109 protein-coding genes, 2 tRNA genes and 1 pseudogene (1 of these 112 only partly in view) are annotated in these 109,579 nt (G+C 69.2%); 56 read left to right on the top strand and 56 right to left on the bottom strand.

Annotated elements, in window-relative coordinates; translation table 11 throughout:
- Positions 1 to 101 precede the first annotated feature (101 nt).
- From AVJ23_RS13385 to AVJ23_RS13370, 5 genes are all read left to right on the top strand, one after another.
- Positions 102 to 2,540, top strand: a complete 2,439-nt coding sequence (locus AVJ23_RS13385; RefSeq protein ID WP_058862702.1) for an ATP-binding protein — start codon at positions 102 to 104, stop codon at positions 2,538 to 2,540.
- Between the two features lie 127 nt (positions 2,541 to 2,667).
- Positions 2,668 to 4,320 carry a PAS domain-containing sensor histidine kinase gene (locus AVJ23_RS13380; RefSeq protein WP_058862701.1) on the top strand — a complete coding sequence of 551 codons (1,653 nt, stop codon included), beginning with the start codon at positions 2,668 to 2,670 and terminating at the stop codon, positions 4,318 to 4,320.
- On the top strand, positions 4,317 to 4,709 hold the full coding sequence (locus tag AVJ23_RS13375) for a response regulator (protein ID WP_205626858.1): 393 nt from the start codon (positions 4,317 to 4,319) through the stop codon (positions 4,707 to 4,709). The genes AVJ23_RS13380 and AVJ23_RS13375 overlap by 4 nt, the downstream gene beginning before the upstream one ends.
- A gap of 136 nt (positions 4,710 to 4,845) precedes the next feature.
- Positions 4,846 to 5,043, top strand: a complete 198-nt coding sequence (locus AVJ23_RS22850) for a hypothetical protein (protein WP_157772675.1) — start codon at positions 4,846 to 4,848, stop codon at positions 5,041 to 5,043.
- The gene (locus AVJ23_RS13370) at positions 5,036 to 6,337 is read left to right on the top strand and encodes a flagellin N-terminal helical domain-containing protein (protein WP_058862699.1); all 1,302 of its coding nucleotides are present in this window, start codon (positions 5,036 to 5,038) and stop codon (positions 6,335 to 6,337) included. The genes AVJ23_RS22850 and AVJ23_RS13370 overlap by 8 nt, the downstream gene beginning before the upstream one ends.
- A 91-nt stretch (positions 6,338 to 6,428) precedes the next feature.
- Here the strand turns inward: AVJ23_RS13370 and AVJ23_RS13365 are convergent, their stop codons facing one another.
- The 14 genes from AVJ23_RS13365 to hmgA all read right to left on the bottom strand — a co-directional run bounded on the left by AVJ23_RS13365 (position 6,429) and on the right by hmgA (position 19,377).
- Positions 6,429 to 7,085 carry a nucleoside triphosphate hydrolase gene (locus AVJ23_RS13365; RefSeq protein WP_084794569.1) on the bottom strand — a complete coding sequence of 219 codons (657 nt, stop codon included), beginning with the start codon at positions 7,083 to 7,085 and terminating at the stop codon, positions 6,429 to 6,431.
- Positions 7,086 to 7,185: 100 nt separating this feature from the next.
- Positions 7,186 to 7,950, bottom strand: coding sequence for a Phenylacetic acid catabolic protein (locus AVJ23_RS13360; RefSeq protein WP_058862698.1), 765 nt, complete (start codon positions 7,948 to 7,950; stop codon positions 7,186 to 7,188).
- 9 nt (positions 7,951 to 7,959) lie between these two features.
- Positions 7,960 to 9,030 carry a 1,2-phenylacetyl-CoA epoxidase subunit PaaE gene (gene paaE, locus AVJ23_RS13355; RefSeq protein WP_058862697.1) on the bottom strand — a complete coding sequence of 357 codons (1,071 nt, stop codon included), beginning with the start codon at positions 9,028 to 9,030 and terminating at the stop codon, positions 7,960 to 7,962.
- Between the two features lie 13 nt (positions 9,031 to 9,043).
- Positions 9,044 to 9,502, bottom strand: a complete 459-nt coding sequence (gene paaD, locus AVJ23_RS13350) for a 1,2-phenylacetyl-CoA epoxidase subunit PaaD (protein ID WP_058862696.1) — start codon at positions 9,500 to 9,502, stop codon at positions 9,044 to 9,046.
- 1 nt (position 9,503) lies between these two features.
- Entirely contained in the window at positions 9,504 to 10,265 is a 762-nt protein-coding gene (gene paaC, locus AVJ23_RS13345) for a 1,2-phenylacetyl-CoA epoxidase subunit PaaC (RefSeq protein ID WP_058862695.1), read from the bottom strand.
- On the bottom strand, positions 10,265 to 10,603 hold the full coding sequence (paaB, locus tag AVJ23_RS13340; protein ID WP_084794567.1) for a 1,2-phenylacetyl-CoA epoxidase subunit PaaB: 339 nt from the start codon (positions 10,601 to 10,603) through the stop codon (positions 10,265 to 10,267). The genes paaC and paaB overlap by 1 nt, the downstream gene beginning before the upstream one ends.
- A gap of 20 nt (positions 10,604 to 10,623) precedes the next feature.
- A complete protein-coding gene (locus tag AVJ23_RS13335; protein ID WP_058862694.1) occupies positions 10,624 to 11,022 on the bottom strand; it encodes a hypothetical protein in 399 nt (132 codons plus the stop codon).
- Positions 11,023 to 11,032: 10 nt separating this feature from the next.
- Complete coding sequence (gene paaA / locus AVJ23_RS13330; protein WP_058862693.1) at positions 11,033 to 12,010, bottom strand: 1,2-phenylacetyl-CoA epoxidase subunit PaaA; 978 nt, start codon at positions 12,008 to 12,010, stop codon at positions 11,033 to 11,035.
- A 12-nt stretch (positions 12,011 to 12,022) separates the two neighbouring features.
- Positions 12,023 to 13,225, bottom strand: a complete 1,203-nt coding sequence (gene pcaF / locus AVJ23_RS13325; protein ID WP_058862692.1) for a 3-oxoadipyl-CoA thiolase — start codon at positions 13,223 to 13,225, stop codon at positions 12,023 to 12,025.
- A 303-nt stretch (positions 13,226 to 13,528) separates the two neighbouring features.
- Positions 13,529 to 13,717 (bottom strand): DUF2783 domain-containing protein, encoded by a 189-nt coding sequence (locus AVJ23_RS13320; protein ID WP_058862691.1) that lies wholly within the window; start codon positions 13,715 to 13,717, stop codon positions 13,529 to 13,531.
- Between the two features lie 5 nt (positions 13,718 to 13,722).
- The gene (locus AVJ23_RS13315) at positions 13,723 to 15,351 is read right to left on the bottom strand and encodes an FAD-dependent oxidoreductase (RefSeq protein ID WP_084794565.1); all 1,629 of its coding nucleotides are present in this window, start codon (positions 15,349 to 15,351) and stop codon (positions 13,723 to 13,725) included.
- A 241-nt stretch (positions 15,352 to 15,592) separates the two neighbouring features.
- Positions 15,593 to 16,543 (bottom strand): MBL fold metallo-hydrolase, encoded by a 951-nt coding sequence (locus AVJ23_RS13310; RefSeq protein ID WP_058862689.1) that lies wholly within the window; start codon positions 16,541 to 16,543, stop codon positions 15,593 to 15,595.
- A gap of 76 nt (positions 16,544 to 16,619) precedes the next feature.
- Positions 16,620 to 17,879, bottom strand: coding sequence for a fumarylacetoacetase (gene fahA / locus AVJ23_RS13305; protein WP_058862688.1), 1,260 nt, complete (start codon positions 17,877 to 17,879; stop codon positions 16,620 to 16,622).
- Positions 17,880 to 18,021: 142 nt separating this feature from the next.
- A complete protein-coding gene (gene hmgA / locus AVJ23_RS13300) occupies positions 18,022 to 19,377 on the bottom strand; it encodes a homogentisate 1,2-dioxygenase (protein WP_058862687.1) in 1,356 nt (451 codons plus the stop codon).
- A 102-nt stretch (positions 19,378 to 19,479) separates the two neighbouring features.
- Here hmgA and AVJ23_RS13295 point away from each other — a divergent pair, with 102 nt between their 5' ends.
- On the top strand, positions 19,480 to 19,974 hold the full coding sequence (locus AVJ23_RS13295; protein ID WP_240484645.1) for a MarR family winged helix-turn-helix transcriptional regulator: 495 nt from the start codon (positions 19,480 to 19,482) through the stop codon (positions 19,972 to 19,974).
- Between the two features lie 268 nt (positions 19,975 to 20,242).
- Positions 20,243 to 21,442, top strand: a complete 1,200-nt coding sequence (locus AVJ23_RS13290) for a hypothetical protein (RefSeq protein WP_157772674.1) — start codon at positions 20,243 to 20,245, stop codon at positions 21,440 to 21,442.
- A 66-nt stretch (positions 21,443 to 21,508) separates the two neighbouring features.
- On the opposite strand, the gene cbiB is transcribed toward AVJ23_RS13290, so the two are convergent.
- The 3 genes from cbiB to AVJ23_RS13275 are packed head-to-tail and all read right to left on the bottom strand — an operon-like array spanning position 21,509 to position 23,846.
- Positions 21,509 to 22,453, bottom strand: a complete 945-nt coding sequence (gene cbiB / locus AVJ23_RS13285; RefSeq protein WP_058862684.1) for an adenosylcobinamide-phosphate synthase CbiB — start codon at positions 22,451 to 22,453, stop codon at positions 21,509 to 21,511.
- Positions 22,450 to 23,265, bottom strand: a complete 816-nt coding sequence (locus AVJ23_RS22620; RefSeq protein ID WP_058862683.1) for a hypothetical protein — start codon at positions 23,263 to 23,265, stop codon at positions 22,450 to 22,452. The genes cbiB and AVJ23_RS22620 overlap by 4 nt, the downstream gene beginning before the upstream one ends.
- Positions 23,256 to 23,846, bottom strand: coding sequence for a histidine phosphatase family protein (locus tag AVJ23_RS13275; RefSeq protein ID WP_058862682.1), 591 nt, complete (start codon positions 23,844 to 23,846; stop codon positions 23,256 to 23,258). The genes AVJ23_RS22620 and AVJ23_RS13275 overlap by 10 nt, the downstream gene beginning before the upstream one ends.
- A 55-nt stretch (positions 23,847 to 23,901) precedes the next feature.
- Here AVJ23_RS13275 and cobU point away from each other — a divergent pair, with 55 nt between their 5' ends.
- The 6 genes from cobU (at position 23,902) to AVJ23_RS13245 (ending at position 29,785) form a co-directional block, all read left to right on the top strand.
- Positions 23,902 to 24,426, top strand: a complete 525-nt coding sequence (cobU, locus tag AVJ23_RS13270) for a bifunctional adenosylcobinamide kinase/adenosylcobinamide-phosphate guanylyltransferase (protein WP_058862681.1) — start codon at positions 23,902 to 23,904, stop codon at positions 24,424 to 24,426.
- Positions 24,410 to 25,426 (top strand): nicotinate-nucleotide--dimethylbenzimidazole phosphoribosyltransferase, encoded by a 1,017-nt coding sequence (gene cobT, locus AVJ23_RS13265; protein ID WP_058862680.1) that lies wholly within the window; start codon positions 24,410 to 24,412, stop codon positions 25,424 to 25,426. The genes cobU and cobT overlap by 17 nt, the downstream gene beginning before the upstream one ends.
- Entirely contained in the window at positions 25,423 to 26,166 is a 744-nt protein-coding gene (locus AVJ23_RS13260) for an adenosylcobinamide-GDP ribazoletransferase (protein WP_058862679.1), read from the top strand. The genes cobT and AVJ23_RS13260 overlap by 4 nt, the downstream gene beginning before the upstream one ends.
- 296 nt (positions 26,167 to 26,462) lie before the next feature.
- Positions 26,463 to 27,116 carry a protein-L-isoaspartate O-methyltransferase family protein gene (locus tag AVJ23_RS13255; protein WP_058862678.1) on the top strand — a complete coding sequence of 218 codons (654 nt, stop codon included), beginning with the start codon at positions 26,463 to 26,465 and terminating at the stop codon, positions 27,114 to 27,116.
- A gap of 31 nt (positions 27,117 to 27,147) precedes the next feature.
- Positions 27,148 to 28,575: a TolC family outer membrane protein gene (locus AVJ23_RS13250; RefSeq protein WP_367576930.1), complete on the top strand. Its 1,428-nt coding sequence runs from the start codon at positions 27,148 to 27,150 to the stop codon at positions 28,573 to 28,575.
- 73 nt (positions 28,576 to 28,648) lie between these two features.
- Positions 28,649 to 29,785 carry a hypothetical protein gene (locus AVJ23_RS13245; protein ID WP_058862677.1) on the top strand — a complete coding sequence of 379 codons (1,137 nt, stop codon included), beginning with the start codon at positions 28,649 to 28,651 and terminating at the stop codon, positions 29,783 to 29,785.
- A gap of 116 nt (positions 29,786 to 29,901) precedes the next feature.
- On the opposite strand, the gene AVJ23_RS13240 is transcribed toward AVJ23_RS13245, so the two are convergent.
- On the bottom strand, positions 29,902 to 30,222 hold the full coding sequence (locus AVJ23_RS13240; RefSeq protein WP_058862676.1) for a DUF6280 family protein: 321 nt from the start codon (positions 30,220 to 30,222) through the stop codon (positions 29,902 to 29,904).
- Positions 30,223 to 30,439: 217 nt separating this feature from the next.
- Here AVJ23_RS13240 and efp point away from each other — a divergent pair, with 217 nt between their 5' ends.
- Both efp and AVJ23_RS13230 read left to right on the top strand, forming a co-directional pair.
- A complete protein-coding gene (gene efp, locus AVJ23_RS13235; RefSeq protein ID WP_058862675.1) occupies positions 30,440 to 31,003 on the top strand; it encodes an elongation factor P in 564 nt (187 codons plus the stop codon).
- Between the two features lie 92 nt (positions 31,004 to 31,095).
- Positions 31,096 to 31,599: a GNAT family N-acetyltransferase gene (locus AVJ23_RS13230; RefSeq protein ID WP_058862674.1), complete on the top strand. Its 504-nt coding sequence runs from the start codon at positions 31,096 to 31,098 to the stop codon at positions 31,597 to 31,599.
- Here AVJ23_RS13230 and AVJ23_RS13225 read toward each other — a convergent pair.
- Both AVJ23_RS13225 and ygfZ read right to left on the bottom strand, forming a co-directional pair.
- Positions 31,557 to 32,360 carry a fructosamine kinase family protein gene (locus tag AVJ23_RS13225; RefSeq protein WP_058862673.1) on the bottom strand — a complete coding sequence of 268 codons (804 nt, stop codon included), beginning with the start codon at positions 32,358 to 32,360 and terminating at the stop codon, positions 31,557 to 31,559. The two genes, AVJ23_RS13230 and AVJ23_RS13225, sit on opposite strands and share 43 nt — an antisense overlap.
- On the bottom strand, positions 32,357 to 33,091 hold the full coding sequence (gene ygfZ, locus AVJ23_RS13220) for a CAF17-like 4Fe-4S cluster assembly/insertion protein YgfZ (RefSeq protein WP_058862741.1): 735 nt from the start codon (positions 33,089 to 33,091) through the stop codon (positions 32,357 to 32,359). Before ygfZ ends, AVJ23_RS13225 begins: the two co-directional genes overlap by 4 nt.
- Before the next feature lie 67 nt (positions 33,092 to 33,158).
- Between ygfZ and AVJ23_RS13215 the strand changes: the two genes are divergently transcribed.
- The 3 genes from AVJ23_RS13215 (at position 33,159) to AVJ23_RS13205 (ending at position 35,287) form a co-directional block, all read left to right on the top strand.
- Positions 33,159 to 33,836: a TIGR04283 family arsenosugar biosynthesis glycosyltransferase gene (locus tag AVJ23_RS13215; RefSeq protein WP_058862672.1), complete on the top strand. Its 678-nt coding sequence runs from the start codon at positions 33,159 to 33,161 to the stop codon at positions 33,834 to 33,836.
- Between the two features lie 39 nt (positions 33,837 to 33,875).
- Positions 33,876 to 35,000: a pyridoxal phosphate-dependent aminotransferase gene (locus AVJ23_RS13210; protein WP_058862740.1), complete on the top strand. Its 1,125-nt coding sequence runs from the start codon at positions 33,876 to 33,878 to the stop codon at positions 34,998 to 35,000.
- 95 nt (positions 35,001 to 35,095) lie between these two features.
- Complete coding sequence (locus tag AVJ23_RS13205; RefSeq protein WP_058862671.1) at positions 35,096 to 35,287, top strand: hypothetical protein; 192 nt, start codon at positions 35,096 to 35,098, stop codon at positions 35,285 to 35,287.
- A gap of 259 nt (positions 35,288 to 35,546) precedes the next feature.
- Here AVJ23_RS13205 and AVJ23_RS13200 read toward each other — a convergent pair whose 3' ends face one another.
- Positions 35,547 to 36,788 (bottom strand): pyridoxal-phosphate-dependent aminotransferase family protein, encoded by a 1,242-nt coding sequence (locus AVJ23_RS13200; RefSeq protein WP_058862670.1) that lies wholly within the window; start codon positions 36,786 to 36,788, stop codon positions 35,547 to 35,549.
- A gap of 144 nt (positions 36,789 to 36,932) precedes the next feature.
- Here AVJ23_RS13200 and AVJ23_RS13195 point away from each other — a divergent pair, with 144 nt between their 5' ends.
- The 4 genes from AVJ23_RS13195 (at position 36,933) to AVJ23_RS13180 (ending at position 41,553) form a co-directional block, all read left to right on the top strand.
- Positions 36,933 to 37,655: a phosphatase domain-containing protein gene (locus AVJ23_RS13195; protein WP_058862669.1), complete on the top strand. Its 723-nt coding sequence runs from the start codon at positions 36,933 to 36,935 to the stop codon at positions 37,653 to 37,655.
- The gene (locus tag AVJ23_RS13190) at positions 37,652 to 39,412 is read left to right on the top strand and encodes an ABC transporter ATP-binding protein (RefSeq protein WP_058862668.1); all 1,761 of its coding nucleotides are present in this window, start codon (positions 37,652 to 37,654) and stop codon (positions 39,410 to 39,412) included. Before AVJ23_RS13195 ends, AVJ23_RS13190 begins: the two co-directional genes overlap by 4 nt.
- A 53-nt stretch (positions 39,413 to 39,465) precedes the next feature.
- Entirely contained in the window at positions 39,466 to 40,752 is a 1,287-nt protein-coding gene (locus AVJ23_RS13185) for a lipoprotein-releasing ABC transporter permease subunit (RefSeq protein ID WP_058862667.1), read from the top strand.
- 102 nt (positions 40,753 to 40,854) lie between these two features.
- Complete coding sequence (locus tag AVJ23_RS13180) at positions 40,855 to 41,553, top strand: ABC transporter ATP-binding protein (RefSeq protein ID WP_058862666.1); 699 nt, start codon at positions 40,855 to 40,857, stop codon at positions 41,551 to 41,553.
- A gap of 360 nt (positions 41,554 to 41,913) precedes the next feature.
- Here the strand turns inward: AVJ23_RS13180 and AVJ23_RS13175 are convergent, their stop codons facing one another.
- Positions 41,914 to 42,348 (bottom strand): DMT family transporter, encoded by a 435-nt coding sequence (locus AVJ23_RS13175; RefSeq protein ID WP_058862665.1) that lies wholly within the window; start codon positions 42,346 to 42,348, stop codon positions 41,914 to 41,916.
- A gap of 8 nt (positions 42,349 to 42,356) precedes the next feature.
- Positions 42,357 to 42,764, bottom strand: coding sequence for a PaaI family thioesterase (locus AVJ23_RS13170; RefSeq protein WP_084794564.1), 408 nt, complete (start codon positions 42,762 to 42,764; stop codon positions 42,357 to 42,359).
- A gap of 154 nt (positions 42,765 to 42,918) precedes the next feature.
- On the opposite strand from AVJ23_RS13170, the gene AVJ23_RS13165 reads away from it, so the two are divergent.
- On the top strand, positions 42,919 to 43,350 hold the full coding sequence (locus tag AVJ23_RS13165; RefSeq protein ID WP_058862664.1) for a c-type cytochrome: 432 nt from the start codon (positions 42,919 to 42,921) through the stop codon (positions 43,348 to 43,350).
- 58 nt (positions 43,351 to 43,408) lie between these two features.
- Complete coding sequence (locus AVJ23_RS13160; RefSeq protein ID WP_058862663.1) at positions 43,409 to 43,819, top strand: c-type cytochrome; 411 nt, start codon at positions 43,409 to 43,411, stop codon at positions 43,817 to 43,819.
- A 132-nt stretch (positions 43,820 to 43,951) separates the two neighbouring features.
- Here the strand turns inward: AVJ23_RS13160 and AVJ23_RS13155 are convergent, their stop codons facing one another.
- Positions 43,952 to 44,539, bottom strand: coding sequence for a TetR/AcrR family transcriptional regulator (locus tag AVJ23_RS13155; RefSeq protein WP_058862662.1), 588 nt, complete (start codon positions 44,537 to 44,539; stop codon positions 43,952 to 43,954).
- Positions 44,540 to 44,617: 78 nt separating this feature from the next.
- Between AVJ23_RS13155 and AVJ23_RS13150 the strand changes: the two genes are divergently transcribed.
- The 5 genes from AVJ23_RS13150 (at position 44,618) to AVJ23_RS13130 (ending at position 49,423) form a co-directional block, all read left to right on the top strand.
- Complete coding sequence (locus AVJ23_RS13150) at positions 44,618 to 44,932, top strand: hypothetical protein (RefSeq protein WP_240484644.1); 315 nt, start codon at positions 44,618 to 44,620, stop codon at positions 44,930 to 44,932.
- Positions 44,933 to 45,029: 97 nt separating this feature from the next.
- On the top strand, positions 45,030 to 46,316 hold the full coding sequence (locus AVJ23_RS13145) for a homoserine dehydrogenase (RefSeq protein ID WP_058862661.1): 1,287 nt from the start codon (positions 45,030 to 45,032) through the stop codon (positions 46,314 to 46,316).
- A gap of 103 nt (positions 46,317 to 46,419) precedes the next feature.
- Positions 46,420 to 47,391 (top strand): class II fructose-bisphosphatase, encoded by a 972-nt coding sequence (gene glpX / locus AVJ23_RS13140; RefSeq protein WP_058862660.1) that lies wholly within the window; start codon positions 46,420 to 46,422, stop codon positions 47,389 to 47,391.
- 57 nt (positions 47,392 to 47,448) lie between these two features.
- Positions 47,449 to 49,191 carry a single-stranded-DNA-specific exonuclease RecJ gene (recJ, locus tag AVJ23_RS13135; RefSeq protein WP_058862659.1) on the top strand — a complete coding sequence of 581 codons (1,743 nt, stop codon included), beginning with the start codon at positions 47,449 to 47,451 and terminating at the stop codon, positions 49,189 to 49,191.
- A 157-nt stretch (positions 49,192 to 49,348) separates the two neighbouring features.
- Positions 49,349 to 49,423, top strand: a tRNA-Glu gene (locus AVJ23_RS13130).
- Between the two features lie 358 nt (positions 49,424 to 49,781).
- Here the strand turns inward: AVJ23_RS13130 and AVJ23_RS13125 are convergent.
- On the bottom strand, positions 49,782 to 50,210 hold the full coding sequence (locus AVJ23_RS13125; RefSeq protein ID WP_058862658.1) for a MerR family transcriptional regulator: 429 nt from the start codon (positions 50,208 to 50,210) through the stop codon (positions 49,782 to 49,784).
- Between the two features lie 122 nt (positions 50,211 to 50,332).
- Here AVJ23_RS13125 and AVJ23_RS13120 point away from each other — a divergent pair, with 122 nt between their 5' ends.
- Both AVJ23_RS13120 and AVJ23_RS13115 read left to right on the top strand, forming a co-directional pair.
- Entirely contained in the window at positions 50,333 to 52,579 is a 2,247-nt protein-coding gene (locus AVJ23_RS13120; protein ID WP_058862657.1) for a heavy metal translocating P-type ATPase, read from the top strand.
- Positions 52,580 to 52,590: 11 nt separating this feature from the next.
- Complete coding sequence (locus AVJ23_RS13115; RefSeq protein WP_058862656.1) at positions 52,591 to 53,070, top strand: DUF411 domain-containing protein; 480 nt, start codon at positions 52,591 to 52,593, stop codon at positions 53,068 to 53,070.
- A 12-nt stretch (positions 53,071 to 53,082) separates the two neighbouring features.
- Here the strand turns inward: AVJ23_RS13115 and AVJ23_RS13110 are convergent, their stop codons facing one another.
- Both AVJ23_RS13110 and AVJ23_RS13105 read right to left on the bottom strand, forming a co-directional pair.
- Entirely contained in the window at positions 53,083 to 55,614 is a 2,532-nt protein-coding gene (locus AVJ23_RS13110; RefSeq protein WP_058862655.1) for a cation:proton antiporter, read from the bottom strand.
- A 118-nt stretch (positions 55,615 to 55,732) separates the two neighbouring features.
- A complete protein-coding gene (locus AVJ23_RS13105) occupies positions 55,733 to 57,205 on the bottom strand; it encodes an L-lactate permease (RefSeq protein ID WP_058862654.1) in 1,473 nt (490 codons plus the stop codon).
- Between the two features lie 262 nt (positions 57,206 to 57,467).
- On the opposite strand from AVJ23_RS13105, the gene AVJ23_RS13100 reads away from it, so the two are divergent.
- Together AVJ23_RS13100 and AVJ23_RS13095 are read left to right on the top strand one after the other, a co-directional pair.
- On the top strand, positions 57,468 to 57,740 hold the full coding sequence (locus AVJ23_RS13100) for a hypothetical protein (RefSeq protein WP_058862653.1): 273 nt from the start codon (positions 57,468 to 57,470) through the stop codon (positions 57,738 to 57,740).
- A complete protein-coding gene (locus AVJ23_RS13095; RefSeq protein ID WP_058862652.1) occupies positions 57,737 to 58,702 on the top strand; it encodes a universal stress protein in 966 nt (321 codons plus the stop codon). Before AVJ23_RS13100 ends, AVJ23_RS13095 begins: the two co-directional genes overlap by 4 nt.
- Positions 58,703 to 58,956: 254 nt before the next feature.
- On the opposite strand, the gene hemN is transcribed toward AVJ23_RS13095, so the two are convergent.
- From hemN to AVJ23_RS13060, 8 genes and pseudogenes are all read right to left on the bottom strand, one after another.
- Complete coding sequence (gene hemN / locus AVJ23_RS13090) at positions 58,957 to 60,312, bottom strand: oxygen-independent coproporphyrinogen III oxidase (protein WP_058862651.1); 1,356 nt, start codon at positions 60,310 to 60,312, stop codon at positions 58,957 to 58,959.
- Positions 60,313 to 60,397: 85 nt separating this feature from the next.
- The gene (locus AVJ23_RS13085) at positions 60,398 to 60,616 is read right to left on the bottom strand and encodes a hypothetical protein (protein WP_058862650.1); all 219 of its coding nucleotides are present in this window, start codon (positions 60,614 to 60,616) and stop codon (positions 60,398 to 60,400) included.
- Positions 60,613 to 60,795, bottom strand: coding sequence for a hypothetical protein (locus tag AVJ23_RS13080; RefSeq protein WP_058862649.1), 183 nt, complete (start codon positions 60,793 to 60,795; stop codon positions 60,613 to 60,615). The genes AVJ23_RS13085 and AVJ23_RS13080 overlap by 4 nt, the downstream gene beginning before the upstream one ends.
- Position 60,796: 1 nt before the next feature.
- Entirely contained in the window at positions 60,797 to 62,674 is a 1,878-nt protein-coding gene (locus tag AVJ23_RS13075) for a nitric oxide reductase activation protein NorD (protein ID WP_058862648.1), read from the bottom strand.
- A 5-nt stretch (positions 62,675 to 62,679) separates the two neighbouring features.
- Complete coding sequence (locus tag AVJ23_RS23350; RefSeq protein ID WP_240484647.1) at positions 62,680 to 62,928, bottom strand: CbbQ/NirQ/NorQ domain-containing protein; 249 nt, start codon at positions 62,926 to 62,928, stop codon at positions 62,680 to 62,682.
- Between the two features lie 111 nt (positions 62,929 to 63,039).
- Positions 63,040 to 63,329 (bottom strand): annotated as a pseudogene (locus tag AVJ23_RS23345) (AAA family ATPase); the annotation flags it as partial.
- A gap of 147 nt (positions 63,330 to 63,476) precedes the next feature.
- Entirely contained in the window at positions 63,477 to 64,820 is a 1,344-nt protein-coding gene (locus AVJ23_RS13065; protein ID WP_058862647.1) for a cbb3-type cytochrome c oxidase subunit I, read from the bottom strand.
- Positions 64,821 to 64,893: 73 nt separating this feature from the next.
- Positions 64,894 to 65,346 carry a c-type cytochrome gene (locus tag AVJ23_RS13060; RefSeq protein WP_058862646.1) on the bottom strand — a complete coding sequence of 151 codons (453 nt, stop codon included), beginning with the start codon at positions 65,344 to 65,346 and terminating at the stop codon, positions 64,894 to 64,896.
- A gap of 125 nt (positions 65,347 to 65,471) precedes the next feature.
- Here AVJ23_RS13060 and AVJ23_RS13055 point away from each other — a divergent pair, with 125 nt between their 5' ends.
- Positions 65,472 to 65,717, top strand: coding sequence for a hypothetical protein (locus AVJ23_RS13055; RefSeq protein WP_058862645.1), 246 nt, complete (start codon positions 65,472 to 65,474; stop codon positions 65,715 to 65,717).
- Here AVJ23_RS13055 and AVJ23_RS13050 read toward each other — a convergent pair.
- A complete protein-coding gene (locus tag AVJ23_RS13050) occupies positions 65,689 to 66,393 on the bottom strand; it encodes a Crp/Fnr family transcriptional regulator (protein WP_058862644.1) in 705 nt (234 codons plus the stop codon). The two genes, AVJ23_RS13055 and AVJ23_RS13050, sit on opposite strands and share 29 nt — an antisense overlap.
- A 102-nt stretch (positions 66,394 to 66,495) precedes the next feature.
- Between AVJ23_RS13050 and AVJ23_RS13045 the strand changes: the two genes are divergently transcribed.
- Entirely contained in the window at positions 66,496 to 66,924 is a 429-nt protein-coding gene (locus AVJ23_RS13045) for a pseudoazurin (protein ID WP_058862643.1), read from the top strand.
- Positions 66,925 to 67,257: 333 nt separating this feature from the next.
- On the opposite strand, the gene AVJ23_RS13040 is transcribed toward AVJ23_RS13045, so the two are convergent.
- A tRNA-Arg gene (locus AVJ23_RS13040) sits at positions 67,258 to 67,334 on the bottom strand.
- Positions 67,335 to 67,413: 79 nt separating this feature from the next.
- Positions 67,414 to 68,295, bottom strand: coding sequence for a hypothetical protein (locus AVJ23_RS13035; protein WP_058862642.1), 882 nt, complete (start codon positions 68,293 to 68,295; stop codon positions 67,414 to 67,416).
- Between the two features lie 85 nt (positions 68,296 to 68,380).
- Between AVJ23_RS13035 and AVJ23_RS13030 the strand changes: the two genes are divergently transcribed.
- On the top strand, positions 68,381 to 70,027 hold the full coding sequence (locus AVJ23_RS13030; protein WP_058862641.1) for an ABC transporter permease: 1,647 nt from the start codon (positions 68,381 to 68,383) through the stop codon (positions 70,025 to 70,027).
- A 14-nt stretch (positions 70,028 to 70,041) separates the two neighbouring features.
- Here AVJ23_RS13030 and AVJ23_RS13025 read toward each other — a convergent pair whose 3' ends face one another.
- Positions 70,042 to 70,557: a P-loop nucleotide/nucleoside kinase family protein gene (locus AVJ23_RS13025; RefSeq protein WP_058862640.1), complete on the bottom strand. Its 516-nt coding sequence runs from the start codon at positions 70,555 to 70,557 to the stop codon at positions 70,042 to 70,044.
- Between the two features lie 79 nt (positions 70,558 to 70,636).
- Between AVJ23_RS13025 and AVJ23_RS13020 the strand changes: the two genes are divergently transcribed.
- The 12 genes from AVJ23_RS13020 (at position 70,637) to AVJ23_RS12965 (ending at position 84,317) form a co-directional block, all read left to right on the top strand.
- The gene (locus tag AVJ23_RS13020; protein WP_240484642.1) at positions 70,637 to 71,677 is read left to right on the top strand and encodes an AraC family transcriptional regulator; all 1,041 of its coding nucleotides are present in this window, start codon (positions 70,637 to 70,639) and stop codon (positions 71,675 to 71,677) included.
- Between the two features lie 105 nt (positions 71,678 to 71,782).
- Positions 71,783 to 72,610, top strand: coding sequence for a Rossmann-fold NAD(P)-binding domain-containing protein (locus tag AVJ23_RS13015; RefSeq protein ID WP_058862638.1), 828 nt, complete (start codon positions 71,783 to 71,785; stop codon positions 72,608 to 72,610).
- Positions 72,611 to 72,686: 76 nt separating this feature from the next.
- Positions 72,687 to 73,178, top strand: coding sequence for an anthrone oxygenase family protein (locus AVJ23_RS13010; RefSeq protein WP_058862637.1), 492 nt, complete (start codon positions 72,687 to 72,689; stop codon positions 73,176 to 73,178).
- Positions 73,179 to 73,532: 354 nt separating this feature from the next.
- Positions 73,533 to 75,263 carry an L-arabinonate dehydratase gene (gene araD, locus AVJ23_RS13005; protein ID WP_058862636.1) on the top strand — a complete coding sequence of 577 codons (1,731 nt, stop codon included), beginning with the start codon at positions 73,533 to 73,535 and terminating at the stop codon, positions 75,261 to 75,263.
- Positions 75,264 to 75,302: 39 nt separating this feature from the next.
- Positions 75,303 to 76,190 carry a phytanoyl-CoA dioxygenase family protein gene (locus tag AVJ23_RS13000; protein WP_058862635.1) on the top strand — a complete coding sequence of 296 codons (888 nt, stop codon included), beginning with the start codon at positions 75,303 to 75,305 and terminating at the stop codon, positions 76,188 to 76,190.
- Entirely contained in the window at positions 76,187 to 77,086 is a 900-nt protein-coding gene (locus AVJ23_RS12995; protein WP_058862634.1) for a dihydrodipicolinate synthase family protein, read from the top strand. The genes AVJ23_RS13000 and AVJ23_RS12995 overlap by 4 nt, the downstream gene beginning before the upstream one ends.
- 82 nt (positions 77,087 to 77,168) lie before the next feature.
- A complete protein-coding gene (locus AVJ23_RS12990) occupies positions 77,169 to 77,894 on the top strand; it encodes a ribonuclease activity regulator RraA (RefSeq protein ID WP_058862633.1) in 726 nt (241 codons plus the stop codon).
- A 453-nt stretch (positions 77,895 to 78,347) separates the two neighbouring features.
- A complete protein-coding gene (locus AVJ23_RS12985) occupies positions 78,348 to 79,403 on the top strand; it encodes a TRAP transporter substrate-binding protein (RefSeq protein WP_058862632.1) in 1,056 nt (351 codons plus the stop codon).
- Positions 79,404 to 79,463: 60 nt separating this feature from the next.
- Positions 79,464 to 80,069 (top strand): TRAP transporter small permease, encoded by a 606-nt coding sequence (locus AVJ23_RS12980; RefSeq protein WP_367576929.1) that lies wholly within the window; start codon positions 79,464 to 79,466, stop codon positions 80,067 to 80,069.
- A complete protein-coding gene (locus AVJ23_RS12975; RefSeq protein ID WP_058862631.1) occupies positions 80,066 to 81,382 on the top strand; it encodes a TRAP transporter large permease in 1,317 nt (438 codons plus the stop codon). Before AVJ23_RS12980 ends, AVJ23_RS12975 begins: the two co-directional genes overlap by 4 nt.
- Positions 81,383 to 81,454: 72 nt before the next feature.
- Complete coding sequence (locus AVJ23_RS12970; protein ID WP_058862630.1) at positions 81,455 to 82,216, top strand: SDR family NAD(P)-dependent oxidoreductase; 762 nt, start codon at positions 81,455 to 81,457, stop codon at positions 82,214 to 82,216.
- Between the two features lie 34 nt (positions 82,217 to 82,250).
- Positions 82,251 to 84,317, top strand: a complete 2,067-nt coding sequence (locus tag AVJ23_RS12965) for an FAD-dependent oxidoreductase (protein WP_058862629.1) — start codon at positions 82,251 to 82,253, stop codon at positions 84,315 to 84,317.
- Positions 84,318 to 84,514: 197 nt separating this feature from the next.
- On the opposite strand, the gene AVJ23_RS12960 is transcribed toward AVJ23_RS12965, so the two are convergent.
- The 13 genes from AVJ23_RS12960 to AVJ23_RS12900 form a co-directional block, all read right to left on the bottom strand.
- Positions 84,515 to 85,921, bottom strand: a complete 1,407-nt coding sequence (locus AVJ23_RS12960) for a 3'-5' exonuclease (protein ID WP_058862628.1) — start codon at positions 85,919 to 85,921, stop codon at positions 84,515 to 84,517.
- 3 nt (positions 85,922 to 85,924) lie between these two features.
- Complete coding sequence (locus AVJ23_RS12955; protein ID WP_058862627.1) at positions 85,925 to 86,425, bottom strand: hypothetical protein; 501 nt, start codon at positions 86,423 to 86,425, stop codon at positions 85,925 to 85,927.
- Positions 86,426 to 86,507: 82 nt separating this feature from the next.
- Entirely contained in the window at positions 86,508 to 88,331 is a 1,824-nt protein-coding gene (locus tag AVJ23_RS12950) for a DUF294 nucleotidyltransferase-like domain-containing protein (RefSeq protein WP_058862626.1), read from the bottom strand.
- Positions 88,332 to 88,334: 3 nt separating this feature from the next.
- Positions 88,335 to 88,886: a dihydrofolate reductase family protein gene (locus AVJ23_RS12945; protein ID WP_058862625.1), complete on the bottom strand. Its 552-nt coding sequence runs from the start codon at positions 88,884 to 88,886 to the stop codon at positions 88,335 to 88,337.
- A 109-nt stretch (positions 88,887 to 88,995) separates the two neighbouring features.
- Positions 88,996 to 90,780 carry a sodium:solute symporter family protein gene (locus AVJ23_RS12940; protein WP_058862624.1) on the bottom strand — a complete coding sequence of 595 codons (1,785 nt, stop codon included), beginning with the start codon at positions 90,778 to 90,780 and terminating at the stop codon, positions 88,996 to 88,998.
- Positions 90,781 to 90,782: 2 nt separating this feature from the next.
- Positions 90,783 to 91,067 carry a DUF4212 domain-containing protein gene (locus AVJ23_RS12935; RefSeq protein ID WP_058862623.1) on the bottom strand — a complete coding sequence of 95 codons (285 nt, stop codon included), beginning with the start codon at positions 91,065 to 91,067 and terminating at the stop codon, positions 90,783 to 90,785.
- Between the two features lie 115 nt (positions 91,068 to 91,182).
- The gene (locus AVJ23_RS12930; RefSeq protein ID WP_058862622.1) at positions 91,183 to 91,869 is read right to left on the bottom strand and encodes an adenylate kinase; all 687 of its coding nucleotides are present in this window, start codon (positions 91,867 to 91,869) and stop codon (positions 91,183 to 91,185) included.
- 5 nt (positions 91,870 to 91,874) lie between these two features.
- Complete coding sequence (gene acs, locus AVJ23_RS12925) at positions 91,875 to 93,821, bottom strand: acetate--CoA ligase (RefSeq protein WP_058862621.1); 1,947 nt, start codon at positions 93,819 to 93,821, stop codon at positions 91,875 to 91,877.
- 119 nt (positions 93,822 to 93,940) lie between these two features.
- A complete protein-coding gene (locus tag AVJ23_RS12920) occupies positions 93,941 to 94,696 on the bottom strand; it encodes an ABC transporter ATP-binding protein (RefSeq protein WP_058862620.1) in 756 nt (251 codons plus the stop codon).
- Positions 94,697 to 94,793: 97 nt separating this feature from the next.
- On the bottom strand, positions 94,794 to 95,549 hold the full coding sequence (locus AVJ23_RS12915) for an ABC transporter ATP-binding protein (protein WP_058862619.1): 756 nt from the start codon (positions 95,547 to 95,549) through the stop codon (positions 94,794 to 94,796).
- 12 nt (positions 95,550 to 95,561) lie between these two features.
- On the bottom strand, positions 95,562 to 96,758 hold the full coding sequence (locus AVJ23_RS12910) for a branched-chain amino acid ABC transporter permease (RefSeq protein ID WP_058862618.1): 1,197 nt from the start codon (positions 96,756 to 96,758) through the stop codon (positions 95,562 to 95,564).
- A 3-nt stretch (positions 96,759 to 96,761) separates the two neighbouring features.
- Entirely contained in the window at positions 96,762 to 97,793 is a 1,032-nt protein-coding gene (locus tag AVJ23_RS12905) for a branched-chain amino acid ABC transporter permease (protein WP_058862617.1), read from the bottom strand.
- 108 nt (positions 97,794 to 97,901) lie between these two features.
- On the bottom strand, positions 97,902 to 99,239 hold the full coding sequence (locus AVJ23_RS12900) for a substrate-binding protein (protein WP_058862616.1): 1,338 nt from the start codon (positions 99,237 to 99,239) through the stop codon (positions 97,902 to 97,904).
- Positions 99,240 to 99,457: 218 nt separating this feature from the next.
- Between AVJ23_RS12900 and AVJ23_RS12895 the strand changes: the two genes are divergently transcribed.
- The 5 genes from AVJ23_RS12895 to AVJ23_RS12875 all read left to right on the top strand — a co-directional run bounded on the left by AVJ23_RS12895 (position 99,458) and on the right by AVJ23_RS12875 (position 105,463).
- Positions 99,458 to 100,777, top strand: coding sequence for a helix-turn-helix transcriptional regulator (locus AVJ23_RS12895; protein ID WP_058862615.1), 1,320 nt, complete (start codon positions 99,458 to 99,460; stop codon positions 100,775 to 100,777).
- Between the two features lie 123 nt (positions 100,778 to 100,900).
- A complete protein-coding gene (locus tag AVJ23_RS12890; RefSeq protein WP_058862614.1) occupies positions 100,901 to 101,269 on the top strand; it encodes a response regulator transcription factor in 369 nt (122 codons plus the stop codon).
- Positions 101,266 to 101,553, top strand: a complete 288-nt coding sequence (locus AVJ23_RS12885; RefSeq protein ID WP_058862613.1) for a hypothetical protein — start codon at positions 101,266 to 101,268, stop codon at positions 101,551 to 101,553. The genes AVJ23_RS12890 and AVJ23_RS12885 overlap by 4 nt, the downstream gene beginning before the upstream one ends.
- Positions 101,550 to 104,231 (top strand): sensor histidine kinase, encoded by a 2,682-nt coding sequence (locus tag AVJ23_RS12880; protein WP_058862612.1) that lies wholly within the window; start codon positions 101,550 to 101,552, stop codon positions 104,229 to 104,231. The genes AVJ23_RS12885 and AVJ23_RS12880 overlap by 4 nt, the downstream gene beginning before the upstream one ends.
- Positions 104,232 to 104,398: 167 nt before the next feature.
- Complete coding sequence (locus AVJ23_RS12875; protein ID WP_058862736.1) at positions 104,399 to 105,463, top strand: flagellar motor switch protein FliM; 1,065 nt, start codon at positions 104,399 to 104,401, stop codon at positions 105,461 to 105,463.
- Between the two features lie 5 nt (positions 105,464 to 105,468).
- Here AVJ23_RS12875 and AVJ23_RS12870 read toward each other — a convergent pair whose 3' ends face one another.
- From AVJ23_RS12870 to AVJ23_RS12855, 4 genes are all read right to left on the bottom strand, one after another.
- Positions 105,469 to 105,894, bottom strand: a complete 426-nt coding sequence (locus AVJ23_RS12870; RefSeq protein WP_058862611.1) for a protein tyrosine phosphatase family protein — start codon at positions 105,892 to 105,894, stop codon at positions 105,469 to 105,471.
- Between the two features lie 9 nt (positions 105,895 to 105,903).
- Positions 105,904 to 106,341, bottom strand: a complete 438-nt coding sequence (locus AVJ23_RS12865) for a DUF6691 family protein (RefSeq protein WP_058862610.1) — start codon at positions 106,339 to 106,341, stop codon at positions 105,904 to 105,906.
- On the bottom strand, positions 106,341 to 106,766 hold the full coding sequence (locus AVJ23_RS12860; protein ID WP_058862609.1) for a YeeE/YedE family protein: 426 nt from the start codon (positions 106,764 to 106,766) through the stop codon (positions 106,341 to 106,343). Before AVJ23_RS12860 ends, AVJ23_RS12865 begins: the two co-directional genes overlap by 1 nt.
- Before the next feature lie 101 nt (positions 106,767 to 106,867).
- Positions 106,868 to 107,731 carry an MBL fold metallo-hydrolase gene (locus AVJ23_RS12855; protein WP_058862608.1) on the bottom strand — a complete coding sequence of 288 codons (864 nt, stop codon included), beginning with the start codon at positions 107,729 to 107,731 and terminating at the stop codon, positions 106,868 to 106,870.
- Between the two features lie 139 nt (positions 107,732 to 107,870).
- Between AVJ23_RS12855 and AVJ23_RS12850 the strand changes: the two genes are divergently transcribed.
- The 3 genes from AVJ23_RS12850 to AVJ23_RS12840 all read left to right on the top strand — a co-directional run.
- Positions 107,871 to 108,191: a TraR/DksA family transcriptional regulator gene (locus AVJ23_RS12850; RefSeq protein WP_058862607.1), complete on the top strand. Its 321-nt coding sequence runs from the start codon at positions 107,871 to 107,873 to the stop codon at positions 108,189 to 108,191.
- Positions 108,192 to 108,217: 26 nt separating this feature from the next.
- Complete coding sequence (locus AVJ23_RS12845) at positions 108,218 to 108,430, top strand: hypothetical protein (RefSeq protein WP_058862606.1); 213 nt, start codon at positions 108,218 to 108,220, stop codon at positions 108,428 to 108,430.
- A 261-nt stretch (positions 108,431 to 108,691) separates the two neighbouring features.
- A protein-coding gene (locus AVJ23_RS12840; protein WP_058862605.1) for an enoyl-CoA hydratase/isomerase family protein crosses the window boundary here: on the top strand, positions 108,692 to 109,579 show its beginning. The gene runs 1,110 nt beyond the window's last position; 888 of the gene's 1,998 nt are visible here — the first part of the coding sequence; the start codon lies at positions 108,692 to 108,694; its stop codon lies off the right edge, out of view.

Raw genomic sequence — 109,579 nt, 5'->3', positions numbered from 1 at the left:
CGACATGTCCCGATGATTGTGCAGTCTACAAGTCTGTATCGCGTAGGGCGGATTGGGCCATGAAGGGTTTCTTAGCGAGGGTGACGGGTCAGCGTCTTTGCGTGGCATCCCTGGTCGTGTCCCTCGTCGTGACGGGCGCTGCCGCCTGGCACACCTACAAGGACGGCTACGAGGACGCGGCGGCCGAGTTCGAGCTGGTCACGGCCGAGGCCGCCGACGTTCTGGTGGCCCGGTTCCGCAAGTTCCAGGTGGCGCTGGACGGGGTCGCGGGGCTGGTGCGCGTGGTGCCGGATCTGACCGCCCCGGTCTTTACCGAATACGTGTCGGCCATGCGTCTCGATGCCGGCTTGCCGGACGGCACACGGCTGGCGCTGATCGAGCCGTTGGGGCAGGGCGATCCCGCCGATTTCGCGGCCCGGATGGCGGCGCGCGGCCTGCACGGAACGGTGGTCTATCCCGAGACGCCCGGCGAGGACGCGCTGGTCGTCACCTTCATCGCGCCGCGAGATCCGCAGGCCGACGAGATAGGCTTGAACATCGGCGCCGACCCCGCCCGCCGCGCCGTGGCGCTGGCGGCCCGCGACAGTGCCGAGATACGCTTGGCGCCCTATGGCACGGGTGGCGCGGGGCAAGAGGACCTGCCAGGCCTGATGTTGCTGCGCCCGATCTACGCCCCCGGCACAGACCGGGCCAACACGGAGGGGCTGCGCGAAGGGTTCGTCGGCTGGGCGGCCTTCCCGCTGGTCGGGACTCAGGTGCTGGCCGACCTGACTCCGCTACAGCCCGAGACCTATGACTACGCGATCCATCTTGGCCCCGAGGCGACGCCCGAGACGCTGGTCTATGACAGCGCGACGGACGCGTCGGGCGCGGCGGACAGCCCGCGCTTCCAGCGGACCGCGCAGCTCGATCTTTTCGGGCAGGTCGTGACCATCAGCTGGTCCAGCCGTCCCGGCTTCGAGGCCGCGCATGTGGACCGCAACCACCTGCTGTTGATGGCCTTCGGCTCCATCCTCGCGGTCATGCTGGCGGCGCTGCTGCGGGCGCAGGCGCAGCGCGAACGCTCGGTCACGGAACTGGTGCGTGTCCGGACCGCGGATCTCGAGGCGCAGCGCAGCCAGAACGATTCGATCATCAACAACCCGCATCTCGGCATCGTCATCACCGATGGCTCCGGGGTGGTTCTGCGCTCGAACCCTGCCGCCCACACGATGCTTTCGGCTGCCGACTGCGTGGGCCACAGCCTTGACGCGGTGCTGCCTGGCGCGACGGCGCTGGGCGAGGACCGGCAGGCGCGGATGGCCCTGCGCGTCGATGGCGAAGGGCGCGCGCTGTCGGTCAAGCGCGACACATGGCAGACCCCCGAGGGCGCGACGCGGTCGACCTTCTTCCTGCGCGACGTCACGCGCGAAGAGCAGGATGCCCAGCGCGTCGCCGAGACCGAGCAGCGTCTGGAACTGGCCCTGCGTGCCGCCGAGATCGGCGTGTTCGAGTTCGACCTCGCCACCGGCCAGTCCCATGTCTCGGACACGTGGAAACGCATCATGGGCGTCTCCGATGCCGGAGCGGATTTCGACTATCAGGGCTATTTCGAGGCGCGGATCGATCCCGACGATTTCGTCGTGCTCAAGGCCAACGATTTTGCCTGCATCAATGGCGACACGGACCGGACGGTGAACGAGTTCCGCATCACACGCGACGATGGCACGCGCTGGATGCGTTCGGATGCGATGGTTTCGCGCCGCTGTGCGGACGGGCGCGCGCTGACCCTGACCGGGACGCAGGTGGACATCACCGACTCGATCGAGATGGAGATGGTCAAGCACCAGTTCATCGCGACGGTCAGCCACGAGCTGCGCACGCCGCTGACCGCGGTGAACGGTGCGGTCACGCTGATGCAGGCGGCCGAGGGCGAGGCGCTGTCGTCGCAGGGCCGCCGGCTGCTCGAGATGGCGCGCAAGAATGTCGACCGGCTGACCGTGCTGGTCAGCGACATTCTCGACCTGCAGCACGTGCAGACCGGCAACATGCGCTTCAAGATGGATGATGTCGAGATCACCCCGCTGCTGCGCGATGCACGCGACCAGATCCTGCCCATCGCCCGTGCGGCCGAGCTGAACGTGGCGATCCATGCGCCGGCGCACCACCTGCACCACGGGCTGGACCGCGGCCGCATGTTGCAGGTGCTGGCCAACCTTCTGTCCAATGCCTGCAAGTTCGCGCCCGCCGGCTCGACCGTGACGCTGGGCGCGACCGAAGGGCCCGAAGGTCTGCGGCTCTTCGTGCGTGATGCCGGGCCGGGCGTGCCGGACACGTTCCGCAGCTCGCTCTTCAAGCCCTTCCGCCAAGCCGACAATTCCGACAGCCGCGACAAGGGCGGCACCGGGCTGGGCCTGTCCATCGCGCGCGAGATCGTCGAGCGGATGGGCGGCGAGATCGGCTATACCCGCACCGAGGCGGGCTATACCGAGTTCTTCATTCTGATGCGTCCGCAGATCAACCGGCCGGTCGCCGAAGTCCGTCGGCAGGCCGCGGGCTGACCCGGCCGGGGGCGCGTCACGTGCCCCCGGATTGCCATTATCGGGTCCAAATATCGACCTGACGTTCCCCTAGCTTCACGGAAAGCGCCACGCTGGCGAACACCGGACCAGGGAGACACGACGCGACATGACGCGCTCAAACCTCAAGAAATTCACCAGTGTCTCGGTCTTTGCGCTGGTCGCGGTGCAGGTCGCCGCGATGATCGACCAACGGGGCGAATGGCATGTGCTGGGCGACCTGCTGCCATGGATCTCGGCCAGCGCGGCCCTCGGCATGGTGCTGCTCTGGCTGTCTTTCCGCCGCATGGCCGCGCGGCACCGCTCGGTCTGGACCGAGCATCTGAAACTGGGCAAGGCGGTCGAGGCGCTGCACGCGCATGGCATGGTGGTGCAGACCGATTCCCAGGGCCGCATCACCTTTGCCAACGAGCGTTTCCTCGAAGCCACCGGCTATTGCGCCGACGAGCTGGTCTCGCAGCCCGTCGAGATGCTCTATTTCCCCGAGGATCTCTGGGTGCAGGACGAGCTGCTGGCCACGATCGGAAAGGGCGAGACCTGGACCGGCGACACGCGGCTGCGCCGTCGGGACGGCGGCGAAGTCTGGACCAATGTCACCCTGCTGCCCGGCGTCGATGACGAGGGGCGCCGCAGCGGCGCGATCTCGGTGCGCACCGACATTACCGAATCGCGCAAGAAACTGATCGACCGCGAAGTCTTCCAGACGCTGGACTGCATCGTCGACCAGGTCTTCATCTTCGATCTCGACAGTCTCGAGGTGAAATACGCCAACCAGTCGGCGCGCGCCGCGCACGGGCTGACCGACTCCCTGGCGGGCTACGGCCCGCTGGGCGCGATCCACGCGCTCTATACCGGGCCCGAGTTCACCGGGATGCTCGACAACCTGCGCGATGGCGGCCAGAAGCTGGCGCATTGCGACCTTGTCCGCGACGGCACCCATTTCGAGGCGCGGCTGCAGATCCTCGATGCCGAGGACGGCACCCGCAAGGTGCTGGCCAGCCTGCGCGACATCTCGCTGCGGGTCGAGGCGCAGCACCAGCGCGACGAGTTCATCTCGACCGTCAGCCACGAGCTGCGCTCGCCCATGACCTCGGTCAAGGGCGCGATGGGGCTGCTGCTGGCCGGGGCAGGGGGCGAGCCCACCGCGCAGACCCGCAACATCCTCGAGATCGCGCATCGCAATGCCGACCGGCTGGTCAGCTTGATCGACGACCTGCTCGACATCGAGAAGATCGCCTCGGGCAACATGACCTTCAACATGGAACGTCATGACATCGGCGCGCTGATCGACGAGGCGATCGAGGCCAACGGCCCGTTCTCGCGCCGCTTCGACGTCACGATCGAGCGGGACGGCGCCGAGGGCGGGCAGGTCTTCATCGATTTCGACCGCAGCCTCCAGGTGCTCAACAACCTTCTGTCCAACGCGGCCAAGTTCTCGCCCGCCGGGGGCAAGGTGATCGTCGCCTGCCGCGAGTTGCCCGAGGCCTTCGAGGTCTCGGTCACCGATCACGGCACCGGCATCCCGGCCGAGATGGTGCCGAAAGTGTTCGACAAATACGCACAGGTCGGCGCGCAGCGCGACGGGCCGGTGCGGGGCACCGGTCTGGGCCTTGCCATCGTCAAGGCCATCGCCGAGGAACAGGGCGGCTGTGTCGCGCTGGACTCGGCCGAAGGGGAGGGGTCGACCTTCTACGTCACCTTCCCCAAGCCGGCCGCGGGTGATCCGGGACCGGTCGAGGAACGACAGGAGAAAGCATCGTGACACGTATCCTGCATGTCGAGGATGACGCGGATATCCGCGAGATCACGCAGCTTGCACTGGCCCTTTCCGGCCAGTTCGAATTGCATCAATTCACCAATGGCGACGAGGCGCTTCAACAGGCCGCCGGGATCGCGCCCGACCTGCTGCTGCTCGACGTGATGATGCCGGGGATGAGCGGGCCCGAGCTTCTGGTCGCGCTGCGCGACGTGCCGGGCCTCGCCGAGGTGCCTGCCATCTTCATGACCGCCCGCGTGCAGAAGACCGAGATCGCGGGCTTCCTCGAACAGGGGGCCATCGGCGTCATCGCCAAGCCCTTCGACCCGGTCTCGCTGGGTCAGCAGATCCACGACATCCTGGCCGCCCCGGCCACGGCAGCCCAGCCCGCCTGAGTCTGCCTGACCCGGCCGCGGCCGGTCTGCGTCCCATTTCCGACAACGTGATCGCGCGGCGGCCCGACAGGCCCGGCCGCGCGTTTTCATGTCTGCCGCCCGGCCCCGGGCGCGCGGAAGATACAATTGTGCGCAATTGGCCGGCACCGCGCCGCACGGTTTTAGCTTTCTTTTAGCAGGATCTGGCGAGGGTGTGCCCGCACCAGAAAGGGTGGCGCAGACCGAAGGACAAAAGGGCTGCACGCGTCAAAACGACGAAACCACGCCGGTCGCGGCGGATGAAATCGGCGCCAAAACGCGCTTCGTGAAGAGCAAGGACAAGAACCATGTCTAGTATCCTGACCAATAACGGCGCCATGGTCGCGCTGCAGACCCTCAAGACGATCAACACCAACCTGTCCAACACGCAAGAGGAGATCTCGACCGGCAAGCGCGTCGCCACCGCCAAGGACAATTCCGCGGTCTGGGCCATCGCCAAGGTGATGGATGCGGATGTGAAAGGGTTCAAGGGCATCTCGGACAGCCTCAACCTCGGCCAGTCCACCGTCTCGGTCGCGCGGCAGGCGGCCGAGACGGTCACCGACCTGCTGACCGACATCAAGGGCAAGATCGTCGCCGCGCAGGAAGAGAATGTCGATCGCGACAAGATTCAGGCCGATATCAACGCGCTGCGCGACCAGATCTCGGCCGTGGTGGGCGCGGCGCAGTTCAACGGGCTGAACCTGCTGTCGAACACCGAACAGACCGCCGGATCGGGCCAGATCAACATCCTCGCCTCGCTCGACCGCTCGGGCACCGGGGTGACGGCCTCGGACATCACGGTGGGCAAGCAGGATCTCGGGACCGGCGACTCGTCCATCGGGGCGGCCCTGACCGCGCTGGCGGCGGGCGCCAACGACGTGTCGGGCTTCGGCGATGCCGCGGCCGCGGCGCTGACCGGCGCGGCGGCGGCGCCCAGCGGCACGACCACCTTCGGCGCTGCCTCGACCGACACCGTGGCGGCCGGCACGGGCTTCTCGATCGAGATCTCGGCCACCGCGGGCAACGGCCCCGCGAACACGACCGGACGGAACGAGATCAAGTACGTGGCCCGCGACGGCGACACCATGGCCGATGTGGCGGCCGGCCTGGCGCTGCAGTTCAACAAGTACATGAAGGCCGACCTGGGCGCCGACAACGTGGGCACGATCGACGCCACGGCCAGCGGCAACCAGCTGAGCTTCACCGGCATCGACAATGTGGGCGACAACTTCAGCGTCACGGTGCAGCAATACGCGGCCGATGCCACGACCACGATTGGCGGGCGACTCGCCGATCTCAGCGATGTCGACGTGACCACGCAGGCCGGCGCCAACAGTGCGCTGGACGATATTGAGGGGGTGCTGCAGACCGCCATCGACTCGGCCGCCGCCTTCGGCTCGGCCCAGGGCCGGATCGAGACCCAGGCCGATTTCGTCTCAGGGCTGACCGATGCGCTGAAATCCGGCATCGGCGCGCTGGTCGATGCCGACATGGAGGAGGCTTCGGCCCGGTTGCAGGCGCTTCAGGTCCAGCAGCAGCTGGGCGTGCAGGCGCTCTCCATCGCCAACCGGGCGCCGCAATCGCTGCTCTCGCTGTTCCAGGGCTGATGGCATCGCGCCCCGGCTGATCGCGACGGGTCCGCCCCTCGGGGTGGGCCAGTCTGCAGCCGCGCTGCCATGACCGGTCCGGGGCCGCGGCTCAGTCGCTCAGGCGCAGATCGACCGTGCCGACCCCGGCCACGACGCGGCGCGCATTGGGAATGTCGTTGCCCATCGCCTTCTGCCGCGCTGTCTCGGGATCATGGCCATAGGACAGCCAGCGCGCGACCAGCCGCCGCTCCAGCTCTGCCACCGGCACGTCGAGGAAGACCGAGAAATCCCAGAGCATCGCCAGCGCTTGCCAGGGCGCTTCGTCGAGGCAGAGGTAATTGCCCTCGACCACCACGATCTGTGTGTCGGGGCGGATCTCGGCGGCGCCGGCAATGGCGATCTCGCGGGCGCGGTCGAAGACCGGCAGGATCACCTGCGGCTCGCTTCGGATCCGTCGCAGCGTGGCGTGGAAGCCGCCGAAATCGAAGGTCTCGGGCGCGCCCTTGCGGGGCAGCAGGCCCTGCGGCTCCAGCAGGCGGTTGTCGAGGTGGAACCCGTCCATGGGCATCAGCACCGCCGCCTCGCCGCGGGCCTGCAGCGCTTCGGTCACCGCCTCGGCCAGGGTCGACTTGCCGGCGCCCGGCGGGCCGGCAATGGCGATCAGCAGCCGTTCGCGCGTGCGGGGCAGGGCGGCGATGCGGTCGGCGATCTGCGTGGCGCGCGGCGCGACGGACGCGGGCGGCTGGGACGGGGCGGGGTCTGTCATGAGCGGGCCTCGCGCTTGGTCGGGATGGACGGGCCGGGGCCCTGTCGGCCCCGCGCCCCCGCGATCCTGCACCAGCCGTGGCCGGGATGCCAGCCCGTGCTCAGGCGGCGACCGCGGCGCTGTCGACCCGGGCCAGCGCCTCGTCCAGCGCCCCCTCCCACGCCGCGCGCATCTGCGCCGCATCGGCATGGCGCAGTCCCCAGCCGCGCAGCTGGGCCATGCGTTCGGGCGCGGGGTCGGCGAACATCGCGGCGACACGCGGACGCCAATAGGCGACGCTCTCGGCGATCGCGGCGCGTTGGCCTTGCGCGGCAAGCCGGGCCAGCCCTTCCTCGGCCAGCTCGGTATGGCGCGCCTCGCGCGGGGCGAGGCCGCGGATCGCTTCGGCCAGCGGCTGATAGGAGGCCTGGGCCAGGTCGCGCAGCTGCACGTCCACCGCCAGCCCCATCACCAGGTTCATTGTCACCGCGTCGGTCCAGCCGGCCAGCGGGTAGTTGAACACCGACAGGCGCATGTCATGCGCACTGCGGGTGCGGCCCGGTTCGGTTTCGCGCGGCAGCCGGTCGGTCCAGGGATGGTGCGAGACATAGCGCCCGGTCGCGGCGCCGAACTCGCCCATCAGGCGCAGCACGCGATCGGCATTGTCGGTCTTCTCCAGCACGATTTTCGCGGCGGCGATGCGTTCCTTGATGCCCGGCCCGTCATTGATCACGTCGGCAAAGCCCGCCGCCCCGGCCAACTCGCTGTCCACGAAGGCGGACATGATCTTCATCAGCTCGGCCCGGTAGCGCGGCGGCACGTTGGCGGGGTTGGTAAGCTTGCCGCCCTGCGCGAGATAGTCGGCGATGTTCATCTCTTCGGTCATGGCGGCCCCCTACTGGTCGTAATCGACGGTGACGCGGTCGGTGAGCGGGAAGGACTGGCAGCTGAGCACATAGCCCTGCGCGACTTCGTAATCCTCCAGCGCGTGGTTCGCGACCATCTCGACCTCGCCCTCCAGCACCTTGCAGCGGCAGGTCGAACAGACGCCGGCCTTGCAGGCATAGGGCGCATCGAGCGCGTTCTCGAGCGCCGCATCCAGCACCGAGACCTCCTTGGACATGGCAAAGCTGCGCGTCGCGCCGTCCAGCGTGACGGTAGCCTGCGTCTCGGCGGCCGTGTCCTTGGCCGCCCCGGCCGCGCTGGCCTTGCGGGTCACCCGGCCGGGCTGGGCGCTGGCGAAAAGCTCGAACTTGATCTGGTCATCGCTCAGCCCGTGCGACTTCAGCGCCGCGGCGATGCCCAGCATCATCGGCTCGGGGCCGCAGATGAAGGCCGTCTCGACATTTTCCACGTCGATCCAGTGCGCGAAGAGTGCCTCGCATTTCTCGGCATCGACGCGGCCCTGGAACAGCTCGATGTCCTGGGCGTCGGATTCCAGCACGTGGATCACGTTCAACCGGCCCATGTAGCGGTTCTTGAGATCCTCCAGCTCCTCGCGGAACATGATCGTGTTCACGCCGCGATTGGCGTAGACCAGCGTGAAATCCGAGCGTGGCTCGGCGGCGAGCACGGTCTTGAGGATCGACAGGACCGGCGTGATGCCCGAGCCGCCGGCAAAGCCCAGGTAGCTGCGCGCCTGCGCGGCATCGAGCGGCGTGTGAAAGCTGCCCATGGGCTCCATCGCTTCCAGCACCATGCCGGGCTGCAGCTCCTCATTGGCCCAGGTCGAGAAGGCGCCGCCATCGACCTTCTTGATGCCGACCTGCAGGATGCCTTCGTCGCGGCCGGCGCAGATCGAGTAGGAGCGGCGGATCTCGGTGCCGTCAAAGTCTCGGCGGAAGGTCAGGTACTGGCCCTGGATGAAGTCGAACGCGGCGCCATTGGCGGGCTTCAGCGTCACGACCACCGCGTCGCGGATGGTCTTCTTGACATCCGTGACGGTCAGTTCGTGGAAACGCGGCATCGGGCGGGTCTCCTCAGATGCATTTGAAATAGTCGAAGGGCTCCAGGCAGGCGTTGCAGCGCCAATGGGCCTTGCAGGGGGTCGAGCCGAACTGGCTGACGCGGACCACGTCTGCCGATCCGCAATGCGGGCATTTCTCGGGCCCGCCGGCGGGCGAGGGCGGCGCGATGCCGTATGCTTCGAGCTTGGCACGCCCCTTGTCGCTCAGCCAGTCGGTGGTCCAAGGCGGCGCGATCTGCGTGCGGATGCGGATCTGCTCCACCCCGCGATCGCGCAGCGCGGTCTCGATATCCATCGAGATCACGCTGGTGGCCGGGCAGCCGGAATAGGTGGGCGTCACCGCCACCTCCAGCGTGTCATCCTGCCAGGCCACGTCGCGCACGATGCCCAGATCCACGACCGAGATCACGGGGATCTCGGGATCGGGCACCTGGTCGAGCCAGTCCCAGATCTGTGCCTCGGTTGGTTTCATCCTACCACGTGGCCCCCGGATAGGCGCGCTGCAGCCACTGCATCTGGGTCAGCATGTGGCCCAGATGCTCGGTATGGCGGAAACCGGTGCGGCCGCCGGAATGGGCAAAGCGGCTGTCGGGCAGGGTCAGCGTGGCCTCGGCCATGGTCTGGGTCAGCGCCGCGTCATAGGCGTCGCGCAGGCTGGCGGGGTCGGGCGCGATGCCGGCCTCTTCCATCGCCGCGTCGACCGCATCGCTTTCGAACATCTCGCCCACGTAAGGGTAGAGCAGGTCCAGCGCGGCCTGCATCCGCCGATGGCTTTCCGAGGTGCCGTCGCCCAGACCCACCACGGTGTCGCGCGAGCGTTCCACGTGGTAGGCCACTTCCTTGACCGACTTGGCGGCGATGCCGGCGACCCGCTCGTCCGAGGAGCCCGCCAGCGCCTGCAGCATCAGCAGGTGGTACTGGTCGAACAGGTATTGCCGCATCATGGTCTGGCCGAAATCGCCATTGGGCTGTTCGGCCAGCAGCACGTTGCGAAAATCCCAGGCGTCGCGCAGCATGGCGAGGTCATCGGCCGAACGGCCGTCGCCCTCGATCTCGGCGGCCAGGCCCAGCCACATCTGCGTCTGCCCGATCAGGTCCAGCGCCGTGTTGGCCAGCGCGATATCCTCTTCCAGCACCGGCGCGTGGCCGCACCATTCGCTGACCCGATGCCCCAGCACCAGCGTGTTGTCGCCCATGCGGCACAGGAATTCGAAGAATGCCTCGTCGCGTGTCATCACATTGCCCCTACGTCTTCGGGAATGTCGAAGAAGGTCGGGTGGCGGTAGACCTTGCTCTCGGAGGGCTCGTAGAGCGGACCCTTGTCAGAGGGCGAGGAGGCCGCGATATGCCGCGCCTCGACCACCCAGATGCTGACGCCCTCGTTGCGACGGGTATAGACGTCGCGGGCGTTCTTGATCGCCATCTCGGCATCGGGGGCGTGCAGGCTGCCCACGTGGCGGTGGCTCATGCCATGCTGGCCACGGATGAAGATCTCCCACAGCGGCCATTCATGGCGCTTGGGTTTGGCGTTGGTGTCCGGCGTGTCCGGATAGGCGGCGTTCGGGGAACTCATGGTCGTTTCTCCTCCGGTGGTCAGCGCGCTTTTGCGTCGCGGACCCAAATCAAGGTCAGGATGGCGGCCAGGCCGCCGAAGGCAGCCGTGATCAGCCAGTAGGCCAGGGTGCCCCCGCCGTTCAGCACCTGCGCCAGCGCGTCGGACAGGTTCACCAGCGCCAGCCCGATGACGGTGGCCCAGATCGAGACAAGCGCGTAGGGCACCATGACGCGGTGCCGGGCGGCCCCGAAGAACAGCGCCATGTAGGTGACCAGCGTGAAGGCGATGATCTTGTCCTGGTAGGCGTAGAACGGCGGGTCCCAGTAGACGAACAGGACGGGGATCTTCAGCCCGAAGAAATGCGCCGCGCCCATGCAGGCAAAGAAGGCGACGCAGATCATCAGCAGGCCGCGCAGAAGGGGGGTCGGGGCCTCCATCGGGTCTCTCTTACTCGGCCGCCATCCGGCGCGCGGCCTTCTTCTCGGCATGGGCCAGCAGCCCGTCGCGCACCCATTTGCCGTCATCCCAGGCCTTGTTGCGCGCGGCCAGCCGTTCCCGGTTGCACGGGCCGTTGCCCTTCAGCACGTCGAAGAACTCGGACCAGTCGGGCTGGGTGAAGTCGTAATGCCCGGTCTCCTCGTTCCAGGTCAGGTCCGGGTCGGGCACGGTCAGGCCGAGATATTCCGCCTGCGGCACGGTCTGGTCGACGAATTTCTGGCGCAGCTCGTCATTGGTGTTCATCTTGATCTTCCACGCCATGGACTGCTCGGAATGCACCGAGTCCTTGTCCGAGGGGCCGAACATCATCAGCGAGGGGTACCAGAAGCGGTTCAGCGCATCCTGCGCCATCTTCTTCTGCGCCGGCGTGCCCTGGGCCATCTTCATCATGATGTCGTAGCCCTGCCGCTGGTGGAAGCTTTCTTCCTTGCAGATGCGGATCATGGCGCGCGAATAGGGGCCAAAGCTGGTGCGCTGCAGCGGCACCTGGTTCATGATGGCCGCGCCATCGACCAGCCAGCCCACCGCGCCCATGTCGGCCCAGGTCAGGGTGGGGTAGTTGAAGATGGACGAGTATTTCATCCGCCCGTCCAGCAGCATCTCGGTCAGCTCGTCGCGGCTGACGCCCAGCGTCTCGGCCGCGCAGTAGAGATAGAGGCCGTGGCCCGCCTCGTCCTGCACCTTGGCCAGCAGGATCGCCTTGCGCTCCAGCGTGGGGGCGCGGGTGATCCAGTTGCCCTCGGGCAGCTGGCCGACGATCTCGGAATGGGCGTGCTGGCCGATCTGGCGGATCAGCGTCTTGCGATAGCCCGCGGGCATCCAGTCCTTGGGCTCGATCTTCTCGCCCGCGTCGATCCGCGCCTGGAAGGCGGTCAGCTTCTCGGGGTCTTCCTGCGTCGCTTCGGACTTGATCATCTGTGCGTACATGGACTGCCTCCTTCAGACACGTTCGAGGATCAGCGCGGCGCCCTGGCCGACACCGACACACATGGTGCAGAGCGCATAGCGCCCGCCGCCGCGTTTCAACTGGTGGGCCGCGCTCAGCACGAGCCGCGCGCCGGACATGCCCAGCGGGTGGCCCATGGCGATGGCGCCGCCCTGCGGGTTCACCCGCGGGTCGTCATCGGCTACGCCCAGCTGGCGCAGCGTCGCCAGCCCCTGCGCGGCAAAGGCCTCGTTCAGCTCGATCACGTCCATCCGGTCGATGGTCAGCCCCAGCCGATCGAGGATCTTGCGGCTGGCGGGCACCGGGCCGATCCCCATGATGCGCGGCGCCACCCCGGCCGAGGCCATGCCCAGCACGCGGGCCATCGGCGTCAGGCCATGGGTGCGGGCCGCCGTCTCGCTGGCGACCAGCAGCGCGGCGGCACCGTCATTGACGCCGCTGGCATTGCCGGCGGTCACGCTCAGGTCCGGGCCGTTCACGCCGCGCAGCCCGGCCAGCTTCTCGGCCGTGGTGCCGGGGCGGGGATGTTCGTCACGGTCGACGATCACCGGGTCGCCCTTGCGCTGCGGCACCTCGACCGGCACGATCTCGTCGGCGAACAGCCCGGCCTGCTGCGCGGCCTCCCACCGGGCCTGGCTGCGCGCGGCAAAGGCGTCCTGGTCGGCGCGGCTGACGTCGAAATCGGCCGCCACGTTGTCGGCCGTCTCGGGCATGGAATGGGTGTCGTACTGCGCCTTCATCTTGGGGTTCACGAAGCGCCAACCGATCGTCGTGTCATAGACCGCGTTCGACCGGGTGAAGGCCGCCTCGGGCTTGGGCATGACGAAGGGGGCGCGGCTCATGCTCTCGACGCCGCCGGCGATGGTCAGCTCGTAATCGCCGGCCTTGATGCCGCGGGCGGCAAAGCCCACCGCGTCCATGCCGCTGGCGCAAAGCCGGTTCACCGTGGTTCCGGGCACGCTTTCGGGCAGCCCGGCCAGCAGCGCTGCCATGCGTGCGACGTTGCGGTTGTCCTCGCCCGCCTGGTTGGCGGCGCCGTAGATCACCTCGTCCACCGCTTCCCAGTTCACGCCGGTATTGCGCTGCATCAGCGCGGCGATGGGCAGCGCGGCCAGGTCATCGGCACGGACCGAGGACAGAGCCCCGCCATACCGTCCGATCGGCGTCCGGATGCCATCACAAATCAGCGCGTCCATGAAGCGGATCCTCCCTGTATATTCCTCGACCTTACGGTCGGTTTATGCGCGGTGCCCAAGATTCGCGCAAGAAAAAAGTTACCGAATTTTCGCGATCCGGAATTTTTGTAACACGTCAGAAATGGGTCCTCCCGTCACATCGTCAAGCAGTATGCGCGGGAAGTCGCCCGCCGCATAGGGGCGGCGTGCCGCAGCGGTTGCGGCCTGTCGGGTCGGAAAACGGGGAGGGGGCGCCGCGCCGGAACGGTCCGGGGTGCGCGAGGACGTCGCGCCGGGCCCCGTTCAGGCGCCCGGCGGGAAAGGTCAGGGCTTGCGCGCGGCGGCAAGCGCCTCGGTCAGGGTGGCGCGGTCGCCCACGTGGTTGGCCAGCAGCAGCACCAGCCGGGCGTTGAAGGCGGCGCTCTCGGCGTCGCTCAGCCCGTCATGGGCGCGGATCAGCTCGGCATAGAACTCGTCGGGATCGGCGATATTGGGCTGGGTGTTCAGGGCCATCGCGCTCACTCCTTGCCACAGGCCCGACGCAGCGCGGCGCGCAGGGCGGTCTCGTCGTAGCGGTCCCAGCGGGCCACCACGTGCTGATCGGGCCGCACGAGGTAGACGGCCCTGTCCGCGCTGCCCAGGTAGCGCTCGGCCAATGCGCCGCTGGCATCGTCACGTGCCGAGAGCGCGTGGCGCCGCGCGGTCACACCGTCTTCGGTCAGCGTCTCGGGCGCCTCGGCATCCAGCGTCAGGATCGTGAAGCCGCCCCCCAGCGCGTTCAGCAGGTACCCGTTGCCCACGGGCGCGTCGGGACAGGGGCTGCCGGGGCGCGTGCGGGCCGGTCCGCCAGGCAGCGCATCCGCACCGGTCAGCGACAGCCCGTCATAGGTGCAGGGCACCGACAGGCGGCCCGAATTCACCAGCGGCCGGGCAAAGGCGTGATGCTCGGCCAGGTCCAGCACGGCATTGCGGAACATGTGGCTGGCGGTCGATTTGGGCGTGATGAAATCCGTGGCCCGGGTCGAGTTCAGGATGTTCTCGTCGGCACCAAAGGCGCGTTCCTCGTGATAGCTGTCCAGCAGCCGGTCGGGCGCCTCGCCGCGGATCACCATGCCCAGCTTCCAGCCCAGGTTGTCCACGTCCTGCATGCCGGAATTGGCGCCGCGCGCACCGAACGGGCTGACCTGGTGCGCCGCATCGCCGGCAAAGATCACCCGCCCGTGGCGGAACTGCTTCATGCGGCGGCACTGGAAGGTGTAGATCGAGCTCCAGACGATCTCGTAGGCGACATCGCCGCCCAGCATCGCGTCCAGCCGGCGGCGGACATTCTCCTCCTTCAGCTCTTCGGCGCGGTCCACGTCCCAGCCGATCTGGAAATCGACCCGCCAGACATCGTCGGGCTGCTTGTGCAGAAGGGTGGAGGCGCCGGCGCCATGGCTGGGTTCGAACCAGAACCAGCGCTCGGTCGGGAAGCTGTCGGACAGCATGCGGATATCGGCGATCAGGAAGCTGTCCTGGAAGACGCGACCCTCGAAATCGAGCCCCATCATGCCGCGCAGCGGGCTTGAGGCGCCATCCGCCCCGATCAGCCAGTCGGCATGGATCGTGTAGGGGCCTTCGGGCGTGTCGATGTGCAAGATGGTGTGGTCGGCTTTCGTCTCGATCCGCTCGACCCGGTTCTTGCCGCGGATCTCGATCGGCGCGCCCTCGGCCTGCGCCGCGCGGACGCGCTCGACCATGAATTTTTCGAAATAGGGCTGCTGGAGATTGATGAAGGCCGGGAAGCGGTGGCCCTCTTCGGGCAGCAGGTTGAACTCGTAGACCTTGCGGTCCTCGTGGAACACCTTGCCGAGGTTCCAGACCACGCCCTTGTCCAGCATCGGTTGCGCGCAGCCATAGCGGTCGGCGATCTCGAGGCAGCGCTTGGCAAAGCAGATCGCGCGGCTGCCCATGCCGATCCCCTCGTGATCGTCCAGCACGGTGACGGGGATGCCCTGCAGGCCCAGATCCAGTGCGGTGGCGATGCCGATGGGCCCGCCGCCCATCACCACGACCGGGTGGCGCACGGGCGCGGCCGCGTCCTGGTCGGCCGAGCGTTCATAGGGATAGAGCCGGAAGGCGAGTTGGTAGCGGTCGTCCAAGGGCACGGTCTTCTCCTCCTCTTGCGATCGTGCCGAGGGCAGGTCGCCGACCCGCCCTGCGGAAATCCTTCATGGTCCGGGGCGCCGCCCGTGATCGGCCCGGTTCGTCCCCCGGGGCTCCGCCCGTTCGCGGCTCGATCTCTCGACCGGAGAGATCGCCGCTATGCGGACCGGCGCCATGCCGGGGCTCCGCCCGTTCGCGCCTCGATCTCTCCACCGGAGAGATCGCCGCTGCGCGGACCAGCGCTCACCCCTGCAGAGCCGCCCACATTTCCTTGTCGCGGGCGGCAGTCCAGATGCGGGGGGTGTCGATGCCGCGGGCCTCGTCATAGGCGCGGGCCACGTTGAAGGGCAGGCAGTGTTCGTAGATCGCGTAGTCGCTGAACTTGGGGTCGCACTCGGCGCGCACCGCGTCCCAGGCCTCTTTCAGCGAGCCGCCACGGGCGACGATGCGGGCCACGGGCTTGTAGGTCGAGTTGACGAAATCGGCGGTGCTGGCGATCGCCTCGGCCACCTTCTCGGGTCCGACAAGCGCGTCGCCGCGGCCCGGCGCGATGCTCTGCGGCTCGAAGGCGGCGATGTTCATCAGCGTGTCTTCCCAGTCGCCGAAATGCCCGTCGCCGCAATAGCAGGCCGAGTGGTACTCGACGATGTCGCCGGTGAACATGACTTCCTGGTCGGGCACCCAGATCACCGCGTCGCCCGCGGTGTGGGCGCGGCCGAGCTTCATGATGTCGACGCGGCGCTTGCCCAGCATGACGGTCATGCTCTCGCTGAAGGTGGTGGTCGGGCGGGTCAGGCCGGGGATTTCTTCGTGGCCCTGGAAGAGGCGGGGGAAGCGATCGAACTCGCTCTCCCAGTCCTCCTGACCGCGCTCCTCGACCATCGCGGCGGCCGTGTCGGACATGATGATCTCGCGCGCGCCATAGGCGCTGGCGCCCAGCACGCGCACCGCGTGGTAATGGGTCATCACCAGGTGGCTGATGGGCTTGTCGGTCACCGAGCGCACGCACTCGATCACCTTGCGCGCCAGCCGCGGCGTGGCCTGCGCCTCGACGATCATCACGCTGTCATCACCGATGATGACGCCGGTATTGGGGTCGCCCTCGGCGGTGAAGGCATAGAGCCCCTCGCCGATCTGCGTGAAGCTGATCTGCTTGTCTTCCATGTCGCCGGCGGATGCGAAGGCCTTGGTCATGTGATCTGTCCTTTGTCGGTCGGGCCGGGTGCGGGGTGGACGCCTCCGGCGGGAGTATTTGTGGAAAGATGAAAGCTCATGGCGCGAGCGGATCGGACGGGGCGGGGCGAACCGTGCCGGTGCAGTCCCCGAACCCCACCCGGTAGCCATCGCCCGTGGCCGCGCCGCGCAGGGTCAGCGTGTCGCCATCCTGAAGGAAGCTGCGCGTCTCGCCGCCCTCGAGCGTCAGCGGTTCCTTGCCGCCCCAGCTGAGCTCCAGCAGCGAGCCGCGGCTGTCCCGGTCGGGGCCCGAGATCGTGCCGGAGCCGAGCAGGTCGCCCACCCGCATGGGGCAGCCTGACGTGGTGTGGTGGCAGAGCTGCTGGGCGGCGGAATAGTAGAGCTGGTTCATGTTGGTCCGCGCGATCACCGTCTCGGCGCCGCCCTCTGGGGCAAGCGCGACCTCGAGCGCGATGTCGTAGAGCAGGGGCCCCGGTTCGGCCAGGTAGGGCAGCAGCGGGCGTTCGCGCGCGGGCGTCGCGGTGCGGAACGGCTCCAGCGCGGCACGGGGCACGATCCACGGGCTGATCGTGGTCGCGGTCGCCTTGGCCTGGAAGGGGCCCAGCGGCTGGTATTCCCAGGCCTGGATGTCGCGCGCCGACCAGTCGTTCAGCAGCACGTAGCCGAAGATCATCTCGTCCGCCCGGGCCACGTCGACCATGCCCTCGGAGGGCTGGCCGACGATGGCGCCCATCTCGAGCTCGAGGTCGAAGCGCGCGCAGGGGGCGAAACGCGGCAGGTCGTCCTCGGGGCCCTTGAGCTGGCCCCAGGGCCGCGTGACCGGCGTGCCCGAGACCACCACCGAGGAGGCCCGCCCGTTATAGCCGATCGGGATCGACAGCCAGTTGGCGGGCAGCGCGTTCTCGGCCCCGCGGAACATGGTGCCCACATTGGTGGCGTGATGCCTGCCGGCGTAGAAATCGGTATATTCCGCGACGGTGAAGGGCATCAGCATCGTGGTGCCGGCCTGCGGCACCAGATAGGGCACCAGCGCCTCGGGCTCGGCCGCGTCCTCGGACAGAAGCGCGGTCAGCGCGGCGCGGTAGCTGTCCCAGGCCTGCGCGCCGAGCGCCATGAACTCGGTCCAGTCGCCGAAGAAGAACACCTCGTCCTCGTCCTCGACGCGCAGCAGGTCGTCGCGTTCCAGCGCGGTGGCGTCGAGGATCATGTCCCCGATGGCCACGCCGCAATGCGGCTCGCCATCCTCGGCGCGGAAACTGCCATAGGGCAGGTTGTTCAGCGGAAAGTCGGTGTCGGGCGTGTTGGCCGACGCGACCCATGAGCGGTTGAGGGGCATTGCTGTCCTTCCATGTCTGTCCCGGGCGGGGGGCCGCCCCCGCCGCTGCCGGGCCGTCCGCCCCGGGCGATCGCGCGCCGCGCCCGTGTCAGCGGCCTTGGGGCCGCCTGCGCGGGGCGGTGCCTGCGCCCGGGGGGGCTGGTCATTTCCGGCCGGGCGTGCCGTCGAACTTCTTCTCGAGGCTGTCCCAGCAGTCGATATAGTCGTCCTGCAGCGGTGCCTCTTTCCCGGCGAAGGCGGTCAGGTGCTGCGGGAAGCGGGTTTCGAACATGAAGGACATGGTATTGTCCAGCTTCTCGGGACCCAGATCGGCATTCGACGCGCCCTCGAAGGCGTTGCGGTCGGGCCCGTGCGGGATCATCATGTTGTGGAGGCTCATGCCCCCGGGCACGAAGCCCTGGGGCTTGGCGTCATACTGGCCGTAGATGTTGCCCATCAGCTCGGACATGATGTTCTTGTGGTACCAGGGCGGGCGGAACGTGTCCTCGGCCACCATCCAGCGTTCGCGGAACAGCACGAAGTCGATATTGGCCGTGCCGGGAACGCCCGAGGGGGCGGTCAGCACGGTGAAGATCGACGGGTCGGGATGGTCGAAGAGGATCGCGCCGACCGGGCAGTAGCTGCGCAGATCGTATTTGTAGGGCGCGTAATTGCCGTGCCAGGCCACCACGTCCAGCGGGCTTTGCGGGATCTGCGTCTCGTGGAACTGGCCGCACCACTTTATCGTCAGGGTCGAAGGTACCTCGCGATCCTCGAAGGCCGCCACGGGTGCCTTGAAGTCGCGCGGATTGGCCATGCAGTTGGCGCCGATCGGGCCGCGGCCCGGCAGCTCGAATTTCTGGCCGTAATTCTCGCAGACGAAGCCGCGGCAGGGGCCTTCGAGCACCTCGACCCGGTAGACCAGCCCGCGCGGGATGATCGCGATCTCCTTGGGCTCCAGGTCGATGATCCCCAGCTCGGTGCAGAAGCGCAGCCGGCCTTCCTGCGGCACGACCAGCAGCTCGCTGTCGGCAGAGAAGAAATAGGCGTCCTGCATGCTCTCGGTCACGAGGTAGATATGCGCGGCCATGCCCACCTGCGTGTTCACGTCGCCGGCGGTGGTCATGGTGCGCATGCCGGTCAGCCAGGTCAGGCTGTCCTCGCCCAGGGGCACCGGGTCCCAGCGGTACTGGCCCAGGCTGGTGACATCGGGGTCCACGTTGGGCGCAGAGGCCCAGTAGGGCAGGTCGATCCGGGTGTAGCGCGCGGAATGCTTGACCGAGGGGCGAATGCGATAGGTCCAGGTCCGCTCGGGCGGGTTGGCGGTAAAGGCCGTGCCCGAGAGCTGTTCGCCGTAGAGGCCGTAATTGCATTTCTGCGGGCTGTTCATGCCCTGCGGCAGCGCGCCGGGCAGAGCCTCGGTCTCGAAATCATTGGCCCAGCCCGGCATGTAGCCCGGCGTGAGCCCCGTGTCGCGGTCGGCCTGAATCAGGCCACTGGGGTGGCGCATGGTGTTCATGGGGTCTCCTCCGGTTCGCTGGCGATGTTCTGGCACAGCAATGTTGCATATGCAATGAAATTTTCGCTGGGCGCGGCGCGGCCGGTTGCGTATGTCCCGCGCATGGCAGGGCACGATGACAGCGAGCAGGGCGCAGGAACGGGCATGGAGGGCTTGCCCGAGTTCGACCTGACCGGTTTCACCCCCTATCGCGCGGCGGTCGCGGCACAGTTCCTCAGCGAGCGGCTCGCGCGCGAGTATCGCAGCCGCTTCGGCATCTCGATCCCCGACTGGCGCGTGCTGGTGCACCTGGCCCATTCCGGTGGTGCCTCGGTGCGCGATATCGAGAACGCCGTGGTGATGGAGAAATCCAAGGTCAGCCGCACTGCCAGCCGGCTCGAATCCCGCGGCCTGATCGCCAAGCGTCCGCAGGCGCGCGACCGGCGGCTGGTGCACCTGACCCTGACCGAGGAAGGCCGCGCCCTGATGCGCGAGTTGCTGCCCTTGGCCGCGGCCTTCCAGGCCAAGCTGGAATCCGTGCTGGGCGCCGATTTCGAGAGTTTCGACCGCACGCTGGGCCGGCTGATCGAGATGCAGGCCGGCGAGGATCCGTTCTAGCGCGGGTGCGATCCGCGCTTTGAGAAACCGGGCCGCTAGGCTAGGCTGACGCGGCGGCAAGTGATTTCCGACCCGCCTGCCGGGAAAGACCAAGGATATTTCAACGGGCCCCGCGACGGGCCGCGCGCGCATCATTGGGATGCGGGGTGTTTGCCAGGTTCCAATGTGTCTCGTGACCCGCGTCCGGCGGTGGCCGACAGACCGAAAGGAATTGACGATGCGAACGGATCGATTGACCGCGCGGCGCGCCTTTTGCGCCGCCGCCCTGATGGCGCTTGTCCTGCCGGGGCCGGGCGGGGCGCAGGGCACGGCCGCGCCCGAGGCGGCGGTGCTGGCGGCCGCCCGCGATCATGGCTGCCGCCTGACCCGGGCCGAGGCCGCGCGCATCCCCGGCATCGCCCTGGCGCAGGCCGAACGCATCCTCGCGGGCTGGGTGACGAGCGGCCGCGCCACCCATGCCGAGCGTGCAGTCCGGCTGGGCGCCGAGCTCTGCGCCAGCCCGAACGTCGCCGCGCTGGGCCATCTCGGCTGGAGCGTCCCGGCACAGGCCGGCAGCACGCTGCCGCCGCCGCCGCGGATGGCGCCGACCGGGACGCAAGCTGCTGCCGCGATGCCGCCGCCGCCGCGGATGAACCAGGCCGGGAGGCAAGCTGCCGCCGCACTGCCCCCGCCGCCACGAATGAACCAGAGGGCGACGCAAACGGCCGACACGCTGCCGCCACCGCCTCGGATGAACCAGACGGCGACCCAGACGGCCACGGCGATGCCCCCGCCGCCGCGGATGAACCAGACGGCGACGCAAACGGCCACCGCATTGCCGCCCCCGCCAGCGGCCCAGGCAACGACCCAGACCGCCACGGGCATGCCGCCTCCGCCAGCAGCCCAAGCCGCAACCCGGACCGCCACCGCCTTGCCTCCGCCGCCGGCCGGCAATGCCGCCCCGGCGCCGCAACCGGCCGGGCAGGTGCCGCCGGATTACATCCCGCCGGACCCGTTCCTGCACTGGGTGATGGACCCCTCGCAGCGCAGCGAGCCGATGACCAAGGTGCTGCTGGCCTTCCGCCAGAACGCCTGCGTGCTCTACGAGGCCGAGCTGCCCGGCATCCTGCGCGATTACGGGTTGGCCGAGAACGACGCGGCCGATATCGCCGACCTGCTGGAGACGGATGGTTTCCTCGAGTTCGACGGCCCCTCCGCCTACCTGTCGTCGCTGCTCTGCGGCGCGCATGGCCTGCACCCGCGCGACCTGATCGGCCGCTCCGAGGCGCTGCTCACCTATATCGAGGACAGCGGCTGCCGGCTCGAGGAAAGCGCCCCGACCGAGGTGGCCCTTGCCGATGCGGGCTTCGATGTCGAGCAGGTGCGCGAGCTGGTCGACATCCTGCGCAATGACGGCCATGTCGACCTGATTACCGCGCCCAACGGCGCCGCTGAGGTCATCGCCACGACCGAGTTCTGCGGGTATTGAGGCGGACCGGGGTGGCGCGGGAATGACAGGATCGCGCGGTCCGGCGCCGACCTGACAGAGTGGCAGTCAGCTCCAGGCGACGATCAGTGCCATCAGGAGCAATGCCATCCCCCCCATCGCGCGCCGGTAGAGCGCCAGCGCGCGGGACAGATCGCGCGGGCTCGGGTCGGGGGCGGGCGCGTTGAGCCAGGGCTCGTCGGCGATCCGGTCGCCGTAGCGGCGCGGGCCCGAGAGGCGGATGTTCAGCGCGCCGGCCATGGCGCCCTCGGGCCAGCCGGCATTGGGCGAGCGATGGGCGCCGGCGTCGCGCCCCATGACATGGAGCGCCCTCCGCAGCCCGGGCCCGGAGGCCAAAGCGAAGAGCAGCCCGGTCAGCCGCGCCGGGATCCAGTTGACCGCGTCATCGAGCCGTGCGGCCGCCTTGCCGAAGGCCTCGAAGCGCGAGTCGCGATGGCCGATCATCGAATCCATCGTGTTGATCGCCTTGTAGACCGCGATCCCCGGCAGGCCCGCGACCACGCCCCAGAAGACCGGTGCGACGATCCCGTCCGAGGTGTTCTCGGCCAGGCTCTCGGTGGCGGCGCGGGCGATGCCGGCCGCGTCCAGCAGCGCGGGGTCGCGGCCCACGATCATCGCCACGGCACGGCGCGCGCCGGCCACGTCCCCCGCGACCAGCGGCCGGGCGACGGCGGCGACATGCGCATGCATCGAGCGCAGCGCGACCAGCGGCCAGGCCAGCACCGCGCCCAGCATCACGCCGACCCAGCCCGAGGGCAGCGCGAGCTGAACCGCCAGCGCCGGCAGCCCCGCCGCGGCCACGCAGAGCGCGCATGTCAGCGCGCCGCTGCGAAGCCGCCGGGTGCGGCTGCCATGGTTCAGCCGGGCCTCGAGCGCCTCGATCAGCCTGCCCATCCAGGTGACCGGGTGGCCGATCCGCGCATAGAGCCGGTCGGGCCAGCCCAGCGCCAGATCAAGCGCCAGCGCCAGCAGCATCATGGCAGCAAGGCTCATGCCGCCCCCGTCACGAAGGAGAGGATCCCGGTCAGCCCGGCCTCGGCCAGCGCCGTGCGGGCCGGGCCGTCCTCCTGCTCGGGCGGCAGGACCAGCCCGCGCGCCGAGCCGGTATGCGCGCGCACATGCCCCAGCGCGCCGGTGGCGCGGGCCAGCTCGGCCATCGGGTCTGCGGGGCCTCGGAGCGCGGTGCAGCGCATCGCCGACTGGCTGGCCAGCGCGGCGCAGCGCGCGCGGTCGCGGGTCTCGCAGGCGGCCTGCCAGCCCGGCACGAGGTCGTCGATCGGGGGAAACCCTGTATCGGCCGGGTCGGTGGGCGCCGGCGCGCCCCAGAATCCGCCCACGATCCGCAGGGGCGGCGGCGGGGGCAGGCGGGTCAGCACCCGCGCCGCGCGCGAGGCCCAGAGCACACCATCAGGCGCCTCCAGCATCAGCGGATCGCTGGCGCCTTCCACCGCGAGGCAGGCGCGGGCCAGCGCGTCGGGCGTGGCTTGTGTGCCCCCGGCGCGCGCCAGTGCGACCAGCATCGCGGTGGAGGCCCCGGCGCCCGCCCCGGGCGGCATGGCGCAGTCCAGCCCGGGCCAGGGCGGCGGCGGCAGGTCCAGCGCGCGGCCGAACGCGGCCAGCCTGTCGGGGGCAAAGGGCGGATCGGCCGGCCGGTCGGGCCGGCTGCGCACCGCAAGCGCCGGGCAGGGCAGGGTGACCAGCGCCACAACGTGCTCGGGGCCGAAAAGCCCCTGCAGCCACTCGCCGAAATGGCCGGCGACGGTGACCGTGAGCCAGCCGTCGCGCGTCCCGTGTCTCAGCCCCATGTGCGGTTGACCTCGATCACCGAGACCGGGCCCTCGGGGCCGACGCGCAGCCGGGTGACCGACAGGGGCGCGATCTCGAATCGCAAAGCGGTGACGGGATCGTCCAGAAGCCAGGCCAGCGCGGCGCGTGCCACCCCGGCATGGGCCACCAGTACGCGCGGTCCCCCGACCTCGTGCGCGGCGCGGGCATGGGCATCGAAGGCCGGCGCGGTGCGGGCGCAGAGATCGGCAAAGCTTTCGCCGCCGGGGGCGCTGTAGTCGGCCAGTGCCGCACCGCTCAGCGGCCCCAGATCGGGCAGGTCCTCGAAGGGCAGCCCGTCATGGGCGCCGAAATCCTGCTCCCATAGCAGCGCGTCGGTCTCGATCTCCGCGCCGGGCCAGAGCAGCGCGGCGGTCTCGCGGCAGCGCCGGGCGGGGCTGCTGACGCGGTCGGGCACACGGGCGAGCGCCGCGCGCATCCCCGGCGGCAGGTCCAGATCCGACGCGATCCCCGCATCGGTCCGGCCGTAGAGCCGCCCGCGCGGCATGGCGGGCGCGTGGCGTATCACCACCAATTGCGCCCCGTCTGCCCAGTCCTGCATCTGCACCCGGTCTTGCCACTTTCCTTTTGCGTCGCAACCTGCTTTTCACGGCGCCATGAAAAAGTCGATACTGATCACCGGCGGCGCCCGTTCGGGCAAGTCGACCCTGGCCGAGCGGCGCGCGCTGCGCGACACCGGGCGGGCGATCTATATCGCCACGGCCGAGGCCCATGATGCCGAGATGGCAGAGCGCATCGCCGCCCATCGCGCCCGGCGCGGCGCGCAATGGACCGACCGCGCGGCGCCGCGCGATCTCTGCGCCGCGCTGGCCGAGACCGATGGCGGCGACCCGCGGCTGGTTGACTGCCTGACGCTGTGGCTGACCAACCTGATGCTGGCAGAGGCGGACTGGCGGGCCGAGGGCACCCGGCTGGCCGCGCTGCTGGACGCCCAGAGCGCACCGGTGGTCTTCGTGACCAACGAGGTCGGCAGCGGCATCGTGCCCGACAACCGGCTGGCGCGCGAGTTCCGCGACGCGGCGGGCTGGCTCAACCAGACCCTGGCCGAGGCCTGCGACGAGGTCTGGCTGGCGGTCGCCGGACAACCCCTGAAGGTGAAACCCCATGACCATCCTTTCTGACATCACCACGCTCGATGCGGTGGCCGGGCTGGCCGCCACGCTGCCGCAGGCCGACAGCGCCGCCGCCGAGGCCGCGCGCGCCCGGCAGGACAGCCTGACCAAGCCCCCCGGCGCGCTGGGCCGGCTGGAAGAGCTGGCGATCCACATGGCCGGCTGGCAGCGGAGCGAGCGGCCGCGGATCGAGACCGCGCAGGCGCTGGTCTTTGCCGGCAATCACGGAATCTGCGCGCAGGGCGTGAACCCCTTCCCGCAGGCGGTGACCGCGCAGATGGTGGCCAATTTCGAGGCCGGCGGCGCCGCGATCAACCAGCTCTGCCGAGCCTCCGGGGCCGATCTGTCGGTGCATGCCTTGGATCTCGACCGCCCGACGCGCGATTTCTCGCAGGCCGTGGCGATGGATCCCGAGGAGGTGCTGGCCGCCATGAAGACCGGCGCCGAGGCGGTCGATCCCGCGGCGCAGGTCCTGGTGCTGGGCGAGATGGGAATCGGCAATTCCACCGTGGCCGCGGCGCTGGCTTGTGCCACCTTCGGCGGCGCGCCGGCCGATTGGGTCGGGCGCGGCACCGGCTCGGATGCCGCGGGGCGCGCACGCAAGGCCGAGGTCGTGGCCGATGGCGTCGCCCGTCACCAGGCCGCGCGGGGTCTGACCCTGCTGGCGGCCTTCGGCGGGCGCGAACAGGCAGCGATCTGCGGCGCGGTGCTCGAGGCGCGGGCGCGGGCGATCCCGGTGCTGCTCGACGGCTATATCTGCACCGCCGCGGTGGCGCCGCTCTTCGATGCCGATCCGGCGCTGCTGGCGCATTGCCTTGCCGGGCATGCCAGCGCCGAGCCGGGCCATCGCCGCCTGCTTGACGCGATGGGCCTGCGCCCGGTCCTGTCGCTGGACATGGCACTGGGCGAGGGCTCGGGCGCGGCGCTAGCATTGGGCGTGCTGCGCGCGGCGCTCGAATGCCACAACGGCATGGCCACCTTTGCCGAGGCCGGGGTCTCGGGCGGATGAGCTGGCTGGCCGCGCGGCGGGACGAGGCCCGCGTCGCGGTGATGCTGCTGACCCGCCTGCCGGCCGGACAGCTGCGCGGGACGGTGCCGGGCCTGGACGCCGCGCGCTGGGCCTTCCCGCTGGTGGGCGCGCTGCTGGGCGGGCTGGTCTGGGTGGTCTTCGCGGGGACGCTGGCGCTGGGCGGTGCGCCCGCGCTGGCGGCGCTGCTGGCGCTGGGGGCGCTGGCGCTGCTGACCGGCGCGCTGCATTTCGACGGGCTGGCCGATTGCGCCGACGGGCTGGGCGGCGGGCGCGACCGGGCCCATGCGCTCGAGATCATGCGGGACAGCCGCATCGGCAGCTACGGCGTGCTGGCGCTGGGGCTGGTGGCCGGGCTCTGGGCCGTGGCGGTGAGCGGGCTTGGCCCGGCCGCCGGGGCAGGGGCCTTTGTCGCCATGGCGTCGGTCAGCCGGGCCGGCATGGTCGCCCTGCTCGAGACGCTGCCGCCCGCGCGGCCCGACGGGCTGGGCCGGATGGCCGGCGGGCCCCGCCCGGCTGCGCAGGTCGTGGCCGGGCTGAGCGTGCTGGCCGCGCTCTGGCCGCTCGGCCCCTGGCCGGTGCTGGCCATGCTGGTCACGGTCGCCCTTGTCGGCTGGCGTGCCCGCGCCCGCATCGGCGGCCAGACCGGCGACGTGCTGGGCGCCGCGCAACTGACCTCGGAGACCGCCGGCTGGGTCGCGCTGGCACTGGTGCTGGCGTGAGGCGTATGGCTTTTTGGGTGTCTAACGGCGCAGATCCGATGCAGCGAGCACATATCGGACCGCCTTCTTGACGGCGCCGCACACCGGTTCCGGTGTTCGGAGCGGCGGATACAAGCACATTCATCCCGCGCAGGCTCGGCAAGTCCAAGCCACCGACACACCTCCGATGATCGTAAGCCCCGCGAAACAGCGACATGTGTGCATCTCCGCGTCAGTTTGCGCCTGCACGGTCATTGCCGCGGCGGGACAGTTGTGGCAAAACCGAACACAGTTTTCTGAACGAAAGGGTTTAGTCGATGAGCGACTTCGCCACGCGCCGCCGCATGATGGTCGATACCCAGGTCCGACCCTCGGACGTCACCGAATTCCCGATCATCGACGCCATGCTGACCGTCCCGCGCGAGGCCTTCGTGCCGCGCGACCGGATCGAGGCGGCGTATATGAGCGAGCATGTGCCGCTGGGCGAGGATCGCGTGCTTCTGGACCCGCGGGTCTTTGCCAAGATGCTGGACGCGCTGAACCTGACCAATGGCGACCTCGTTCTCGATATCGGGACGGGGCTGGGCTATTCCGCCGCGGTCATCGCGCGCATCGCCGAGGCGGTGGTCGCCGTCGAGGATGATGCCGACCGCGCGACCGAGGCGCAGAGCCTGCTGTCCGAGCACCATGCCGACAATGTCGTGCTGCATACCGGCGCGCTGACTGCGGGCGCGGCCGAACACGGGCCCTATGACGCGATCCTTGTCGAGGGCGGGGTCGAGGCGCTGCCCGAGGGGCTGACCGACCAGCTCAAGGAAGGCGGTCGCATGGCCGTGATCTTCATGGAAAATCAACTTGGCATCGTGCGCGTGGGCCATAAGGTGGACGGGGCCATGAGCTGGCGCTTTGCCTTCAATGCCACGGCGCCGGTGCTGGACGGGTTCGAACAGGCCGCAGAATTCGCGCTTTGACGTGACGCGGCAGCACAGGCGGGGGAACGAGGTGCTGGGCAGTATTCGCAGGAACGTGACGCGCGGGGTCGCCATCGCGACGCTCGCCATGGGAACCGCCGTGTCGGTGCAGGCCGAGACGCTGGGCCAGTCTCTGACCTCGGCCTATGAACATAGCGGGCTGATCGAACAGAACCGCGCCGTGCTGCGCGCCGCGGACGAGGGCGTGGCCCAGGCGGTGGCCGCGCTGCGCCCGGTGATCAGCTGGTCGGGCAATGTCCGCCGGCAGTTCGGCCGCACGGGCACGATTTCGGCGGTGACCGGGCAGCTGGTGACCCGCGGCAGCGCCACCAACGACGCCTCGATCAACCTGATCGCGCGGCTGGTGCTGTTCAACGGCGGGCGCAACAAGCTGCAGATCGACGCGGCCAAGGAAACCGTGCTGGCGACCCGCTCGGACCTCGTCGCGATCGAGCAGCAAGTGCTGCTGCGCGCGGTCTTTGCCTTCATGGAAGTGCGCCGCGCGATCGAGACCGTGTCGCTGCGCCAGAACAACATCCGCGTGATCCGCCAGGAGGTGCGCGCCGCGCGCGACCGTTTCGAGGTGGGCGAGGTGACGCGGACCGACGTGGCGCTGGCCGAGGCCCGCCTGTCGCAGGCGCAATCCGCGCTGGCCGCGGCCGAGGGCGCGCTGGTCTCGGCGCGCGAGGAATACCGCGCCGTCGTGGGTCGCTACCCCGGCGGGCTGGTCCCGCCGGGCACGCTGCCGCGCCTGCCGGCCTCGGTCGATGCGGCCAAGGCGCAGGCCGTGCGCATGCACCCCGACATGCTGGCCGCGCGGCACCGCGTGGCGGCGGCCGAGCTGGGCGTGCTGATCGCCGAGGGCGCCAAGAAGCCCACCGTCTCGCTGCAGGGCCAGTACGGCGTCACCGAGAGCTTCGACGACCGGACCTTCTCGCGCGGCGGGTCGATCTCGCTCAATGCCGAGGGGCCGATCTACCAGGGCGGGGGGCTGGCCTCTGCCGTGCGCGAGGCGATGGCCAACCGCGACCAGGCGCGCGCCGGGCTGCATGTGCTGCGCTTCCAGCTGGAGCAGAACGTGGGCGACGCCTATGTGCAGCTGCGCGTCGCCCGCGCCAGCCGCGATTCGTTCCGCGAACAGGTGCGCGCCGCCACGGTCGCCTTCCAGGGGGTGCGCGAAGAGGCCAAGCTGGGTGCCCGCACCACGCTGGACGTGCTGGATGCCGAGCAGGAGCTGCTGGACGCCCGCGCCAGCCTGATCTCGGCACAGGTGGACGAGACCCGCGCCGCCTATCAGGTGCTGGCCACGATCGGACAGCTGACGGCGGACAAGCTGCAACTGCGCGTGCCGCAATACGACCCGGCCGCCTATTACAATCTGGTCAAGGACGCGCCGGCCGGCCTGAGCAAGCAGGGGCGCGAGCTGGATCGTGTCCTGCGCGCCCTCGGAAAAGATTAGTTTTTTGCCGGTCTGTTGTGTGAGGCCGCGGGCACGGGTACACTCTGCCGCGAGGTAGAGTGGAAAAACAAAAATGTCCGACCCCGTCACGAATGTGGAGATCGAGGACGTTCTGTCCTCGATTCGCAGGCTCGTTTCAGAAGAGTCGCGCCCGAAACAGGGTGCCTCGGCCGCGCGGCCACGCCAGCTTGACCGGCTGGTTCTGGAGCCGTCGCTGCGGGTTCCAAGCGAGGCGCCACCGCCCGAGCCGCGCGAGTCGGTGCAGAAGCCGGTTCTGCTCACCAATCCCGAACCCGCCGACTCGCAGGACGATCCCGCGCCCGGCTCGCCGCTGGAACAGCTGGTCGAGCAGGAAGTGGCGCGCGCGCTGATCGACGCGGTCGAGGAGGAGGCGGAGGACGACGCCGAAGAGGCGGACGAGACGCCCGAGGCCGTCTCGGATGGCGAAGAAGAGACCGCCGCGCTGCTGGGCCAGATCGCGGCCTATACCGACGCGGTCGAGGCCGAGGCCGCTCAGGCGGCAGAGGATGACGCAACGCCCGAGGCCGCGCATGCCGCCCCTGTCAGCGACTGGGGCGAGACCCGCGTCGCCGAGCCCGAGCATGACAGCGCCGAAGCGCATGAAGAGGCGCAGGAGGCCCCCGTTGACGAGGTGCAGGCGGATCCCGAGGACGCGTCCGATCTGACCGATCCGGTCGAGGATGCGCCCGAGTTGACCGATCCTGCCGAGGAGGCGCCCGAGCCTGAAGCGACAGCGGAGCCGGAGCCCGAACCCGAGACCGCGACGGAAGAGCCCCAGCCCCTTCACGCGCAAGCGCCGCAGGCCGAGACGCTGGAGAGCAAGATCGCCGCGCTCGAGACGCTGGTCGGCCGGCAGAAGGCGCAGTGGGAGGATGAGCCGCAGCCGGCCAAGCCCTCTTTCGTGCATCGCCCGGCGCCCGCGCTGGAATGGGAGGATCACACCCCCGATCCGATGGAGCGGCTGGGCGTCACGCACGAGGCCGCGCCCACCTACCGGGACGAAACCCCGCCAGCCCCCAGCGCCGAAGAGGGTGGGCTCGAGATCGACGAGACCGTCCTGCGCGAGATGGTGGTCGATATCGTGCGCCAGGAATTGCAGGGCGCGCTGGGGGAACGCATCACCCGCAACGTGCGCAAACTGGTCCGGCGCGAGATCCATCGCGTGCTGATGAGCCAGGAATTCGACTGACGGGCCGGGCGCCCGTCATCGTGGACCCCGCAACAGCCGGATAACGAAAAACGCGCCCCCTTGGGGACGCGTTTTTCAGCAGCTGTCTTTTATGGTTGGCCAGTGACCCGAACGGGTCAGGCAGCTTCGGCCTGCTGCGCCGCGTTGCGACGCTCGCTCTCTTCGCGCGACAGCGCGACCGAGGTCCGCACACCCTTGGAGACGAACTCCATCAGGCCCGACACGACACGCTCGTTCGGGTCGATGCCGGCGCAGGACAGCACTTCGCGCCCGTCGCGCGAACGGGCCCAGCGGGCGATCTGCTCCGGACCGTTGCCGTACTTCTTGTCGTCGGCAATGGCATCATCCAGAGCGGCCAGCACAACGGCAGCGAACAACTTGCGCGCACGGTTGCCCTGTTCGGCATTGAACGCTGTGCCGTCAACGAAATCCTTCATATCTCGACCTTCGATTATTGCTCTTGTATTTCTCGGCGTATCGCGGGTTATGGCGTATTCGCTTCGATTCGGACACCCCGAAATTGCATAGCACCCATGCGGTTTCCGCATATCTTGCTGCACCTGCAACACGAGATATCGTTGTCTTGCACGGGGGCATCGCGCGATATATAGGAGCCGGCAGAGTTTCATCAACCTTTCGCCACGGAAGTGCCACATGCCCAAGATCAACGGTAACGAGATCCGCCCCGGCAACGTGCTCGAGCATAATGACGGCTTGTGGGCGGCCGTGAAGGTGGACCACGTCAAGCCCGGCAAGGGCGGTGCCTTCGCACAGGTCGAGCTGCGCAACCTGCGCAACGGCTCCAAGCTGAACGAGCGGTTTCGCAGCGCCGACAAGGTCGAGCGCGTGCGCCTCGAGCAGAAGGACATGCAGTTTCTCTACGAGGATTCCGGACTGCTCATCTTCATGGACACCGAGACCTACGACCAGGTGCAGCTGCCGGCCGAGATCCTCGGCGACCGCCGCCCGTTCCTGCAAGACGGCATGACGATCCAGGTCGAGTTCTACGAGGACGAGGCGCTGAACGCCTCGCTGCCGCAGAAGGTCACCTGCAAGATCGCCGAGACCGAGCCGGTGGTGAAGGGCCAGACCGCGGCCAACAGCTTCAAGCCCGCCGTACTGGACAATGGCGTGCGCATCACCGTGCCGCCCTTTGTTGGGCAGGACGAGGACATCGTCGTGAACACCGAAACCATGGAGTATGCCGAGCGCGCCTGACCTCGGGGCCCGCGCGCAAATCCCCCGACCTGCCGGGCGAGCGACATGACCAGATGACAAGGCCTCCGGCGCAACGCCAGGAGGCCTTTTTCATGATCCGATCCGCCACACAGGACGACATCCCCGCGCTGGCCGCCATGCTGCGCGAGCTGAACGCGCTGCATGCCACGCAGGTCCCGCACCGGTTCCACGACAGCGGCGACGCGGCCGGGCTGCGTGCGTTCTTCGAGACCGCCTTTGCCGAAGGCGCGCGGGCGCTGCTCTATGTCACGGACGGGGTGCCGCGCGGCTACTTGCTGTGGAGGATCGAGGACCGGCCCGCCAGCGCTTTGGAGCCTCCCCGCCGTCTTGCCGTGCTCGACCATGTGCATGTGGAGCCGATCTGGCGGCGGCGCGGCTTGGCCGGGCGGCTGGTGGCGCGGTTCGAGGCAGAGAGCCTCGCGGCGGGTTGCACCGGCTGGATCGCCCGCGTGCACGTGTTCAACGCATCCTCGGCCGGGCTGATGCGGCAGGCGGGGGCTGCCCCCGCCGTCGAGCTCTTCGAGAAGCGGCTTCAGGCGCCCAGCCGGTCCAGCAGCCCCGCGGCCATGCCGTGATAGCCCGCCCCGAACAGGCGCACATGCACCAGCGCAGGCCAGAGCTGGTAGAGGGGCACGCGCGCATCGCGCCCCTGTTCCAGCGGCCCGTAGGCGCGCCAGAAGCTGTCGGGCGGCTGGCCGAACAGCTCAAGCATGGCAAGGTCGACCTCGGAATGGCCATGATAGCAGGCCGGGTCGATCATGTAGGCGTCCTCGCCCGAGAACAGCGCATTGCCGGTCCAGAGATCGCCATGCAACAGCGCGCCATCCACCTGCGCGGGCAACAGGTCGGGCAGGCGGGCGATCACCGTCTCGACCCGCCGCGCCAGATCCGCGGGCAGGGCGGGCAGGCAGGGGGCCAGTCGCCGCTCGGCCCAGAAGCCGGGCCAGTCGGGCAGCATCGCGTTCTCGATCGCCACCGCGCCAAAGGCGTAATCCTCGGGCCAGCCGTAGTCCGCCGAGCGGCTGTTATGCATCCGCCGCAGCCCGGTGCCGAGCGCCGCCCAGGCCTCGGCCCCGGCGGGCGCGGTCTCGTCCAGCCATTCGAGGCAGAGCAGCCTGCCGCCATTATGCAGCACGTCCGGAACGGCCGCGCCCGCCAGCGCCATGGCGCGCAGCATGCGGGCCTCGGTGCCCACGTAAGGCCCGCGCTTGACGGCCAGCACGCGGCCGGTCTGCAGCGTGACGCGCAGAAGGTCGCTCAGGTCACCGCCCTGCACCTGCGTCGCCCCGGCCACGGGGGCGCCGAAGACCGACTCGATCTCGTCGCGCCAGCTCATGGCGTATAGGCCACGCGGGCGTCGCCGGCCTGCATCGCCGGCCCGGCGCGGTCATAGCGCAGGTAGGCGATTGCCTGTCCGCCGGACTGGGTGAACAGCGTGCCGGCCGCCTTGCCGTCCGACTCGATCGGTGTGCCGACCGGCGCGGCCCCCTCGACCGCGACGCGGGCCAGCCCCTTGCGCAGCTCGGTCTTGTGCTTCATCCGCGCCGTCACCTCCTGCCCGACATAGCAGCCCTTGCGGAAATCCACGCCGTTCAGACGCTCGAATCCGGCTTCGAGGATGAACGTGTCGGGCGTCAGCTCGATCCCGCTTTCGGGCACCAGTGCCGCCACGCGCCGCGCGTCGAAATCGGTGTCGTCGCCGGGTTGCCCGGCATAGCCGCGCCAGCCCATGGAGGCATCGCGCGGATCGGCGAAGGCCCCCTCGGGCACCGGCCCGGTGCCGCGGGTCACGGTCAGGTCGGTGGGCGTGATCTCGACCTTGCGGCGCAGCTTGTAGAGGGCCAGCGCCTTGGCCAGCCCGTCGGCCAGCGCCGCGTCCACGTCGATCAGGATGTCGTCGCCATCGGGCACGAGGAAGAAATCGGCCCGGTACTTGCCCTGCGCAGTCAGCAGCGCGGCATAGACAAGCCCGTCGCTCAGCCGATCCACGTCATTGGTCACGAGGTCCTGCAGGAAGGGCGCGGCCTCGGCGCCCGTCACCCGCAGCACCGTGCGGTCATGTGCCATCATCGCTTTCCTTCATCGCCTGTGCTGTCATATAGAGGCCTCTGCCGCGAAGTTACAGGGCCCGGTCATGCGCGCTCCGATCTCCGTCATCATCCCAACGCTGAATGCGGCGGACCAGCTGCCGGGCTGCCTGTCGGCGCTGGCCGAGGGGCTGGGCGAGGGGCTGATCCGCGAGCTGGTGATTACCGATGGCGGATCAGGTGATACGACGCTGGCGCTGGCCGAGGCGGCGGGCGCGCGCATCGTAACCGGCCCGGCCTCGCGCGGGGGGCAGCTGCGGCGCGGCGTGGACGCGGCCGAGGGCGGCTGGCTGCTGGTGCTGCATGCCGACACGCGGCTGACGCCGGGTTGGAGCGCGGCAGTGCTGGCCGCGCTGGCCACGCCGGGGGCGTATCACTTCCGCCTGCGTTTCGATGCCGCGGGCCCGGCGCCCGCGCTGGTGGCGGGCTGGGCGAATCTGCGCGCGCGGCTCTTCGGCTTGCCCTATGGCGACCAGGGGCTGCTGATCGACCGGGAAAGCTACGAGGCCGCGGGCGGCTATCCCGACATCCCGCTGATGGAGGACGTGGCCCTGGCCCGCGCGCTGCGGGGCCGCCTGCACGGCCTGCCCGCCATCGCCGTCACCTCGGCCGCAAAATACCAGAGGCAGGGCTGGCTGCGACGCGGCGCGCGCAACCTTGTCACCCTGCTGCGCTACCTGACCGGAACCGATCCCGAGGTGTTGGCCCGCGCCTATCGTCGCTGACCCCTTGCACCGCCGCGCCGCATCGCCATAGTGCGCGCCATGACCGGACCCCGCTATCCCGACCTGATCGCCGCGCTGCCCGAAACCGTGCCCTTCGTGGGCCCCGAGGTGCAGGAACGCCAGAAAGGCGCGCGGTTCCGCGCCCGGCTGGGCGCCAACGAATCTGTCTTCGGCCCGTCCCCCTTCGCCATCGCGGCGATGCAGGACGAGGTGGCCGAGGTCTGGAAATACGCCGATGCCACGAATTACGACCTGAAGAACGCGCTGGCCGCGCGGCTGCGCTGCACGCCCGAGAACATCGTGCTGGGCTCGGGGATCGACGGGCTTCTGGGCAACACGGTGCGCCTGCTGGTGGAGCCGGGCGACGCGGTGGTGACCTCGGACGGGGCCTACCCGACCTTCAACTACCACGTGGCGGGCTATGGCGGCGTGCTGCACAAGGTGCCCTATCGCAACGATCACGAGGATATCGCCGCGCTCTTTGCCAAGGCGGCCGAGGTGGATGCCAAGATCGTCTACCTGTCCAACCCCGACAACCCGATGGGAAGCTGGCATTCCGGCGCCGCCATCGCGGCGGCGATGGAGGACCTGCCCGACGGCACGCTGCTGGTGCTGGACGAGGCCTATGTCGAGTTCGCCCCCGAGGGCACCAGCCCCGACCTGCCGGTGGACGACCCCAGGCTGATCCGCATGCGCACCTTCTCGAAGGGCTACGGCATGGCCGGCGCGCGGCTGGGCTACGGCTTCGGCGCGCCGCGGCTGATCCGCGCCTTCGACAAGATCCGCAACCATTTCGGCATCAACCGCCCGGCCCAGGTCGGCGCGCTGGCCGCGCTGCAAGACCAGGAATGGCTGGACGAGGTGCTGCGGCTGGTGGCGCAGTCCAAGGCCGAGATCGCCCGCATCGCCGAGGCAAACGGCCTGCGCGCCCTGCCATCGGCCACGAATTTCGTCACCGTGGATTGCGGCGCGGATGGCGACTATGCCCGCGCGGTGCTGGCCGCGCTGGTGGCGCAGGGGGTCTTTGTCCGCATGCCCTTCGTCGCGCCGCAGGATCGCTGCATCCGCATCACCGCCGGGCGCCCCGAGGACATGGCGGTGCTGGAAGAGACCCTGCCGCAGGCTCTGGCCGAGGCGCGTGATGCGCTGAAAGGCGCCGGCTGAGGGAAAATCCGCCGACGCCTGCGAATTTGACGCGACAGGCGCGTTCGGCGCGCTACTGTCCTTCGTGACGGATGGTCGCAGGCGGAGGTGGGCAGATGGACGATCACTATCCGAAACGGGTCGCGGATTACACGCAGGCCAGCCTCGTGATGCTGTTCGTGAACCTGCTGTGGATCTTCGTCGCGCTCTGGTCGCTCTTCGGGATCGGACCGGTGCTGATCCTGGCCGCAGTGCTTAACCACCTGATCTCGCGGCTGGAGCGGCTACGCCGGCGCAAGCGCGGCTGAGACGGTTGCGTCCGTGGCGGGCCGGGGAGGGGGCGCTGCCCCCGCCCTTCGGGCCCCCCGGAGTATTTTCGGAAAGATGAAAGGCGTGTTCGGTCAAGGCGTCGGTGCTTTGGTGGATGTCGGTCGGCGCCGTGGCGCTGTTGCGGTGAATTTGGCCGAGATGTGTGCGCCTGTGGCGGGCCGGGGGAGGGGGCGCTGCCTCCGCCCTTCGGGCGCCCCCGGAGTATTTCGGGAAAGATGAAAGACCGGGGGCGTGGGGTCAGGCGTAGACGCTTTGCCGGATGTCGGTGGGGGCCGTGCCGCCGGTTTCGCGTGCCAGGGTCGCGGCGGCGGCGGAGACGCCGCCCGTGCCATGCGGGATGTGCAGCGCGGTGAGGCCGGCCTCGACCGTGCCCAGCAGGCCCAGCACCATATGCGCGTTCAGATGCCCCATATGGCCGAAGCGGAAGGCGCCGGAGGCCTGCGGATCGGCCGGCGTCTCCATGCCCAGCCCGATGCCCAGCGTGACCCCCGCCACGTTGGTGCACCAATCGCGCAGCCGCTTGCCATCGGGCGGGTCGAGCCGGGCGGCGGTGACCGCGCGCGAGCGATGCGCGGGGTCGGGCACGTTCAGGCGGAAGGCGCCCTCGGCGCCCCAGGTCTCGGCCGCGCTCCAGATCGCCTTGGCCAGCGTCTCGTGCCGGGCCCAGACCGCCTCGATCCCTTCCTCGCCGATCATGTTCAGCGCTTCGCGCAGCCCGTAGACATGGTGGGTCGGGGCGGTGCCGCCGAAATACTGGTAGAACATCTCGGGCTCGGCCCGTGGCGCCCAGTCCCAGTAGCGGCTGACCCGCGGCAGCGCCTTGCGGGCGGCCTGCGCGCGGTCGTTGAAGAAGACGAAGCCCAGCCCGGGCGGCACCATCAGACCCTTCTGCGAGCCGGCGACGGTCACGTCGGCGCCCCAGGCATCCATCTCGTAGCGGTCGCAGGCCAGCGAGGCCACGCAATCCACCATCAGCAGGGCGGGGTGGCCCAACTCGTCCAGCACGGCGCGCAGGGGCGCGATCTCGGACAGGACCGAGGAGGCGGTGTCCACATGGGTGACCAGCACCGCCTTGATCCGCGCGCCCGCATCGGCCGCCAAGGCGGCGCGCACGCGGTCGGGGTCGATGGGGGTGCCGGGGCCGTGGTCCAGCAGCTCGGTCTCGATCCCCATGGCGCGCGCCATCTCGGCCCAGCCATGGCCGAAGCGCCCGGTGGCGGGCACCAGCACGCGGCCGCCCGGGGCGACGGTGTTGGCGAGCGCCGCCTCCCATGCGCCGTGGCCGTTGGCGATATACATGGCAACGTGGCCCTGCGTGCGGGCCACCGCGCGCAGGTCGGGCAGGATGCCGGCCACCATCTCGTGCAGCTCGCCGTCATAGATGTCGGGGGCGGGGCGATGCATGGCCTGCAGCACGCGGTCGGGCATCACGGACGGGCCGGGCAGGGCCATGTGGCGGCGGCCATTGGCAAGCGTCATCGGGGTCTCTCCGGGTCGGGAACGGTCTGCGCGCCACGATAGCCGTGCCGGCGGCCACCGCAAGCGGCAAGGCGCCGGTGGCTGTGCTGGACAGGGAACGCCCCAGCCGCTAGACCGCGCCCCTGAGATGACGGGACCCCGGGAATGCTGGCGAAACTGATGAGCAAGATCGACGCGGCCGAGCGGCGTCTGCGGCATTCCTTCGGCAAGGACATCAGCGACCCGGCCGCGCGGCGCTGGTCATTGCTGCATTACAACCTGTTCGACCATGCCTTCCTGCGCAGCGTCTGGACCAATTTCTGGCCCGTGGCGCCGGGCGTGTGGCGGTCGAACCAGCCCACCCATCGCCGGTTCGAGAAATACGCCGCCATGGGCATCCGCACGGTGATCAACCTGCGCGGCGAGGACAAGCACGCCCATTACCTCTTCGAGAAGGAGAGCGTCGAGGCGCTGGGCATGACGCTCGTCAATGCCAAGCTCTGGGCCCGCGAGGCGGCGCCGCGCTCGCGCATCCTGGCGGTGATCGACGCGCTGCGCGCGGCCGAGAAGCCGATGATGTTTCATTGCAAGTCCGGCGCCGACCGCGCGGGCTTCGTGGCCGCGACCTACCTGCTGGTCTTCGAGAATGCCCCGGTGTCCGAGGCGAAGGCGCAGCTGGGGCTGAAGTATATCCATCTCGATTTCACCAAGACGGGCGTGCAGGATTATGTACTTCGGCTCTACGAGGCCCGGCTTTTGCTGGGCGAGATCGGGTTCGAGGACTGGATCCGGAACGAGTACCGCGCCAAGCCGATTCAGGCGGCATGGGACGCGCGCCGGCCCGAGATTGAGGTGGCGCGAGACCTTATGGCAGGGAGCCAGGAATGAGCGAACGGCCAAGGCTCTTTGCCTGGCTCTGGCGTGGCTACCTGCGGCGCTATGCCGGACTGATGGTGCTGGCCATGGTCTTCATGGCCATAGAGGGCGCGATGTTCGGTGGTCTCAGCTACATGATGAAGCCCATGTTCGACCAGGTCTTCGTCGGCGGTGATCGCGATGCGCTGGTCTGGGTCGGGCTGGTGGTGCTGGGTATCTTCGTGACCCGGGCCGTGGCCAGCGTGGTGCAAAAGGTCCTGCTGACGCGCGTGTCGCAGATGTCCATGGGTGATATCCGCCTCGACCTGCTGACGCATCTGATGTCGCTCGACCAGGAGTTTCACCAGCAGCACGGGCCTGGCTATCTGATCCAGCGTGTCGAGGGTGACGTGAACGCCATCGCGAAAGTCTGGAATACGTTGATCACGGGGGCAGGGCGTGACGTGGTGGCTCTCGTCTCACTGTTCGGCGTTGCGCTGTCCATAGACTGGCGCTGGACGCTGGTGGCGCTGGTGGGCGCGCCGCTGCTTGTCGGCCCGTCAGTCCTGTTGCAACGGTTCGTGCGCGGCAACGCGCGCGAAGTGCGCGATATCGCGGCGCGCCTGTCTACCCGGCTGAACGAGGTTTTTCATGGCATTGTCCCGGTCAAGCTGAACGGTCTGGAACGCTACCAGGCCGAGAAATACCGTGCCTTGACCCGTGCCCGGATTCGCGCCGAAACGCGTTCCGCAGCCGGACAGGCCTCCTTGCCGGGACTGATTGACCTGATGTCCGGGATCGGCTTCGTGGGCGTATTGTATTACGGCGGCTCCGAGATTTTGTCAGGCCAGAAGACAGTTGGCGATTTCATGGCCTTCTTCACCGCCATCGGCCTTGCCTTTGAACCCCTCCGTCGCCTGGGCGCCGTCAGCGGGGTCTGGCAGGTGGCCGCGGCGAGTATCGAGCGGATCAAGGAATTGCTCGAGACCGTGCCGCGTCTGCGCGATCCGGCCACCCCCCTTGCCGTTCCGGACCACGTTCCCGATGTCAGATTAGAAGATGTACGCCTTTGCTTCGGCGGAACGGAAGTATTGCGTGGCCTGAGCTTCACGGCCGCAGCGGGCAAGACGACCGCCCTTGTCGGCGCCTCAGGTGCCGGGAAATCTACGGTGTTCAATCTGTTGACCCGACTGGTCGATCCGCAGATGGGGCGTGTCATGATCGGGGATGTTCTGGTCGAAGAGCTTCGGCTTACCGATCTACGCGGACTGATCTCGGTGGTCAGTCAGGAAAGCCTGTTGTTCGATGAAAGCCTGCGCGAAAATATCGTCCTCGACCAGGTCATCGATAGTGCCGCCTTGGACTCGGCGATGAACGCCGCCCATGTGACGGATTTTCTTCCCCGTCTGGAGCATGGGCTCGACTCGCCAGCCGGTCCACGTGGCTCCAACCTCTCCGGTGGCCAGCGGCAGCGCGTCGCCATCGCGCGGGCGCTGCTGCGCGACACGCCGGTGCTGCTGCTGGACGAGGCGACAAGCGCGCTGGATGCCCAGTCCGAGGCGGTGGTGCAGGAGGCGCTGGAGCGGCTGGCACAGGGGCGGACCACGCTGGTGATCGCGCATCGGCTCTCGACCGTGCGCAATGCCGATCACATCGTCGTCATGGATCACGGACGGGTGGTGGACGAGGGCACGCATGAGCAGCTGATCGCGCGCCCGGGCCCCTATGCCGAGCTCTACCGGCTGCAATTCGACACCGCGCAGGGCGGTGGCGACGGCCCCGGCGCTTGACCCCGGCCGCGCCAGAGGCCAGTTTCCGCGCGAGCAGCAAGCCAGAGGCAGATATGGCCCGCACACCGCCCCCCTTCGCCCCGTTCGAGTGGATGATCGCCTGGCGCTACCTGCGGGCCAAGCGGGCCGAGGGCGGCGTGTCGGTGATGACCTGGATCAGCCTCGTGGGCATCACGCTGGCGGTCTTCGCCCTGATCGCCACGCTGGCCGTGCGCTCGGGCTTCCGGGCCGAGTTTGTCGACACGATCCTCGGCGCCAATGCCCATGTCACGGTCTACCACGCGCAGCGCATCGACGCGGCGGGCCGGCCCACCCGGACGCTGCCCGACTATGATGCCATGGCCGAGCGGGTGCGCGACGTGCCGGGCGTGACCCGCGTCGCGCCGCTGGTCAAGGGCCAGGTCATGGCCACGGTCAGCGGCAACAATGCGGGGGTGGAGGTGTTCGGCATCTCGGGGGCGGATCTGGCGCAGATCCCGCGCATCGCCGATCCAGAGACCGGGCGCGGGGATCTCGACCGGTTCGGCGAGGGCATCGCCATCGGCTCGGGCGTGGCGCAGATCCTGGGCGTCGGGCTGGGGGACAACGTCAAGCTGATCTCGCCCGACGGGGTGCGGACGGCTTTCGGGGTCAGTCCGCGGGTCAAGAGCTACGAGGTGACCCATATCTTCACCGCCGGGCGCTACGATATCGACCGCACGCGCGTCTACATGCCCTTCGAAGAGGCGCAGCTCTATTTCAACCGCGATGGCGTGGCGGACGAGTTGGAAGTGACCGTGGACGACCCCGAGGCGGTGGAGGACTACACGCTGCCCATCGCGCGGGCGGCCGGGCCGGGCGCACTGATCTGGACCTGGCAGGATGCCAGCGGCGGCTTCCTGCGGGCGCTCGAGATCGAGGACAACGTGATGTTCGTCATCCTGTCGGTGCTGGTGCTGATCGCGGCCATGAACATCACCTCGGGCCTGATCATGCTGGTCAAGAACAAGGGCCGCGATATCGGCATCCTGCGCACGATGGGACTGACCGAGGGCGCCGTGCTGCGCGTCTTCTTCATCTGCGGCGCCTTCACGGGGCTGATCGGCACGGTGCTGGGCGTTGTGCTGGGCTGCCTGTTTGCGATCTATATCGACCCGATCTTCGCCATGGTGAACTACCTCTCGGGCGGCGGGGTCTGGGATCCGTCGATCCGCGGAATCTATGCGTTGCCGGCCAAGCTGCAATTCGGCGATGTCCTGTCCGCCGTGGCGCTGTCGCTGGGGTTGAGCTTCATCGTGACCATTTTTCCGGCGCGACGCGCAGCACGGCTGAACCCGGTGGAGGCCCTGCGCTATGAGTGACACCTGGCGAGCAAGAATTTTCGAAAATTCTTGGAAAAATCCATTCATGGATTTTGCAAATTTCATCGATGAAATTTCTGCGCCTGGCGGGGAGGGGATCGCGTGACGGACCCCGTGTTGCGCCTTGCGGCGATCGAGAAGACCTACAAGAAGGGCAAGCCGGGCGAGGTCCGGGTCCTGCGGGGCGCAGCCCTGTCGATCGATCCCGGAGAAGTGGTGGCGCTTGTCGCCCCGTCCGGCGCCGGGAAATCCACGCTGCTGCACATTGCCGGTTTGCTGGACACGCCCGATGGCGGCACGGTCGAGATCGGCGGCGCGCGGATGGACACGCTCTCGGACCGCCGGCGCACGGCGATGCGGCGCTCTGCCCTCGGGTTCGTCTACCAGTTCCACCACCTGCTGCCGGAGTTCACTGCCGAGGAGAATATCGCGCTGCCGCAACTGGCGAATGGGGCCGCGCGCGCTGCGGCGCGAGAGCGGGCGCGCGCGTTGCTCGACAGCGTGGGCATCGCGGACCGGGCGGGGCATCGGCCGGCCGCCCTGTCCGGCGGCGAACAGCAGCGCGTCGCTTTCTGCCGTGCCATGGCCAATGCGCCGCGGCTCTTGCTGGCCGACGAGCCGACCGGCAACCTGGACCCGGCCACCTCGGACCGCGTTTTCGCGGCGCTGATGCAGGTGGTGCGGGACACCGGTCTTTCGGCCCTGATCGCCACGCATAATCTCGAGCTCGCCGCGCGCATGGATCGGGTGGTACAGCTCGAAGACGGGCTGTTACGCGAAGGCGCGCGCGAACAGGCGTGAGCGCTGCGTCGCCCGCGCCAAGCGTGGAGCGAGAGCAAGAGGAGCCATGCCGACGCTTGCCCATTGCGAGGTCAGGCTGGCCGCCCGGCTGGTCAGGAATTGCGGCTTCAATTATGGAAGCCTTGGCCCGATGGTCGAGATCCTCGCCGCCACGCTGGGCGGCGCCGCGCCCAGCCGCGCGGTGCCGCCCCTGAAGGCGCAGGACGACGCGCCGCATGATCTGGGCCAGTATTTCCTGCTGATCCACCCGGCCGAGCGGGGCTTCTTCGACGGGCTGGCAGGGCTGGCCGAGGCCGTCGCGCAGGATCCGGGCTGCCGCATGGCGGGACAGGGCAAGACGCGCTGGCCGGCGAGGGGTGATCACGCTTTCTGCGTGATCCAGACCCCCAAAGCCATGACCGCGATCCCTAGCGCGCGTGTCGCACTCAGCGGGCTGATCCGTGCCCCGAACAGGCCGAAATGGTCGATCGCGGCGGCGCTGACCAACTGGCCGAGCAGCACGAAGAAGACCGCGTTCCCGATCCCGAACTGCGGCGCGATATAGGTGATCGACAGCACGTAGAAGGCCACCAGCCCCCCGGCGAGGAAGAGGTGGCGCGGCGCGGTGCCGGCCGCGGCCAGGCTGGGCAGGCCCAGCAGCGCCCAGGCCAGCAGCGTGGACAGAAGGGCGACCGAGAACAGGATGACACCCGCGGCCACGGGGGCGCCCAGCCGCACTCCAAGTGCGGCGTTCAGCGCGGCCAGGACCGGGATGCCGATCCCGGCGGCAAGCATGATCAGGGCGTATTGGGTCATCGGGTCCCTCATGGCCGCATGAAGGTGGCGCTGGCGGCGGCGACCGGTTTGTCGCCGGGCAGGTCGGTCAGCCGGGCCTCGGCGAAGACAAGGCGCCGCCCGGCGCGGATCACCTGCGCAGTGCAGCGCACACTTGTGCCCCGGGCGGCCGACAGGAACCGTGTCTCGAGAGTGGTGGTGGCCACGGGCGAGAAGTCCCCCGCCTGTCCGGCGCAGGCCAGCACCATGGTCGTATCGGCCAGCGTGGCCAGCGCCTGGCCGCAGACGATGCCGCCCACGCGTGCGATCTCGTCGGTCACGGGGATCTCGAGGATCGTGGCCTCGGCGTCGATCCGGGTCACCTCGGGGCGCAGGGCTCGGACCCACGGGGCGAAATTCTCTTCCAACAGGCGCTGTGCGGTGGCAGGATCAATCATTATGGCCTCTCGTTGCATCGGGGCGAGAATGGCGGGCAACCGGGGCGCTGTCACGCCCCCGGATATGCGAAATGCGCCCTAGCCCTTCCGGCAAGGGCGCCAGTGGCAGAACGGCCGCACGGGGCAGCGCGGCTGCGGGGACAGGAGCAGAGAGATGAAACGATGGACACTCGGCGCGGCCCTGACCCTGTCGGCCTGCGGCTTCTTTGCGCAGCAGGAGGAACCGGTGCCGGCGGCGGTGCCCTTTGCCGCCGATCCCGGCGCGGGGGCCGAGATCTATGCCGGGCATTGTGTCATGTGCCACGGGCCGGGCGGGCAGGGGGACGGGCGGCTGGCCCCGGATCTTCCGGTTGCGCCGTCGGACCTGACCACGCTCAGCGCGCGGCATGGCGGGCTGTTCCCGACCGAGGCCGTGCTGACCGAGATCCACGGCTACCCGGGCAAGTTCCACCGCGGCGCGATGCCGGAGTTCGGCCCATTGCTGGGCGGCGAGCTGGTCGAATGGCGCGCGCCGGATGGCCGCGTGGTGATGACGCCGCGCCCGTTGCTGGAGCTGATGCGGCATGTCGAAGGCCTGCAGGGTTAGCCCTTGCACCGGGGCGCCGCGCGGGCGAACAAGGCGGCACAAGACGCAGGAGAGGCACATGCGCGCAGCAATCATACTGGCCGGGCTGGCCGTTCTGGCCGGCTGTACCGAAACCGCAGAAATGCCGGGACCGCAGGATGGGCGGGCGCTGTTCATGGAGAATTGCGCTGTCTGTCACGGCGAGGATGGCAAGGGGGGCGGGCCTATGGCGCGCGCCATGTCCCAGCCGCCCAAGGACCTGACGCTGATCCGCGCGCGCAACGGTGACAGCTTTCCGCGGGCGCGGGTGATGTCGATCATCGACGGCTACGCGCGCTCGGACTTGGCGGGGCCGTCGATGCCAGAATTCGGCGCGCTGCTGGAGGGCGACCTCGTGCCCTTCGACAGCGGCGACGGGATCCAGACGCCGACTCCGCGCAAGCTGGTCGCGCTGCTGGAATATCTCGAGACGATCCAGCAGACGCGCTGAGCGGGCCACGGGGGGCAAGCCGCTTCGAAGCGGCTTGGTCCAAGCGGTTTGCAAACCGCTTGTCGAACGCGGCGCGCGCCGCGTTGCGCAAGGCCCTTCGAAGGGCCTTGCCGCCCGGACCGGCCCGCGCGCTCAGGCCGCGACGGTCTTGCGCACCATGTCCCAGTAGAGGCCCGCCACCGCGTCGGCCGACAGGCGTCCCGCCGGGCGGTACCAGGTCGTGACCCCGGTCAGCATCGCGATCACGGCCAGCGTCGCGATCTTGGTGTCGGGCACGTCGAAGACCCCCTCGTCGCGCCCGGCGGCCAGGATCGCCTCGAGCCGGTCCTCGTAGCGCCGGCGCAGCGCCTCGACTTGCGCGAAATGGTCGGGCTCGAGATTTCGCAGCTCCATGTAGGCGATGAACACCTCGTCGGGCCGGTCCAGGTGATAGGCGATGTGGAAGCGCACGAAGGCCTCGAGCCGCGCCTCGGCCGGGCCCGTCCCCTCGGCCCGGGCCGAGCGGGCCAGCAGATCCTCCAGATGGCCGGTCATCAGCGACAGGAGCAGCGCCTGCTTGTCGGGCGTGTAATTGTAGAGCGCCCCCGCCTGCAGCCCGACCTCGGACGCGATCTGGCGCATCGAGACGGCCGCATAGCCGTGCCGGGCGAAGAGCCGCAGCGCCGCCTGCCGGATCCTTGGCCCGGTCACGTGGGAATGGCTGCCTTGGGTTCGTGCCATGGCGCCAGATTAACTGAACAACCGTTCAGATCAACCCGCAGGCTTGTCTGGTCGCGGCTTCTGCGGCAAGACGGTGGCATGATGCGCCCCGTGCTGATCCCGCTGGCCCTGGCCGGCCTCGTCTCCGCCTGCACCCAGTTCCCCGAGCTGGACGCGGCGACTTCGTCCGCCGTGGCCGAGGCGCCCTATCCGCAGCTGGTGCCGCTGGAGGGGCTGCTGGCGGGGAGTGAGCCGCGCGCCACGCCCGAGATCCGCGCCCAAGTGCAGGGACGCGTGGGCCAACTGCGCGCCCGGGCCGACGGGCTGCGCGCGGCGCGGGTGGCGCCGCAGTCTGGGATCGCCGCGCGGCTGGCCCGGCTGCGCCAGAAAGCGGCCGCGCTGCGGGCGCAATAGCGCGCCGGGGCCTCGGGCCGCGCCGCGGCAGTTGCACCCGGGGCCGGATATGGATAACCGACGGCGCAACGCTGCCCACCCGAAAAGGAGCCCTCCCATGTCCGACCCCCTGCGTCTCGGTATTGCCGGTCTTGGGACCGTCGGCGCCGGCGTCGTCAAGATCGTCCGCCAGAAATCGGCGCTGCTGGCCGAGCGGGCCGGGCGCGAGATCACCATCTCGGCCGTCGCGGCGCGCCATCGCGACAAGGATCGCGGCGTGCCGCTGAGCGCCTATGCCTGGGAGGACGACCCCGTCACGCTGGCCACCCGCGACGACGTGGATGTCTTCGTCGAGCTGATGGGCGGCAGCGACGGGCCGGCCAAGGCCGCGACCGAGGCGGCGCTGAAGGCGGGCAAGGACGTGATCACCGCCAACAAGGCGCTTTTGGCCCATCACGGGCAGGCGCTGGCCGAACTGGCCGAGGCCAATGGCGCGGTGCTGCGCTTCGAGGCGGCGGTGGCCGGCGGCATCCCGGTCATCAAGGCCCTGACCGAGGGGCTGGCCGGCAACGAGATCACCCGCGTCATGGGCGTGATGAACGGCACCTGCAACTACATCCTGACGCGGATGGAGGATGGCGGGCTGACCTACGAGGAGGCCTTTGCCGAGGCCGACGCGCTGGGCTTTCTCGAGGCCGATCCCGAGCTGGACGTGGGCGGCATCGATGCCGGGCACAAGCTGTCGCTGCTGGCCGCGATCGCCTATGGCACGCAGGTCAATTTTGCCGGGGTCGAGCTGGAAGGCATCGGCAATGTCACCATCGACGACATCCGGCAGGCCGCCGACATGGGCTTCAAGATCAAGCTCCTGGGCGTCACGCGGATGACGGGCCGCGGGCTGGAGCAGTCCATGGCACCCTGCCTTGTGCCCGCCGGCTCGCCGCTGGGCCAGCTGCAGGGCGGCACCAACATGGTGGTGCTTGAGGGAGACCAGGTGGGCCAGATCGTCATGCGCGGCGCCGGCGCGGGCGAGGGGCCCACGGCCAGCGCGGTGATGGGCGACGTGATGGACGTGGCGCGCGGCCTGCGCGCCTCGACCTTCGGCCAGCCGGCCTCGGCGCTGCGGGCCACCAACACCGCACAGGCGACGCTGCCCGCACCGTTCTACCTGCGGCTGGGGCTGGTGGACAAGCCGGGCGCGCTGGCCAAGGTGGCCACCGCCCTGGGCGAGGCCGGCGTCTCGATCAACCGGATGCGGCAATACGATCACACCGCGGCCACCGCGCCGGTGCTGATCGTCACCCACAAGACGACCCGCGCGGCGCTGGACAAGGCCTTGTCGGCCATGCAGGAAACCGGCGTCGTCGCCGTGCGCCCGGTGGCGCTTCGCATCGAGGAGGTCTGACCCCGGGGCCGATCGCGCGACCCGGTCGCGCCATCGGCCTTGCCGCCGGCCTGCCGCTTGGGCTAGATCGGCGCGACCGTCCCCCGCATTCAAGGAAGACCCCATGTCGACGCCCAAGGATTTCAATGACCGCATGCTTTCGCTGGGCCTCGCCCGCGTCGCCGAACAGGCCGCCATCGCCAGCGCCGACTGGATCGGCCGCGGCGACGAGAAGGCCGCCGACCAGGCCGCGGTCAACGCCATGCGCGAGCAGCTGAACAAGCTCGAGATCTCGGGCGTCGTGGTGATCGGCGAGGGCGAGCGGGATGAGGCGCCGATGCTCTATATCGGCGAGGAAGTGGGCGCCGGCGGCCCGGGGGTGGACATCGCGCTGGACCCGCTCGAAGGCACCACGCTGACCGCCAAGGACATGCCCAACGCGCTGACCGTGATCGCCATGGGCCCGCGCGGCTCGATGCTGCACGCGCCCGATGTCTACATGGACAAGCTGGCGATCGGCCCGGGCTACCCCGAGGGCGTGGTGACGCTGGACATGTCCCCGGCCGAGCGGGTCGCGGCACTGGCCAAGGCCAAGGGCTGCGAGCCGCGCGACATCACCTGCTGCATCCTCGAGCGGCCGCGCCATGCCGACATGATCGCCGAGGTCCGCTCCACCGGGGCGGGCATCCGGCTGATCACCGATGGCGACGTGGCTGGCGTGATGCATTGCGCCGAGCCGCAGGTGACCGGCATCGACATGTACATGGGCTCGGGCGGGGCGCCCGAGGGTGTGCTGGCAGCGGCCGCTCTGAAATGCATGGGCGGCCAGATCTACGGCCGGCTGCTGTTCCGCAACGATGACGAGCGCGGCCGCGCCGACAAGGCGGGGATCACTGATCTCGACAAGATCTATGCCCGCGACGAGATGGTCACCGACCACGTGATCTTTGCCGCCACCGGCGTGACCAACGGCTCGCTCGTGCCGGGGATCAAGCGCGAGATCGGCTGGGTCGAGACCGAGACCGTGCTGATGCGCTCCAAGACCGGGTCGGTGCGGCGCATGCATTACCGCAACCCGTTCGAACGTGCCTCCTGACGGGGCCGGGTTGCGGACCGCAGCCGGATACGCGCGCCACGGGGGCGCAGCCCTGACGTGAGCTATCTCGGCGTCGCGCGCTCCCTGACCGGGCGGCGCTGGGTCGGACCCGGCGCCGAGACCGAACGCCAGGCCGAGGCCATGGTGCAGCGCACCGGTCTCGCACGGCCGCTCTGCGCCGTGCTGGCCCGGCTGGGCGTCCCCCCCGAAGAGACCGAGGGCTTCCTCGAGCCCCGCCTGCGCGACCTGCTGCCCGACCCGCGCGCCCTGCGCGACATGGAGCCGGCCGCGGCGCGGCTGCTGCGGGCCGTGGGGGCGCGCGAACGCATCGCCATCTTTGCCGATTACGACGTGGATGGTGGCGCCTCGGCGGCGTTGCTGCTGGACTGGCTGCGCCGGATGGGGCGCGAGGCGACGCTCTACATCCCCGACCGCATCGACGAGGGCTATGGCCCCAACGTGCCGGCCATGCGCGACCTGGCCGCGCGGCACGACCTGATCATCTGCGTCGATTGCGGCACGCTCTCGCATGAGCCCATCGACGCCGCGCAGGGCGCCGACGTGATCGTGCTGGACCACCACCTCGGCAGCGAGACGCTGCCCGACTGCGTGGCCGTGGTGAACCCCAACCGGCAGGACGAGGACGGCACGCTGGGCCATCTCTGCGCTGCCGCGGTGGTCTTTCTCGTGCTGGTCGAGGCCGGGCGCCAGCTGCGCGAGGCGGGCACGCGCGGCCCCGACCTGATGGCGCTGCTGGATCTCGTGGCGCTGGCCACCGTGGCCGATGTCGCACCGCTGAAGGGCGTGAACCGCGCGCTGGTGCGGCAGGGGCTGAAGGTGATGGCCGGCCGCGCCCGGCCGGGCCTTGTGGCGCTGGCCGACGTGGCGCGGCTCGACACCGCGCCGTCCTCCTACCACCTGGGCTATGTGCTGGGCCCGCGCGTGAATGCCGGCGGCCGCATCGGGCAGGCCGATCTGGGTGCGCGGCTATTGGCCTGTACAAGCCCGCACGAGGCCGATGCCATGGCGCAGCGCCTTGATCAGCTGAACACCGAGCGGCGCGAGATCGAGACCGCGGTGCGCGAGGCCGCGCTGGCGCAGGCCGAGACACGCGGGCTGAACGCGCCGCTGGTCTGGGCCGCGGGCGAGGGCTGGCACCCGGGGGTCGTCGGCATCGTGGCCTCGCGCCTCAAGGAGATGACCAACCGCCCGGCTATCGTGATCGGGCTGGACGGGGCCGAGGGCAAGGGCTCGGGCCGCTCCATCGCCGGGGTCGATCTGGGCGCCAGCATCCAGAAACTGGCTTTCGAGGGATTGCTGCTGAAGGGTGGTGGCCACCGCATGGCGGCCGGGCTGACCGTGGCGCGCGACGCGCTGGAGCCCGCCATGGAACGCCTCGCCGCGCTGCTCGAAAAACAGGGCGCGGGGCAGGGCGGGGCGGCCGACCTGCGGCTGGACGGCATGCTGATGCCCGGCGCCGCCACGGCCGAGCTGATCGACCAGCTGGAGCGCGCGGGCCCGTATGGGCAGGGTGCGCCGGGTCCACGTTTTGTGCTGCCCGACATGCGCATCGCCTATGCGCGGCAGGTCGGCTCGGGCCACCTGAAGATCGCCTGCGATGACGGGCTGGGCGCCCGGCTGGACGGGATCAGCTTCGGCGCCTTCGACACCCCGCTGGGACAGGCGCTGGCCGAACATGGCGGCGCGCGATTCCACCTGGCCGGACGGCTCGAGATCAATGAATGGGGCGGCCGCCGCGCCCCCCAGCTCCGCCTCGACGACGCCGCCCCGGCCGGGTGAGGGCAGTTCCGCTAACCCGCTGATCTCAATGCGCGATCCGTGCAGGCGGGGCGGTCTGGAGCCCCGTTGGAAAAAATCCCGACCCGCAGGAAAAAACCTCGATTTTCCGCTTGCAAGGCCCGCGCGGATTCCATAAACACCCGCTCACAGAGCAGCTGGCCCGTTCGTCTATCGGTTAGGACGCCAGGTTTTCAACCTGGAAAGAGGGGTTCGATTCCCCTACGGGCTGCCACTTTCCTCTGAATGTTCTTCAAGATCAGCCAGCGATACTGACAGTCCTATTTCTTTGTGTAGGGTGCACAGATCCTCTGTGGTTCGACACCGCTTTGGCGCCATGCTGCCGCCCTTTGGCTTCGGATTGAATCCCACGTTAGAGGGTTTTCCCTGACAACAGATACGGTCCATGTCGCGGCTCTTCATGCTACCGGTCGCGTCAATCGGTGTGTTGGGTACAAGGCTCTCACTGCCTCGCACGTGGTCGACGGTTTTCCAACTTGGAAGAAACGTCGAATGCCTCGCCAACCAGGCAAAGCCATACCAAATGGGACCTGCACCCGGCCAGCGCAACGTCCGCCAGCCCCGAAACCGCCTCACCGCTCCGGCGGTGCGTGGTCGGCGAGGCATTCGGTGTGGTCGCGCAGGACTTCGAGGATGCGGCAGTCGGCGACGCGGTCGGTGCGGCATTCGGAGATCATGCGTCGCAGCTCGCGGCGCAGCGACTCGAGCCGTGCGATGCGGGCCTCCACCTCCTTCAGCTGGCGCTGCGCCACCGCGTCGACCTGCGCGCAGGAGCGCTCGGGGCTGTCGGACAGCTCCAGCAGTTCGCGGATCGCCTCGAGCGAGAAGCCCAGCTCGCGCGAGTGGCGGATGAAGGCCAAGCGGTCCTGCGCGGCCGTGTCGTAGCGCCGCTGCCCGCCCTCGGTCCGCTCGGGCGGGGACATCAGGCCGATCTGCTCGTAGTAGCGGATCGTCTGCACCTTGGTGCCGGTGCGCCTGCCGAGGGCGCCGATGGTCAGCATGTCGTCTCTCTCCAGATCGCGAGGCGCCCTTTGCAGCGGATCCCGTGCCGGCGGGGCTTGAACCTACAGTCGCTGTAGCTCCTATATCTGTCGCCTGGCCGGGAATCGCAATGGAGAGTGACATGGCGGCACAAGGCACAGCGAAGCGGAACTGGCGCGTCACGGGCATGGATTGCGGCGCTTGCGCGGCCAAGGTGCGGGGCGCGGTCGCCCGGCTGCCCGGCGTCTCCGATGTGGACGTCGCCTTCATGGCCGAGCGTCTGCGCCTGACGCTGGACGAGGCGCAGACCTCGCCCGCGCAGGTCGAGGCGGCGGTGCGGAGCGTGGGCTTCGGCATCGCGCCCAAGGGCGCCCGGCCCGAGCGGCCACCCGGCGGGTTCGTCCTGCCCGATGACGCGCTTGACCCCGAACCGGAGGTGCCCGAGCCGCCCCAGGCCGCACCCCGCTGGCATGACACGCCGAAGGGCCGGCTTGTGCTGGGCACCGGTCTGCTGCTGGCGGCGGCCTGGGGGGCAGACCTGGTGCTGCCGGGCGGGCTTGCGCATTGGGCCTTTGTGCTGGCCACGCTGATCGGGCTGGCGCCGGTGGCGCGGCGGGCGCTGGCCATGGCGCGGGCGCGCATGCCCTTCACGATCGAGATGCTGATGACCATTGCGGCCAGCGGGGCGCTGGTGATCGGCGCGCCGGAAGAGGCGGCGCTGGTCGTCTTCCTCTTTGCCGTGGGCGAGCTGCTGGAGGGGATCTCGGCCGGCAAGGCGCGCGACGGCATCCGCGCGCTGTCCCGCCTCGTGCCCCGCACCGCGCGGCTGGAACAGGGCGGGGCCACGCGCGAAGTGCCGGCCGACAGGCTGCAGGTGGGGCAGGTCGTGCAGGTCCGCCCCGGTGACCGCGTGCCCTGTGACGGGCAGGTGATCGAGGGCCGCTCGGGCGTCGATGAAAGCCCGGTGACGGGCGAGAGCGTGCAGAGCTTCAAGGGGCCGGGCGCCGAGGTCTTTGCCGGGTCGATCAATGCCGAGGCGCTGCTGCGCGTGCGCGTCACCCGGCCGGCGGCGGACAACACGATCGCGCGCATCGTGCGGCTGGTCGAAGAGGCCGAAAGCGCGCGCGCCCCGACCGAGCGGTTCATCGACCGGTTCAGCCGGATCTACATGCCCGCCGTGGTGGGGGCGGCGCTGCTGGTGGCGGTGGTGCCGCCACTGGCCTTCGGGCTGGACTGGGGCGAATGGATCTACCGCGCGCTGGCGCTGCTGCTGATCGGCTGCCCCTGCGCGCTGGTGATCTCGGTGCCGGCCGCGATCACCGCCGCCCTGTCGACCGGGGCGCGCCACGGGTTGCTGATGAAGGGCGGCGCAGTGATCGAGGCGGCTGCGCGGACGACCCATGTCGCCTTCGACAAGACCGGAACGCTGACCCTCGGGCGCCCGCGCGTGACCGACCTGCACGTGCAGCGCTGCACCGAGGCGGCACTGCTGGCAATTGCGGCCGGGGTGGAGAGCGGGGCGAGCCACCCGCTGGCCCGCGCGATCTGTGCCGAGGCGGACCGGCGCGGTATCGCAGCGGCGCCGGCCAGTGGCGCGCGGGCCCTTCCGGGGCTGGGGGCCGAGGCGGAGATCGACGGGGTGACGATCCGCATCGGCGCGCCGCGCCTGGCGGAGGGGCGTGGCCCAGTCGATCCGGCGTTTCAGGCCCGTGTCGCCGCGCTGGAGGCCGAGGGCAAGACCGTGGTCATCCTGCAGCGCGCGGGCAGGGCAGAGGGGCTGATCGCGTTGCGTGACGAGCCGCGCGCGGATGCGGCCGAGGGCGTGGCGCAGCTGCGTGCGATGGGGCTCGCGCCGGTCATGCTGACGGGCGACAACCCGCGCACCGCTGCCGCTATCGCGGAGGGGCTGGGGATCGCGCATCGCGCGCAGCTGATGCCCGAAGACAAGGTTGCCGCGATCCGCAACTTGTCGGCAGGGGCACGGGTGATGATGATCGGCGACGGGATCAACGACGCGCCCGCGCTGGCCGCCGCGCATGTGGGCGTTGCCATGGGCTCGGGCACGGATGTCGCGCTCGAGACCGCGGATGCGGCGATCCTGCGCGACCGCGTGACCGACGTGGCGGGCCAGATCCGGCTGGCACGTGCGACCATGGCCAATATCCGCCAGAACATCGCCATCGCGCTGGGGCTCAAGGCGGTCTTTCTCGTCACCACGCTGTTCGGTATCACGGGATTGTGGATCGCGATCCTCGCCGATACCGGCGCCACCGTGCTGGTCACGCTGAACGCGCTGCGCCTGCTGGTCTTCCGTCCGGAGGGACCGGGGAAGGCAGCGCGCCAGGCACCGCAACCGGCCGGACGCGCAACACCATCCGTTTCGACCTGAAAGGAGCGACCATGACCCTGACACGCCGCAAATTGCTGGCCTGCGCCGCGGGCTTTGCCGCCACCATGCCCGCCGCCATGCCCGCCGTCGTGCAGGCCCGAACCGGTCCCGCGGTCCACGTGCTGAAGGATCCGGATTGCGGCTGCTGTGCCGCCTGGATCGATATCCTGCGCCGTGACGGCTTTGCCGTGACCAGCGCGCCCAGCTCACCCGCGCGCCTGATGCGCCACAAGCGGGCAAGCGGCATCCCGGCGAACATGGTCTCGTGCCATACCGGGCAGGTCGCGGGCTACATGATCGAGGGCCACGTGCCGGCCGCCGACATCCGGCGCCTGCTGGCCGAGCGGCCCGACGCGGTGGGCCTTGCCGTGCCCGGCATGCCCTATGGCTCGCCCGGCATGGGCCCCGAGACCGCGCGCGAGGCCTATGACGTCTTCCTGATCCGAAGGGATGGCCGCGCGGAGGTCTTCAACCGCTACCCGGCCGCCTGAGCCAGGCCGGTCTCAGGGCGCCTTCTCGGCCACCAGGCTGTCGCCCGTGCCGTCGAACAGGTCGTCGGGCGCGATGCCGCGTTTCTCGGCGCTGGCCCGCACCGCCTTCTGCAGCGCCTTGCTGCGGTTGAGCAGGCGGCGGAAGCGTGCCTCGTCCAGCACCAAGAGCGTCGAGGGGGCGATGGCGCGGACCTCGACCCGGCGGGGGCGGCGCATCAGCACCGCCATCTGGCCGAACATCTCGCCCCGGCCCATGCGCCAGGTCTGGCCGGCGGTCTCGAGTTCCACCGCGCCCGAGGCGATGAAGAACACGCTGCGCACCGGGCTGTCCTTCTGCAGGATCACGTCGCCCGCGTTGACATAGCGGGTGTCGAGCGCCCGGCCCAGCCGCCGGATCCGCGCCGCGTCGAGATCGGCAAAGAGCGGGAACTGCCGCACCAGCTCGGCCCGCTGCAGCGCGATGTCGAGGCGGGGGCGGTCCTCGGCCGCCGCCCGGCGCGCGGTCAGGTCCTGCATCAGCGCGGTATAGACCTCGGCGCCGATCAGCCCGTCCTCGCGCATCATGTTGTATTCGCGCTCTTCCAGCCGCAGCGCGGTGCGCCGGATGAAGCGGCGCTCGAGCTCCTCGGCATAGCCGGGATATTGCAGCCGCAACCCTTTCAGCGCGGTCTCGACCGCTTCCAGCCGCCGCGCCAGCAATTCGTGCAGCAGCTCGGCCACGCGGCGGCCGTGGATGCGCCGGATGCGCCCGTCGATGAAGGTGCCGAGATCGCGCAGGATCAGCCGCTGCGACAGCAGCAGCTCGAACCGGTCGGCGGTGAGCCGCGCCAGCGGGTGCGGAATGCCCAGCCGGCTGTTGAGCAGCACCGCCGCCCGGAACACGCGCCCGTAGGCGACGCTGCGCCGGGCCGCGCGCTGGTAGCCGCTGCGCCCCTGGCTGCGGGTGCCCTCGATCAGCCGGTCGGCATCCGACAGCACCTGTTCGGCCATGCGCGCCGAGATCGTCCTTTCGCGCACGCGGGCGAGGATCGCGTCGCGCTCGTGCCCCGCCAGCGCGATCAGGCCCAGCGTGACCCGGTCGCGGTCGAGGATGTCCTCGCTCTCCTCGGCCGATTTCACCGCCGCCTCCAGCCGCTCGCCGAAGCGCTTGGCCTCGGAGCGCACGGTGTCGCGGTTGAGCTCGTAATTCTCGGTGGTGCGGGCCACGTCCTCGCGCACGGTCTGCAGGGCGACGGCGACCACCTGCCGCGACAGCGCCTCGTCGAGGGGCGACAGCCGGTCCAGCCCCAGCCGGGTGATCACCCAGCGCAGCGTGCTGCCCTGCACGATCAGAGTGAAGAGGGTGAAGCCGGTGGCCAAGATGCCCACCACGCGCTGCACGTCATCGGGCACCCGGAAGCTCTCGGTCACGGCCAGCGCCAGCGCCAGCGTGACCGCGCCGCGCAGACCGCCCCAGACGATGGCCACGCGGTAGGGCCGCTCGACCGCGGGCGACAGCTTCAGCCGTGTCAGCAGAGGCAGCAGCCCGAACAGGATCACCGCCCGGGCCGAGATCGCGGCAAGGATCACCACGCCCACCAGCAGGAAATCCTCCAGCCGCACCGATTCCAGCAGCCGCGGGATCAGCAGCGCGGCCAGGATGAAGATCAGCGCCCCGGCCCAATGCGCCAGCACCTCCCAGAGTTCGCGCAGGTTGGTCCAGGCCTGCGGCGGCAGCCGGCCCGGCCCGGTCAGGTTCAGCGTCAGCCCCGCCGCCACAACCGCGATCACGCCCGAGGCGCCGATGCTCTGCTCGGCCCCGATATAGGCCAGGTAGGGCAGCGCGACCGAGATCGAGATCTGCGCCAGCTCGTGCCGGTTGAACAGCGCCATCAGCCGCACCGCCAGCCGCGCCGCCAGCCAGCCCACCAGCGCGCCGCCCGCGATCAGCACTGGGAAGCGGGCCAGCGCCTCGCCCAGGTCGGGATCGGGCACGCCCAGCATCACGAAGCCCATGAAGAGGCCGAACAGCGCGATGGCGGCAGCGTCGTTCAGCAGGCTCTCGCCTTCGATGATCCGGGCCAGCCGGCGCGGCGCGGCGAGCGAGCGGAAGATCGTGACGACAGCCGACGGGTCCGTGGTCGACACGATCGCGCCGACCAGCAGGCAGGCGGTCAGCGGCAGGGCGCTGGTCCAGGACAGCGCATAGCCGACGCTGAAGGTCGCCACCACGACGGCCACCACGGCCAGCACGAGGATCGGCACCCAGTCATCCAGCATCCGGCGCAGGTTCATCCCCAGCGTCGCCTGGAAGAGCAGCGTCGGCAGGAAGACATAGAGAAAGACGTTGGACCGGATCGGCAGCCCCAGGATCGCCTCGGCCACCGGGTTCAGCGCGTCCGTCAGCTCGGTGCGCAGGAAGAAGATCGCCCCCGCCCCGATCAGGATGCCGAGCAGGGCGAGGATCACGCTGTAGGGCACGCGCAGCCGCGCCGCCAGCGGCTCGGCCGCGCCGATCACCAGGAAGAGCGACGCGATGACGGTGGTGATGAGAACGATGTCCATTCCGCTGCTTTACCCCGCTTTCCCGCCCGGGGAAATCGGCAGCACCGCGCAAACCCGCCGGATCGACGCCTTTCCGTCCCGCCCGCGCGCGGGGCGGGCAGTTGGCGATGTCGGGCGCTCAGAGCAGGGGCAGCGTGGCCAGGATGGCGGCGCCGCCCAGCAGGCCGTAGAGCAGGCAGGGCAGCACGGTGCGGGTCAGCACCTCGCCCTCGCGCCCGGTCAGCCCGACCGTGGCGCTGCCGGCGATGATGTTGTGCGGCGCGATGATGTTGCCGATGGCCGCGCCGAAGCCCTGCGCCGCCACCAGCGGCGCGGCCGGGTGGCCCAGCCGTGCCGCGGTGTCCAGCTGCAGCTCGGTGAACAGGATGTTGGAGGCCGTGGCCGAGCCGGTGATGAAGGTGCCCAGCACGCCGACGAAGGGGGCCACCAGCGGCCAGGCCGCTCCGATCCCGGCGGCGGCATTGGCCAGCGTGGCGATCATCCCGGCATGCACCATCAGCCGCGACAGCGCCAGCATCACCAGCAGCGCCAGCGCGACCGGCACCAGCCGGGCCAGCGCCGCGCGCAGCGACGCCCCCAGCAGACCGGCCCGCCCGGTCGCAAGCGCGCCGAGGCAGAGCCCGAGGGCCAGCATGGTGCCGGGATGGTAGAGCGGCTGGACCGCGCCGGAAAAGCGCCCCGCCAGCTGCCAGTCCAGCGACAGCCCCGACAGCAGCGCCTGCAGCGGGCCCACCAGCCGCGTCAGCAGGACCAGCGCGAGGATCACCATGTAGGGGGCGAGGTCCCGCAGCAGCGCCCCGGCGTCCAGCTGCCCGCCCCTCTGCCGCGGCAGCAGCGCCACGAAGACCGCCGCGCCGATCAGCGCCCCGGCCAGCGTGGGCAGCTCGGGCCCGATCAGCGCGGCCAGCGCGACCGAGGGCAGGGCGAAACAGGCCGCGGCCAGCGCCGTCCAGCCGATGTCGCGCAGCGAGAGCGGCCCGCTGGCCGCCAGCCGCACCATGATCGTCAGCAGGAGCGGGCCGCAGAGCGCGTGCAGCGCCGCGGTGGCCAGGGCAAGCCCGCGGGGATCGAGGCCGGAAACCTCCAGCTGGGCCAGCGCCGGCGTGCCCACCGCGCCGAAGGAGACGCCCGCGGCATGGCCCAGCAGCGCCAGCACGATGGCGCGCAGCGGCGCGTAGCCCAGCCCCACCAGCAGCGGCGCGGCCAGCGCCACGGGGGTGCCGAACCCGGCCGCACCCTCCATGAACAGGCCGAAGAACCAGGCGATCAGGATCGCCTGCAGGCGCCGGTCATCGGTCAGCGAGGCCAGCGTGTCCTTGATCCGCGCGATCGCGCCGGCGCGTTTCTGGAACTCGTAGATCGCCAGCGCGGGCAGGATGATCCACAGGATCGTCAGGGTGGAATGGCCGGCCTCGGCCGCGACGCCGCCCAGCAGGGCCGGGGCGGTGATGCCCGCTCCGGCAAAGGCCGTCAGCGCCAGTACCAGGGCCAGGACCAGCCCCGCGAGCCCCGCCACCACGGCCGAGCGCCGCATCAGCCCCATCGCCACGAGGATCACCGCAAGCGGCGTGGCGGCCAGAAGCGCCTGCATCGGGCTCAGCCCCCGCGCCCGGGCCGGGCGGGGCCGCAGATCGGTGTTCCTGTCGCGTCGCGCAAAGCCGTCTAATCTCCCGTTCCTGGCCGTATCGGCCCCGATCCTGCCGCCCCGGCGGGGCGCGGTGCAAGCGTTGACCAAGTTGTGACTTTGCATCCCGCAGTGAAATCGTCAACTTTTTGGCAGGGCGGCGGGCGGAGCGCGATGGGCACGGCACTCGAGAGCTACATCTTCTACGAGATCGCGGCGCTGGCTGGTGATGGCCGTGCCCGAGCATGACACCGGGCTGACCCATGACGACCCGCGCCAGGCGCTGCTGCGCGCGGTGCGGGCGCGCGGCTTTGCGGGCCGGATCGCGGTTGCCGCGCATCGCGAGGCCACGGCGGCGGCGCTGCAGGCGGCGCGTGCCGATCTCGTCCTGATGCCCTATCGCGATGCGGCCCGGGCGGCCGCCCGGATGATCTCGGGCGCGGCCGGCGCGCCCGGGCCGCTCCTGCCCGATCCCGACGGCCAGAAGGAGTTGCCGACATGACGGTCCCGCCCCGCAAGATCCTGGTGATGGTCGAGGACGGCCCCGACCCGGTGGCGCTGGACAGCGCGCTGGCGCTGGCCGAGCGGCACGGCGCCGCGCTGGAGCCCGTGACCTGCGTCGAGCCGCCGCCCGACCTGCGCATCCTTGCCCGGCTGGCCGGCGAGGATCCCGAACGCCTGCTGGCCCTGCGGGTCGCGCAGGCGCGCGACAGGCTGCGCGAGCAGCTGGCCGCCCGGATGCCCGAGCCGCCGGCCGAGCCGCGCGTGCTGGTCGGCAAGGCCTATCTCGAGATCATCCGCCACGTGGCGCGCAGCGGCTGCGATTTCGTGGTCAAGACGGCCGAGCCGCTGTCCGGCGTCACCCGCTTCCTGCTGGCCAGCACCGACCAGCACCTGCTGCGCAAGTGCCCCTGCCCGGTCTGGCTGCAGACCGCCGGGGCCCCGCCGCGCCCGCGCCGCATCCTCGCGGCGGTGGATCTCGACCTGTCGGACGCGGCCGAACCCGACACGCTGGCCGATCTGAACCGCCGCGTGGTCGCCACCGCCCGGCAGGTGGCCGCGGCCGACGGGGCCGAGGTCACCGTGCTGCATGCCTGGGACGCGGTGGGCGAGGGGATGCTCTGGGCCTTCTCGGGGGGCGATGATGCGCGCATGTCCGTCGACCGCTATGTCAACGAGATCCTCGGCGCCCGCCAGGCCGCGATGGACCGGTTCCTGGCCACGCTCGACCCGGCCTCGGGTCCGCGGCTGGTGCCGCGCCGGGCGCGCGGCGCGCCCGAGACGGTGATCCGCGCGCAAAGCCGGGCGCCCGGCACCGACCTCGTGGTGATCGGCACCGTCGCGCGCACCGGGATGAGCGGCGTCTTCATCGGCAACACCGCCGAGAACATCATCAACAGCATCGAATGCCCCGTGCTCGCCGTGAAACCCGCCGGCTTCACCAGCCCCCTCCTGCGCGACTGAGGGCGGGGGCGGCGGGACGCAGCGTTTGACCTGCGAGAGGCTTTCGCGGGCATCGACGCGCCTGCCACGGCCTAAACGTCCCGCCTGTTTAAGGACTGTCACGCGGCACCGATCCTTGTCGATCGGTTCCCCCAGAATGCCATCGGTGCCGAAGGCTGGTAAGGCATCGGCCTTGGACGCCCCCAACCACCCGGCAAACCGGCCCCCGGGACCGGCCGGCGATCATGTCACCGCCAAGCCGGCCCCTTGCCCGGTCACGAGGCCTGACTGAAGCGCGCGCCTTCGGGGGCGTGGGCGTCGAACTGGCTGGCGATGATGCGGGTCAGGGCGCGGCCCTCGGGGCGGATCTCGACACTGTCGGGCGTGACCGCGACCATCTCGCCGAAACGCGCGGAGACGAGCGCGATCTCGGGGCGCAGGCTGTCGGCAAGGGCGCCGTGGGTGCCGCGCAGCGCGGCCAGGTCGAGCCGGAAATCGCACATGATCATCTCGATCGCGCGGGCGCGCAGCAGATCCTCGGCGCTCATCACGTGGCCACGCGCGGCCGCCAGCTGCCCGGCCTCGATGCGCTGGACATAGGCTGGCGTGGCCGCGGCGTTCTGGACGTAGCCCGTGGGCAGCCGCGAGATCGACGAGGCGCCGAGCCCGATCAGCGTGGCGCAATGGTCATCCACGTAGCCCTGGAAGTTGCGCCGCAGGTGGCCGCTGCGCGCGGCCTCGGCAAGCGCGTCGGTCGGGCGGGCGAAATGGTCGATGCCGATACTGTCGAACCCGGCCTGCCGGAACCGCGCCGCGGCCAGCTCGGCCAGGTAATAGCGGTCGAGCTCGCGCGGCAAGGCGGTCTCGTCGATCAGCTTCTGGCGCTTGGACATCCACGGCACATGGGCATAGCCGAAGAGCGCGATCCGGTCGGGCGCGAGGTCCAGCACCTTGGTTATCGTGTCATCCAGCCGCGCGTCATCCTGGTGCGGCAGCCCGTAGACGAGATCGGCGTTGAGCGAGCGGATGCCCGCGGCGCGCAGGTCGTCGACACAGGCGCGCGTCACCTCGAAGGGCTGGATCCGGCCGATCGCCTCCTGCACGACCGGGTCGAAATCCTGGATTCCGATGCTGGCGCGGGTCATGCCCTCCTCGGCCAGCGCCGCGATCTTGTCGCGATCCACCATTGTGGGGTCGATCTCGACCGAAAACTCCCAATCCGCGGTCGGCGGGATCACCGCCGTCACGGCCGACGCCAGCCGGTGGATCAGCGCGGGCGGCAGGATGGTGGGCGTGCCGCCGCCCCAATGCATCCGCCCCATGCGCAGGTCCGCTGGCAGGGTCTTGGCCAAGAGCGCCAGCTCCTGCTCCAGCGTGCCGATATAGGCCTCGACCGGGGTCAGGGTCGAGGTGCCCTGTGTGCGACAGGCGCAGAACCAGCACAGCCGCTCGCAGAAGGGGATGTGGATATAGACCGAGACCGGCTCGGCCGGGTCCAGTGCGGCCAGCGCGCGGGCCTGCGCCGCGGCGCCGATCTCGGGCGTGAAGACCGGCGCGGTGGGGTAGGAGGTGTAGCGGGGCACCCGGGCGTCGAAAAGGCCGAGGGTTCTGAGGCGGTCGATCTGTGTCATGGCCCCGGTATGGCCCCGTAGGACGATGCGGTCTTTGCGCCGGATCAAGCTTCGCGCGGTAAGCCCGCGCGGGGCGCTTGCCCGGTCACGCGCCGTCGGCCTTGTACATCAGCCGCCGGATGTGGCGGGCAAAGGCATAGGTGGCGGGCAAGCCGATCACCAACCCGCCAATCGCGGACTCGACCGGTGTCAGCACCGGCCAGCCCAGCCAGGACCAGATCAGCGAGGCGAAGAACAGGTTCACCCCCATCGCGCCGGCCCCGAACGGGTAGAGCGCGGCACAGAGACGCCACGAGGGTCTCATCGCCTGCTGACCAGCCATTGTACCGCCGCCAGAGCGACCAGCAGGCCGATGGAGCCGATGAGGAACCAGAACTCGGCCGTGTCGGTCTGCTGTTGCGGGATCGGCCGGGCAAAGGCCTCGGCCAAGGCGGGCCGGGGCAAGGCCGCGAGGCAAAGGGCGGCAAGGGGGATGCGTGTCATGTCAGCTCTCCATCGTGAGGGTCTGGTAGATGTCGGGCAGCGCCCGGGGCAGGCGCTCGGGACGGGGCAGCAGGGTGAACCCGGCGCGGCCGAAGATGCGCGCGAACCAGTCCTGCCCGTCGCGCTCCACGATCACGCCGTGCACCGCCTGGCCCGCGGCGCGGGCCTCGCGGACGGCCATGCGGCTGTCCTCGATCCCGTGGCTGCCCTCGTAAAGGTCAAGGTCGTTGGGCTTGCCGTCTGTGAGCACCAGCAGCAGGCGGCGTGTCGCGCCTTCCTCGGCCAACTGCGCCGAGACATGCCGGACCGCCGCGCCCAGCCGCGTGTAGTGACCCGGGACAAGCCCGCCGATCCGGGCGGTCACCTCGGCCGACATGGGCGTGTCGAAGGCCTTGGCGCGGTGCAGGAAGACCCGGTCGCGGCGCAGCGAGGAAAAGCCCCAGATGCCCAGCCGGTCGCCCGCCGTTTCGATGCCGCAGGCCAGTGCCGAGAGCGCCTCGCGCGCCACCTCGATCACCGAGCTGTCGCCGAGCGCGGCCTCGGTCGAGCGCGAGCAATCCATCAGGATCGCCACCGAGAGGTCGCGCGCCATGGGCCGGTTGGCTTGCCAGACGCGGTCGCTGCCCTCGTGGCCGCAGGCCAGGTCCGTGTGCGAGGTGACGACGGCATCGAGGTCCAGCTCGTCCCCGTCGATCTGCCGGGGCAGGATCACGCGGCGCGGATGCATCGGCGCGAACTGGCGCTTGACCAGGGCGACCAGCCTCGCATCGGGCGTGTAGCTGGCGCGTGGCAGTGCCTCGCGTTCCAGCACGCATGTGTGGTCCGGCATGTAGCTGCCGCTGCGTCGATTCCACTCGGGATAGGTGAAGCGGCCGGCGAGCCTTTCGTGCTCGGCATCCTGCGGAGACAGGTCCAGCGACAGGCGCAGCCGCGTCGCCGCGCGCTTGACATTCTGCGACAGGGTCAGGTGATCCTGGTCCTCGACCGCTTTGGCGGCGTTGCCCTGGTCGTCGTCATCCACCAGGCGATTGAGATTCAGGCTCTCGGCCCAGGACATGATGGATTCGAAGCGGTGGATGATGAAGCTGTCGCGCCGGTTGGCCTGCTCGCGCGCCTCGCGGCGGGCATCCTTGCGGGTGGGCATGGCGAGGGCGGCGCCGGGGCTCTGCGGCTCGTCCGCGGCGGGCCTGCCGCCGCGTGCGGGCGGGCGCAGGCGCGGCCAGATCGGTACCGGGGCAAAGCTGCGATAGCCGCGCGGGGCCGGGCCGGACAGGCAGTCGATGGCCTCCGAGGTGCCGGCCAGCGCGCCGAGGACCAGTCGTTCGACCCCCGCCTCGCAGCGCGGCAGTCCGGTGCGGCGGCGCGCCTGCACGATCAGCCGGCACAACGTTTCATGCGCGGCGCGCAGGCCGGGGCAGGCGGCATAGGCGCGGTCCGAGGCGGCGGCCAGCGCGGCGATCTCGGCCCGGTCGGCGGCCAGCGGGTCGGCGGCACGCTCCGGGATCTCGACGCAGGCGGCCAGCGCGGCCAGCCACAGATAGCAGGCCCGGTTCAACGCGCGGGTGGGAAAAGTGTCGATCACCGGGGGCAGGCGCAGCCGGTCGCCGTCGAAATCGGCAAGCTGCGCCTGTTCGCGCGGCGTGCCGATCCGGCGCAGCCGGTCGGGGCGATGATCCGAGCCCGCCAGCGGGGCAGGGGCGATCTCCACCCCCGCCGCGCCGCCGAGGGCCCGGAACACCGCCGCGACCGAGGGGCGGATCGCGGCCAGTTCGACCGCGCGAGCCGCGTCGCCCTCTGCCGCGCCCCAGCGCGAGGCGATGTCGTGCCAGAGATTGCCGACGGTCTCCTCCGGCTCCATAAGGTCGAGCACGTGCAGCATGGCGCTCACCCGTAGATCACGGCAGCAAGGTCGCGCAGCGCCTGCTGGGTATCGGGATCGTCGCTGAGCGGCGCGATGATGGCGGCCTCCAGAGCGCGTTCGACCGCCATGCCGCCGGCGATCATCGTGGCGGCATAGATCAGCAGCCGGGTCGACACGCCTTCCTCCAGATCGAGGCCCGACAGGGCGCGGATCCGGCCGGCCAGCCGCACCAGCGCGGTGGCGCGACCCTCGTCCAGTCCGCTTTCGCGCATCACTACGGGACGCTCGACCTCGGGGGAGGGGAAGTCGAACCCGATCGAGACGAAGCGCTGCCGGGTCGAGGGTTTCAGCTTTTTCAGGATGTTCTGGTAGCCGGGGTTGTAGCTGGCCACCAGCATGAAGGGATTGGGCGCCGCCAGTTCCTCACCCGTGCGGTCGATCACCAGGCGGCGCCGGTCGTCGGTCAGCGGGTGCAGGACAACGGTCACGTCCTTGCGCGCCTCGACCACCTCGTCGAGATAACAGAGCCGCCCTCGCGCACCGCGCGGGTCAGCGGCCCGTCGACCCAGACGGTCTCGCCGCCCTTCAGCAGGTAGCGCCCGATCAGGTCGGCGGCGCTCAGGTCGTCATGGCAGGCCACCGTGTGCAGCGGCAGGCCAAGACGGGCGGCCATGTGTTCGACAAAGCGCGTCTTGCCGCAGCCGGTGGGCCCCCTCAGAAGAAGGGGCAGACCGTTGGCATGGGCCGTCTCGAACACCGCGCATTCGTCGGATTGCGCGTGGTAGAAGGGCAGGTCGGGGGATTGAAGGTCTTTCATGGATCACTCTCCCGGTACGGCCACGGGGCCGGGTTTGACGACCTCGCGGCGCACCACGAGCATGGAGTAGATGAACAGCAGCGCGCCAAGGACAACGGCCACGCCCGAGCCGAAGCGCATCATGTAGAAGAGGCCAAGCTCGTCCTGAACCTGCATGTAGTAGTCGCCCACGATGCGCTGCATGTGCGTCTGAATCGTGCCGGCGAAGGTCAGCGTGAAGGTCATGAAGGCCATGCCACCGGTCATCAGCCAGAAGGACGCCATGTTCAGCACCTGGTTGTAGGGTTCGCGGCCCCGCAGGATCGGCATGGCATAGGTGAACATCGCGAGGTTCAGGGCGACATAGGCGCCGTAGAAGGCCAGGTGCCCATGCGCGGCGGTGATCTGTGTGCCATGCGTGTAGAAGTTCACTCCGTGCAGCGTGTGCAGGAAGCCCCAGACGCCGGCGCCGAAGAAGGCGACGGTGGAGGACCCCAGCGACCACAGCAGCGCGGCCTTGTTGGGATGGTTCTTGCGGCCCTTCCAGACCATCACGAAGGCGAAGGACATCATCGCGAAGAATGGCACCACCTCGAGCGTCGAGAAGACAGAGCCGATCCACTGCCAGTAGCCCGGCGTGCCGATCCAGTAGAAATGGTGCCCGGTGCCGAGGATGCCCGAGAAGAGCGCCGTGGCGACGATGACATAGAGCCATTTCTCGATCACCTCGCGGTCGACGCCGGTCAGCTTGAGCATCAGGAAGCCCAGGATCGCGGCCATGACCAGCTCCCAGGTCGCCTCGACCCAGAGATGCACGACCATCCACCAGTACATCTTGTCCAGGCTCAGGTTGTCGGGGTTGATGAAGGCGAAGACCCACAGCAGGCACAGCAGCCACAGCCCCATGAGCAGGATGTTGGTGATTGCCGTCTTGCGCCCCGCAAGGAAGGTCAGCGACACGTTCACCAGGAAGATGACCGCGGCCACCAGGATGCCGAATTTGACCCAGAGCGGCTGTTCGAGGAACTCGCGCCCGCCATGGATGCCCACCAGGTAGGAGCCGACGGCCCCCAGCGTGCCCACGACCAGGATCGCCAGCTGGAAATAGGCGAGCCTGACCGAGAAGATCTCGCGCTCGCTTTCCTCGGGGACGAGGTAATAGGCCGCGCCGAAGAAGCCCAGCAGCAGCCAGACGATCAGCGCGTTGGTGTGGATCATGCGCACGATGTTGAAGGGCAGAATCTCGGACAGGGTGTTGGGCGACACGTAGATCCAGCCCAGCAGCAGCCCGCCCAGCACCTGGATGCCGAACAGCGCCATGGCCGCCACGAAATAGGCATAGGCCACCTGTTGCGATTGATATTTCATGTCTCGGGTCTCACTCTTGTTGCGACGCGCGGCCATGCGCGGGGCAGCCCGCCCCGTCGGCCCGCGCGGGGGCTCAGCCGGCGTCGTTGGGCGGCCAGTTCTGGGTGTCGGTCTGGTCGGCCCAGCGCAGGAATTCGGACAGCGCCCGCATCTCTTCCTCGGTGATCTCGAAATGCGGCATCTGGCGGCGCCCCTCGATCCCCGAGGGTTGAGCCTGCATCCAGGCGTCCAGCATCTCGTAAGCCATCTCGGGCTCGTCCAGCACGCCCCAGCGCGTCATCACGTTGCCGACCTCGGGGGCGAAATAGGCGCCCTCGCCATGCAGCGTATGGCAGTTGATGCAGGAATGCCGTTCCCACACGTGCTTGCCATGGCGCACCGCGTCGCTCAGCTCCATGCCCGAGGTCGCGGTGCGCGTGATATGGCGGTGGCTGTCCGCCGTCAGGGCCACGAACACGACGACGAAGAATATGGATCCCCCGTAGAACACGTTCCTGGCCCGCGATTTGGTTAGTAATTCTGACATGTCGCGGTCCCGACGATCTGTTTCGGATACAAGATGTCTAGGACGCTCGGCGCGGCCGCTTTTTGTGCAAGCGCAAAGACGGGGGCGAAAGGGGCGCGCAGGATTGGTGCCAAAGGAGAGAGCCCATGCGCCGCCGACCGCCCCTTGACGATCCCGACCTGACGCTGGCCGATCTCTTTGCCGCTGCCCCCTGTGCCGCGCGCCCGTTCCTCGACCGCGGCATGCTGTGCCCCGGCTGCCCGGTCGCACCGTTCCACACGCTGGCCGATGCCGCGCGGGATTACGCGCTGGACGCGGACGGGTTTCGCAACGAGGTCGCCCGCGCGGTGCAGGCGGGGCACGTCACGGGCGGTCGTCCTGATCGGTACTGATCAGCATCAGCCGGTGAGGATCGGTCACCACGATGTGCCGGCGGCTCGATTCCACGATCCCGTCACGCTGCCAGCCCGAGAGCAGCCGGCTGACCGTGTGCAGCGTCGTGCCCGTCATGTCCGAGATGTTCTGTCGCGTGACCGGAAAGGCGATCTCGATGCCCCGGTCGGTCTTGCGCCCGCTCTGGTTGACCATGCGCAGCACCGCCGCGGCGACGCGCCGCTCGACCGCTTGGGTGGCCAGCTCGGTCAGCGTCTGCTGGATCTGGCCCAGCCGCGCGCCGAGCGTCCGGTAGCTTTCGCTGGCAAAGCCGTCGTAGCGCTCGGTGAAGACGGGCCAGAGACGTACCGGCCAGGACAGAACGATCGACTCCGCCGCGGTCATCGCCGTGGCGGGGTAGGTCTCGCGCTGCAGGGCCGGCGCGATGCCGAAGAGCTGTCCCGGCGAGATGTGCAGCACGATGATCTGGTCACCGCCCGGCGTGGTGCGGATCACCCGCAGGTAGCCGTCGAGCAGCAGGAAGAAGCGGTCGGCCTCGTGCCCTTCGCGGAAGATCGCCGTCTCGGCGTCGTAGCGGCGCACGGCGGCCTGGTAAAGGATCTCGCGGATCTGCGCGCGCCCGAGGCGCGAGAAGGGCGGCAGCCCGGTCAGAAGGCTTTCGTCAAGCTTGGGCAAGGTTTCCGCCGCGAGTTTGTTTCAGAGCAACGTCCTGCCCGGTCTCCTAGCCGAGAAGAGCGGCAGGTGAAACACGCGGACAAAGACGAAAGGACATTTGCGATGTTTGCAAGACCGATACTGACCGCCTGCCTGTGCCTCGCCGCCGGCATGGTCCCGGCCGAAACCTTCGAGATCCGGATGCTCAATCGCGGCGACGCGGGCGTTATGGTCTACGAGCCGGCTTTCGTGCGCGCCGCACCCGGCGATACCGTGCGCTTCGTGCCGACCGACAGCGGCCACAACGCCGAAAGCATCGACGGCATGCTGCCCGAGGGGGTCGAGGCGTTCCGATCCAGGTTCAACGACCCGTTCGAGCTGACCGTGACCGAGGAGGGGCTCTACGGCGTCAAGTGCACCCCGCATTACGGCATGGGCATGGTGGCGCTGATCCAGGTCGGCGCGCCGGTCAACCTCGACACCGCCGCCGAGGTCACCCATCGCGGCAAGGCAAAATCCCGCATGGCCGAGCTCATCGGGATGGTGGACTGACGCCCTCGGGCAGGGGCGACGGGCGGTGCTTGCGGCGTCGCCTGTTTGCCAAGCGAGAGCCTATGTCCCAAGCCAACAGCCCTTGCTGCCCGAAGCTACGTTTCTGCTGTTGATTTCGCCGTTTCGACATTTGCCTGCGGCCACGGTCCGGTTGTCGGCGCCGAGGCGAGCGCGGCGCTGGTTCTCATGGCCAAGCGACACCGCACGGGACACCCGTCGACGGCTCGGCGTGGCCTACGGGCGCATTGGGAACAGCGAAGCCCCCACCTGTCCCGCGCAGACACATTGACCCGGACGGCAGAGTAATGCGGTCAATCGGTAAACCATGGAGACTGGCGCACCCGATAGGATTCGAACCTATGGCCTCTGCCTTCGGAGGGCAGCGCTCTATCCAGCTGAGCTACGGGTGCAGTGTTTGTGCGTTTAGGGGAAAGCGGGCGGGGTCGCAAGACCCGAATCTGCGGGAACTGCCCTGCGGGCGCGCGGGGCTCAGGGCGTGATGACGGTGACGCCCTGCATGTGGTCGAGCTCGTAGAGGTCGTCATCGTAGAGCTCGGTCAGCATGTCGACATAGGCCTCGTCCCAGCCGGGCAGGTCGAGCTCCTCCTCGATCGCCTCCTCCAGCGCGTATTTGTCGAGAAAGGCCGCCATGACGCGGCGCTTCTGGCGCTCGTTGATGGTGGGGTTTTCCTTGAGGAAGGCGCGGAAGCGGCGCATGCCCTCGGGGCTGACGATCTGCTGGAACACGTCGAAGGCGCCGACGATCTTGCGCGTCATCTCGATGCCGGCCATGTCGCGGATGATCTGGCCCCAGATCAGCGGCGTGTCCTCGTTTGCCCAGAGCGTGATCGGCACGTCCGGGACCTCGGTCCGCAGCCGGCGGATCAGGTGCGACCAGCGGAAATGCATCGGGTCCACGCCGGACAGGAAGGTCTGGAAATCCTCGTGCGGGGTGGCGGCGAAGGCGGCGGGCAGGAAGGTGGCCGGATCGCGCAGCCCGAGATAGAGCTCGACATTGTCGCCGACAAAGATCTGCCGCAGCGCGGCCACCCGCGTCTCGGCGCGGCGATAGGCCAGCCCGCCGGCGAACATCAGCTTGGGCACCGAGAAGATGTTCTCGTGGCACAGCACCAGCCGGTCCACCGTCGCGGGATCGTCCTGCAGCATCGCGTCGAGCAGCACGCCGCGCGCCTCGGGGCTGGGCGTGCCCGCGCCGATCACGTTCAGCGTCTCGGAGAGCAGCTTGCGGAATTTCGACGGCCCCGGGATCGCCACGCCCTCGTGGCGCCACGTGTCGGCATTGCGCAGCAGGCATTTGAGGATCCTGTCCTCGTCGGTGCAATGCACGCCAGCGTGAAGAATGACCTGCATGAAACGGGCTTTCCGGGGTTTTTGTTGCCTCGGGGCTGCACTATAACCCTTATTTCAGCGAGGAAAACACCCGATAGGAGGCCCCATGGCCCTGTCCGAGCGCGTAACTCCCGGCATCGCTCTGCCCAGCCGCTGGTCTCTCGGGGCCATGGTGATCGCGGCGATCGTGGTGGCGCCGATCCTGTCGGTGCTGGGCATCGCTCTGTTCCCGCGCGAGAACATCTGGCCGCACCTGATCTCGACCACGCTGCCGCGCTACCTGTGGAACACGGCGATCCTGATGGGCGGGGTGGGTCTGCTGACCGCCTGCATGGGCACGGGCGCGGCCTGGATCGTGTCGCGCTACGAATTTCCCGGCCGGCGCTGGCTGGAATGGCTGCTGCTGCTGCCGCTGGGCGTGCCGGCCTATGTGGGCGCCTATGCGCTGGTCGATTTCCTCGAATATGCCGGGCCGGTGCAGGGTGCGCTGCGGGACCTCTTCGGCTGGCAGAGCGCGCGCGATTACTGGTTTCCCGAGATCCGCTCGATGGGCGCGGCGATCCTGGTGCTGTCGGCGGCGCTCTATCCTTACGTCTACCTGCTGGGCCGCGCGGCGTTCCGCGAGCAATCCGCCTCGGCCGACGAGGTGGCGCAATCGCTGGGCGCCGGCGCCTTCGGCCGGTTCTGGCGCGTGGGCCTGCCGCTGGCGCGCCCCGCCATCGCCGCGGGCGTGGCCATCGTGATGATGGAGACGGTGAACGATTTCGGCACGGTGGATTATTTCGCGGTGCAGACGCTGACAACCGGGATCTTCACCGTCTGGCTCGAGGCCAACAATGCCGGCGGTGCGGCGCAGATCGCCAGCGTGGTGCTGACGCTGGTGATCCTGCTGGTGATGATCGAGAAGCTGTCACGCCGCAAGATGCGCTTCTTCAACCTCTCCACCCGGTTCCGCCCCGTGGCGCGCCAGCCGCTGCCGGGCGGGGCCGGCTGGCTGGCCATGCTGGCCTGCCTGATCCCCTTCGCCGCCGGGTTCGTGCTGCCCACGGGCGTGATCCTGGCCCATGCGCTGGACAATGCCGAGAACTGGACCGATCCCGACCTGTGGGAGGCCGGGCTGAACACGCTCTTCGTCGGCGGCACGGCGGCGGTGGTGACCATGCTGGCGGCGGTGTTCCTCGTCTACGGGGTGCGCATCTCGGGGCGGCGCCTGCCGCGCCTGCTGATGCCGGTCACCACGATCGGCTATGCGGCGCCGGGCGCGGTGCTGGCGGTGGGGCTGCTGATCCCGCTGGCCGCGCTGGACAACGCCTTGGCAGACACGGTGCTGGGCTGGACCGGCTGGGATCCGGGGCTGATGCTGACCGGCACGGCCTTCGCGCTGATCCTGGCCTATTGCGTGCGTTTCTTCGCCATCGCGCAGGGCGCGGCGGATGCGGCGATGGGACGGGTCTCGCCCAACCTCGCTTTGGCCGCGCGCTCGCTGGGGCGCAACCAGGGGCAAGTGCTGACGGCGGTCTACTACCCGCTGATGCGCGGCACCATCGCCTCGGCACTGCTGCTGGTCTTCGTCGACTGCGTCAAGGAGCTGCCCGCCACGCTGCTGCTGCGGCCTTTCAACTATGACACGCTGGCCACCCGCGTGCATGAGCAGGCCTCGCTCGAACTGCTCGGCGAAGCCGCCCCGGCCGCCATCCTCGTGATCGGCGTCGGTCTGATGGCGGTCGGCCTGCTGGCCCGGGCCAACCGGTAGGGAACAGGCGGCGTTCAGCCGGCCGGCGCGGCGAAGCCTGCGGGCGTATGGATGACGATGTCAAAGCCCTCCGCCGCGGTCGGCCGGACGAAATGCCGTGTGACGGCATGGAATTGCGCGTCGCTGACCAAGAAAGGATGTGCGCCTGAGCGATTGCGTGCCTGCAGCCGCGCGAGGCAAACGTCATCCGGCACGTCGAGCAGGTGCAGCCTGTGGTTGGCCCCGGTGTCGGCGAGGATCCCGCGCATCCAGTTCCGTTGGCCGGGCGTGTTGGCAGGAAAATCGAGCACGACCGACAGACCGGCGCGCAGCAAAGCCGCAAGATGGGGTGCCATGACCTGCCGCAGGCGGGTCGAGCAGCGCACGTAATCCGCAAGCTCGTGCATCTCGTCGGGGTAGAGTGCGCTCAACCAGTCATCCTCGGCCACCGTGACCGTGGCAGGGGCCGCGCCAAGGAGGGCCGCCAGCGTGGATTTGCCCGAGGCGATCTTGCCGCACAGGATGTGCAAAGTGGGTGTCCCGTCCGTCATGGGTCGCCTCCCGAGATATCTGTTGCGAGCGGGTCTAGCACGGTGCAGCGCGCAAGGCCCACAAGAATTGCCCCGGCGCTTGGCCGGAGCACCGGCGCTGCCTAGAGTGCCGGGCATGGGTTACGTGACCTCTTTGTTCGCGCGCAAGATGGTCGCCGCGGCCGGGGCCGGGGTGGATGGCGACGCGTTGCTGCGGCAGCTTGGGCTGGATCCGGCGGGGCCGTGGGATCCGCGCACGATGGTGCCGGCAACGCGCTATTACGACCTGCTGGAGCAGATCGCCGCGCAGGTCGACGCCACCGATCTGCCCGTGCGTGTGGGCGCGTCCATGCGCTGCGACGAGTATGGCGCGCTGGGGCTGGCGCTGAAGGCCGCGCGAGACCTGAACGGCGCGCTGTCGCGCGTGGTGCGCTATGCGCGGCTCTGGACCGGCGTGGTGGGCTACGAGCTGCGCCCCGATCCGCGGGGCGTGCTCTACCTGCTGCACCGCCCCGGCGCGCGGCGGCTGGGGCTGCGCCTGTCGAACGAGACGACGCTGGTGGCCACCGTGGCGCTGGCGCGCGAGATCAGCGCTGGCCCGGTCGTGCCGCTGGAGGTGCGCGTGGCCCATGCCGCGCCGTCGGCGCGGGGCGTGCATGAAGACTGGTTCGGCTGCCCCGTGCGTTTCGACGCCGGGATGGATGCGCTGCTCTTTGACCCCGAGACCATGGCCGCGCCCAACCGGTTGGGGGATGAGGGGATCTCGCGCTACCTCGTCTCGCATCTCGAGAGCGAGCTGTCGGCCCTCGCCGAAGAGCCGCCGCTGGTGGCCGCGGCGCGCGAGGCCATCGCGCAGAGCCTGAGCGGCGGGCCGCCGCGCATGGAGGAGATCGCGCGGGGGCTAGGGCTCAGCGGGCGCTCGTTCCACCGGCGCCTGTCGGAGCACGGGATGAGCTTTCAGGCGCTGACCGAGGCCACCCGCCGCGACCTTGCGCTGGGCCTGCTGGGCGATGCCACGCACTCGCTGGCCGAGGTCGCCTTCCTGACCGGCTTCTCGGAACAGAGCGCCTTTACCCGGGCCTTCAAGCGCTGGGTGGGGACCACGCCGGCCAGCTACCGCCGGGCGCATCCGCCGCGCTGAACGCGCCTTGGCGGCACCGGTCAAAAGGCTGGCATGGCCGGTCAAGACCGTCCGGGGCGCGGCCGGCTATCCATCGGGCATCACAGTGACCCGAAGGAGACGACCATGCAGACCGACCCCATCCTCGTCATCGGCGCCACCGGCAAGACCGGCCGCCGCGTTGTCCGCCGCCTCGAGGCGCGCGGCCTGCCCGTGCGCCACGGTGCGCGGGGCGCCCCCATCCCGTTCGACTGGGAGGCCCCCGCGACATGGGCGCCGGCACTTTCCGGGGTCCGCGCGGCCTATGTCACCTATTTTCCCGACCTCGCCTTTCCGGGCGCCGTCGACACGCTCTCGGCGTTCTGCGAGACGGCGCGCGACGCCGGGGTCGAGCACCTTGTCCTGCTGTCAGGGCGCGGCGAGCATCATGCCCGGCTCGGCGAGGAGGTGGTGCGCAATGCCGGCCCCGCCTTCACCATCCTGCGCGCCGCCTGGTTCGCGCAGAACTTCTCGGAAGGCTACCTGCGCGCGCCGATCCTGTCGGGCCTGCTGCCGATGCCCGGCGGCGACGTGGCCGAGCCCATCCTCGATGTCGAGGATATCGCCGATGCCGCGGTGGCGGCGCTGAACGAGCCGCGCCATCGCGGCCAACTCTACGAGCTGACGGGCCCGCGGCTGATGCGCTTTGCCGACATGGCGGTGGCGCTTTCGGCGGCGATCGGGCGCCCGATCCGGCACGTGCCGATCAGCTTCGAGGCCTTCCATGCCGAGGTGGCCCGCGCGGGCGGCGAGTTCGTGGCCGATGTCTTCACCGGCATCGCGCGCGAGACGCTGGACGGGCGCAACGCGCAGGTCCGTGACGGCGTGCAGCAGGTCCTGGGCCGTCCGCCCCGCGATTTCACCGAGTTCGCCCGCGATGCGGCCGTGGCCGGCGCCTGGCGCGACGTCGCCTGATCCCGGGCCCGGCGCGGCCGCCGTTTCGCGCCGGGTCGAACCGCCCCTGAAACTCCAACCCCACGGGAGAGCCCCCATGTCCCCGCTTGTCCTCACCGTTTCGCAGCTTGCCGTCCTCGCCTACGCGCTGGTCGGCGGCGTGTTTCTTGCCTTTTCGGATTTCCTGATGCGCGCGCTGGCGCGCAGCGGCGGTGGCCCCGAGGCGATGCAGGTCATCAACCGCGAGGTCTTTCGCTGGGTCTTCATGACCCTGTTCCTCGGGCTGGCGCTCGTCTCGGCCCTGCTGATCGCGCAGGGCGCGCTGGTTCTTGGCGGTCGCACCGGCACGCTGATGGCCGCGGCCGGGCTGGTCTACCTGCTGGGCTGTTTCGGCGTCACGGTGGTCTGCAACGTGCCCATGAACGAGACCCTCGCCCGCATGGAGACCACCGACCCCGACACGCACGCCTACTGGAGCGCCACCTACCTGCCGCGCTGGACCTTCTGGAACACGGTCCGCACCCTGGCCTGCATCGCCGCCGCCGGTCTGCTGCTGCTCGCTGTTACAGCAATTGCGCGGGCCGGCTGAGAAAAGCTCTACGCCGGCAAGGTTGCTTGCGCATGGCACGCAGGCGTTCCATGCTGGGCCGGCAAGGCGGCGGCACGGCGCAGACGAGAAAAGCATTTAGTGATGGTGCAGGCGTGGCCTGTATCCTTGCATATGGCCAGTCATCATACGAATTCGCGCGCGTTCCCTGAAACAGTGCATCGCCCCCGCCACGCACCCAATCCGGCAGAAAATCCCCTGAGTGGTTGACCTCCGGCCGCTCGGGGGATCAATTGGCGCAAGGGACGCGGTGTGGTCCGGGCGGGATGGCCCGGCATCGGCGACCGAGTCATCAGGGCAGGTGGGCCTGCCGATCCGATTGCCTGAGGGGGTGTCATGACCAAGTCGTATGAAGATCTGCGCTCGGCGCGCTGGTTCGCGCCGGACGATCTGCGCTCCATGGGGCATCGCTCTCGTGCGATGCAGATGGGCCTGTCCGGCGATGACTGGGAAGGCAAGCCGATCATCGCGATCATCAACACCTGGTCGGACCTGTCGCCTTGCCATCACCACCTGCGCGACCGCGCCGAGTTCGTGAAGAAGGGCGTCTACCAGGCCGGTGGCATGCCGGTCGAGATGCCGGTGCATTCCTTCTCGGAGCAGTTCCTGAAACCCACCTCGATGCTCTACCGCAACATGGGCGCCATCGAGGTCGAGGAGACGCTGCGCTCGCACCCGATCGACGGGGTGGTGCTGATGGGCGGCTGCGACAAGTCCACGCCGGCGCTGGTCATGGGCGCGGCCTCGATGGGGCTGCCCTTCATTTACCTGCCCGCCGGCGCCATGCTGCGCGGCAATTATGCCGGGCAGAAGCTGGGCAGCGGCACCGATGTCTGGAAATACTGGGACGAGCGCCGCGCCGGCACGATCGGCAAGGCGGAATGGGACGGGGTGCAGGGCGGCATCGCGCGCAGCTACGGCACCTGCATGACCATGGGCACGGCCTCGACCATGATGTCGATCGCCGATGGTTGGGGGCTGACCCTGCCGGGCGCCTCCTCGATCCCGGCGCCGGATGCGGGCCACAAGCGCATGTCCGCCGCCTGCGGCCGCCGCATCGTCGAGATGGTCTGGGAGGACCTGACCCCCGACAGGATCATGACGCCCGCAAGCACGCGCAACGCGGTCACCGTGGCCATGGCGACGGGCTGTTCGACCAACGCGATCATCCACCTGATCGCCATGGCGCGCCGCGCCGGCGTGCCGCTGGAGCTGGACGATCTGGACGCGATCGGGCGCACCACGCCTGTGCTGGCCAACCTGCGCCCCTCGGGCAGTGAGTACCTGATGGAGGATTTCTTCTACGCCGGCGGACTGCCGGCGCTGATGACCGAGCTGGGCGACAAGCTGGACCTGTCAGTGATGACCGTCACCGGCAAGACGCTGGGCGAGAACATCGCCGGGGCGCAGACCTTCAATGACGACGTGATCCGGCCGCTGTCCAACCCGGTCTACCACGAGGGCTCGCTGGCGGTGCTCAAGGGCAACCTCGCGCCCGACGGGGCGGTGATCAAGCCCGCCGCGATGGATGCGCGCTTCCAGACGCATGCCGGCCCTGCCATCGTCGCCGACAGCTATGCCCAGCTGAAGGAGATCATCAACGACGAGGATTACCCCATGACCCCCGACAGCGTCATGGTGCTGCGCAATGCCGGGCCGCAGGGCGGGCCGGGCATGCCGGAATGGGGCATGATCCCGATGCCCAAGGCGCTGCTGAAACAGGGTCATCGGGACATGGTGCGCCTGTCGGATGCGCGCATGTCGGGCACCTCTTACGGGGCCTGCATCCTGCATGTCGCGCCCGAGGCCTTTGTCGGCGGCCCGCTGGCCCTGATCGAGACCGGCGACATCATCGAGCTGGACATCCCCAACCGGTCGCTGAACGTGCGGCTGAGCGAGGAGGAGCTGGCTGCGCGCCGCGCCGCCTGGACCCCGCCCGCGCCGCGCTTCGAACGGGGCTATGGCTGGATGTTCTCGCGCCATATCGAGCAGGCCGACAAGGGCTGCGATTTCGATTTCCTGCGCACCGAGTTCGGCGCGCCGGTGCCCGAGCCGGAAATCAACTGACCGCGCCGCCGTGCCAAGGAAACAAGGGGAGGAGACAGGATGAGCGAAGTGCTGAGTGCCGAACAGGTCGCCTTCTACCGCGACCAGGGCTACCTCGTGTTGGAGAACCGGGTGCCGATGGAGATCATCGCGCAGATCCGGGACGAGATCGCGCGGTTCCGCGACGTGGCGGCGGGCATGACCGCCTCGGATGACCGGATCGACCTCGAGGACAGCCACAGCCCCGCCGATCCGCGCATCCGCCGGGTCAAGCTGCCGCATACGCAGTCGCAGGTGATCGACGACCTGATGCGCTCGGACCATATCCTTGCACCGGTGCGCGACCTGATCGGACCCGACCTGCGCCTGCAGACCACCAAGCTCAACATGAAGAGCGCGGGCTACGGCGCGGCGGTGGAATGGCACCAGGACTGGGCCTTCTATCCCTACACAAACGATGACGTGCTCGCCGTGGGGCTGATCGTCGACGACATGACCGAGGCGAACGGTCCGCTGATGGTCTTCCCCGGCACGCATCGCGCGGGTGTCTTCGATCACCACCATGACGGGGTCTTCGCCGGCGCGATCGACCTTCAGGCCGCGGGGCTGGACATGGCCGATGCCGTGCCGCTGATGGGGCCGGCGGGGTCGATCTCGATCCACCATGCGCGCATCGTGCATGGCTCGGCGCTCAACCGCTCGACCCGCGACCGCCGGATCATCTTCTACGAGATGATGGCGGCGGATGCCTTCCCGGTCGTCGGCGGCAAGGGCCGGTGGGAGGGGATCGAGGAGTTCGATTCGCGCCTGCTCTGCGGCGCGCCCACGCTGGAGCCGCGGGTGGTGGCCTGCCCGATGCGCGTGGCGCTGCCCGATGCGCCGACGCAGGGCTCGATCTACGAGGTGCAGAAGGCGATGGGCAAACGCAGCTTCGAGGTGGCGGAATGAGCGATCTGGCCACGGCGCTGCGCGGGGTCTCGGGCATCCTCGTGACCCCGTTCGACGACGCGGGCGAGATCGCGCCGGAGCGGCTGGCCGGCATCGTGGACCGCGCCGTGGGGGCGGGGGTGCATTTGCTGACCGCCAATGGCAACACCTCCGAGTTCTACGGGCTGACGATGGACGAGGCCGTCGCGATGATTCAGGCGGCGGCCGGCCACGTGGCCGGGCGCGTGCCGCTGGTGGCCGGGGTCGGGCGTGGCATCCGCGATGCCTGCCGCCTGGCCGAGGCCTCGGCCGAGGCCGGGGCGGCGGCGCTGATGATCCACCAGCCGCCCGATCCCTTCGTGGCGCCGCGCGGGCTGGTCGACTACGTCACCGCGATCGGCCGGGCCGGGCAGGGGCTGCCGCTGATCCTCTACCTGCGCAACGACGCGATCGGCACCGACACCATCGCCGCGCTCTGTGCCGTGCCGGGGGTGGTCGGCGTGAAATGGGCCACGCCCAACCCGATGAGGCTCAAGGCCGCGATGGCGGCCGCGCCGGAGCATGTCGCCTGGGTGGGCGGTCTGGCCGAGACCTGGGCGCCGGCCTTCTGCGCCGTGGGCGCGCGCGGTTTCACCAGCGGGCTGATCAATGTCTGGCCCGAACGGTCGGTCGCGATCTCGGCCGCGCTGGAGGGTGGGGATTACGCGCAGGCGCGCAGCCTCATCGCCGGCATGCAAGTCTTCGAGGAGATCCGCGCCGAGGAGCAGGGCGGCGCCAACGTGCCCGGCGTCAAGGCGGCGCTGTCGCTGATGGGCGAGGAGTGCGGCGGCGCCCGCCCGCCCGCGGCCTGGCCGCTCTCGAAGGAGCAGCTGGGCCGGCTGCGCGATTTCCTGACCCGCCACGGATTGCTGAAATGATCCCGGGGCCGGGCGGGCAGGCCGCCTGACCCGGCCCGGCAGACGCGGCCCCCGCCGCCCCTCAACCGAAGGATGTCCCACCATGACCGACCACCCGCTCACCGACGCCACGCGCGCCAAGCTCGAACAGGTCTCCGTCGCCACGCTGGCCACGGCGCTCTACAAGCGCGGGTTGCGCCACCAGGTGATCCAGGACGTGCGGCCGGTGGCGCCCAAGGGGCGCAACATGGTCGGGCCCGCCTTCACGCTGCGCTACATGCCCGCGCGCGAGGACCGCAACCAGCTGGTCGAGTTCCGCAACCCCGACCACCCGCAGCGCAAGGCGATCGAGACCTGCCCGCCGGGCCATGTCTTCGTCATGGACAGCCGCAAGAGCGCCACGGCCGCCAGCGCCGGCGACATCCTGATCACCCGGCTGATGATGCGCGGCGGGGCGGGGGTGGTCACCGATGGCGGGTTCCGCGACGCGATGAATATCGGGCAGCTGGACATGCCCGCCTATCACGCGCGCCCCTCAAGCCCGACCAACCTGACCACCAACGAGGCGATCGACATCAACGTGCCGATCGGCTGCGGCGACGCGCCGGTCTTTCCCGGCGACATCCTTGTCGGCGACGATGACAGCGTGATCGTGATTCCCGCCCACCTGGCCGACGAGGTGGCCGAGGAGGCGGTCGAGATGACCGCCTACGAGGATTTCGTGATCGAGCAGGTGCGCGGCGGCGCCACGATCATCGGGCTCTACCCGGCCACGCAGGACGAAAACCTGGCGCTTTTCAAGGAATGGCGCGCGAAGAACGGCCGCTAGGCCAGCCCGGCCGCGCCGCAGCCGGGGCGCGGCCATCTCTCCCTTTGGGTGTGGATTGGCCCACGCTAACATCTCATGATTGCGTGTTTTCCCCTGCGGCACGCCTGTGACCGTTAACACGGTGGCGATCCCGCCTTGGCGTGGCCAAGATGCGGAACGACGGGATTCGCCAGGCCGCGTTACCCGGCACGGCCCGCGTCATGTTACAAATTGCCGGGAAATCGAAGACTGTTGCAACATGTCGCGCGATTTGCCATAGAGTGGCGGCGACGCTGGTGGGGGACCACGCGCGGGAGGAGACGATGATCACAGCCAGATCCGGATCTTGCGCGACGGGCGCAGACGCGCAGAATGCGTGTCGTCGCGTAGCCCCTGTCGGGGAGATAACAGCACCATCATTTGGCGCGCGAGCCTGAGCGCCGGCGCCGGAACTTGTCATCAGGGAGGACAATCATGACCACACGCAGAGCCCTCATGGGCGTTGCCGGGGCCGCGCTGGCCACGGCGCTGACCACGACCAACGTCGCGGCGCAGGACGTCACGCTGACGCTGCACCAGTTCCTGCCGGCACAGGCCAACGTGCCGACGCAGATCCTCGATGTCTGGGCGGACAATGTCGAAGAGGCCTCCGAGGGCCGCATCGAGATCGAGCGCTTTCCCGCCATGCAACTGGGCGGCACCCCGCCCGAGCTGATGGACCAGGCGATCGACGGCATCGCCGACATCGTCTGGACCGTGGTCGGCTACACGCCGGGCCGCTTCCCCACCACCGAGGTGTTCGAGCTGCCCTTCATGGTCGAGGATGCCCGCGCCGGCTCCTACGCCTACTGGAACATGTTCGACGAGCACATGAAGGATGGCGAGTTTGCCGACGTGCACATCATCGGCACGTGGGTACATGGCCCGGGGATGTTCCACACCAACGCGCCGGTCAGCATGCCCTCGGACCTCGAAGGCATGAAAATCCGCGGTGGCTCGCGGCTGGTGAACGACCTGCTGAACCGCGTCGGCGCCGAGCCGATCGGCATGCCGGTGCCCGCGATCCCCGAGGGCCTGTCCAAGGGCGTGATCGACGGCACCACGATCCCGTGGGAAGTCACCAGCGCGCTGAAGATCCCCGAGCTGGTCGACAACCACACCGAGTTCGAGGGCGCGGCGCTCTATACGCTGACCTTCGTTCTGGCGATGAACAAGGACCGCTATGAAAGCCTGCCCGAGGACCTGCAGGCGGTGATCGACGCGCATTCCGGCCAGGCCTTCTCGATCTTCGCCGGCGGCACGCAGGCCGATGCCGACGGCCCGGCGCGCGAGCTTGCCGTCGAGATGGGCAACAACATCGTCACGGTGACCGAGGAAGAGGCCGAGGCCTGGGACACGCTGGTCAACCCGATCTACGAAAGCTGGGTGGCCGAGATGGAGGGGCGCGGCATCGACGGCCAGGCCCTGATCGACCAGGCCAAGGCCTTGATGGAGGAGTACGACCCCTCCATGGACACCTACAACCAGTAAGCCTGACACGCGGGGCCCGGGCACAGCCCTCGGCCCCGCCCTTCTTTCCGGGACACAGCCATGCATCGCCTGCACCGCTTCGTCTTCGGCATCGCCCGCTTCATGGCGTTGCTGGGGGGCGCCGTACTGACCCTGCTGATCTTGATCACCTGCCTGTCCATCCTCGGCCGGGCGCTGAACTCGGGCCTGCATTCCGACCTTGTCATGGGGCTTGTCCCCGGCCTTGCGCAGGGGCTGATCGACCTCGGGATCGGCGCGATCCCCGGCGATTTCGAGCTGGTCGAGGCCGGCATGTCCTTCTGCATCTTCGCCTTCCTGCCCTTCTGCCAGATCACCTCGGGCCACGCCTCGGTGGACATCTTCACCAACGCGCTGCCGCGCGGTGCCAACCGGGTGCTCGAGGCGCTGATCTCGATCCTCTTCGCCTGGGCGCTGATCCTGATCGCTGTCCAGCTGGGCGCGGGCATGCAGCGTAAGATGCCCAATGATTTCGGCGCGGTGCAGACCTCGCTGCTGCTGCAATTCCCGATCTGGTGGTCCTACGCGGCCAGCCTCGTGGGTGCGACCGCGGCCGCGATCGTGTCGGTCTACATGGCCGTCGTGCGGCTCTACGAACTTCTGACCGGCCGCGTCATCGTCGCCGATGCGCTTGGAGCGAACCATTGAGCAATCTCGAGATCGGAATCTATTCCTTCCCGGCACTGCTGCTGCTGATCTTCCTGCGCGTGCCGATCGGGCTGGCCATGTTCACCACGGGCTTCGTGGGCTTCTACCTTGTCATGGGCTCGGCCCGGCTGCCGCTGGCGCAGCTCAAGGACCTGGCCTATTCGACCTTCTCGAACTACTCGCTGTCGATCGTGCCGATGTTCCTGCTGATGGGCTATTTCGCCACGCTGGGCGGCATGAGCCAGTCGCTCTTCAAGGCCGCCGAAAGCTGGCTGGGCCATCGCAAGGGCGGGGTGGCCATGGCCGCGATCGGCGCCTGCGCGGGCTTCGGCGCGATCTGCGGCAGCTCGCTGGCCACTGCCGCCACCATGAGCCGCGTCGCATTGCCCGAGCTCAAGCGCTACGGCTACGAGGGCGGCTTCTCGACCGCCACCCTCGCTGCGGGCGGCACGCTGGGCATCCTGATCCCGCCCTCGGTGGTGCTGGTGATCTATGCCATCCTGACCGAGCAGAACATCGCCAAGCTGTTCCTCGCGGCCTTCGTGCCCGGGCTGCTGGCGGCGCTGGGCTACATGATCGCCGTGTCGATCTATGTCCGCGTGAATCCCGACAGCGCCGGCGTGCGGGAACCGGTGCCCTTCTCGGGGCGCATCCGGGCGCTGCTGGATGTCTGGCCGGTGCTGCTGGTCTTCATCGCCGTGGTGGGCGGCATCTATGGCGGCATCTTCACGCCCACCGAGGGCGCCGCCGTGGGCGCGCTGGGCACCGGCATCATCGCGCTGGCCAGCGGCGGGCTGACCTTCCGCACCCTGTTGGACAGCTTTGCCGACACCGCGCGCTCGTCCGCGATGATCTTCTTCATCGTGCTGGGCGCGGCCTTCTACAACCTGTTCCTGGCCCGCACACGGGTGCCGCAGGAGCTGTCCAACTGGGTGGTGGAGCTGGGCCTCGCGCCGATCATGGTGCTGGCGGTGATCCTTGTCATCTACCTGCTGCTGGGCTGCTTCATGGACAGCCTGTCGATGATCCTGTTGACGATCCCGATCTTCTTTCCGGTGATCTCGGCGCTGGATTTCGGCATGTCGGCCGAGCACGTGGCGATCTGGTTCGGCATTCTCGTGCTGATCGTGGTCGAGGTCGGGCTGATCACGCCACCGGTGGGGATGAACCTCTTCGTGATCAACGCGATGGATCCGGAAACGCCCATGGTCAAGACCTACAGCGCGGTGCTCTACTACGTGGTCTCGGACCTGCTGCGCGTGGTGCTGCTGGTGGCGTTCCCCGCGATCACGCTGTTCCTGATCCCCGGCTAGGGCCGGGGCGCGGGGTCATCAACAACGGACAGGGCCGGGCGCCGCGGGCGGCCCGGCCGGGAAGGAGAGCGGATGGAGATCGGCGGACAGGTGGCGATCGTCACGGGCGGGGCAAGCGGTCTGGGCGCGGCCACCGCGCGGCGGCTGGCGGCCGAGGGCGCGCGGGTCGGGATCCTCGATTTCGACGGGGCAGGCGCGGCGCAGGTCGCGTCCGAGATCGGCGGCCATGCAGTGCAGACGGATGTGGGCGACGAGGCGTCGGTCGCCGCGGCGGTGACCGAGATCCGCGACACGCTGGGCGCGCCGCGCGTGGCGGTGAACTGCGCCGGGGTCGCGCCCGCGGCCCGCATCGTCGGGCGCGAGGGCCGGCTGGGCACCGAGGTTTTCGAGAAGACCATCCGGGTGAACCTGCTGGGCACCTTCTACGTCATGTCCCATGCCGCGCGCGAGATGATGGCGCTCGACCCGCTGGCAAGCGGCGAGCGCGGCGTGATCGTGAACACGGCCAGCATCGCCTGGCAGGACGGGCAGGTGGGGCAGGCGGCCTATGCCGCCTCCAAGGGCGCGATCGCCGCCATGTGCCTGCCCGCCGCACGTGACATGGCCCGGCAGGGCGTGCGCGTCATGGCGATCGCCCCGGGCCTGTTCGAGACGCCCATGATGATGGGCCTGCCCGAGGAGACCACCGCCGGCATCGTGGCCAACATCCCCTTCCCGCACCGCCTGGGCGACCCGGCGGAATACGCGCAGATGGTCTGCCAGATCCTCGAGAACCCCTATCTCAACGGCACCACGATCCGGCTGGATGCCGCCGTGCGGATGCCGCAGCGCTGAGCCCGGGCGCGACGACACACGGAAAGGACAGCAGATGAGCGTCAGTTTTCGCCGCGAGGGCGCGGCCGCTTTCGTCGAGATGAACAATCCCCCGGTCAACGCGATCGGGCTGGCCATGCGCGAGGGTCTGCAATCCGTGCTGGACCGGCTGGCGGGGGAGGAGGGCCTGACCCGCGTCATCCTGACCGGGGCCGGGCGCGCCTTTGCCGCGGGCGGGGATGCGCGCGAGTTCGACGCCCCCGCCGTGGCACCGCATCTCAACGACATCGTGGCCGGGATCGAGCAATGCGCCGTGCCGTGGATCGCCGCGATCAACGGCGTGGCCCTGGGCGGCGGCTGCGAACTGGCGCTGGCCTGCCGCTACCGAATCGCGCGCCCCGGCGTGCAGCTGGGCCTGCCCGAGGTCGGGCTGGGCGTGGTGCCGGGCTCGGGCGGGACGCAGCGCCTGCCGCGGCTGATCGGCATGAAGCCCGCGCTGGACATGATCGCCACGGGCAAGCCCGTCAGCGCCGAGGCGGCCGAGCGCATGGGGCTGGTCGATGCGCTCTCGGACGATCCGGTGACCGCCGCGCTGGAGCTCGGCGCGGGCGTGCTGGGGACGGCGCAGCGCATCTGCGACATGCCCGCGCCAGAGGCGGATGACGCGGCCGTGGCCGCCGCGCGCGTCACCGCCGCCCGCAAGCAGGCGCAGCAGATCGCGCCGCAACGCGCCATCGAACTGGTCGCCGCCACCGCCGCACGCCCGCTGGCCGACGGGCTGGCCGCCGAACGCCAGAGCTTTCTCGACCTGCGCACGGGCGACCAGGCCCGCGCCCTGCGCCATGTCTTCTTCGCCGAGCGCGCCGCCAAGGCCCCGGACTGGCTGACCGCCCAACCGGGCCCGACCGACCGCGTCGCCGTGGTCGGGGGCGGCACGATGGGGGCCGGGATCGCCTATGCGCTGCTCAATGCCGGAAAGACCGTCACCCTGCTCGAGACCGATGCCGCGGGCGTGGAGCGCGCGCGCGCCAATGTCGAGAAGATCCTCTCGGCCAGCCTCAAGCGCGGGCTGATCGATGCCGAGGGCGCCGAGGCCCGCCGCGCCCGGCTGACCGTCAGCGACGATTACGCCACCGCGGCGCAGGCCGGCCTGGCCATCGAGGCCGCCTTCGAGAGCATGGAGGTCAAGCACGCCGTGCTCTCGCGGCTCGAAGCGGTCCTGCCCCCCGACGCGGTGCTGGCCACCAACACCTCCTATCTCGATATCGACGAGATCGCGTCCTGCGTCGCGGACCCGTCGCGCGTGCTGGGCCTGCATTTCTTCGCCCCTGCGCATATCATGAAACTGCTCGAGATCGTGCGTGCCGCGCGCAGTTCGGACCACGCGCTGGCCACCGGCTTCGCGCTGGGGCGCGACCTGCGCAAGGTGCCCGTGCTGGCCGGTGTCTGCGACGGGTTCATCGGCAACCGCATCCTCGCCCGCTACCGCGAGGCGGCCGACACGGTGCTGATGGACGGCGCCACCCCGTGGGAGATCGACGCCGCCATGGTCGAATTCGGCTATGCCATGGGCCCCTACGAGGCGCAGGACCTCTCCGGGCTGGACATCGCCTTTGCCAACCGGCGCCGGCAGGATGCCACGCGCGACCCGAACCGGCGCTATATCCCGATCGCCGACCGGATGGTCGAATGCGGCCGGCTCGGTCGCAAGACCGGCGCGGGCTGGTACAGCTACCCCGAGGGCGGCGGCAAGGCCGAGGATCCGACCGTGGCCGAGCTGGTGCAGAACGCGGCGCGCGCCGCCGGTGTCGCCCGGCGCGACTACACGGCCGACGAGATCCGCGAGCGGCTGGTGCTCGCCATGATCAACGAGGCGGCGGAGATCCTGTCCGAAGGCATCGCGCAATCGGCCCGCGACATCGACCTCGTGACCGTCTTCGGCTACGGCTTCCCCCGCTGGCGCGGCGGGCTGATGTTCCACGCCGACACGCTGGGCGCGCCCCATGTGGTCGAGCGCCTGCGCGCCCTCGAAGCCGAGGATCCCGTCGCCTGGAAGATCTCGCCCCTGCTGTTGGAATGCGTGGCCACCGGGCAGACTCTGGGCGCCTTCCGGCCGGGTTGATCGCGCTTCCAGACGCGATCGACATCACTGTCGCCCATGATCAAGGGGGCACTGTGTGGCTGGCCGCTGCGCCGTTGAGTATTTGGAGAAAGATGAAAGACGACATGAGCTCTTGGTCCTTTCATCTTTCCAAAAAATACTCAAACGCCAACGATTGCCATACGCTGCATCGGCGGGGAACAAGAGCTCGGCCGAGCTCAGTTCAGGTCTTCCAGCAGCCGGCCGTGGCGGCGGGTTTCTGAGAGGACCGCGCCGAACGTGGTCAGGCCGCGCGCCTCGAGCATCGGCAGAAGGCGGACCAGCACCTCGGCGGTGGCCTGCGCGTCGCCGAGGGCGGTATGGCGCAGCCTCTCGGGGATCGTCACGCCGAGCCGGTCGCAGAGCGCGTCGAGCGTATGGGTCTCTGAGGCGCCGAAGACCACGGCCGAGAGCAGCACCGTGTCGAGGATGGGGTTGTCCCAGTCGACGCCTATGCGCCCCTTGTGGCGGTGCAGGAAGGCCATGTCGAAGGGCGCGTTATGCGCCACGATCACCGAGTCGCGGCTGAAGCGGTGGAAGACGCGCCCGGCCTCGGCGATATCGGGTTTCCCGGCGACCATGGCGTCGCTCACCTTGTGCACCCGGGTCGAGGCGGGCGGGATCGGGCGGCCGGGATCGACCAGCATGTCCAGCGCCTCGCCCTCGACGATGCGGCCATGCACCACGCGCACGGCCCCGATCTGCACGATCTCGTCCTTGTGGGGCAGGAGGCCCGTCGTCTCGGTGTCGAAGACCGTGTAGATCATGCGCGACAGGGGCATGTCCTCGACCGCGGCCTCGGCATCGCGATCGAAGAGGTCGAACTCGTAGACCAGCGGGCGCGCGGCATCGGGGGCGATATCGGCATGGGCGGCGTCGATCACCAGCATGTAGCCGCCGCCCTCCATCGGTTTCATCCGCGCGTCATAGCTCTGCCGTGCATCATGGCCGCGCAGCGAGAAGGCCACCTCCTTGCCGGTGCGGTCCAGCTTGCGCCGCGCGCCGACGAGGCAGGCGGGGTCGAAATAGTCCGACAGCGGCGCGTTCAGCCGCGGCACGGCCTGTCCGGCAAGCACCTCGGCGGCCTGGCCGTCATAGAGCACGATCTGGTCGCGCGGGTTGGCGAGGATCATGGCGACCGGGATCTCGGTCAGCAGCGCGGTCAGCCGGGCCTTCTCGGCGGTCAGCCGCTCGGTCTCGGCGGCGACGCGCTCGGCGGTGGACATGGCGCTGTCCGACAGCGCGGCAGTGACGGCCGAGGCGGCCGGGGCGAGATCGCCGAGATAGCGCGCCGCCTCGGTGTCGATCCCGGTGGCGACGCCGGCATGGGCGCGGGCGCGCATCTGGGCCGAGATCCGCTCGATCGGCTTGGCCACGTTCTCGTCGAAGAGCAGCCAGATCCCGACGCTGAGCGCGACCAGCCCGAAACTGGCGAGGATGGCGGCGAAGGTGAAGCCGTTGGTGGCCGTCGTGGCCAGCGCGCGCTGGTGGCCGGCATAGAGCGCGGCCAGCACCAGCCCGGTGCCCCCCAGCGCGATGAGGCAGAAGAACAGGAAGATCCGCAGGCGCAGGCCGAGGCGTGACATGGCTCAGACCTCCGCGCAGACCGTCCGGACGATCGGGTCGTCCCCGCCCACGTCGCGCCAGACCGGCGGCGAGCCGTCGCCCAGTGCCGGATCGGCCCGGCGCCCGGCCGCGCAATCCACCATGACCTCGACCGCCTGCACGGTCTGCCAGCGGCCGAAGAAGTAGAGATCGGTGAGATAGAGCGCCTCCTGCGTGCTGTTGGCGCGCAGGTTGCCGGTATCCACGGCGACGAAGCGGTCGGTCATCGGGAAGAGGAAGGTCCAGGGTCGCCAGAAGGCGCGGCTTTCGACGGTCTGGGCGACCTCCAGCCCCTCGGGAAGGGTGTCCGCCGTGCGGTTGTACCAGCTGTACTCGCTGGAGATGGCGGCGGCCAGCATCGCCGCCCCGGCGCCGATGGGGATCAGCCAGCGCGGCAGGCGATTGCCCGACAGCCGCACGACCAGCATCAGGGCGCCCGCCCCGGCAAACCCGGCCACCACGACCGCGATCAGTTCCAGAAACATCTCTCCCCCCCTTTGTCCTCCCGGCGGCGCAAATCTTTTGAGGAAAAGATTTGCAAATTCCTTCTCAAGGAATTTCTCCGCCTCAGCCCAGCATGCCTTTCCCGTGACCGACCGCGGATTGCAGCGATTTGACCACGACGAAGGCGTCGCGCAAATGACTTCGCTCAAAATCCGACAGGTCGGCCGGCGCAAGGTAGTTGTCCGGCGCGGCGCCGCCCTTGATCTGCCGGGCCTGGTGCTCCAGCCGCGTCTCGGCGATCAGGTCATAGGCATCGAGCAGGTCCTGCCCGCCAGCGGTGCTCAGCACGCCCGCGCCCACCGCCGCCTCGAGCCGGGCGCGGGTGTTGACCGCGGTCAGCTGTCCGCGCAGCGCGTAGACCCGGCCGAGATCGACCACCGGCACCACGCCGTTATGCTTCATGTCCAGCCGGTTCTTGTGCTCGCCCGAGCGGATCGTGGCGAAGCCGCGCAACAGGCCCAGCGGCGGCGTGTGCTTGAGCGCGTTGGAGACCATGTGCGCCACGAAGATCGAGTTCTTCGCCGCGGCGGCCAGCGTCTCGGCCTGCAGATCGGCGAAGAGCGCGCTCTGCCCGCCGATCGGGCGCAGGTCGAACATCACGCTGGCCAGCATCTGCGCCTCGGGCGAGGGTTTCTCGATCCAGTTGCGGAAATAGCTGCGCCAGACCCGGACCGGCTGGCGCCAGCGCGTGTTGGTGGCCATCATGTCGCCGGGGCAATGCACGTAGCCGCAGGTGTTCAGCCCGTCGCAGACGAAGCGCGCGAGATCCGCGAAATAGGGCATCTGCGCATCGGTCACCGCGTCATCCAGCATCAGGCAGTTGTCCTGGTCGCTGACGCCGGTCTGTTCCTGCCGGCCCTGGCTGCCGCAGGCCAGCCAGAGATAGGGCACGGGCGGTGGGCCCAGCTTGTCCTCGGCCAGCGCCAGCAGGCGCCGCGTGGCGGTGTCGGCGATATCGGTGATCAGCCGGGTGACCACTTCGTGGCGGTTGCCGCTGGCCACCAGCTGGACCAGCAGCTGCGGGATGCGTGCCGTGACGCGGGCCATTGCCGCGGCGCTGTCGGCCTGCGCGATCTCCGAGACCAGCTCGGCCGAGGTCATCGCCTGGAAGCGCGTCAGATCGGTCTGGGTGACCATGCCGCGCAGTTGCCCGTTCTCGGCCACGGGAACGTGGCCGATGCGGCGCTCCATCATCATGTGCAGCACGTCCGAGCCGATCGCCGAGGGCGGCAGGGTGACCGGGTCGACCGTCATGATGGCCGAGATGGACGTGTCGGCGGGCAGGGCGCCCGCCACCACCTTGGAGGCCATGTCGCGCACCGTGGCGATGCCCGTCAACCGGTCGCCCTCGGTCACGCAGATCGACGAGACATGCTTTTCGGCCATGCGGCGCGCGGCCTCCTGCACGCTGGTGTCGGGCGCGCAGGTCAGCGGCGTGGTGGCCATCAGCGTCTCGACCCGGCTGGTGGCGAGATCGGCGCGCTTGGGGCGCGGCCCGCGCTGGCGGTCGAAGAAGCGCGCCACGCCGGGCTCGGTCTCGACGAGGCGCAGGAAATCGGCCTTGGGCAGGACCAGCAGCAACGTATCCTCGAGCGTGCGGGCGCTGGTCACGGCGATGCCGTCACGCCCCAGCCCGCGTTCGCCGAAGGAGTTGCGCGGGCCCAGGATCGAGATCTGCGCGCCGTTCTGGTCGCGCACCTCGACCGCGCCGTGATGGATCAGGTAGAGCCCCTCCAGCGCGTCGCCCAGCTCGTAGATCTGCTGGCCGGCGGCCAGCGATTTCGGGCGGAAGGCGGGGATCAGCGCCCCCAGCGCCTCGGGCTCCAGCCCGTCATAGGGGTGCACGGCCGACAGGAAGCGGGTCAGTTCGGGCAGGTCGAGCGTCATCGGTCAGGCCTCCTTGGCGGGCTGTGTCACGCGGTAGGTGCAGGAGACGAGGCCCGAGCGGAAGGCCCGCGTCTCGACCAGGTCGAGGTCGAGATCCTGCTCCAGCGGGCCGAAGAGCGGCCGGCCGCTGCCCAGCAGGATCGGCACCCGGGTCACCGTCATCTCGGCGATCAGCCCCGCGCGCAGGAAGGACTGGATGACCTGGCCGCCATCCACGTAGACCCGCTGCCAGCCTTCTTCGGCCAAGGCCGCCATCAGCCGCGACGGGCTAGTGCGGGTGAGGCGTACGCTGTCCTCCAGTGCCTCGGGGATGTCTTCGGGGGTCAGGGTCTGGCTGAGCACCACCACCGGCTTGTCATAGGGCCATTCGGGAAAGCTCAGCACCTTGCGGAACGAGGCGCTGCCCATGACGATCCCGTCCATGCGCGCGTAGAAGGCGTCATAGCCGTGGTCATCCTCGGCCACGGGCTGCTTCATGAGCCAGTCGAGATCGTGATCCTTGCGCGCGATGTAGCCGTCAAGGCTGGTGGCGATGAAGACATGTCCGGTGATCATGGGGGCGGCGCATCCGATCGGTCACAAAAGAAAAATCCCGTCCCGCATACGCGGAACGGGACCTCTTGGCAAAGGGCGGGCACAGGATTCGTGCCCGCCCGTGCCCATTTCAGTGGTCGGCGGCGGCTGCGCCGGCACCGCGAGGCACACGGACGCTTTCCACCAGTTCCTCGATCTCGGCCGGAATCGGGGTGGTCATCTTCGACACGGTGAAGGCCACCGCGAAGTTCACCATCGCACCCACCGCACCGAAGCTGGTCGACTTGATCGTGCCAAGCAGCGGATCGGCATCGGTGAAGCTGTTGGTGTCGGGGATGAAGAACCAGCCCTTGTGCAGGAAGATGTAGATCAGCGTGACGATCAGGCCCGAGAGCATGCCGGCGACGGCGCCCTTGTTGTTCACCTTGGTGAAGATGCCCATCATCAGGGCCGGGAAGATCGACGCCGCGGCCAGACCGAAGGCCAGCGCCACCGTCTGGGCCGCGAAGCCCGGCGGGTTGAGGCCCAGGTAGGTCGCCACCGCGATGGCCACGGCCATGGCGATCCGGGCCGAGAGCAGTTCGCCCTTCTCGCTGATGTCCGGGGTCAGCTGGCCCTTCATCAGGTCGTGGCTGACCGCCGAGGAGATCGCCAGCAGCAGGCCGGCCGCGGTCGACAGGGCGGCGGCAAGGCCACCGGCGGCGACCAGACCGATCACCCAGCTGGGCAGGTTGGCGATCTCGGGGTTGGCGAGCACCAGGATGTCGCGGTTGAAGTTGGTCAGCTCGTTGCCGGCCCAGCCTTCGGCTTCCGCACGTTCCTGCATCTCGGGCGAGGCATCGTTGTAGTACTGGATGCGGCCGTCGCCGTTCTTGTCTTCCCAGCCCAGAAGGCCGGTCTGCTGCCAGGTGGCCATCCAGTCATAGGCCGGGTCGGTCTCGATCGTCTCGACGCTGACGGCCTGGCCCTCGGTGCCGTTCGGCCAGAACTGCTCGGTGATGTTCAGGCGCGCCATCGCACCCACGGCCGGGGCCGTCAGGTAGAGCAGCGCGATGAAGACCAGCGCCCAGCCGGCGGACCAGCGTGCATCGGCCACGCGCGGCACGGTGAAGAAGCGCATGATCACGTGCGGCAGGCCGGCAGTGCCGATCATCAGCGACAGGGTGAAGAGCACCATGTTGAACGTGTCGCCGTGATGGGCGGTGTACTCGTTGAAGCCCAGCTCGGCCACGATCTGGTCCAGCTTCTGCAGCAGCGGAACGCCCGACTCCACGTCGGTGCCGAACAGGCCCAGGCCCGGGATCGGGTTGCCGGTCAGCTGCAGCGAGATGAACACGGCCGGGATCGTGTAGGCCATGATCAGCACGACGTACTGCGCGACCTGCGTGTAGGTCACGCCCTTCATGCCGCCGAACACCGCGTAGGCGAAGACCACACAGGCGCCGATCAGCAGGCCGGCCGTGTTCGAGACCTCGAGGAAGCGGCCGAAGGCCACGCCCACGCCGGTCATCTGGCCGATCACGTAGGTCAGCGAGGCCACCAGCAGCGAGATCACCGCCACGAGCCGTGCGGTCGGGCTGTAGAACCGGTCGCCGATGAACTCGGACACGGTGAACTTGCCGAACTTGCGCAGGTAGGGCGCCAGCAGCAGGGCCAGCAGCACGTAGCCGCCCGTCCAACCCATCAGGAAGGTCGAGTTGTCATAGCCGGTGAAGGCGATGAGGCCGGCCATCGAGATGAACGAGGCCGCCGACATCCAGTCGGCCGCCGTGGCCATGCCGTTGGTGACCGGGTGCACGCCGCGCCCGGCGGCGTAGAATTCCGAGGTCGAACCGGCACGGGCCCAGACCGCGATGCCGATGTAGAGCGCGAAAGAGGCGCCCACAAACAGCAGGTTGATGGTAAACTGATCCATGATCACTCCTCCTCGACGCCGAATTCTTTATCCAGCTTGTTCATCCGCCAGGCGTAGAAGAAGATCAGCGCCAGGAAGACGATGATCGACCCCTGCTGGGCGAACCAGAAGCCCAGGTCGGTGCCGCCGACGGCAATGCCCGACAGCAACGGCCGCAGCAGGATGCCGAAGCCGAACGACACCAGCGCCCAGATGACGAGGCTGATGAGAATGATACGCACATTGGCCGACCAGTAGGCCTTGTCGCCTTCGGCGGTGTGCGCGCCTTGTGATGTTTGATCCGCCATGTCGCGGGTCCTCCTCTTCCTCCGTTGAGCATGCCCTCCCGGACACGCGTCTCCTCTCTGCCCGTCGGGCAGCACGCCCCCCGTGCGCGGGGGGCGGTGTTCGTCTCGCCCGGTGTCAGGCGGTGGCGGCGTCGACGATGGCCGCGAGCCGCGCCGCGATGCCGTCGATCTCGCCCATGGCATCGACAGATGTCAGCACGCCCGCCCGGGCGTAGTAGTCGATCAGCGGGGCGGTCTGGGCGTGGTAGGCCTGCAGCCGGCTGGCCACGGTCTCGGCGTTGTCGTCGGCGCGGCGCTTGAACTCCGTGCCGCCGCACTTGTCGCAGGTGCCCTCGGTCTGCGGCTGCTTGAAGCTGTCGTGATAGCCCTCGCCGCAGCCCGCGCAGGTGTAGCGCCCCGAGATCCGGGTCACCATCGCCGCATCGTCGACCTCGAGGCTGACCGCCGCGTCGATCTTCTGCCCGCTCTCGGCCAGCAGCCGGTCCAGCGCCTCGGCCTGCACCGTGGTGCGCGGGAAACCGTCCAGGATCACGCCGCGGGCGCAGTCGGGATCGGCCAGCCGGTCGCGCAGGATCGCGATGACGATCGCGTCGCTGACCAACTCGCCTGCTTCCATGACCGCCTTGGCCTGAAGGCCCGCCTCGGTGCCCTGCGCCACGGCGGCGCGCAGCAGGTCACCGGTGGACAGCTGCACGAGGCCGAAACGCTCTTCGAGCATGCGGGCCTGGGTGCCCTTGCCGGCGCCCGGGGGCCCCAGCAGGATCAGGACCGGGGCGGTGGCGGGGATCTGGGTTCCGTCCATTGCGCTCACCCCTTGTTCATTCTGTTTTCGATGAGGTCGTCGACGACGGATGGGTCGGCGAGGGTGGAGGTGTCTCCGAGGCTGCCATAGTCGTTCTCGGCGATCTTGCGCAGGATGCGGCGCATGATCTTGCCGGAGCGGGTCTTGGGCAGGCCGGGGGCCCACTGGATGAGGTCGGGCGAGGCGATGGGGCCGATCTCGGTGCGGACCCAGTTGCGCAGCTCCTTGCGCAGCTCGTCAGTGGCCTCGACGCCGGCCATCAGGGTCACGTAGCAATAGATGCCCTGGCCCTTGATCTCGTGCGGGTAGCCGACCACCGCGGCCTCGGCCACCTTCTCATGCGCCACCAGCGCCGATTCCACCTCGGCGGTGCCCATCCGGTGGCCGCTGACATTGATCACGTCATCGACCCGGCCGGTGATCCAGTAATCGCCGTCGGCATCCCGGCGACAGCCGTCACCCGAGAAGTAGTAGCCCTTGTAATCCGAGAAATAGGTCTTCTCGAACCGTTCGTGATCGCCCCAGACGGTGCGCATCTGGCCCGGCCAGCTGTCCTTGAGGCAGAGCACGCCCTCGGTGGGGTTGTCGTGGATCTCCTCGCCGGTCTGCGGGTCCAGCACGACGGGCTGCACGCCGAAGAACGGCTTCATCGCCGCGCCCGGTTTCAGCGCATGCGCGCCGGGCAGGGGGGTCAGCAGGTGGCCGCCGGTCTCGGTCTGCCACCAGGTGTCCACGATCGGGCAGCGCCCGCCGCCCACGACATCATTGTACCAGTTCCACGCCTCCGGGTTGATGGGTTCCCCGACCGTGCCGAGGAGTCGCAGCGAGGATAGATCGCATTTCGTTACGAATTCGTCACCCTGGCCCATCAGCGCGCGAATCGCCGTCGGCGCGGTGTAGAACTGGTTCACGCGATGCTTCTCGCAGACCTGCCAGAAGCGGCTGGCATCGGGATAGGTGGGCACGCCCTCGAACATCAGCGTGGTGGCGCCATTGGCGAGCGGCCCATAGATGATGTAGGAGTGCCCGGTGACCCACCCAACATCTGCCGTGCACCAATAGACATCGCCCTCGTGGTAGTCGAAGGTGACCTGGTGGGTCATGGCGGCGTAAACCAAATATCCACCTGTGGTGTGCACAACCCCCTTGGGCTGACCCGTTGACCCGGAAGTGTACAGGATGAACAGCGGGTCCTCGGCCTGCATCTCGACCGGGCGGCAGTAGTCGCCGGCTTCCAGCGCCATCTCGGCGTAGTCGTAATCGCGCCCCTCCACCCAGGTGGTCTGGCCGCCGGTGCGCTTGACGACCAGGCACTTGACGCTGTCCTTGCAGTGCAGCAGCGCCTTGTCGGTGTTGGATTTCAGCGCGGTCTTGCGGCCGCCGCGGGGCGCCTCGTCGGCGGTGATGACGACCTTGGCGTCACAGCCATTGATGCGGGCCGACAGCGCGTCGGGCGAGAAGCCGGCGAAGACGATGGAATGGATGGCGCCGATGCGCGCGCAGGCCAGCATGGCATAGGCGGCCTCGGGGATCATCGGCAGGTAGATGATGACGCGGTCGCCCTTGCGCACGCCGAGGCTCTCGAGCACGTTGGCCATGCGGCAGACGCGGCGGTGCAGGTCGGCATAGGAGATCGACTGCGCGGGCTCCTTCGGGTCGTCGGGCTCCCAGATGATGGCGGTCTGCTGGCCGCGCGTCTCGAGATGGCGGTCGATGCAGTTAGCCGCGACGTTCAGCGTGCCGTCGCGGAACCACTCGATCGAGACCTGGCCCAGCGTGAAGTCGACATTGCGGATCTCGCTCGGCGCCTTGATCCAGTCCAGCCGCTTCGCCTCCTCGGCCCAGAACCCCTCGGGGTCCGACACAGACCGCGCATAGGCCGCATCATACCCGGACGCGTCGATATGGGCAGATTTCGTGAAACTCTCGGATGGCGGGTAGGTCTTGGACATGAGGGCTCCTCCTGTTGTCGCGGGCAGGGAAACGCTCCCGGCTCTCGAAATCAAGCCCCGTCGGGGCGCGCGCACCGGGAGGGGCGACCGGCCCGCAGCGTGCGCGGGCCGGGGCAGGGTCAGATCGCGAGGTACTCGGCCCGCAGGCTCTCGTTCTCGAGCACCTCGGCGGCGCTGCCGTCAAAGACGATGGAACCGGTGTCGAGGATCACCGCACGGTCGGCCAGCTGCAGCGCGCGCACCGCGTTCTGTTCGACGATGATCGTGGTCATGCCCTGTTCCTTGATGTGGCGCAGGGTCTTCTCGATCTCGTCCACGATGACCGGGGCCAGTCCTTCATAGGGTTCGTCGAGCAGCAGCACCTTGATGTCGCGGGCCAGCGCGCGGGCGATAGAGAGCATCTGCTGCTCGCCACCCGACAGCGTGACGCCCTCCTGCAAACGGCGTTCGCCGAGCCGGGGGAAGAGCTCGTAGAGGCGTTCCAGCGACCAGCCGATCGGCGGCTGGATCTGCGCCAGCTTGAGGTTCTCCTCGACGGTCAGGCCGGGGATGATGCGGCGATCCTCGGGCACCAGCCCCAGACCGTTCACCGCGGCCTGGTGCGCCTTCATCGTGTGCAGCGGCGCGTGGTCCAGCCAGATCTCGCCGCGCTGCACCTGGGGATTGTCCAGCCGGGCGATGGAGCGCAGCGTGGTGGTCTTGCCGGCGCCGTTGCGGCCCAGCAGGGCAAGGATCTCGCCCTCGTGCACGTTGAAGCTGATGCCCTGCACGATGTAGCTCTCGCCGTAATAGGAATGCATGTCCCAGACCGAGAGGAAGGCCGGGGCGGTTTCGGCCATGTTGGCGTTCTTGGAGAAATCGGGGCGGACGTTCATGTCGGCAGACCCTTTCGTTCGCGGCGGGCGGGGCGTGGGCCCTCCCTACGGGTGAAGCGGAGGCGTCGGGCGGGGATGATCCCCACCCGGCGCGGGTTCAGTGCGTCTCGCCCAGGTAGGCTTCCTGGACCTTGGGGTGTCCCTTGATGTTCTCGGGCGCATCCTCGACCAGCGGCGTGCCCTGGGCCAGCACGGTAATCCGGTCGGCCAGGCTGAAGACCACGTGCATGTCATGCTCGATGATGGCGATGGTGATGTCGCGCTTGGCCTTGATCTCCTTGAGCAGGTCGATCGTGTTGTTGGTGTCGGCGCGCGCCATGCCGGCGGTGGGCTCGTCCAGCAGCAGCAGCTTGGGGTTCTGCACGAGGCACATCGCCATCTCGAGCCGGCGCTTGTCGCCGCGCGACATCGACGCCGAGTGCATGTGGCGCTTGTCCAGCATGTTCACGTCGTCGAGCATGCGCTCGGCCTCCTCGATCAGCGCGCGCTCGTTCGAGACCGATTCGTAGGCATGCAGCCGGTAGGCCCCGTCGCGCTTGGCGAAGAGCGGGATCATCATGTTCTCGAACACCGTGAGATCGGCAAAGATCTCGGGGGTCTGGAACACGCGGCTGATGCCCATCTGGTTGATCTCGTGCGGGCTGCGGCCCAGCACGCTCTGCCCGTCGAACATGACCGAGCCGGTGTCGGGGATCAGCTTGCCCACCAGGCAGTTCAGCAGGGTGGACTTGCCCGCGCCGTTCGGCCCGATGATCGCGTGGCAGCTGTTCTCCTTCACGCTGAGGTTCACGTCGCTGAGCGCCTTCAGACCGCCGAACCGCTTGCCGACATCCTTGACTTCAAGAATTCCCATGGCCCTGTCTCCTTATTCCGCAGGTTCGGTCTTGGCCGATTTCGGCGTGTCGGGCTTCTTGCGACGGAAAGCCCGCGCGATGCGTTGTCCGCCCTCGACCAGCCCGCCGGGCAGGAAGATCACGACGGCCATGAAGATCAGGCCCAGCGTCAGGTGCCAGCCCTTGCCGATGAACGGGTAGATCACCGCGACGATGAAGTCCTCCAGCCCGTCCGGCAGGAAGGCGAACCAGCCATGCAGGATGTCGGAATTGATCTTGGAGATGATGTTCTCCATGTACTTGATCGCGCCCGCGCCCAGCACCGGGCCGATCAGCGTGCCCACGCCGCCCAGGATGGTCATCAGCACGACCTCGCCCGAGGCGGTCCAGAACATGCGCTCGGCGCCGGCCAGCGGGTCCATCGAGGCCATCAGCGCGCCGGCCAGCCCGGCATACATGCCCGAGATCACGAAGGCGGCCAGCGTGTAGGGCTTGGGGTTCAGACCGGTATAGTTCAGCCGCTGCTGGTTCGACTTGATCGCACGCAGCATCATGCCGAAGGGCGAACGGAAGATGCGAATGGCCAGGTAGAAGGCCAGCAGCATCACGATGGCGCAGAAATAGTAGCCGATGTTGAAGGTGAAGACCCAGGCGCCCAGCTCCAGCTGCGCGCTGTCGCGCATCTCCAGCCCGAAGAGCCCGGGCACCGGCAGGTTCCCGTCGGCCGTCCCGCCATCGAGGATGCGCGGATCGCTCAGCGCCAGCTGCAGCCCGGTCTCGCCGCCGGTGATCGGCGTCAGCACCGAGTAGGCCAGGGCGAACATCATCTGCGCGAAGGCCAGCGTCAGGATCGAGAAGTAGATCCCCGAGCGCCGCAGCGATATGTAGCCGATCAGCAGCGCGAAGAGCCCCGACATCACCACCGCCAGCAGGATGGCGGGCAGGACGTTCATGCTGAGAAGCTTGAACATCCACACCGCCGCGTAGGAGCCCACGCCGAGGAAGGCGGCGTGCCCGAAGCTGAGATAGCCGGTCAGGCCGAACAGGATGTTGAAGCCGATGGCGAAGATGCCGAAGATCACGAAGCGCTGCATCAGGTCGGGGTAGCCCGCGTTGAACTGCGCCATGGCGCTGCCCTCGGGGAAGGGGTTCAGCAGGAAGGGGGCGAAGATGGTCAGCGCGGCGACCAGCAGCAGCAGGGTGGCGTCTTTCTTTTCGAGACCGAACATGGATCAGTCCTCCATCACGCCCTTGCGGCCCATCAGGCCCCGCGGACGCGTCAACAGAATGATGATGGCGACCAGGTAGATGATGACCTGGTTGATGCCGGGAACGAAGTTGATGACCTCGCGCATCGAGGCGAAGCTCTCGAGGATGCCCAGCAGGAAGCCCGCCAGCACGGCGCCCGGCAGCGAGCCCATGCCGCCGACGACCACCACGACGAAGCTGAGGACGAGGAAGTCCATGCCCATGTGGTAGTTGGGCGAGTTGATCGGGGTGTACATGACGCCCGCCAGGCCCGCGACGGCGGCGGCAAGGCCGAACATGATGGTAAAGCGCTTGTCGATGTCGATGCCCAGCAGGCCCACGGTCTCGCGATCGGCCATGCCGGCGCGCACCACCATGCCGAAGGTGGTGAATTGCAGGAAGGCGAAGACCGCGCCGATGATCACCACCGAGAAGCAGAAATAGACCAGCCGCCAGTAGGGATAGATGATCGTGTTCGGGTCGAAGCCGATCATGGCGCCGAAGTCGAAGCTGCCGCGGAAGGCATCCGGGGCGGGCGTCGGGATCGGGTTGGCGCCGTAATAGTACTTGATGATTTCCTGCAGCACGATGGCCAGGCCGAAGGTGACGAGGATCTGGTCGGCATGGGGGCGCTTGTAGAAATGCTTGATCAGGCCGCGCTCCATGATCACGCCCACGATGATCATGATCGGGATTGCGAAGAGGATGGCCAGCGGCACGGACCAGTCGATGATCGCCGCGCCCGCGCTCTCTCCCACGATATCGTAGAGATAGGGCACGTCCCGCATCAGCGGGTTGCCGAGGAAGTCCGTCTCGCCGGGAACCTCGACCTCGTGGCTGAGGTTGAAGAGCCGGTTCAGCGTGACCGCGCAGAAGGCGCCGATCATGAAGAGCGCACCATGCGCGAAATTCACCACGCCCAGCGTGCCGAAGATGAGCGTCAGCCCGAGGGCGATCAGCGCATAGGCCGACCCCTTGTCGAGCCCGTTCAGAATTTGGAGGATCAATGCATCCATGGTCGCACCCCTTGCGGTCGGGTTACGGATTGCGCGAACCCCGCGCAGGCGGGGTCGACAGATCGGACGGAGTGCAGGGCGGGCGTCAGGCCCACCCTGCGACAGGGATCAGGCGCCCGGGTTGCAGGTGCCCAGCTCGCCGCCGAAGATCGACGGGTCATAGGTGACCTGGTCGCGCGGCGTGACCTCGACGATTTCGAGCAGGTCGAACTCCGAGGTCGGGTTCTCCTTGCCCTTCACGACCAGCACGTCCTTGAAGCACTGGTGGTCCTCGGCGCGGTAGAGCGTCGGGCCGTTGCCCAGCCCGTCGAACTCGAAGCCTTCCAGCGCCTCGACCACCGCACAGGGGTTGAACGAGCCCGCGCGCGTCACGGCATCGGCATAGAGCAGCGTCTGCACGTAGCAGGTATGCGCCGCCTGGGACGGCGGGAAGCCGTATTTGGTGCCGAAGGATTTCACGAAGGCCTTGGAGCCCTCGTCCTGCAGCGACCAGTGCCAGTTGGTGGAGCCGAAGATGCCCTTGACGTTGGCACCGGCCCCCTTGGCCATCAGGCGCGAGTAGAGCGGCACGATGATCTCGAAATTCTTGCCGTTCACCTGCTTGTCGCGCAGGCCGAACTGCACGGCATTGGTCAGCGAGTTGACCATGTTGCCGCCGTAGTGGTTCAGCACCAGCACGTCGGCGCCCGACTGCAGAACCGGCGCGATGTAGGACGAGAAGTCGGTCTGGGTCAGCGGGGTCTTCACCGCGGCCACGGTCTCCCAGCCAAGCGCCTCGGTCGAGTTCCGGACGGCTTCCTCGGTGGTGTAGCCCCAGTTGTAGTCCGCGGTCAGGTGATAGGCCTTGCGGTCATTGCCGTAATTGTCGGCCAGGATCGGCGCCAGCGCCGCGCCCGACATGTACGAGTTGAAGAAGTGACGGAAGCCGTTGGCCCGCTTGTCCTTGCCCGTGGTGTCGTTGGAATGGGTCAGGCCGGCCATGAAGATCACGCCGGCTTCCTGGCAGAGCGCCTGCACGGCCACGGCCACGCCCGAGGACGAGCCGCCGGTGATCATGATCGCGCCGTCCTTCTCGATCATCGACTTGGCCGATGCGCGGGCGGCGTCCGACTTGGTCTGCGTGTCGCCGGTGACGTATTCGACCTTGCGGCCCAGGATGCCGGTGCCGTCCAGCGCCTTGGACGAGAAGGTGGGCAGCATGCCGCCGTCACCGCCGCCGTTCAGATGCTCGACCGCCAGCTCGTAGGCGCGCAGCTCGTCGGCGCCCTCGTCGGCATAGGGGCCGGTCTGCGGCACGTTGAAGCCCAGCGTGACGGTGCTGTCGCCGGGTGCGTTGGTAAAGCCCGAGTGGCTGGCCGCCGACAGGTAGGTCGGCAGCGCCAGACCGGCGCCGGCCACGGCACCCGTCCTGAGTACGCCACGACGTGTCAGGTTCGTCTTGGACATGAAATCCTCCCGTTTCGTGAAATGCGGGCGCCGCTCCTCAACGACGCGTCGCAGGCACGTTTCGTGCAAATCCACTATGCGGCCGGGTCGGAAAATTTCGCAACAAGCGCCTTTGTCGCAACGCTTTTTTTGTGAAGCGGTGAAAAGTATCCTTTGGTATTCTGTAAAAGCGTTTATATTGCGGCGCAGAAACACGTTGATACTGCAAGGGAATCGCTTTGCCGCGCGACACGCTGACCGGTTCGCGCATCCGCGAAAGGCGGGTGGCGCGGGGCATGAAGCAGGCCGAGCTGGCCCGCAATGCGGGTATTTCGGCCTCCTATCTCAATCTGATCGAGCACAACCGCCGCAGAATCGGGGGCAAGCTGCTGCTCGACATCGCCGAGATCCTGCAGGTCGATCCGACCATGCTGACCGAGGGGGCGGGGGCTGCGCTGATCTCGACCCTGCGCGAGGCCGCCATGGAAAGCGAGGCCAGCGGCGCCGAGCTGGACCGCGTGGACGAGTTCGCCGGCCGCTTTCCCGGCTGGGCGCAGCTGCTGTCGGACACGCGCGGCCGGGTCGCGGCGCTGGAACGCACGGTCGAGATCCTGACCGACCGGATGACCCATGACCCGCATCTCGCCGCCTCGCTCCACGAGATGCTGTCTACTGTCACGGCGATCCATTCCACCGCCTCGATCCTGGCCGAGCCGGGCGAGATCGACGCCGAGTGGCAGGCCCGGTTCCACCGCAACATCCACGAGGACAGCGAGCGGCTGGCCGAGACGAGCCGCGGGCTGGTCACCTATCTCGAGGCCGACCATGCCGGCGCGACCGAGACCGGCGCCCCGCAGGAGGAGCTGGACGCCGCGCTGGAGGCGGCCGGCCACCACGTGCCCGAGCTGGAGGGCCGGGCCGAGGTGGAGGGGCCGCTGGCCCGCATGGGCGAGACGCTCTCGGCACCGGCCCGCGCCCTGCTGGACCGCTGGCTGCGCCGCTATGCCGCCGATGCCGCCGCGCTGCCGCTGGACCGGCTGGCCGAGCCGCTGGCCGAGCACGGCCCCGATCCGGCCGCGCTGGCGCAGGCCCTACAGGCGGACCCGGCGCAGGTCATGCGGCGGCTGGCGGCGCTGCCGCCCGACATGCTGCCCGCGCCGGTCGGGCTGGCGATCTGCGACGGCTCGGGCGTGCTGGTCTACCGCAAACCCGTGGCCGATTTCCCGATGCCGCGGTTCGGCGCGGCTTGTCCGCTCTGGCCGCTCTACCGGGCGTTGAACCGCCCGCTTGTGATCCTGGCCGGGCCGGTGATCCATCCCGGGCGCGCCGGCGACGGGCTCTGGGCCGAGGCGGTGGCCGTGCCGCAGGGCCGGATCGCGGTCAATGCCGACCCGCTTTACGAGGCGCACATGCTGGTGCGCCCACGGCCCGGCGCGGCGGCGGGCGCGCGCGGCGCCACACCCCCTGCCGGCCCGCCGCAAGAGGTCGGGGTCGCCTGCCGGGTCTGTCCGCGCACGCCCTGTCCGGGCCGGCGCGAACCCTCGATCCTCGGCGGGTAGGGCGCGCGTGCACCTGCGGCGGAACAGCTTTTTGACACCGCGTCGGGAATGCGACTACAGTCACCCCAACCCGTGACGGAGGCCCCGGAGAAGAGGCGCGCAGACGGGACATGGGGGGAATGCATGGCAGGGCATGTTCTGCTGATCGAGGACGAGCCGAATATCATCGAGGCCATCCGATTCATCCTGTCCCGCGCGGGCTGGCGCGTGGACACGCATTCCAACGGCGTGGATGCGGCCGAGGTCGTGCGCGCCCGCAATCCCGACATCCTGATCCTCGACGTGATGCTGCCCGGTCGGTCGGGCTATGACATCCTGCGCGACCTGCGCGAGGCGCCCGAGACCAAGGCCCTGCCGGTGCTGATGCTGACCGCGCGCGGCCAGAGCAAGGACCGCGAGATGGCCGAGCGGGCCGGAGCGAGCCGCTTCATGACCAAGCCCTTCTCCAATGCCGAGGTGCTCGACGCCGTGCGGGCGCTCGCCCCGTCATGAGCATCGATCCCGCGCCGGGCCCGCGCCGACCGCTCTTCGTCGAGCGGCAGACCTATCGGCGCCGGCGGCTGGTCGACGCGGCGCGGGCGCTGCCGCTGCTGGGCCTGCTCCTGTGGTGCGTCCCGCTGCTCTGGCTGATCCCCGAAGAGCCGCTGCCCACCTCGACGGCGCTGGTCTATCTCTTCGTCGTCTGGGCCGGGCTGGTGGTCGGTGCCGCGGCGATGATCTTTGCCCTGCGCCGCGCGCGCCCGATCGAAACGGGCGGCACGGAGCGGCCGCGGTGACCACGCTCAACGCGCTCGCGGCGATCTCGGTCGCCTACGTGGCGCTGCTCTTCGCGGTGGCCTTCGTGGCCGAGCGTGCCGCCTATCGCGGCCATACCGGCTGGCTGCGCGCACCCATCGTCTACACCCTGTCGCTGTCGATCTACTGCACCGCCTGGACCTTCTACGGCGCGGTGGGCAGCGCGGTGCGCAACGGGCTGGAATACCTGACGATCTATCTCGGTCCCAGCCTCGTGCTGATTGGCTGGTGGTGGATCCTGCGCAAGCTGGTGCGGATCGGCCGGGCGCAGCGCATCACCTCGGTCGCCGACCTGATCTCGTCGCGCTACGGCAAATCCAACCTGCTGGGCATCGGCGTCACGATCCTCGCCGTGATCGGCACGACCCCGTATATCGCGCTGCAGTTGCAATCGGTGACCCTGTCGGTCGAGGTCTTCGCCCAGACCGCGCCGCAGCCCGAGCACGAGCGCTATACTGCCTTCTGGGTGGCCGCCGGGTTGGCCGTGTTCACGGTGATCTTCGGCACGCGCAACCTTGACGCGAACGAGCGGCATCACGGCGTGGTCATGGCCATCGCGGTCGAGGCGGTGGTCAAGCTGGCCGCGCTGCTGGCGGTGGGCGGCTTCGTGGTCTGGGGCATCGCCGGCGGGGTCGGTCAGGTGCTGGAGCGGATCGACGCCTCGGATCTCGGACATTGGGACGTGTCGGGCGGCCGCTGGGCCGGGCTGATGCTGCTTTCGGCCGCGGCCTTCCTCTGCCTGCCGCGCATGTTCCAGGTGCTGGTGGTCGAGAACGACAATGACGAACAGCTGCGCATGGCGGCCTGGGCCTTCCCGCTTTACCTGATGATGATGAGCCTGTTCATCGTGCCCATCGCGGTGGTCGGGCTGGACGTGCTGCCCGAGGGATCGAACCCCGATCTCTTCGTGCTGACCGTGCCGCTGGCCTTCGGGCAGGACCAGCTGGCGTTGCTGTCCTTCCTCGGCGGCTTCAGCTCGGCCACCTCGATGGTGATCGTCGCGGCCATCGCGCTGTCGACCATGGTATCGAACCACATCGTCATGCCGATCTGGTTGCGCCTGCAAGAGGGCGCGGCCAGCGTCTCGGGCGATGTGCGCGCCGTGGTGCTGCTGTCGCGGCGGCTGTCCATCGCCGGGGTGCTGCTGCTTGGCTATCTTTATTATGCCGTGTCGGGCGGGGGCGAGGCGCTGGCCGTGATCGGGCTCGTCTCCTTCACCGGCGTCGCGCAGGTGCTGCCCGCGATGCTGGGCGGGATCTTCTGGCGCGGGGCCACGCGGATCGGCGCGCTCTCGGGGCTGACCGTGGGCTTTGTTGTCTGGCTCTACACGCTGTACCTGCCCAGCTTCGGCTCGGGCATGGTACTGCCGCAGCCCTTCTTCGAGACCGGGCCGCTGGGCCTGTCCTGGCTGAACCCGCATGCGCTGTTCGGCATCGACGGGCTGGACCCGCTGCTGCATGCCGTGCTGTGGAGCCTGTCGCTCAACACGCTGGCCTTCTTCGCCGCCTCGCTGATGAGCTTTCCCAGCCCGCTGGAGCGGTTGCAGGGCGCGCAGTTCGTCAATGTCCAGCAGACCCCCGGCAGCGCGCGCAGCTGGTCGCATTCTACCGCGCAGAGCGAGGACCTGATGGTCATGGCGCAGCGCATCCTGGGCGCGAGCGAGGCGCAGGCGCTGTTCCAGCGCGCCGCCGAGGAGCAGGGGCTGGAGGGGCACCTGCCCGAGCCCACGCCGGCCTTTTTGCAGGCGCTGGAGCGCGAGCTGTCGGGCTCGGTCGGCGCGGCCACGGCGCATGCCATGGTGGGCCAGATCACCGGGGGCATGGCCGTCTCGGTCGAGGACCTGATGGCGGTCGCCGACGAGACTGCGCAGATGATGGAGTATTCCGCCCGGCTCAAGGCGCAGTCCGACGAGCTGGCCCGCACAGCCGCCCAGCTGCGCGCGGCCAATGACAAGATGACCCGCCTGTCGGTGCAGAAGGATGCGTTTCTCAGCCAGATCAGCCACGAGCTGCGCACGCCCATGACCTCGATCCGGGCCTTCTCCGAGATCCTGCGCGATGCCGAGGAACTGGGAGATGCCGATCGCAACCGCTATGCCTCGATCATCCATGGCGAGGCGATCCGCCTGACCCGCCTGCTGGACGACCTGCTGGATCTCAGCGTGCTGGAGAACGGGCAGGTCAAGCTGGACATGGCCGAGGGGCGGCTGGAGGACGTGCTGGACCGCGCCGTGGCGGCGGTCTCGGCCGATCTGGGCGACCGGTCACTGGCGATCCGCCGCGACCGCACCACCGAGCAGGTCTGGCTGCGCACCGACCTGGAACGGCTGAGCCAGGTCTTCATCAACCTCATCGCCAATGCGCGCAAGTATTGCGACGCGGCCGAGCCCGAACTCGAGATTCGCGTCAGCAGCGACGCGCAGGGGCTGGTGGTGGATTTCATCGACAACGGCTCGGGCGTGTCGCCCGAGGCGCAGGACGTGATCTTCGAGAAATTCGCCCGCGTGGGCGAGATGAAGGCCGGCGGCGCGGGGCTGGGCCTGGCCATCTGCCGGCAGATCGTGACCCGGCTGGGCGGCGAGATCCTGTACCTGCCCGACCAGCGCGGCGCGGCCTTCCGCGTCATCCTGCCGGCGCCGCAGGCCCTGGCCGCGCAGTGATCTTTCGGGATTTCCCGCGCGCCGAAAGAGCTTGGTAACCAAATCGCGCCATAAGTCGAAGGCGAGGTGGCACAGGACGGGCGTTTGACTGCATGGCTGACGGGGCGCGACAGGACGTATTGGGCCGGAAGGCACAAGCGGCACAACGGGCGTTCGATGCGCGCGGCATGTCGCCGGCCAAGGCGCTGCGCCGGGCGCTGTCGCGCACGGCCGACGTGCTCTGGGACCTGGCGCTGGTCACGCAGGCGGTCGGCATCGACACGCGCGACCAGGACGGGGTGATCGCGGGGCTGGGCCCGCATGACCTGCTGCTGCTGCTGGACGGGCCCGAGGGCGCGGTGGGGCTGGCCGCGATCGACCGCGCCGTGATGACCGGGCTGGTCGAGGTGCAGACCATCCAGCAGGTCACGCAGATGCCGGTCGATACCGATCGCGTCCTGACCCAGACCGACGCGGCGATGATGGCCCCGCTGATCGACGGCGCGCTGGAGCGCATGGCCGCCAATCTCGAGGATCATCCCCTGCATCCGCAGATCGAGGGCTATCGCTTCGGCGCCATGATCGAGGATGCGCGCGCCGCGGGCCTGCTGCTCGACGCGGCCAGCTACCGTGTCTTCCGGACCGAGGTGGACCTGGCGCTGGGGCGCCGCCGCGGGCCGTTGACGGTGGTGCTGCCCGAACGGCCGCGCCGGGCCGGCACGGCCAGTACTGATGCCGCGGACAGCGCCCCGCACGAAGAGTTGCTGGCCCGCGTGCCGGCGCGGCTGGACGTGGTGCTGACGCGGTTGACCCTGCCGCTCAACCGGGCGCGCACCCTGCAACCGGGTGACCTGCTGCACCTGCCGCAGGATACGCTGGGCCGGGTCGAGATCACCGCCGGCGGCGGGCAGATGGTCGCGCGCGGACGGCTGGGCCAGATGAACGGGATGCGGGCGGTCCGTCTCGACTGGCCCGCCCCCAAGCGGGCCGCGGACCCGTCGGAGCGTGCGGGCGAGAGCGAGGAGGCGCCGCCGCCCGAGGCCCCGGCCGATCCGCCGAAACAGGACGCGACCCCCGCGCAGGCCGAGAGCCTGCCGGACCTGCCGCCGCTCGACCTGCCCGTCACCGGGGCCGAATTCGATTTCTCGGGGGTGCACGCCGCGACCCAGGCGGGGCTGGGCGGGCTCGACCCGGCCGAGGATTTCTCGGCCGCGTCGCTCGATTTCGACTTCGAGGAGAACTTCGAAGAATAGGGCGCTCAGACCTTTGACAGCGCCTCGAGCGTCGGGCGCATGCCCGAGAGGTCATAGCCGGCCTGCGCGGCGGCCGACAGCGTGTCGTCCACGCCCAGCGTGCCCACATGCCCCAGCGCCCAGACCACGGTGCAGCGGGTGCCCGAGGCGCAATAGGCCAGGACCTTGCCCTCGGCACCGGCGATCAGCTCGCTCTGCCGCGACACGTTCTCGGCATTCATCGTGCGGTGGGTCAGCGGCAGCCGGGCAAAGTCCAGCCCCGCCGCCTCGACCGCCGCGCCGATCGCATCGGCCTGCTGGTCGGGGGCCACTTCCTCGTCGGGGCGGTTGCAGATCACGAGGCGGATGCCCGCCTCCTTGATCTCTGCCACGTCCTCGACCGAGATCTGCGGGCTGACATGATAGACGGGGGTGATTTCGCGCATATCCATGACAATCGCCTACTCTGCCGGAACCGTCCTGTCCAGCCGCGCGCGCAGCAGCGGCGCGACGGCCATGCCCGCCGCCATCGCGGCAAGGAAGACGTAGAGCCCCGGTCCGCCATAGCTCAGCGCCGCGATCGAGGGGCCCGGGCAGAGCCCGGCCAGCCCCCAGCCGATGCCGAACAGCACCGAGCCGAGGATCAGCTTGCTGTCGATCTCGCGCGAGGGCGGGGGCGGCAGCGCGGCGCCGGTCAGCGCGGTCACGCGCCGGCGCCGGATCAGCCAGGCGATGGCCATGGGGATCATGGCGCCGCCCATCACGAAGGCCAGCGTCGGGTCCCAGTTGCCGAACACGTCCAGCCAGCCCTGCACCTTGGTGGTGTCGGTCATGCCCGAGACGAAGAGCCCGGCGCCGAACAGGCCGCCGGCGAGGAATGCAATGAACAGGTTGAGCATCAGATCACCCCCAGAACGTGGCGGAACAGCACGACACCGACGCCGCCGGCGAGGATGTAGCAGGCGGTGGCGACGAAGCCGCGGATCGACAGGCGCGACATGCCGCAGACCCCGTGGCCCGAGGTGCAGCCATTGGCGATGCGCGTGCCGACCCCCACCAGCAGCCCGGCCGCGACCAGCACGGCCATGTTGTCGGTGATATGCGTGTCGACCTCGCGGTAGACCGGCATCAGCAGCACCGGCAGCAATGCGACGCCGGCCAGGAAGACCAGCCGTTCCCACAGCGTGCCGCGGCCCGAGCCGTCGACGATACCGCCGATGATGCCCGAGGCGCCCATGATGCGGCCGTTGCCCAACAGGTAGACAGCGCCGCCCGTGCCGATCAGCAGACCGCCGATCAGCCCCCAGATCCAGTCGATTGGCATGGGTTCGTTTCCTTTTCTTGTCCTGAACGCCCCGGTTCGCACGGGGCATGTCGCTCGCGCCGGGCGGCACCCGCCCCCGGGTCCGGGGGCAGGCCCGCCGGTCAGATCTTGTTGACCGGCACCTTGAGGAAGACGTCGCCCTGCTCGTCGGCCGGCGGCATCTGGCCCGCGCGCATGTTCACCTGCAGCGAGGGGATGATCAGCTTGGGCATGGCCAGAGTGGCGTCGCGGCTGTCGCGCATCTGCACGAAATCTTCCTTGGTCTTGCCCGCGCCGACATGCACGTTCGCGGCCTTCTGCTCGCCCACCGTGGTCTCCCACGCATAGTCGTCGCGGCCCGGCGCCTTGTAGTCATGGCCCACGAAGATGCGCGTCTCGTCCGGCAGGGCGAGGATCTTCTGAACCGAATCGTAGAGCGTGTCCGACGATCCGCCCGGGAAGTCGCAGCGCGCCGTGCCGAAATCGGGCATGAACAGCGTGTCGCCCACGAAGGCCGCGTCGCCGATCACGTAGGTCAGGCAGGCCGGCGTGTGGCCGGGCGTGTGCAGCACGTCGCCGCGCAGCTGGCCGATATGGAAGCTGTCGCCCTCGACGAAGAGCTGGTCGAACTGCGAGCCGTCGCGCTGGAACTCGGTGCCCTCGTTGAAGACCTTGCCGAACGTGTCCTGCACGATCTTGATGCGGTCGCCGATGCCGATCTTGCCGCCCAGCCGCTCCTGGATGTAGGGCGCGGCCGAGAGGTGGTCGGCATGGACGTGGGTCTCGAGCAGCCACTGGCAGTCGAGCCCGTTCTCCTTGACGAAGGCGATCACGGCATCGGCCGAGCGGGTGTCCGTGCGACCCGAGGCATAGTCGAAATCCAGCACGGAATCGATGATCGCGCAGGCCGTTCCGTTGGGGTCGCGCACGACATAGGATATGGTGTTCGTGGCGTTGTCGAAAAAGGCTGTGACGTCTGGTTTCATCTGGTCGGGTCCTCCGTTTCGATGACACATATACGCAAAATAGAATATGTTTCAAGTCCGATCCGCGATTGACCTGCATCAATGCTTGTGGCGCGACAATTTGGCAAAGTGTCCATGTCGGGTTGGGAGGCCCGCAGCCATGTCACACCACGCACAGAAACGCGCTCTTTTCAAACGCCTGCGCGAGCTTGGCCTGCGCCTTGACGGGATTGAGGACGCGCTGGAGGCGCCGCATTCGAAGGACTGGGAAGAGATGGCGGTCGAGCGCGAGGGCGACGAGGTTCTCGAAGGGCTCGGCGTCAGCGGGCAGGCCGAGGTGGCGCGCATCCGCGCCGCGCTGCAACGCATGGCGGACGGGTCCTATGGCACCTGCGTGCGCTGTGGCGAGACGATTTCCCAGGACCGGCTGGCCGTGTTGCCGGAGACCCCGTTGTGCAGGACGTGCGCGACAGCGGCCTGACCGGCCGCAGAGATGGAGGACAGACCATGCTTGAAGACCTGAAGACTCGCCTCGAAGAGCTGCGCAAGGATCTGCTGATCGCCGAGGCCGAGGCCCGGCCGGCGGTGCTCGACCGGCTCGAGGACGTGGTGACCCAGCTCGAGACCCATGGCGGCAAGGTGCCGGCCTGGGCGCGCGAGGAGGTCGAGGCGCGGACCGATGGCCGCGTCGAGGACCAGTTCGACAACATGCCGGTCTGAGGCCCGCACGGCCGGACGCCGCGGGGTGAGCCCTGCGAGGGGACGCGGCGGACCGGTCGGGCGAAGCGCCCGGGGGCGGGGGCGGCGAGGAGGGCCGCCCCCGATCCGTGTCCGCGCGACCGCAACGACACGCTGCACGCGGTTTTCCACAGGCCTGTGGACAAAAAAATTGCCAAAACGTCCGCTTTGGCGTCTAATTCCCGCATAAACGCCGGAAAAACGGCGCAGCAGGCAGGCAGATCCGGCACCGGGCCGGGCGGGATGAGCGGGCAGATCGAACATTTCAGGCAAAGTGAACAGGTCTCGGAACGGGTCGGCTACGAGGTGGCGGCCGGGGTGGCGTATCTGAGCATCGCCAACCCGCCGGTCAACGCTCTGTCCCGCGATATCCGCGAGGACCTGATGGAGGCGCTGGACCGCGCCGAGGAAGAGGACGGGGTCGAGGCCATCGTCCTGATCGGCAGCGGCGGCACCTTTCCCGCCGGGGCCGATCTGAACGAATATGATGACGGGCTACAGGAGCCCTTTCTGCGCGATCTCTGCGAGCGCGTGGCCTACTGCGAGACACCGGTGGTCGCGGCGTTGTCGGGCACGGTGTTCGGCGGCGGGCTGGAGCTGGCGCTGGCGGCGCATTACCGGCTGGCCCTGCAGGGCACCCGGCTCAGCCTGCCCGAGATCCGCATGGGGCTCACCCCCTCGGCCGGCGCGACGCAACGCTTGCCGCGGCTGGTAGGGGCGGAACTGGCGCTCGACATGATGCTGAGCGGGCGCATCCTGACCGTGGACCGCGCGCCGGGCCAGCAGCTGGTTGACGCGGTCTGCTCGGGTGATCTGCGCATGGCCGCGGCGCAGTTCTGCGCGCGTCTGGCAGGCGAGGATCCCGCCACGCGCCGGCTGAGTGAGCGTCGCGACGGGCTGGAGGACGCGGTCGCCTTCCAGGCGGCGGTGGCCGCCCATCGCGCGCGTCTGGACGGGGATCCCGAGGATGCCGCGCACCGCATCGTGCATCTTGTCGAAGCGGCGGCGCTGCTGCCCTTCGAGGCCGGGCTGGCCATGGAGGAGGACGCGTTCGAGGCGACGCTGGCCTCGGATGCGGCCCGCGCGCTGCGCCATGCCTTCGTGGCCGAACACGTGGCCCGACGGGGCTTT

It is taken from the genome of Pseudoponticoccus marisrubri, assembly GCF_001482405.1.
Lineage (GTDB): Bacteria > Pseudomonadota > Alphaproteobacteria > Rhodobacterales > Rhodobacteraceae > Pseudoponticoccus > Pseudoponticoccus marisrubri.
The sequence above is the reverse complement of the archived record's forward strand: the minus strand, read 5'-3'. Positions and strand labels throughout refer to the sequence as shown.

Bases quoted from the DNA above. Each gene is read 5' to 3' on its own strand.
- AVJ23_RS13095 (WP_058862652.1), top strand. From the start codon at position 57,737: ATGACGGTCCCGCCCCGCAAGATCCTGGTGATGGTCGAGGACGGCCCC.
- AVJ23_RS13240 (WP_058862676.1), bottom strand. From the start codon at position 30,222: ATGAAGGATTTCGTTGACGGCACAGCGTTCAATGCCGAACAGGGCAAC.
- AVJ23_RS12860 (WP_058862609.1), bottom strand. From the start codon at position 106,766: ATGCCAATCGACTGGATCTGGGGGCTGATCGGCGGTCTGCTGATCGGC.
- AVJ23_RS12995 (WP_058862634.1), top strand. From the start codon at position 76,187: ATGAGCGATCTGGCCACGGCGCTGCGCGGGGTCTCGGGCATCCTCGTG.
- AVJ23_RS13370 (WP_058862699.1), top strand. From the start codon at position 5,036: ATGTCTAGTATCCTGACCAATAACGGCGCCATGGTCGCGCTGCAGACC.
- acs (WP_058862621.1), bottom strand. From the start codon at position 93,821: ATGTCCAAGACCTACCCGCCATCCGAGAGTTTCACGAAATCTGCCCAT.
- AVJ23_RS13000 (WP_058862635.1), top strand. From the start codon at position 75,303: ATGAGCGAAGTGCTGAGTGCCGAACAGGTCGCCTTCTACCGCGACCAG.
- AVJ23_RS12935 (WP_058862623.1), bottom strand. From the start codon at position 91,067: ATGGCGGATCAAACATCACAAGGCGCGCACACCGCCGAAGGCGACAAG.
- paaD (WP_058862696.1), bottom strand. From the start codon at position 9,502: ATGAAACCAACCGAGGCACAGATCTGGGACTGGCTCGACCAGGTGCCC.
- AVJ23_RS13360 (WP_058862698.1), bottom strand. From the start codon at position 7,950: ATGACCGAAGAGATGAACATCGCCGACTATCTCGCGCAGGGCGGCAAG.
- AVJ23_RS12845 (WP_058862606.1), top strand. From the start codon at position 108,218: ATGCTTGAAGACCTGAAGACTCGCCTCGAAGAGCTGCGCAAGGATCTG.
- AVJ23_RS13335 (WP_058862694.1), bottom strand. From the start codon at position 11,022: ATGGAGGCCCCGACCCCCCTTCTGCGCGGCCTGCTGATGATCTGCGTC.
- AVJ23_RS12985 (WP_058862632.1), top strand. From the start codon at position 78,348: ATGACCACACGCAGAGCCCTCATGGGCGTTGCCGGGGCCGCGCTGGCC.
- AVJ23_RS13085 (WP_058862650.1), bottom strand. From the start codon at position 60,616: ATGAGACCCTCGTGGCGTCTCTGTGCCGCGCTCTACCCGTTCGGGGCC.
- AVJ23_RS13260 (WP_058862679.1), top strand. From the start codon at position 25,423: ATGAGCTGGCTGGCCGCGCGGCGGGACGAGGCCCGCGTCGCGGTGATG.
- AVJ23_RS13100 (WP_058862653.1), top strand. From the start codon at position 57,468: ATGGCCGTGCCCGAGCATGACACCGGGCTGACCCATGACGACCCGCGC.
- AVJ23_RS13105 (WP_058862654.1), bottom strand. From the start codon at position 57,205: ATGCAGGCGCTTCTGGCCGCCACGCCGCTTGCGGTGATCCTCGTGGCG.
- AVJ23_RS13190 (WP_058862668.1), top strand. From the start codon at position 37,652: ATGAGCGAACGGCCAAGGCTCTTTGCCTGGCTCTGGCGTGGCTACCTG.
- efp (WP_058862675.1), top strand. From the start codon at position 30,440: ATGCCCAAGATCAACGGTAACGAGATCCGCCCCGGCAACGTGCTCGAG.
- AVJ23_RS22620 (WP_058862683.1), bottom strand. From the start codon at position 23,265: ATGGGGCTGAGACACGGGACGCGCGACGGCTGGCTCACGGTCACCGTC.
- AVJ23_RS12940 (WP_058862624.1), bottom strand. From the start codon at position 90,780: ATGGATCAGTTTACCATCAACCTGCTGTTTGTGGGCGCCTCTTTCGCG.
- paaE (WP_058862697.1), bottom strand. From the start codon at position 9,030: ATGCCGCGTTTCCACGAACTGACCGTCACGGATGTCAAGAAGACCATC.
- AVJ23_RS12905 (WP_058862617.1), bottom strand. From the start codon at position 97,793: ATGGATGCATTGATCCTCCAAATTCTGAACGGGCTCGACAAGGGGTCG.
- AVJ23_RS13150 (WP_240484644.1), top strand. From the start codon at position 44,618: ATGATGCGCCCCGTGCTGATCCCGCTGGCCCTGGCCGGCCTCGTCTCC.
- AVJ23_RS13290 (WP_157772674.1), top strand. From the start codon at position 20,243: ATGGCGCTTGTCCTGCCGGGGCCGGGCGGGGCGCAGGGCACGGCCGCG.
- araD (WP_058862636.1), top strand. From the start codon at position 73,533: ATGACCAAGTCGTATGAAGATCTGCGCTCGGCGCGCTGGTTCGCGCCG.
- AVJ23_RS13215 (WP_058862672.1), top strand. From the start codon at position 33,159: ATGCGCGCTCCGATCTCCGTCATCATCCCAACGCTGAATGCGGCGGAC.
- pcaF (WP_058862692.1), bottom strand. From the start codon at position 13,225: ATGGACGCGCTGATTTGTGATGGCATCCGGACGCCGATCGGACGGTAT.
- AVJ23_RS13310 (WP_058862689.1), bottom strand. From the start codon at position 16,543: ATGACCAAGGCCTTCGCATCCGCCGGCGACATGGAAGACAAGCAGATC.
- AVJ23_RS13225 (WP_058862673.1), bottom strand. From the start codon at position 32,360: ATGAGCTGGCGCGACGAGATCGAGTCGGTCTTCGGCGCCCCCGTGGCC.
- AVJ23_RS12980 (WP_367576929.1), top strand. From the start codon at position 79,464: ATGCATCGCCTGCACCGCTTCGTCTTCGGCATCGCCCGCTTCATGGCG.
- AVJ23_RS13295 (WP_240484645.1), top strand. From the start codon at position 19,480: ATGGCAGGGCACGATGACAGCGAGCAGGGCGCAGGAACGGGCATGGAG.
- AVJ23_RS12950 (WP_058862626.1), bottom strand. From the start codon at position 88,331: ATGACGCTCGACCTGCCCGAACTGACCCGCTTCCTGTCGGCCGTGCAC.
- AVJ23_RS13205 (WP_058862671.1), top strand. From the start codon at position 35,096: ATGGACGATCACTATCCGAAACGGGTCGCGGATTACACGCAGGCCAGC.
- AVJ23_RS12955 (WP_058862627.1), bottom strand. From the start codon at position 86,425: ATGTTTCTGGAACTGATCGCGGTCGTGGTGGCCGGGTTTGCCGGGGCG.
- AVJ23_RS13210 (WP_058862740.1), top strand. From the start codon at position 33,876: ATGACCGGACCCCGCTATCCCGACCTGATCGCCGCGCTGCCCGAAACC.
- AVJ23_RS12875 (WP_058862736.1), top strand. From the start codon at position 104,399: ATGTCGCCGGCCAAGGCGCTGCGCCGGGCGCTGTCGCGCACGGCCGAC.
- AVJ23_RS13030 (WP_058862641.1), top strand. From the start codon at position 68,381: ATGGCCCTGTCCGAGCGCGTAACTCCCGGCATCGCTCTGCCCAGCCGC.
- AVJ23_RS13080 (WP_058862649.1), bottom strand. From the start codon at position 60,795: ATGACACGCATCCCCCTTGCCGCCCTTTGCCTCGCGGCCTTGCCCCGG.
- paaB (WP_084794567.1), bottom strand. From the start codon at position 10,603: ATGAGTTCCCCGAACGCCGCCTATCCGGACACGCCGGACACCAACGCC.
- AVJ23_RS12915 (WP_058862619.1), bottom strand. From the start codon at position 95,549: ATGGGAATTCTTGAAGTCAAGGATGTCGGCAAGCGGTTCGGCGGTCTG.
- cobT (WP_058862680.1), top strand. From the start codon at position 24,410: ATGACCATCCTTTCTGACATCACCACGCTCGATGCGGTGGCCGGGCTG.
- AVJ23_RS13045 (WP_058862643.1), top strand. From the start codon at position 66,496: ATGTTTGCAAGACCGATACTGACCGCCTGCCTGTGCCTCGCCGCCGGC.
- AVJ23_RS12970 (WP_058862630.1), top strand. From the start codon at position 81,455: ATGGAGATCGGCGGACAGGTGGCGATCGTCACGGGCGGGGCAAGCGGT.
- AVJ23_RS13165 (WP_058862664.1), top strand. From the start codon at position 42,919: ATGAAACGATGGACACTCGGCGCGGCCCTGACCCTGTCGGCCTGCGGC.
- AVJ23_RS13255 (WP_058862678.1), top strand. From the start codon at position 26,463: ATGAGCGACTTCGCCACGCGCCGCCGCATGATGGTCGATACCCAGGTC.
- AVJ23_RS12855 (WP_058862608.1), bottom strand. From the start codon at position 107,731: ATGAAACCAGACGTCACAGCCTTTTTCGACAACGCCACGAACACCATA.
- AVJ23_RS13120 (WP_058862657.1), top strand. From the start codon at position 50,333: ATGGCGGCACAAGGCACAGCGAAGCGGAACTGGCGCGTCACGGGCATG.
- hemN (WP_058862651.1), bottom strand. From the start codon at position 60,312: ATGACACAGATCGACCGCCTCAGAACCCTCGGCCTTTTCGACGCCCGG.
- AVJ23_RS12910 (WP_058862618.1), bottom strand. From the start codon at position 96,758: ATGTTCGGTCTCGAAAAGAAAGACGCCACCCTGCTGCTGCTGGTCGCC.
- AVJ23_RS13230 (WP_058862674.1), top strand. From the start codon at position 31,096: ATGATCCGATCCGCCACACAGGACGACATCCCCGCGCTGGCCGCCATG.
- AVJ23_RS13275 (WP_058862682.1), bottom strand. From the start codon at position 23,846: ATGCAGGACTGGGCAGACGGGGCGCAATTGGTGGTGATACGCCACGCG.
- AVJ23_RS12990 (WP_058862633.1), top strand. From the start codon at position 77,169: ATGACCGACCACCCGCTCACCGACGCCACGCGCGCCAAGCTCGAACAG.
- AVJ23_RS12945 (WP_058862625.1), bottom strand. From the start codon at position 88,886: ATGATCACCGGACATGTCTTCATCGCCACCAGCCTTGACGGCTACATC.
- paaC (WP_058862695.1), bottom strand. From the start codon at position 10,265: ATGACACGCGACGAGGCATTCTTCGAATTCCTGTGCCGCATGGGCGAC.
- AVJ23_RS13170 (WP_084794564.1), bottom strand. From the start codon at position 42,764: ATGATTGATCCTGCCACCGCACAGCGCCTGTTGGAAGAGAATTTCGCC.
- AVJ23_RS13015 (WP_058862638.1), top strand. From the start codon at position 71,783: ATGCAGACCGACCCCATCCTCGTCATCGGCGCCACCGGCAAGACCGGC.
- fahA (WP_058862688.1), bottom strand. From the start codon at position 17,879: ATGCCCCTCAACCGCTCATGGGTCGCGTCGGCCAACACGCCCGACACC.
- AVJ23_RS23350 (WP_240484647.1), bottom strand. From the start codon at position 62,928: ATGCGCGAAAGCGGACTGGACGAGGGTCGCGCCACCGCGCTGGTGCGG.
- AVJ23_RS13115 (WP_058862656.1), top strand. From the start codon at position 52,591: ATGACCCTGACACGCCGCAAATTGCTGGCCTGCGCCGCGGGCTTTGCC.
- AVJ23_RS12920 (WP_058862620.1), bottom strand. From the start codon at position 94,696: ATGAACGTCCGCCCCGATTTCTCCAAGAACGCCAACATGGCCGAAACC.
- AVJ23_RS13365 (WP_084794569.1), bottom strand. From the start codon at position 7,085: ATGACAGACCCCGCCCCGTCCCAGCCGCCCGCGTCCGTCGCGCCGCGC.
- paaA (WP_058862693.1), bottom strand. From the start codon at position 12,010: ATGTACGCACAGATGATCAAGTCCGAAGCGACGCAGGAAGACCCCGAG.
- AVJ23_RS13035 (WP_058862642.1), bottom strand. From the start codon at position 68,295: ATGCAGGTCATTCTTCACGCTGGCGTGCATTGCACCGACGAGGACAGG.
- AVJ23_RS13110 (WP_058862655.1), bottom strand. From the start codon at position 55,614: ATGGACATCGTTCTCATCACCACCGTCATCGCGTCGCTCTTCCTGGTG.
- AVJ23_RS13195 (WP_058862669.1), top strand. From the start codon at position 36,933: ATGCTGGCGAAACTGATGAGCAAGATCGACGCGGCCGAGCGGCGTCTG.
- cbiB (WP_058862684.1), bottom strand. From the start codon at position 22,453: ATGAGCCTTGCTGCCATGATGCTGCTGGCGCTGGCGCTTGATCTGGCG.
- AVJ23_RS12865 (WP_058862610.1), bottom strand. From the start codon at position 106,341: ATGCTCAACCTGTTCATTGCATTCCTCGCCGGCGGCCTGTTCGGCGCC.
- glpX (WP_058862660.1), top strand. From the start codon at position 46,420: ATGTCGACGCCCAAGGATTTCAATGACCGCATGCTTTCGCTGGGCCTC.
- AVJ23_RS13155 (WP_058862662.1), bottom strand. From the start codon at position 44,539: ATGGCACGAACCCAAGGCAGCCATTCCCACGTGACCGGGCCAAGGATC.
- AVJ23_RS13145 (WP_058862661.1), top strand. From the start codon at position 45,030: ATGTCCGACCCCCTGCGTCTCGGTATTGCCGGTCTTGGGACCGTCGGC.
- AVJ23_RS12850 (WP_058862607.1), top strand. From the start codon at position 107,871: ATGTCACACCACGCACAGAAACGCGCTCTTTTCAAACGCCTGCGCGAG.
- AVJ23_RS13010 (WP_058862637.1), top strand. From the start codon at position 72,687: ATGTCCCCGCTTGTCCTCACCGTTTCGCAGCTTGCCGTCCTCGCCTAC.
- AVJ23_RS13125 (WP_058862658.1), bottom strand. From the start codon at position 50,210: ATGCTGACCATCGGCGCCCTCGGCAGGCGCACCGGCACCAAGGTGCAG.
- AVJ23_RS13380 (WP_058862701.1), top strand. From the start codon at position 2,668: ATGACGCGCTCAAACCTCAAGAAATTCACCAGTGTCTCGGTCTTTGCG.
- AVJ23_RS12965 (WP_058862629.1), top strand. From the start codon at position 82,251: ATGAGCGTCAGTTTTCGCCGCGAGGGCGCGGCCGCTTTCGTCGAGATG.
- AVJ23_RS12930 (WP_058862622.1), bottom strand. From the start codon at position 91,869: ATGGACGGAACCCAGATCCCCGCCACCGCCCCGGTCCTGATCCTGCTG.
- AVJ23_RS12900 (WP_058862616.1), bottom strand. From the start codon at position 99,239: ATGTCCAAGACGAACCTGACACGTCGTGGCGTACTCAGGACGGGTGCC.
- AVJ23_RS12870 (WP_058862611.1), bottom strand. From the start codon at position 105,894: ATGGATATGCGCGAAATCACCCCCGTCTATCATGTCAGCCCGCAGATC.
- hmgA (WP_058862687.1), bottom strand. From the start codon at position 19,377: ATGAACACCATGCGCCACCCCAGTGGCCTGATTCAGGCCGACCGCGAC.
- AVJ23_RS13175 (WP_058862665.1), bottom strand. From the start codon at position 42,348: ATGACCCAATACGCCCTGATCATGCTTGCCGCCGGGATCGGCATCCCG.
- AVJ23_RS13160 (WP_058862663.1), top strand. From the start codon at position 43,409: ATGCGCGCAGCAATCATACTGGCCGGGCTGGCCGTTCTGGCCGGCTGT.
- AVJ23_RS13075 (WP_058862648.1), bottom strand. From the start codon at position 62,674: ATGCTGCACGTGCTCGACCTTATGGAGCCGGAGGAGACCGTCGGCAAT.
- AVJ23_RS13200 (WP_058862670.1), bottom strand. From the start codon at position 36,788: ATGACGCTTGCCAATGGCCGCCGCCACATGGCCCTGCCCGGCCCGTCC.
- AVJ23_RS13055 (WP_058862645.1), top strand. From the start codon at position 65,472: ATGCGCCGCCGACCGCCCCTTGACGATCCCGACCTGACGCTGGCCGAT.
- AVJ23_RS13025 (WP_058862640.1), bottom strand. From the start codon at position 70,557: ATGACGGACGGGACACCCACTTTGCACATCCTGTGCGGCAAGATCGCC.
- AVJ23_RS12890 (WP_058862614.1), top strand. From the start codon at position 100,901: ATGGCAGGGCATGTTCTGCTGATCGAGGACGAGCCGAATATCATCGAG.
- AVJ23_RS12885 (WP_058862613.1), top strand. From the start codon at position 101,266: ATGAGCATCGATCCCGCGCCGGGCCCGCGCCGACCGCTCTTCGTCGAG.
- AVJ23_RS13245 (WP_058862677.1), top strand. From the start codon at position 28,649: ATGTCCGACCCCGTCACGAATGTGGAGATCGAGGACGTTCTGTCCTCG.
- ygfZ (WP_058862741.1), bottom strand. From the start codon at position 33,091: ATGGCACATGACCGCACGGTGCTGCGGGTGACGGGCGCCGAGGCCGCG.
- AVJ23_RS13185 (WP_058862667.1), top strand. From the start codon at position 39,466: ATGGCCCGCACACCGCCCCCCTTCGCCCCGTTCGAGTGGATGATCGCC.
- AVJ23_RS13060 (WP_058862646.1), bottom strand. From the start codon at position 65,346: ATGTCAGAATTACTAACCAAATCGCGGGCCAGGAACGTGTTCTACGGG.
- AVJ23_RS13320 (WP_058862691.1), bottom strand. From the start codon at position 13,717: ATGGCCCTGAACACCCAGCCCAATATCGCCGATCCCGACGAGTTCTAT.
- AVJ23_RS12960 (WP_058862628.1), bottom strand. From the start codon at position 85,921: ATGTCACGCCTCGGCCTGCGCCTGCGGATCTTCCTGTTCTTCTGCCTC.
- AVJ23_RS13065 (WP_058862647.1), bottom strand. From the start codon at position 64,820: ATGAAATATCAATCGCAACAGGTGGCCTATGCCTATTTCGTGGCGGCC.
- cobU (WP_058862681.1), top strand. From the start codon at position 23,902: ATGAAAAAGTCGATACTGATCACCGGCGGCGCCCGTTCGGGCAAGTCG.